At 70.2% G+C, this 115,343-nt stretch carries 97 protein-coding genes (1 of these 97 running past the window's edge); 53 read left to right on the forward strand and 44 right to left on the reverse strand.

Annotation, left to right across the window (positions count from 1 at the left end; genetic code table 11):
• Positions 1-146: 146 nt before the first annotated feature.
• Both P5G46_RS12410 and P5G46_RS12415 read right to left on the reverse strand, forming a co-directional pair.
• Complete coding sequence (locus tag P5G46_RS12410; RefSeq protein ID WP_408905812.1) at positions 147-1,913, reverse strand: acetyl/propionyl/methylcrotonyl-CoA carboxylase subunit alpha; 1,767 nt, start codon at positions 1,911-1,913, stop codon at positions 147-149.
• Between the two features lie 77 nt (positions 1,914-1,990).
• Positions 1,991-2,638: a Maf family protein gene (locus P5G46_RS12415; RefSeq protein WP_408905813.1), complete on the reverse strand. Its 648-nt coding sequence runs from the start codon at positions 2,636-2,638 to the stop codon at positions 1,991-1,993.
• Positions 2,639-2,696: 58 nt separating this feature from the next.
• Between P5G46_RS12415 and P5G46_RS12420 the strand changes: the two genes are divergently transcribed.
• From P5G46_RS12420 to P5G46_RS12435, 4 genes are read left to right on the forward strand one after another with little or no spacing between them, the layout of a single operon-like run.
• Complete coding sequence (locus tag P5G46_RS12420; protein ID WP_239277482.1) at positions 2,697-3,944, forward strand: class I SAM-dependent RNA methyltransferase; 1,248 nt, start codon at positions 2,697-2,699, stop codon at positions 3,942-3,944.
• A 60-nt stretch (positions 3,945-4,004) separates the two neighbouring features.
• A complete protein-coding gene (locus tag P5G46_RS12425; RefSeq protein ID WP_239277480.1) occupies positions 4,005-4,670 on the forward strand; it encodes a response regulator transcription factor in 666 nt (221 codons plus the stop codon).
• A complete protein-coding gene (locus tag P5G46_RS12430) occupies positions 4,663-5,919 on the forward strand; it encodes a sensor histidine kinase (RefSeq protein ID WP_408905814.1) in 1,257 nt (418 codons plus the stop codon). The genes P5G46_RS12425 and P5G46_RS12430 overlap by 8 nt, the downstream gene beginning before the upstream one ends.
• Positions 5,916-6,956 (forward strand): hypothetical protein, encoded by a 1,041-nt coding sequence (locus P5G46_RS12435; protein WP_239277474.1) that lies wholly within the window; start codon positions 5,916-5,918, stop codon positions 6,954-6,956. Before P5G46_RS12430 ends, P5G46_RS12435 begins: the two co-directional genes overlap by 4 nt.
• 317 nt (positions 6,957-7,273) lie before the next feature.
• Here the strand turns inward: P5G46_RS12435 and P5G46_RS12440 are convergent, their stop codons facing one another.
• Together P5G46_RS12440 and P5G46_RS12445 are read right to left on the reverse strand one after the other, a co-directional pair.
• Positions 7,274-7,510 (reverse strand): acyl-CoA carboxylase subunit epsilon, encoded by a 237-nt coding sequence (locus P5G46_RS12440; RefSeq protein ID WP_239277472.1) that lies wholly within the window; start codon positions 7,508-7,510, stop codon positions 7,274-7,276.
• Complete coding sequence (locus tag P5G46_RS12445) at positions 7,507-9,096, reverse strand: acyl-CoA carboxylase subunit beta (protein WP_374204616.1); 1,590 nt, start codon at positions 9,094-9,096, stop codon at positions 7,507-7,509. Before P5G46_RS12445 ends, P5G46_RS12440 begins: the two co-directional genes overlap by 4 nt.
• A 157-nt stretch (positions 9,097-9,253) precedes the next feature.
• Here P5G46_RS12445 and P5G46_RS12450 point away from each other — a divergent pair, with 157 nt between their 5' ends.
• The 7 genes from P5G46_RS12450 to P5G46_RS12480 all read left to right on the forward strand — a co-directional run bounded on the left by P5G46_RS12450 (position 9,254) and on the right by P5G46_RS12480 (position 16,260).
• On the forward strand, positions 9,254-10,036 hold the full coding sequence (locus P5G46_RS12450; protein ID WP_239277467.1) for a biotin--[acetyl-CoA-carboxylase] ligase: 783 nt from the start codon (positions 9,254-9,256) through the stop codon (positions 10,034-10,036).
• Between the two features lie 60 nt (positions 10,037-10,096).
• Complete coding sequence (locus P5G46_RS12455; protein ID WP_408905815.1) at positions 10,097-10,648, forward strand: PH domain-containing protein; 552 nt, start codon at positions 10,097-10,099, stop codon at positions 10,646-10,648.
• An 85-nt stretch (positions 10,649-10,733) separates the two neighbouring features.
• A complete protein-coding gene (locus tag P5G46_RS12460) occupies positions 10,734-11,867 on the forward strand; it encodes a 5-(carboxyamino)imidazole ribonucleotide synthase (RefSeq protein WP_239277461.1) in 1,134 nt (377 codons plus the stop codon).
• Positions 11,868-11,961: 94 nt separating this feature from the next.
• Entirely contained in the window at positions 11,962-12,429 is a 468-nt protein-coding gene (purE, locus tag P5G46_RS12465; protein ID WP_239277494.1) for a 5-(carboxyamino)imidazole ribonucleotide mutase, read from the forward strand.
• Complete coding sequence (locus tag P5G46_RS12470; RefSeq protein ID WP_408905816.1) at positions 12,426-13,892, forward strand: LCP family protein; 1,467 nt, start codon at positions 12,426-12,428, stop codon at positions 13,890-13,892. Before purE ends, P5G46_RS12470 begins: the two co-directional genes overlap by 4 nt.
• On the forward strand, positions 13,889-14,992 hold the full coding sequence (locus tag P5G46_RS12475; protein WP_408905817.1) for a glycosyltransferase: 1,104 nt from the start codon (positions 13,889-13,891) through the stop codon (positions 14,990-14,992). Before P5G46_RS12470 ends, P5G46_RS12475 begins: the two co-directional genes overlap by 4 nt.
• Before the next feature lie 104 nt (positions 14,993-15,096).
• Positions 15,097-16,260, forward strand: coding sequence for a hypothetical protein (locus P5G46_RS12480; protein WP_408905818.1), 1,164 nt, complete (start codon positions 15,097-15,099; stop codon positions 16,258-16,260).
• 113 nt (positions 16,261-16,373) lie between these two features.
• Here the strand turns inward: P5G46_RS12480 and P5G46_RS12485 are convergent, their stop codons facing one another.
• Positions 16,374-17,114, reverse strand: coding sequence for an ABC transporter ATP-binding protein (locus tag P5G46_RS12485; RefSeq protein ID WP_408905819.1), 741 nt, complete (start codon positions 17,112-17,114; stop codon positions 16,374-16,376).
• Positions 17,098-17,961 carry an ABC transporter permease gene (locus tag P5G46_RS12490; RefSeq protein WP_408905820.1) on the reverse strand — a complete coding sequence of 288 codons (864 nt, stop codon included), beginning with the start codon at positions 17,959-17,961 and terminating at the stop codon, positions 17,098-17,100. The genes P5G46_RS12485 and P5G46_RS12490 overlap by 17 nt, the downstream gene beginning before the upstream one ends.
• A gap of 211 nt (positions 17,962-18,172) precedes the next feature.
• Here P5G46_RS12490 and P5G46_RS12495 point away from each other — a divergent pair, with 211 nt between their 5' ends.
• Positions 18,173-20,509, forward strand: coding sequence for a hypothetical protein (locus tag P5G46_RS12495; protein ID WP_408905821.1), 2,337 nt, complete (start codon positions 18,173-18,175; stop codon positions 20,507-20,509).
• Positions 20,510-20,559: 50 nt separating this feature from the next.
• Here the strand turns inward: P5G46_RS12495 and P5G46_RS12500 are convergent, their stop codons facing one another.
• Genes P5G46_RS12500 through P5G46_RS12535 form a run of 8 tightly spaced genes read right to left on the reverse strand, consistent with a single transcriptional unit; the run spans position 20,560 to position 28,861 of the window.
• Positions 20,560-21,987, reverse strand: coding sequence for a sugar nucleotide-binding protein (locus P5G46_RS12500; RefSeq protein ID WP_408905822.1), 1,428 nt, complete (start codon positions 21,985-21,987; stop codon positions 20,560-20,562).
• A 3-nt stretch (positions 21,988-21,990) separates the two neighbouring features.
• Complete coding sequence (gene rfbB / locus P5G46_RS12505; RefSeq protein WP_408905823.1) at positions 21,991-22,989, reverse strand: dTDP-glucose 4,6-dehydratase; 999 nt, start codon at positions 22,987-22,989, stop codon at positions 21,991-21,993.
• The gene (gene rfbA, locus P5G46_RS12510; protein WP_408905824.1) at positions 22,989-23,858 is read right to left on the reverse strand and encodes a glucose-1-phosphate thymidylyltransferase RfbA; all 870 of its coding nucleotides are present in this window, start codon (positions 23,856-23,858) and stop codon (positions 22,989-22,991) included. The genes rfbB and rfbA overlap by 1 nt, the downstream gene beginning before the upstream one ends.
• 43 nt (positions 23,859-23,901) lie before the next feature.
• The gene (locus P5G46_RS12515; protein ID WP_408905825.1) at positions 23,902-25,620 is read right to left on the reverse strand and encodes a hypothetical protein; all 1,719 of its coding nucleotides are present in this window, start codon (positions 25,618-25,620) and stop codon (positions 23,902-23,904) included.
• 50 nt (positions 25,621-25,670) lie between these two features.
• Positions 25,671-26,591 (reverse strand): NAD-dependent epimerase/dehydratase family protein, encoded by a 921-nt coding sequence (locus P5G46_RS12520; protein WP_408905826.1) that lies wholly within the window; start codon positions 26,589-26,591, stop codon positions 25,671-25,673.
• The gene (locus tag P5G46_RS12525; RefSeq protein ID WP_408905827.1) at positions 26,581-27,588 is read right to left on the reverse strand and encodes a glycosyltransferase; all 1,008 of its coding nucleotides are present in this window, start codon (positions 27,586-27,588) and stop codon (positions 26,581-26,583) included. The genes P5G46_RS12520 and P5G46_RS12525 overlap by 11 nt, the downstream gene beginning before the upstream one ends.
• Positions 27,585-28,415: a glycosyltransferase family 2 protein gene (locus P5G46_RS12530; RefSeq protein ID WP_408905828.1), complete on the reverse strand. Its 831-nt coding sequence runs from the start codon at positions 28,413-28,415 to the stop codon at positions 27,585-27,587. Before P5G46_RS12530 ends, P5G46_RS12525 begins: the two co-directional genes overlap by 4 nt.
• Positions 28,412-28,861 (reverse strand): GtrA family protein, encoded by a 450-nt coding sequence (locus P5G46_RS12535; RefSeq protein WP_375094578.1) that lies wholly within the window; start codon positions 28,859-28,861, stop codon positions 28,412-28,414. Before P5G46_RS12535 ends, P5G46_RS12530 begins: the two co-directional genes overlap by 4 nt.
• Positions 28,862-29,230: 369 nt before the next feature.
• Here P5G46_RS12535 and glf point away from each other — a divergent pair, with 369 nt between their 5' ends.
• Both glf and P5G46_RS12545 read left to right on the forward strand, forming a co-directional pair.
• A complete protein-coding gene (gene glf / locus P5G46_RS12540; RefSeq protein WP_375094577.1) occupies positions 29,231-30,385 on the forward strand; it encodes a UDP-galactopyranose mutase in 1,155 nt (384 codons plus the stop codon).
• A complete protein-coding gene (locus tag P5G46_RS12545) occupies positions 30,382-32,283 on the forward strand; it encodes a glycosyltransferase (RefSeq protein ID WP_408905829.1) in 1,902 nt (633 codons plus the stop codon). Before glf ends, P5G46_RS12545 begins: the two co-directional genes overlap by 4 nt.
• 46 nt (positions 32,284-32,329) lie before the next feature.
• On the opposite strand, the gene P5G46_RS12550 is transcribed toward P5G46_RS12545, so the two are convergent.
• Positions 32,330-34,546: a hypothetical protein gene (locus tag P5G46_RS12550; protein ID WP_408905830.1), complete on the reverse strand. Its 2,217-nt coding sequence runs from the start codon at positions 34,544-34,546 to the stop codon at positions 32,330-32,332.
• Positions 34,547-34,623: 77 nt separating this feature from the next.
• Between P5G46_RS12550 and P5G46_RS12555 the strand changes: the two genes are divergently transcribed.
• The 5 genes from P5G46_RS12555 to P5G46_RS12575 all read left to right on the forward strand — a co-directional run bounded on the left by P5G46_RS12555 (position 34,624) and on the right by P5G46_RS12575 (position 41,456).
• Positions 34,624-36,651, forward strand: a complete 2,028-nt coding sequence (locus P5G46_RS12555) for a DUF6541 family protein (protein ID WP_408905831.1) — start codon at positions 34,624-34,626, stop codon at positions 36,649-36,651.
• Positions 36,652-36,790: 139 nt separating this feature from the next.
• Positions 36,791-38,902 (forward strand): acyltransferase family protein, encoded by a 2,112-nt coding sequence (locus tag P5G46_RS12560; protein WP_408905832.1) that lies wholly within the window; start codon positions 36,791-36,793, stop codon positions 38,900-38,902.
• 108 nt (positions 38,903-39,010) lie between these two features.
• Positions 39,011-39,859 (forward strand): hypothetical protein, encoded by an 849-nt coding sequence (locus P5G46_RS12565; RefSeq protein ID WP_408905833.1) that lies wholly within the window; start codon positions 39,011-39,013, stop codon positions 39,857-39,859.
• A 65-nt stretch (positions 39,860-39,924) separates the two neighbouring features.
• Positions 39,925-40,716 (forward strand): ABC transporter permease, encoded by a 792-nt coding sequence (locus P5G46_RS12570; RefSeq protein ID WP_375094571.1) that lies wholly within the window; start codon positions 39,925-39,927, stop codon positions 40,714-40,716.
• Positions 40,716-41,456, forward strand: a complete 741-nt coding sequence (locus P5G46_RS12575) for an ABC transporter ATP-binding protein (protein WP_239277049.1) — start codon at positions 40,716-40,718, stop codon at positions 41,454-41,456. Before P5G46_RS12570 ends, P5G46_RS12575 begins: the two co-directional genes overlap by 1 nt.
• Here P5G46_RS12575 and P5G46_RS12580 read toward each other — a convergent pair.
• From P5G46_RS12580 to P5G46_RS12590, 3 genes are read right to left on the reverse strand one after another with little or no spacing between them, the layout of a single operon-like run.
• The gene (locus P5G46_RS12580; protein ID WP_375095375.1) at positions 41,441-42,442 is read right to left on the reverse strand and encodes a glycosyltransferase family 2 protein; all 1,002 of its coding nucleotides are present in this window, start codon (positions 42,440-42,442) and stop codon (positions 41,441-41,443) included. The genes P5G46_RS12575 and P5G46_RS12580 overlap by 16 nt on opposite strands.
• A 32-nt stretch (positions 42,443-42,474) precedes the next feature.
• Positions 42,475-43,770, reverse strand: a complete 1,296-nt coding sequence (locus P5G46_RS12585) for an O-antigen ligase family protein (protein WP_408905834.1) — start codon at positions 43,768-43,770, stop codon at positions 42,475-42,477.
• Entirely contained in the window at positions 43,767-45,167 is a 1,401-nt protein-coding gene (locus P5G46_RS12590; protein WP_408905835.1) for an O-antigen ligase family protein, read from the reverse strand. The genes P5G46_RS12585 and P5G46_RS12590 overlap by 4 nt, the downstream gene beginning before the upstream one ends.
• A 59-nt stretch (positions 45,168-45,226) precedes the next feature.
• Here P5G46_RS12590 and manA point away from each other — a divergent pair, with 59 nt between their 5' ends.
• From manA to P5G46_RS12610, 4 genes are all read left to right on the forward strand, one after another.
• Complete coding sequence (manA, locus tag P5G46_RS12595) at positions 45,227-46,417, forward strand: mannose-6-phosphate isomerase, class I (protein WP_239277044.1); 1,191 nt, start codon at positions 45,227-45,229, stop codon at positions 46,415-46,417.
• Positions 46,418-46,530: 113 nt separating this feature from the next.
• Complete coding sequence (locus tag P5G46_RS12600) at positions 46,531-46,854, forward strand: WhiB family transcriptional regulator (RefSeq protein WP_239277043.1); 324 nt, start codon at positions 46,531-46,533, stop codon at positions 46,852-46,854.
• A gap of 92 nt (positions 46,855-46,946) precedes the next feature.
• Complete coding sequence (locus tag P5G46_RS12605) at positions 46,947-49,784, forward strand: glycosyltransferase (RefSeq protein WP_239277042.1); 2,838 nt, start codon at positions 46,947-46,949, stop codon at positions 49,782-49,784.
• Positions 49,781-51,178 (forward strand): DUF5719 family protein, encoded by a 1,398-nt coding sequence (locus P5G46_RS12610; protein WP_408905836.1) that lies wholly within the window; start codon positions 49,781-49,783, stop codon positions 51,176-51,178. Before P5G46_RS12605 ends, P5G46_RS12610 begins: the two co-directional genes overlap by 4 nt.
• Before the next feature lie 18 nt (positions 51,179-51,196).
• Here the strand turns inward: P5G46_RS12610 and P5G46_RS12615 are convergent, their stop codons facing one another.
• Positions 51,197-51,628: a hypothetical protein gene (locus P5G46_RS12615; protein WP_239277040.1), complete on the reverse strand. Its 432-nt coding sequence runs from the start codon at positions 51,626-51,628 to the stop codon at positions 51,197-51,199.
• A gap of 171 nt (positions 51,629-51,799) precedes the next feature.
• On the opposite strand from P5G46_RS12615, the gene P5G46_RS12620 reads away from it, so the two are divergent.
• Entirely contained in the window at positions 51,800-52,006 is a 207-nt protein-coding gene (locus P5G46_RS12620) for a DUF3499 family protein (RefSeq protein WP_022878762.1), read from the forward strand.
• 64 nt (positions 52,007-52,070) lie between these two features.
• Here P5G46_RS12620 and P5G46_RS12625 read toward each other — a convergent pair whose 3' ends face one another.
• The gene (locus tag P5G46_RS12625) at positions 52,071-52,913 is read right to left on the reverse strand and encodes an RDD family protein (RefSeq protein ID WP_408905837.1); all 843 of its coding nucleotides are present in this window, start codon (positions 52,911-52,913) and stop codon (positions 52,071-52,073) included.
• Positions 52,914-52,929: 16 nt separating this feature from the next.
• On the opposite strand from P5G46_RS12625, the gene P5G46_RS12630 reads away from it, so the two are divergent.
• From P5G46_RS12630 to katG, 3 genes are all read left to right on the forward strand, one after another.
• A complete protein-coding gene (locus P5G46_RS12630; protein WP_408905838.1) occupies positions 52,930-53,925 on the forward strand; it encodes a stage II sporulation protein M in 996 nt (331 codons plus the stop codon).
• A gap of 69 nt (positions 53,926-53,994) precedes the next feature.
• Positions 53,995-54,456 carry a Fur family transcriptional regulator gene (locus P5G46_RS12635; RefSeq protein ID WP_408905839.1) on the forward strand — a complete coding sequence of 154 codons (462 nt, stop codon included), beginning with the start codon at positions 53,995-53,997 and terminating at the stop codon, positions 54,454-54,456.
• Positions 54,453-56,711 carry a catalase/peroxidase HPI gene (gene katG / locus P5G46_RS12640; protein ID WP_408905840.1) on the forward strand — a complete coding sequence of 753 codons (2,259 nt, stop codon included), beginning with the start codon at positions 54,453-54,455 and terminating at the stop codon, positions 56,709-56,711. Before P5G46_RS12635 ends, katG begins: the two co-directional genes overlap by 4 nt.
• Before the next feature lie 594 nt (positions 56,712-57,305).
• On the opposite strand, the gene P5G46_RS12645 is transcribed toward katG, so the two are convergent.
• The 8 genes from P5G46_RS12645 to P5G46_RS12680 all read right to left on the reverse strand — a co-directional run bounded on the left by P5G46_RS12645 (position 57,306) and on the right by P5G46_RS12680 (position 67,468).
• Positions 57,306-58,265: an NAD-dependent epimerase/dehydratase family protein gene (locus P5G46_RS12645; RefSeq protein ID WP_408905841.1), complete on the reverse strand. Its 960-nt coding sequence runs from the start codon at positions 58,263-58,265 to the stop codon at positions 57,306-57,308.
• A complete protein-coding gene (locus P5G46_RS12650) occupies positions 58,262-60,916 on the reverse strand; it encodes an alpha/beta fold hydrolase (protein WP_408905842.1) in 2,655 nt (884 codons plus the stop codon). Before P5G46_RS12650 ends, P5G46_RS12645 begins: the two co-directional genes overlap by 4 nt.
• The gene (locus P5G46_RS12655) at positions 60,913-61,935 is read right to left on the reverse strand and encodes a 3-oxoacyl-ACP synthase III (protein ID WP_375094559.1); all 1,023 of its coding nucleotides are present in this window, start codon (positions 61,933-61,935) and stop codon (positions 60,913-60,915) included. Before P5G46_RS12655 ends, P5G46_RS12650 begins: the two co-directional genes overlap by 4 nt.
• A gap of 149 nt (positions 61,936-62,084) precedes the next feature.
• On the reverse strand, positions 62,085-63,386 hold the full coding sequence (locus tag P5G46_RS12660) for a DUF58 domain-containing protein (protein ID WP_408905843.1): 1,302 nt from the start codon (positions 63,384-63,386) through the stop codon (positions 62,085-62,087).
• A complete protein-coding gene (locus P5G46_RS12665; protein ID WP_408905844.1) occupies positions 63,386-64,423 on the reverse strand; it encodes an AAA family ATPase in 1,038 nt (345 codons plus the stop codon). The genes P5G46_RS12660 and P5G46_RS12665 overlap by 1 nt, the downstream gene beginning before the upstream one ends.
• On the reverse strand, positions 64,420-65,595 hold the full coding sequence (locus P5G46_RS12670) for a DUF4350 domain-containing protein (RefSeq protein ID WP_408905845.1): 1,176 nt from the start codon (positions 65,593-65,595) through the stop codon (positions 64,420-64,422). Before P5G46_RS12670 ends, P5G46_RS12665 begins: the two co-directional genes overlap by 4 nt.
• Complete coding sequence (locus P5G46_RS12675) at positions 65,592-66,263, reverse strand: DUF4129 domain-containing protein (protein WP_408905846.1); 672 nt, start codon at positions 66,261-66,263, stop codon at positions 65,592-65,594. The genes P5G46_RS12670 and P5G46_RS12675 overlap by 4 nt, the downstream gene beginning before the upstream one ends.
• Positions 66,260-67,468: a glycerophosphoryl diester phosphodiesterase membrane domain-containing protein gene (locus P5G46_RS12680; RefSeq protein WP_239276575.1), complete on the reverse strand. Its 1,209-nt coding sequence runs from the start codon at positions 67,466-67,468 to the stop codon at positions 66,260-66,262. The genes P5G46_RS12675 and P5G46_RS12680 overlap by 4 nt, the downstream gene beginning before the upstream one ends.
• 162 nt (positions 67,469-67,630) lie before the next feature.
• Between P5G46_RS12680 and mtrA the strand changes: the two genes are divergently transcribed.
• The 5 genes from mtrA (at position 67,631) to hpf (ending at position 73,188) form a co-directional block, all read left to right on the forward strand.
• Positions 67,631-68,311 (forward strand): MtrAB system response regulator MtrA, encoded by a 681-nt coding sequence (gene mtrA, locus P5G46_RS12685; protein WP_239276574.1) that lies wholly within the window; start codon positions 67,631-67,633, stop codon positions 68,309-68,311.
• Positions 68,312-68,318: 7 nt separating this feature from the next.
• Positions 68,319-70,001, forward strand: a complete 1,683-nt coding sequence (gene mtrB / locus P5G46_RS12690; RefSeq protein ID WP_375094554.1) for an MtrAB system histidine kinase MtrB — start codon at positions 68,319-68,321, stop codon at positions 69,999-70,001.
• A complete protein-coding gene (locus tag P5G46_RS12695) occupies positions 69,998-71,656 on the forward strand; it encodes an LpqB family beta-propeller domain-containing protein (protein ID WP_408905847.1) in 1,659 nt (552 codons plus the stop codon). The genes mtrB and P5G46_RS12695 overlap by 4 nt, the downstream gene beginning before the upstream one ends.
• A gap of 92 nt (positions 71,657-71,748) precedes the next feature.
• Complete coding sequence (locus P5G46_RS12700; protein ID WP_408905848.1) at positions 71,749-72,432, forward strand: ComF family protein; 684 nt, start codon at positions 71,749-71,751, stop codon at positions 72,430-72,432.
• A gap of 93 nt (positions 72,433-72,525) precedes the next feature.
• Entirely contained in the window at positions 72,526-73,188 is a 663-nt protein-coding gene (hpf, locus tag P5G46_RS12705) for a ribosome hibernation-promoting factor, HPF/YfiA family (RefSeq protein WP_408905849.1), read from the forward strand.
• A gap of 64 nt (positions 73,189-73,252) precedes the next feature.
• Here hpf and P5G46_RS12710 read toward each other — a convergent pair whose 3' ends face one another.
• Positions 73,253-74,563, reverse strand: coding sequence for a coiled-coil domain-containing protein (locus P5G46_RS12710; RefSeq protein WP_408905850.1), 1,311 nt, complete (start codon positions 74,561-74,563; stop codon positions 73,253-73,255).
• 181 nt (positions 74,564-74,744) lie between these two features.
• Here P5G46_RS12710 and secA point away from each other — a divergent pair, with 181 nt between their 5' ends.
• Positions 74,745-77,546, forward strand: coding sequence for a preprotein translocase subunit SecA (secA, locus tag P5G46_RS12715; protein ID WP_239276568.1), 2,802 nt, complete (start codon positions 74,745-74,747; stop codon positions 77,544-77,546).
• Between the two features lie 112 nt (positions 77,547-77,658).
• Positions 77,659-78,885: a pyridoxal phosphate-dependent aminotransferase gene (locus tag P5G46_RS12720; protein ID WP_275438260.1), complete on the forward strand. Its 1,227-nt coding sequence runs from the start codon at positions 77,659-77,661 to the stop codon at positions 78,883-78,885.
• Positions 78,886-78,890: 5 nt separating this feature from the next.
• On the opposite strand, the gene P5G46_RS12725 is transcribed toward P5G46_RS12720, so the two are convergent.
• A complete protein-coding gene (locus P5G46_RS12725; protein ID WP_239276567.1) occupies positions 78,891-79,322 on the reverse strand; it encodes an Rv3235 family protein in 432 nt (143 codons plus the stop codon).
• Positions 79,323-79,448: 126 nt separating this feature from the next.
• Complete coding sequence (locus P5G46_RS12730; protein ID WP_408905851.1) at positions 79,449-79,730, reverse strand: DNA-binding protein; 282 nt, start codon at positions 79,728-79,730, stop codon at positions 79,449-79,451.
• 108 nt (positions 79,731-79,838) lie between these two features.
• On the opposite strand from P5G46_RS12730, the gene P5G46_RS12735 reads away from it, so the two are divergent.
• Positions 79,839-81,335 carry a sensor histidine kinase gene (locus P5G46_RS12735; protein ID WP_408905852.1) on the forward strand — a complete coding sequence of 499 codons (1,497 nt, stop codon included), beginning with the start codon at positions 79,839-79,841 and terminating at the stop codon, positions 81,333-81,335.
• A 60-nt stretch (positions 81,336-81,395) separates the two neighbouring features.
• On the opposite strand, the gene P5G46_RS12740 is transcribed toward P5G46_RS12735, so the two are convergent.
• On the reverse strand, positions 81,396-81,644 hold the full coding sequence (locus P5G46_RS12740) for a WhiB family transcriptional regulator (protein WP_013583608.1): 249 nt from the start codon (positions 81,642-81,644) through the stop codon (positions 81,396-81,398).
• A gap of 216 nt (positions 81,645-81,860) precedes the next feature.
• Here P5G46_RS12740 and P5G46_RS12745 point away from each other — a divergent pair, with 216 nt between their 5' ends.
• A complete protein-coding gene (locus tag P5G46_RS12745; RefSeq protein WP_239276564.1) occupies positions 81,861-82,241 on the forward strand; it encodes a histidine kinase in 381 nt (126 codons plus the stop codon).
• A gap of 45 nt (positions 82,242-82,286) precedes the next feature.
• Here P5G46_RS12745 and bcp read toward each other — a convergent pair whose 3' ends face one another.
• From bcp to aroA, 3 genes are read right to left on the reverse strand one after another with little or no spacing between them, the layout of a single operon-like run.
• Positions 82,287-82,760: a thioredoxin-dependent thiol peroxidase gene (gene bcp / locus P5G46_RS12750; RefSeq protein WP_408905853.1), complete on the reverse strand. Its 474-nt coding sequence runs from the start codon at positions 82,758-82,760 to the stop codon at positions 82,287-82,289.
• A complete protein-coding gene (rsgA, locus tag P5G46_RS12755; RefSeq protein ID WP_239276562.1) occupies positions 82,757-83,818 on the reverse strand; it encodes a ribosome small subunit-dependent GTPase A in 1,062 nt (353 codons plus the stop codon). Before rsgA ends, bcp begins: the two co-directional genes overlap by 4 nt.
• Before the next feature lie 3 nt (positions 83,819-83,821).
• Positions 83,822-85,165: a 3-phosphoshikimate 1-carboxyvinyltransferase gene (gene aroA / locus P5G46_RS12760; RefSeq protein WP_408905854.1), complete on the reverse strand. Its 1,344-nt coding sequence runs from the start codon at positions 85,163-85,165 to the stop codon at positions 83,822-83,824.
• A gap of 77 nt (positions 85,166-85,242) precedes the next feature.
• Between aroA and P5G46_RS12765 the strand changes: the two genes are divergently transcribed.
• From P5G46_RS12765 to P5G46_RS12785, 5 genes are all read left to right on the forward strand, one after another.
• Entirely contained in the window at positions 85,243-85,860 is a 618-nt protein-coding gene (locus tag P5G46_RS12765) for a sigma-70 family RNA polymerase sigma factor (RefSeq protein ID WP_408905855.1), read from the forward strand.
• A complete protein-coding gene (locus tag P5G46_RS12770) occupies positions 85,857-86,099 on the forward strand; it encodes a zf-HC2 domain-containing protein (RefSeq protein WP_228163216.1) in 243 nt (80 codons plus the stop codon). Before P5G46_RS12765 ends, P5G46_RS12770 begins: the two co-directional genes overlap by 4 nt.
• A gap of 42 nt (positions 86,100-86,141) precedes the next feature.
• Positions 86,142-87,440: a GNAT family N-acetyltransferase gene (locus P5G46_RS12775; protein WP_408905856.1), complete on the forward strand. Its 1,299-nt coding sequence runs from the start codon at positions 86,142-86,144 to the stop codon at positions 87,438-87,440.
• 129 nt (positions 87,441-87,569) lie between these two features.
• Positions 87,570-89,999, forward strand: coding sequence for a bifunctional lysylphosphatidylglycerol flippase/synthetase MprF (locus P5G46_RS12780; RefSeq protein WP_408905857.1), 2,430 nt, complete (start codon positions 87,570-87,572; stop codon positions 89,997-89,999).
• Entirely contained in the window at positions 89,996-91,300 is a 1,305-nt protein-coding gene (locus P5G46_RS12785; protein WP_408905858.1) for an alpha/beta hydrolase, read from the forward strand. The genes P5G46_RS12780 and P5G46_RS12785 overlap by 4 nt, the downstream gene beginning before the upstream one ends.
• Positions 91,301-91,353: 53 nt before the next feature.
• Here P5G46_RS12785 and P5G46_RS12790 read toward each other — a convergent pair whose 3' ends face one another.
• Positions 91,354-95,055 (reverse strand): multifunctional oxoglutarate decarboxylase/oxoglutarate dehydrogenase thiamine pyrophosphate-binding subunit/dihydrolipoyllysine-residue succinyltransferase subunit, encoded by a 3,702-nt coding sequence (locus P5G46_RS12790; protein WP_375095374.1) that lies wholly within the window; start codon positions 95,053-95,055, stop codon positions 91,354-91,356.
• 141 nt (positions 95,056-95,196) lie between these two features.
• Here P5G46_RS12790 and guaB1 point away from each other — a divergent pair, with 141 nt between their 5' ends.
• Positions 95,197-96,651, forward strand: a complete 1,455-nt coding sequence (guaB1, locus tag P5G46_RS12795) for a GMP reductase (RefSeq protein ID WP_408905859.1) — start codon at positions 95,197-95,199, stop codon at positions 96,649-96,651.
• Here the strand turns inward: guaB1 and P5G46_RS12800 are convergent.
• Positions 96,641-97,615 (reverse strand): glycoside hydrolase family 76 protein, encoded by a 975-nt coding sequence (locus P5G46_RS12800; protein WP_375094540.1) that lies wholly within the window; start codon positions 97,613-97,615, stop codon positions 96,641-96,643. The genes guaB1 and P5G46_RS12800 overlap by 11 nt on opposite strands.
• A 152-nt stretch (positions 97,616-97,767) precedes the next feature.
• On the opposite strand from P5G46_RS12800, the gene P5G46_RS12805 reads away from it, so the two are divergent.
• Both P5G46_RS12805 and P5G46_RS12810 read left to right on the forward strand, forming a co-directional pair.
• A complete protein-coding gene (locus P5G46_RS12805) occupies positions 97,768-99,111 on the forward strand; it encodes a hemolysin family protein (protein WP_408905900.1) in 1,344 nt (447 codons plus the stop codon).
• Entirely contained in the window at positions 99,108-100,169 is a 1,062-nt protein-coding gene (locus tag P5G46_RS12810) for a hemolysin family protein (RefSeq protein WP_239276555.1), read from the forward strand. The genes P5G46_RS12805 and P5G46_RS12810 overlap by 4 nt, the downstream gene beginning before the upstream one ends.
• Before the next feature lie 42 nt (positions 100,170-100,211).
• On the opposite strand, the gene P5G46_RS12815 is transcribed toward P5G46_RS12810, so the two are convergent.
• Positions 100,212-101,270: an NADH:flavin oxidoreductase/NADH oxidase gene (locus tag P5G46_RS12815; protein WP_375094539.1), complete on the reverse strand. Its 1,059-nt coding sequence runs from the start codon at positions 101,268-101,270 to the stop codon at positions 100,212-100,214.
• 29 nt (positions 101,271-101,299) lie between these two features.
• On the opposite strand from P5G46_RS12815, the gene P5G46_RS12820 reads away from it, so the two are divergent.
• The 4 genes from P5G46_RS12820 to P5G46_RS12835 all read left to right on the forward strand — a co-directional run bounded on the left by P5G46_RS12820 (position 101,300) and on the right by P5G46_RS12835 (position 105,473).
• Entirely contained in the window at positions 101,300-102,151 is an 852-nt protein-coding gene (locus tag P5G46_RS12820) for an ADP-dependent NAD(P)H-hydrate dehydratase (RefSeq protein WP_408905860.1), read from the forward strand.
• A 112-nt stretch (positions 102,152-102,263) separates the two neighbouring features.
• Positions 102,264-103,568: a hypothetical protein gene (locus tag P5G46_RS12825; protein ID WP_408905861.1), complete on the forward strand. Its 1,305-nt coding sequence runs from the start codon at positions 102,264-102,266 to the stop codon at positions 103,566-103,568.
• A gap of 9 nt (positions 103,569-103,577) precedes the next feature.
• On the forward strand, positions 103,578-103,901 hold the full coding sequence (locus tag P5G46_RS12830) for a thiamine-binding protein (protein WP_408905862.1): 324 nt from the start codon (positions 103,578-103,580) through the stop codon (positions 103,899-103,901).
• A gap of 324 nt (positions 103,902-104,225) precedes the next feature.
• Positions 104,226-105,473, forward strand: coding sequence for an MFS transporter (locus P5G46_RS12835; protein ID WP_275438266.1), 1,248 nt, complete (start codon positions 104,226-104,228; stop codon positions 105,471-105,473).
• A gap of 380 nt (positions 105,474-105,853) precedes the next feature.
• Here P5G46_RS12835 and metX read toward each other — a convergent pair whose 3' ends face one another.
• Entirely contained in the window at positions 105,854-107,059 is a 1,206-nt protein-coding gene (gene metX, locus P5G46_RS12840) for a homoserine O-acetyltransferase MetX (protein ID WP_239276549.1), read from the reverse strand.
• A 96-nt stretch (positions 107,060-107,155) separates the two neighbouring features.
• On the opposite strand from metX, the gene P5G46_RS12845 reads away from it, so the two are divergent.
• Positions 107,156-107,854, forward strand: coding sequence for an SDR family NAD(P)-dependent oxidoreductase (locus tag P5G46_RS12845; RefSeq protein ID WP_239276548.1), 699 nt, complete (start codon positions 107,156-107,158; stop codon positions 107,852-107,854).
• 158 nt (positions 107,855-108,012) lie between these two features.
• Here the strand turns inward: P5G46_RS12845 and P5G46_RS12850 are convergent, their stop codons facing one another.
• A complete protein-coding gene (locus tag P5G46_RS12850; RefSeq protein WP_239276547.1) occupies positions 108,013-109,335 on the reverse strand; it encodes a bifunctional o-acetylhomoserine/o-acetylserine sulfhydrylase in 1,323 nt (440 codons plus the stop codon).
• Between the two features lie 149 nt (positions 109,336-109,484).
• Here P5G46_RS12850 and P5G46_RS12855 point away from each other — a divergent pair, with 149 nt between their 5' ends.
• Entirely contained in the window at positions 109,485-110,267 is a 783-nt protein-coding gene (locus P5G46_RS12855) for an SDR family oxidoreductase (RefSeq protein WP_239276546.1), read from the forward strand.
• A gap of 23 nt (positions 110,268-110,290) precedes the next feature.
• Here the strand turns inward: P5G46_RS12855 and P5G46_RS12860 are convergent, their stop codons facing one another.
• Positions 110,291-111,790, reverse strand: a complete 1,500-nt coding sequence (locus P5G46_RS12860) for an MFS transporter (protein WP_239276545.1) — start codon at positions 111,788-111,790, stop codon at positions 110,291-110,293.
• Between the two features lie 78 nt (positions 111,791-111,868).
• On the opposite strand from P5G46_RS12860, the gene P5G46_RS12865 reads away from it, so the two are divergent.
• From P5G46_RS12865 to P5G46_RS12875, 3 genes are all read left to right on the forward strand, one after another.
• Positions 111,869-112,363 (forward strand): phosphoribosyltransferase, encoded by a 495-nt coding sequence (locus P5G46_RS12865; protein ID WP_239276544.1) that lies wholly within the window; start codon positions 111,869-111,871, stop codon positions 112,361-112,363.
• A complete protein-coding gene (locus P5G46_RS12870; protein ID WP_239276543.1) occupies positions 112,360-113,046 on the forward strand; it encodes a uracil-DNA glycosylase in 687 nt (228 codons plus the stop codon). Before P5G46_RS12865 ends, P5G46_RS12870 begins: the two co-directional genes overlap by 4 nt.
• Before the next feature lie 92 nt (positions 113,047-113,138).
• Positions 113,139-113,750 carry a GNAT family N-acetyltransferase gene (locus tag P5G46_RS12875; protein ID WP_239276542.1) on the forward strand — a complete coding sequence of 204 codons (612 nt, stop codon included), beginning with the start codon at positions 113,139-113,141 and terminating at the stop codon, positions 113,748-113,750.
• A gap of 43 nt (positions 113,751-113,793) precedes the next feature.
• Here the strand turns inward: P5G46_RS12875 and P5G46_RS12880 are convergent, their stop codons facing one another.
• The 3 genes from P5G46_RS12880 to P5G46_RS12890 all read right to left on the reverse strand — a co-directional run.
• Positions 113,794-114,114 (reverse strand): protealysin inhibitor emfourin, encoded by a 321-nt coding sequence (locus P5G46_RS12880; protein ID WP_239276541.1) that lies wholly within the window; start codon positions 114,112-114,114, stop codon positions 113,794-113,796.
• A complete protein-coding gene (locus tag P5G46_RS12885; protein WP_239276540.1) occupies positions 114,101-115,165 on the reverse strand; it encodes a M4 family metallopeptidase in 1,065 nt (354 codons plus the stop codon). The genes P5G46_RS12880 and P5G46_RS12885 overlap by 14 nt, the downstream gene beginning before the upstream one ends.
• Positions 115,166-115,315: 150 nt before the next feature.
• A protein-coding gene (locus P5G46_RS12890; protein WP_239276539.1) for an ABC transporter ATP-binding protein crosses the window boundary here: on the reverse strand, positions 115,316-115,343 show its 3' portion. It continues 764 nt past the right edge of the window; the window shows 28 of its 792 coding nt (coding positions 765-792); its start codon lies beyond the right edge, outside the window; its stop codon occupies positions 115,316-115,318.

The following is a 115,343-nucleotide window of genomic DNA, read 5'->3' on the forward strand; positions in this document are numbered from 1 at the left end:
GCCCCACGGCGCTCCCGGCCCGCGGCGCCCCGGCCGCCGGCACCCGCCCCCGGCCGCCGGCAACCGCCCCGGCCGCCGGCACCCGCCCACACGAACGACGGCGCCGCACCCCCGGGGGGATGCGGCGCCGGAGCAGAGCGGATGCCTCAGCTGATGAGCAGCAGCTGGTGGCCCGCCGACACGGTGGTGCCGGGGTTCGCGTCGATACCGGCGATGGTCCCGTCCTTGTGGGCCTGGATGGGCTGCTCCATCTTCATGGCCTCGAGCACGACGACGAGGTCGCCCTTGACAACCTGCTGCCCCTCTTCGACGGCGACCTTGACCACGGTCGCCTGCATCGGCGACTTCACCGCGTCGCCGGTGGCGCCGGCGGTCGGCGAGGCGGCATGCGAACGGCGCGACGGGGGAGCGGCGATCGGACGGCCGGGCTTCGCCGCGGGAGAGGCGATGCGGTCGGGAAGGCTCACCTCGAGACGCTTGCCGCCCACCTCCACGACGACGGTGTGTCGGCCGGGTGCTTCGCCGGGTGCCTCGAGCTCGCCATCCCACGCGGGGATGTCGTTGACGAACTCCGTCTCGATCCACCGGGTGTAGACGCCGAATCGGCCGTCCTCGGCCGTGAAGGCGGGGTCACGGACCACCTTGCGGTGGAAGGGGAGCACCGTCGGGAGCCCCGCGACCTCGAACTCGTCGAGGGCGCGACGCGCGCGTTCGAGCGCCTCGGCGCGATCCCGGCCGGTCACGATGATCTTGGCCAGCAGCGAGTCGAACGCGCCCGAGACGCTGTCGCCCGCGGTCACACCCGAGTCCAAGCGCAGCCCGGGACCGCCGAAGGTCTTGAACACGTGGATGGGGCCGGGCTGGGGGAGGAAGTTGCGTCCCGGGTCCTCGCCGTTGATGCGGAACTCGATCGAGTGGCCCGAGGGCGCGGGGTCGTCGTAGCCGAGCTCCTCGCCCTCCGCGATGCGGAACTGCTCGCGCACGAGGTCGAGCCCGGTGACCTCCTCGGAGACGGGGTGCTCCACCTGAAGGCGGGTGTTCACCTCGAGGAACGAGATCGTGCCGTCGGCGCCGATGAGGAACTCGCACGTCCCCGCGCCGACATAGCCGACCTCGCGAAGGATGGCCTTGGATGCCGAGTACAACACGGCGTTCTGCTCGTCGCTGAGGAAGGGGGCGGGCGCCTCTTCGACCAGCTTCTGGTGGCGGCGCTGCAGCGAGCAGTCGCGTGTGGAGACCACCACGACGTTGCCGGCGACATCCGCGAGGCACTGGGTCTCGACGTGACGCGGCTTGTCGAGGTACTTCTCGACGAAGCACTCGCCGCGACCGAAGGCGGCGACGGCCTCGCGCGTGGCGGACTCGAACATCTCGGCGACCTCGTCGAGCTCGCGGGCGACCTTGAGTCCTCGTCCGCCCCCGCCGTACGCGGCCTTGATGGCGATGGGGAGGCCCACCTGCTCGGCGAAGGCGATCACCTCGTCGGCTCCGGAGACGGGGCCGGGGGTGCCGGGGGCAAGAGGGGCGCCGACCTTCTCGGCGACGTGGCGGGCGGTCACCTTATCGCCGAGCGCTTCGATCGCTTCCGGCGAGGGGCCGATCCAGACGAGCCCCGCGTCGATGACGGCGCGGGCGAAGTCGGCGTTCTCGGCGAGGAAGCCGTACCCGGGGTGAACGGCATCCGCCCCGGAACGGCGAGCGACGGACAGGATCTTGTCGATGGAGAGGTAGGTGTCGGCGCTGGTCGCGCCGTCGAGCGCGTAGGCCTCATCGGCGAGGCGGGTGTGCAGGGCGTCCCGGTCCTGGTCGGCGTAGACGGCGACGGAGGCCTTGCCCGAATCGCGTGCGGCGCGGATGACACGGACGGCGATTTCGCCGCGGTTGGCGACGAGAACCTTGGCGATCTTCGGCATCCTCCCAGCCTAGCGAGGGGCGGTGCCCCCCTTTTGACCCTCCTCCACAAGAAACGCCGGAAAACGTGTGGGGGAGTCTACGAACGGTTCCAGAGAGACGGCCAAGAACCGCCGAGCTCGCGGACCAGACGACGCACCGTCGACAGCGACATTCCGACCACGGTCGAGGGGTCCCCCTCCACCCGCTCGATGAAGGCGCCGCCGAGGCTGTCGACCGTGAAGGCTCCGGCGACGTGCAGCGGTTCGCCGCTGCCGACGTAGGCCGCGATCTCGTCGTCGTCCACGTCGGCGGCGAAGCTCACCGCGGCCTCGGCCACGTCGAACGCCTCCCGGGGCTCCTGGCCCGGGCTCAGACGGAAGACGCTGTGCCCGGAGTGCAGCACGCCGGTCTGTCCGCGCATACTGTGCCACCGCACGGTCGCCGCCTCGGGGGTGTAGGGCTTGCCGAGGATCTCGTCGCCGAGCGCGAACATGGAGTCGCCGCCGATGACGAAACCGTCGAAAGCGGGGTCCTCCTCGTGCAGGCGCCGCGCGACATCGGCCGCCTTGCGGCGTGCGAGCAGCAGAACGTGCTCCGTGGCGGGGAGGGTCCGCCCCTCGGCGGCTTCGGTCTCGGCGATCACCGCCTCTTCGTCGACCTGCGGCGCGCGCGCCTCCGGCTCGATACCGGCCTGCCGCAGAAGCATCAGGCGAGCGGGGGAGGTGGATGCCAGACACACGCGCATGCGTCCACGCTACAGACGACGCCGGCCCCCGCGGGCGCACGTGTGACAGGCTCGGAGGATGCACAACGGCGACCTCATCGATCTCGACATCACCGGAGTCGCCCACGGCGGCATCTTCGTGGGGCGGCACGAGGGTCGTGTGGTCTTCGTGCCCGACACCCTTCCCGGGGAACGCGTGCGCGTCCGCCTCACCGACACGCGCAAGAAGGCGTTCTGGCGGGCCGAGGCCGTCGAGGTGTTGGATGCCGCACCCGAGCGCCGCCCGCACGTGTGGGCCGCGGCGTCGATCGATCGAGCGCCCGAGGAGCGCGCGGGGGGTGCGGAGTTCGGGCACATCGCTCTCGACCATCAGCGGGCGGTGAAAGAGCGCGTCATCCGCGAGTCCCTCGAGCGTGTCGGTCGCCTGGAGCTTCCGGTCGAGGTGCGCTCCGCGGGTGCGGACGAGACCGCCGGCGGCACCGGTTGGCGTACGCGGGTGAGCCTGCACGTCGACGAAGCCGGCCGCGTCGGGCCTTTCGCCCCGCGCTCGCACCGTGTCATCGAGACGCCCGACCTGCCGCTGGCCACCGATGCCATCGCCCGTGTCGCCGCAGAGCTCCGGAGCGCGGCTCCCGGCCGCGTCGACCTCGTCCAACCCGCCGACGGGCGCGTCCGCGTCCTTCCGCGCCCGGATGGTGCCCGAACGAGCGGGACGGTCGAGGTCGTCGAAGAGCGCGTCGGCGACCGTGTTTTCCGCGTCGACGCGACCGGTTTCTGGCAGGTGCACCGGTTGGCTCCGGTCGCGTTGACGGAGGCTGTCGCCGCGCGCGTGGAGGCCACGGCGGGTGAATTGGACCCCGAGGCCCTGCACCTCGATCTCTACGGCGGGGTGGGGTTGTTCGCCGCGACGCTGGCCGATCTCGGCGGCGCGTCCACCCGCGTCGTCAGCGTCGAGAGCGACGCCCGAGCGACCGAGCACGCGGGCGAGAACCTGGCCGAGTGGGTGGGGGCGCGCGCTGAGACCGCACGCGTGGACCGCTACATCGGACGCCTCGCGGCAGACGCTTCGGCGCGCGAACGAGAGCGCTTGACGCGCGGCATCGTCGTGCTCGACCCGCCCCGGGCGGGCGCGGGGAGAGACGTCGTCGAGGGCATCGCGGCGATCGGACCGCGCGCGGTGGTCTACGTCGCGTGCGACCCCGTCGCGCTCGCGCGCGACCTCGCCACGTTCGCCGACCACGGGTACCGCGTCGACGGCGGCGTCCACGGTCTCGATCTCTTCCCGAACTCGCACCACGTCGAAGCGGTCGTCGCCTTGCGTCGATGACCCGCCGACCGGGGGTGTGGACACCGTATCCGGACGAGGTCGCGCCGTTACGATGAGGGAATGACGCGCGTCGCTCTCATCGATGACCACGAATCGGTCCGACTCGGTCTCGAGGCGGCGTTGGCCCAGACCGAGTCGTTTCATGTCGTCTCTTCGGGCGCGAACGTCGCCGCCTATCTCGACTGGCGCCGCAGCGCGGGCGAGGCCCCCGCCGACGTCGTGGTGCTCGATCTCACGCTCGGCGACGGAACGACCGTGTCCGAGAACGTTGACCGTGTCGTACGCGACGGATCGAGCGTCATCATCCACAGCGTCGCCGACCGCCCCGCCGCCGTGCGCGAGGCGCTCGCCGCGGGCGCGGCGGGCATCGTGAGCAAGTCCTCTCCCACCCATGAGGTGCTCGCCGCGATCGACACCGTCGCGCGGGGGGAGCTGCTGGACAACGTCGAGTGGGCCAGTGCGGTGGAGGGCGATCGTGCGTTCGCCGACGCGCAGCTGTCCGCGCGGGAGCGTGAAGTACTCCGGCTCTATGCCGCCGGGTTGCCGTTGAAGGCCGTGGCGGAGCGCCTGGGCGTGGCTTACTCGACCGCCAAAGAGAACATCACCCGCGTGCGCGTGAAGTACGTCGAAGTCGGGCGTCCTGCCCCGACGAAGGTCGATCTCCTGCGGCGCGCGATGGAGGACGGCATCCTCCACGAGACGCCCGAGACCCCCCGCGATGCCTGACGTCGCTCGCTCCGTTCTCGACGAGGCGTGGGGGCGTATCCCTCACACCCGCGAGACCAGCGACGACCCCGGGTCGTTCACGCAGAAGCGGATCGAGCGCGTCATCACGCTGCTGGTCGGTCCCGCCTGTCTGGTCCTGGGGGTTCAGGCCTTCATCGCCGCCTTCGGGCCGAGCGACGAGGCGCCGGGCTGGCACCTGTCGCTGGTGGTGGGCGTGTTCGTCCCGTTGGTGGCGATGGTGGTGGCGTGCGCCGTCAACCGCTTCGCGCGGGTCTTCTCTGGTCTGTTCGCCGTGCTGTTCATGGTCGCGCTTGCTCTGTGGCCCGTGGCGACGAGCGGAGGGCAGGCGCCCTCGCCCACCGAGAACCCGTGGATCTTCTACCTGATCAACGTCGCAACCGTGGCGACGGTCGTCGCCTTCCCCCTTCCGTTGCAGGTGGCGTGGACGGTCGCCGCCCCCCTGCTGTTCGGCGTCGTCCGGCTCCTCCAGGCGGGCGGACGGCCGGAGTTCCTGCTGCCCGTGGCGCTCGACGTGTCGTTCGCCCTCCTGCTCGGCAGTGTGCTGGTGACCCTGACCTGGATGTACCGGTCCATCGCGGCGAACGTCGACGAGACGCGGGCCCGCGCGGTCGCCAGTTACGCCGCAGCCGCGGCCACCGCCGCGACCGAGCACGAGCGTGTCGCGGTGGCGGCCCTCATGCACGACAGTGTGCTCGGTGCTCTGTTGGCCGCCGAGCGCGCGGCGACGCCCCGCGAGCGGACTCTCGCGGTGAGCATGGCGCGCGAAGCACTCACCCGGCTCGCCAATGCCGAGAAGGACGCGCTCGAGGGAAGCGACGAACCCATGGATGCCATGGCCCTCGCCGATGACATCGAGGCGTCGGCGCGCGACCTCGGCGCGGAGCTGACCGTCACGCGGAGGGTGCAGGAGGGGACGCCCCGAGTGCCGGGTCGGGTCGCCCGAGCCCTCGTGCTGGCCGCGATGCAGGCTGTCGCGAACGCCGTGCAGCACGCCGAGGCGCGAGCGCTCTCGGTCGAAGTCACCGGGTCGGCCGAGCCGGGCGGCGTGCTCATCCGCGTGCGTGATGCTGGTCGCGGATTCGACGTCAACGCGATTCCGGCGGACCGGCTCGGGATCCGCGGCTCGATCATCGCGCGCGTCACCGCCGTCGGCGGTCGGTCGATGGTGGACTCCTCGCCGGCCGGCACCACGGTGACCCTCGAGTGGGAGAGCGGGGACCGCTGGTGACCGTCCGCTCCATCCTCTCCGGCATCGCGCTGGCCTTCACGGCATATCTCTCGGCTCGGAGCCTCCTATGGACGCTCCCCGAGACCGTCGAGCGGGGATGGCTCCTCATCGCCGCCCTCGTGATCTACCTGCCCATCGCCTGGCTGTGGATCCTGCTTCCCACTCGGCGTCGCGTTGCGGGCCCGGACGGATCCGTCGTCGACAGGGGGATCGCTCCGCCCCGGTGGGCGGTGGCGCTCGCGCTGTTGGCGGCGGTCGTCGTGCCCAACGCCGCCTTCGCCGCGGTGGACGCGGTCGGCCGCGATCAGCCGTTCGTCACCTGGGTGATCGGCGGTGTCGGCGCGCTCATGACCATCGTGATGGTTCGCCGTCGCCCCATCGTGGCGTGGATCGGCACGGGTGTGCTCGTGCTGTCGGCGTCGGTCTGGCTCGGTCCTCTGACGGCCCTCTCCCTGGGACTCGTCGGCTCCCTTGTGTGGGTCGCCGCTGCTCAGCTGATCACCTTCGCGCTGGATCGAGTGGCTCGCGACGCCGAGCAGCTGTCGGAGCTCCAGCAGGCGGCGTCGGCGTGGCAGGCGTCGCAGAGCGGCCGACAGCGCGAGCGGCGCCTGCACGTGCAGCGCGCCCTGCACGTGGCCGGGCCCGTGCTCGGTCGCACGATCGAGACGGGCGGCAACCTTCGGCCGAGTGAGAAGCAGGCGGCCCGTCTGGCCGAGCAGAGCCTGCGAGACGAACTGCGCAGTCCCCGTCTCCTCGACGACGGAGTCCGGGCCGAGATTGACGCGGCACGACGGCGCGGCACGATCGTGATGCTCTTCGACGAGGGCGGCCTCGAGGGAGTCCCCGCGACGGCCCTCCATGCCATCCGCGCCGAGCTGGCCGGCATCCTGCGAGAGGCGACCTCCGAGCGCCTCATCATCCGTACGTCGCCCCACGACGAGGTGGCCGTGACCGTTGTCGGTCGGACGGGCACGGCCGGAGCGGGTGCCGACGAGGACGACGTCGATCTGTGGCGCGAGATCCGTCGGTCGAGCTGACCGGCGCCGGAGGGCCGAGCCGACGCCCTCCGCGGGTGGTGCGCTCAGCGATACGCCCGGGCGGTGACACACCCAGGCCCCCGGGGCGCGACGCCGCCGGGGGCCTTCTCGGGTATCTGCATCCGGGGAAGAGTGCGAAAAATGAGGGGTGAGGGGCGGCGATGCCTGCCCCTCACCCATGCGAACGGCTACCCGAAAACCGTTCGCGTGGCCGGAACCGGCTCAAAGGAGCGGACCGACCGAACGCGTGATGCGTTCCAGCTCCTCCAGTATTGGCGAGGGAGCGCTCGTCGTCTGTAGGTATTTCGGGGGACAGTTCAGCCCGTGAATCCGTACCAGCCGGCGTCGCGGTTCAGCGGGGCCCGCAGACTGCGCGCCGACAGCTCCCACCGCGACCGGGGTGTGGTCTCCGGGGCTGTGGCATCCGCCGTCTCACGCGCGTACGCCTCACCGACGACCACGATGGCCGCGGCGAGTTCCTCGGGGGTCGGGGTGCCGCGGACCACGCGCGCGACGGTCTCCGGCGAGTCCTCAGGGGAGGGGGCGTCGCTCACAGCGGGATGTTCCCGTGCTTCTTGGCGGGGAGGCTCGCCCGCTTGTTGCGGAGGGCGCGGAGCGCCTTGGCGATCGAGACGCGGGTCTGTGCGGGCTCGATGATGCCGTCGAGTTCGCCCCGCTCGGCCGCGAGGAAAGGTGACGCGACGTTGTAGGTGTACTCGTTCGCCAGCCGGGTGCGCACGGCCGCGACGTCCTCGCCCGCTTCCTCGGCGCGCTTGATCTCGCCGCGGTAGAGGATGTTGACCGCGCCCTGGCCTCCCATGACGGCGATCTCGGCGGTCGGCCAGGCGAGGTTGATGTCGGCGCCGAGCTGCTTGGAGCCCATGACGATGTACGCACCGCCGTAGGCCTTGCGCAGGATGACCGTGACCAGCGGCACGGTCGCCTCGGCGTAGGCGTACAGCAGTTTCGCGCCGCGACGGATGACGCCCGTCCACTCCTGGTCGGTGCCGGGGAGGTATCCGGGCACGTCGACGAGGGTCACGATGGGCACCGAGAAGGCGTCGCAGAATCGCACGAAGCGGCTGGCCTTCTCGCCGGCGTCGATGTTCAGCGTCCCGGCCATCTGCGAGGGCTGATTGGCGATGATGCCGACGGTGCGTCCTTCGATCCGACCGAAACCGATCACGATGTTCGGCGCGAACAGCGGCTGCACCTCGAGGAACTCGGCGCCGTCCACGATGCCGTCGATGACGGTGTGGATGTCGTAGGGCTGATTCGGCGAGTCCGGGATCACGCTATTCAGCGCGCGATCGGCATCCGTCGTCTCGAACTCGAACGGCGTCTCGTACAGCGGCAGCTCGGCGAGGTTGTTGTCGGGGAGGAAACCGATGAGGGTGCGGGCGTAGTCGAGCGCGTCGTCCTCGTCCTCGGCGAGGTAGTGCGCGACACCCGAACGGGTGTTGTGCGTGTGCGCGCCGCCGAGCTCTTCCATTCCGACGTCTTCACCCGTGACGGTCTTGATGACGTCGGGCCCGGTCACGAACATCTGGCTGGTCTTGTCGACCATGATGACGAAGTCGGTGAGGGCGGGAGAGTAGACGGCGCCGCCGGCGGCGGGCCCCATGATGATCGAGATCTGCGGGATGACACCCGAAGCGGCGGTGTTGAGGCGGAAGATCTCGCCGTACTTGCCGAGCGCGACCACGCCCTCCTGGATGCGGGCGCCGCCGGAGTCGAGCATGCCGATGATCGGGATGCCGCTGCGCAGCGCGAGTTCCATGACCTTGATGATCTTGTCGCCGGCGACCTCGCCGAGCGAACCACCGAAGGTGGAGAAGTCCTGGGCGTAGACAGCGACGGTACGCCCGTGGATCGTGCCGGTGCCCGTGACGACGGAGTCGCCGTAGGGCCGTGCCTTGTCCATGCCGAACGCGGAGGTGCGGTGGCGGACGTATTCGTCGAGCTCGACGAACGAGCCCGGGTCGACCAGCATCTCGATGCGCTCGCGGGCGGTGAGCTTGCCCTTCGCGTGCTGCTTCGTCTGCGCGGCGGCTTCGGCGTCGACGACCGCCTCCTGGAACCTCGTGCGCAGGTCGGCGATCTTGCCGGCGGTCGTGGAGAGATCAGGCTGGTCGGTCACGCTTTCCACCCTAGCGACCGGTTCCCCGCCGATGTTGGAGGGTGCCCACAAGTGCGACGGCGTGACGCTGTGGCATCCATCCACCCCGGCGGCGGAACGCGTGTCGCGCAAAAGGCAAGCGGATGCCGAAGAACCCGCCGTTGCTTAGGGTGTGGGCATGCCGATCCCCTCTGCCGGATACCCGCTCACCGCCGCGATCAGCCCGCGGGTTCAGCTCGTCGAGACCACCGAATCCACCAACGCCGACGTCGTCGCGGCGGTCGTCGCCGACCCGGCGGGGTGGCCTCACCTGTCCCTGCTCGTCACCGACGATCAACGCGCGGGTCGGGGGCGTCTCGACCGCACCTGGGTCGCTCCCGCGGGTACCGCGCTCGCCGTGTCGGTCGTCGTCGACGCCGGCCGCATACCCGTCTCGATGCGCGGGTGGATTCCTCTCGCGGCGGGCGCCGCCATGACCGGCGCGGTGAATGCCCGCCTGCGCGGCCACGGATCGACGGCCGAGCTGAAGTGGCCGAACGACGTGCTCGTCGACGGGGGGAAGATCTGCGGCATCCTGGCCGAGGCCGTGCCCGGCTCGCTCGATACGGTCGTCGTCGGGGCGGGGGTCAACACGCGCATGACCCGCGCCGACCTGCCCGTGGCTTCGGCGACATCGTTCGCGGCGATCGGGGTCGACGTCGACGACGATCGTCTCCTGGCGGACTACCTGGAGGCGTTCGCGGGTCTCCTCACCGCCCTGTCGGACGGCGAGGCGGAGCGGGTGCATCGCGACATCGAGAAGCAGTGTGCCACCGTCGGGCGTGAGGTGTCGGTGGCGATGCCCGACGGCACGACCCTTCAGGGCCGCGCCGAACGACTCGATGCCGAGGGGCGGCTGGTCGTCGTATCCGGGACGATCCAGACCGTCGTCTCCGCCGGTGACGTCGTGCACGTACGCTGACCCGCCCGCCGCCCGCGTGTGCGGGAGGCGGTGGGGCCTTGCGCCCCGCAGAATGAGATCGTGACTCAGCCCACCAGCTACGGAGGCCGCCCGCGCACGCCGGCACCGGGTTCCGCGGCGCCCGAACGGCGCATCGCACGGCTCCGCGGCCACGCGCGGCGGTTGTTCTGGTCGGCGCTGGTGCTCATCGCGGTGGCAGGCGCCACGACGTTCTTCTACGACAACCTTCCCGCGCCCTTCGAGAACTGGATGCTGCTGACCGCTGCGGGCGCCGCCGTCGTGCTGCTCGTCCTGGTGCCCTACCTGTCATGGCTCTCGCGGACCTGGACCATCACGACGCGGCGCGTCATCGAGCGATCGGGCTTCTTCGGGTCGAGCAGCCGCGACATCTCGCACGTGCGCGGGTATGCGATCCAGATGCGTCGTGGCATCCTGCAGCGGTTGTGGGGTGCGGGCACCCTGACGCTGTCGAACGGGGTGGAGCCGCCGATGCGGCTGAAGAACGTGCCGCACGCCGTGCTGGTGCACGAGACGCTCGTGGATCAAGTCGAAGTGAACCAGATCCTGGCCCATCGCGATTCGCAAGCGCAGGCATCCGGCCCCGTCGACTGACCTTTTTCTCCTCCCGCGGGTCGGGCCGGCCGAAGTCGCGGGTCGAGGAACCGTCCTCCACAATGGACGGGACGGAAGGAGCGGCATGGCGCTGCGAGTCGGAGTGGTCGGTGGCGGACAGCTGGCGCGGATGATGATCGCGCCCGCCGAGGAACTCGGGATCGAGATCCGCGTCCTCGCCGAGACCGAGGGCATGTCGGCGGCGCTCGCGGCCACGGCCGTGGGAGATTACCGCGACGCCGACACCGTGCTCCGATTCGCCCGGGATGTCGACGTCCTCACCTTCGACCACGAGCACGTGCCCCAGGACGTGCTGTCCGCCCTCGTCGACGCCGGTGTCGCGGTGCACCCGGGCCCTGCGCCGCTCGCCGTCGCGCAGGACAAGCTCGTCATGCGTGCGCGGATGGCCGAGCTCGGGATGCCGCAGCCCGATTGGGCGGCGGTGTCGGACCAGGCGGCCCTGCAGGAGTTTCTCGACGCGCACGGCGGCCGTGCCGTCGTGAAGACCCCGCGCGGCGGCTACGACGGCAAAGGCGTGCGGGTGGTGTCGGCCGCGACCGAGGCCGACGATTGGTTCACGGCGCTCGCCGAGGACGCCGGCGGCGGCGCGCTGCTGGTCGAGGAGCTCGTCGACTTCACGCGCGAGCTCGCCCAGCAGGTCGCTCGCCGCCCCTCCGGCGAGGTGCGTGCGTACCCGCTGGTGGCCACGACCCAGCGTGACGGTGTCTGCGCCGAAGTGATCGCGCCGGCCCCCCGCGCGGGGGAGCGGCTCGAGCGCGCGGCCGCTCAGATCGGAGTGGCAGTCGCCGAGGGACTCGGCGTCACCGGCATGCTCGCGGTGGAGCTGTTCGAGACCTCGGATGAGCGCATCCTCATCAACGAGCTGGCCATGCGCCCCCACAACAGCGGGCACTGGACCCAGGACGGCGCGGTCACCAGTCAGTTCGAGCAGCACCTTCGCGCGGTGCTCGACCTGCCCCTCGGTTCGACGGATGCCATCGCCCCGTGGAGCGTCATGATCAACATCCTCGGGGGACCGGCCGAAGGCGGTCTGACCGAGCGTTTCGCCCCCGCGATGGCGGCGCACCCGACGGCGAAGATCCACACGTACGGCAAGGATCCGCGTCCGGGCCGCAAGGTGGGGCACGTCAACGTCTCGGGGGACGACCTCGATGACGTCGTGTACGAGGGCCGCGCGGCGGCGGCCTTCTTCGCCTGAGCGTGCCGCTCCGGGATCTTCCAGCGGACCGCTCTAGCCTGGACCGGTGACCCGGCCGCTGCATTCCTCCGAGACGCCCGTGGTCGGCGTCGTCATGGGCTCCGACTCCGACTGGCGCGTGATGAGCGACGCGTCGCAGGCGTTGACCGAGTTCGGCATCCCGCACGAGGTCGAGGTCGTGTCGGCCCACCGCACGCCCGACAAGCTCATCCGCTACGGGCGCGACGCCCGTGCCCGCGGACTGCGCGCGATCATCGCCGGCGCGGGAGGCGCGGCCCACCTTCCCGGAATGCTGGCCTCCGTCACCGCCCTGCCGGTCATCGGGGTCCCCGTGCAGCTGTCGACCCTCGACGGACTGGACTCGCTGCTGAGCATCGTCCAGATGCCGGCCGGCATCCCCGTGGCGACCGTGTCGATCAACGGCGCCAAGAACGCCGGACTGTTGGCCGCTCGCCTCCTGGGGGCGACCGACACCGCCCTCGGCGATCGCGTGGAAGCGTACGCCGCTGATCTTCAGGCGCAGGTGGAGGAGAAGAACCGCCGGTTGAAGGACTCCCTGTGAGCGTGACGGCACCCCCGCGTCCGCGCACGCGCCAGCCTCTCGTCGAGTCGCGGCCCCTGCGCAACCCGGATGTCTCCTCCCGCGAGGTCATGACCCGTCGCGGCTGGTGGCTCGTGCTGTTGAACTTCCTCGTTCCGGGGTCCGCTCAGGTGCTCGCCGGCAATCGCCGACTGGGGCGATTCGGCCTCGGCGCCACCCTGTTCCTGTGGACGGCGCTCCTTCTGGCCGGGCTGGGGGCGCTCCTCTGGCCGAGCGGACTGTTCGCCCTGGCCACGGGGTCGTTCATCCCCGACTTCCTGTCGTGGTTCCGGTGGCTGCCGCTGACGATCGTGCAGATCGTGATCGTGGGATACGCCGTGCTCTGGATCGTCCTCACGATCGACACGCTGCGGCTGGTGCGGCTCGTGCGCACGGGTCCTCTCGCCCGCTTCGCGATCGCGTTCGTCTCGATCGCGCTGCTGGTGGTCTCGGGTTCGGGGGCCGCTTGGGCCGCGCAGGCGGCGGGCACGACCAGAGACGCCTTTGCATCGATCTTCGCGGAGTCCGCGCCGGTGGTTCCCCCGTCGGACGGCTACTACAACATCCTGCTCCTGGGCGCCGACTCCGGCGAAGGACGAGACTCGATGCGCTTCGACTCGATCTCGGTGGTCTCGGTCAACGCCACCTCGGGTGCCGTGACGATCACCGGCATCCCGCGCGACATGCCGCACTTCCCGTTCGCTCCAGGCCCCCTGCAGGACCAGTACCCCGACGGGCACACCGGATACGCCAACGCCACGTGCGGGTGGGGCAGCGGCATCAACCAGCTCCGGACCGAGGTGGAGGTCTGCCAGGACGGCAACGCCCTCTACCCCGACGCGGAGTCGAATGGCTCCGAGCCGGGTATCGAGGCGACGAAGGATGCCGCGGAGGGCATCCTCGGCATCCAGATCCCGTACTACGTGCTCATCGACATGAAGGGTTTCGCCGACGTGGTGGACGCGCTCGGAGGTGTCGACATCACCGTCGATGAGCGCCTGCCGAAGGGCGGCCCCGCCTACGACGGTCAACCGGTCGACGACTGGGCGTTCGGCTGGATCGAGGCCGGCCCTCAGCACATGGACGGCGACACCGCGCAGTGGTACGCCCGTTCGCGGTACACCACGAGCGATTTCGACCGCATGCGCCGTCAGCGGCAGCTGCAGGAGGCGATTCTCGCTCAGGCCACCCCGCAGACCGTGCTCACGCGCTTCCAGGAGGTCGCCGCCGCCGGCACGGCCATCGTGAAGACCGACCTTCCGCAGGGCCTCATCGCCCCCACGCTCGTCGATCTCGCGCTCAAGGCGAAGGATCAGCCCGTGAGCACCCTGGAGCTGACTCCGGAGGGCGGCATCGACGAGTTCGACCCCGACTACGCCCAGGTCCAGCAGATGGTGCGTGACACACTGCACCCGCCCACCGAGACGGAGGAACCTGCTCCGTGACCGTCACACTTCGTGTCGTCCTCGATCAGCTCGTCACGCCTACCTCCCGGGACCTCGCCGAGGCCTCGTCCTCGCTCGCGCAAGCGCTCGTGGACACCGCACCGCGCGGCTGCGACGTCGCCGCGATCGTGCCCTCGCCGGGGCTTGCCGACGACTCCGGGATCAGCGGACTGTCGGGCGAGACGCGGTTGTCGATGCGCCGCCGCGAGCTCGCGGCATCCTGGCAGCTCGGTGTCGCCCCCGGGATCGGGCGCGGCCTCATCCACTCTCCGACGTCCCTCGCGCCCCTCGTGCGCCACGATCGCGTCAACGAGACGCATCAGATCGTCGTGACGCTGTGGGACCTGCGCGCGTGGGAGACGCCCGACGAGCTTCCCAAGGCCGAGGTGCTCGCCCAGCGGGCTCTGCTGTCGCGCGTCGGCAAACACGCGGATGCCGTCGTGGTCCCCACGCACGCGATGGCGGAGCGGTTGGCCGAGGTGGCCAAGGCGAAGCTGGTCTCCAAGGTCCGGGTGATCGGCGGGGCGCCCGTGATCGGGTTCCGCGTGCCGTCGGATGCCGTCGGGCGGCTGCGCGCCCTCGATCTGCCGACGTCGTTCCTGATCGTTGCCGGGGGTTCCGTCGCCTCGGACGGGCTCGCCGCGGCGTTCGCCGGAGTGTCCGCGGCGGGGTGGACCGGCGACGTCGTGGTGATCGACGTTCCCGAAGGGGAGGAGCCCGCCGTCGCGGACATCGCGTCGGCGGCAGGCATCTCCGAAGCCCGCGTGCACGCGCGCGGGTCGCTCGATCAGTGGGATCGGGCCGCCGTGCTCTCGCACGGCGCCGTCTTCATCGCCCCCAGCACTCGAACGGACTGGCCGTGGCGCGCCGTCGACGCGCTCGCCGTCGGTGTGCCGATCGTCGCCGCCGACACGGCTGTGCACCGGGAAGTTCTCGCCGACGCCGCCGTTTATGCCGAGGCCGACGAACTCGGGGGAGCGGTGGCCCGCGCCCTCGGGGAAGACGCCGAGCGGTTGCGCGTGCTCGCCGGCGACCGGGCCAAGGGCTTCGCGTGGCAGTCGTGCGCCGACCGGGTGTGGGCGCTGCACGCGGAGCTGTGAGCGCGCCCCTATGCTGATCGTGCGGCGACTTCGCCGCATGATCCTGGGGGGCAGAATTGGGTGCTATTGGTGTCCGCGCGCGGCGCGGGCTTGACCGTCGAATCGTGGCTCTCGCAGCGGCGTCGGCAACACTCGTGACTCTTTTGGTCGCGACTCCGGCCACCGCTGCGGATGCGAACGTCACCGCTGACGTGAGCACGTCGTGCGAGGGCGGTACGGGAACGGTGAGCGTCTCGGTGCAGAACGACGTTGACGCCGTTCGACGGATCGATATCGCGATCGACCGCGGAAACGACGGCGAAGCCGATTTCGGGGATGGGCCCGAGTTCAGACCGGGGGAGAACATCAACTTCGACTACTCCGGTCAGCCCGATGGGCGGTACGGGGTATCGGTAAGGGCCGGTGACGTGGTCGTTCTGCAGAGGGCCGTCGACATCCGCTGTGCGACGCCGACGGCGAAGTACTTCGTCACGGCCTACGACGGTACGGTGTGGCGTGTCACGGACACTGAAATCCGAGCTCTCGGGTACGAGGAGTGGAAGTCGGCGGGCTTCCCTTCGCCCGCGCCGGCCCCCACCGACTACGTGAAGTACCCGTGGTCGACCACCGTCAGCGCCGTGACCTTCTTCGGGCAGTCGCGTGAACGGTGGGTCTGGCGACACGTGAGCTTCGCCGAATGGACGCGCGCGGGCCAGCCCTACCCGAGGAACGCGGGATGGATCGAGGGCTCGACGTATTACCAGTGGGCCACCTCGTCCCAGATCTTCGTCCAGGACGTTGGCGGTGTCCGCCACGCTCTCACTTACGCGGAGTGGCGGGACTCCGGGTTCGAACCCTTCCAGCGGCGATCGAATGAGGGATTCGTGAAGCTGTCGTGGGATGACTCGATCGCTTTCCTCACCGATGTGCAGCGCGGACAGGGTGGTCCGATCGGGTTCGACCGCTGGCGGAGCGAGGGATACCCGCAGCCGTCGGTCGCCGCGCGCTTCCCGGGCGACCAGGTGTGGCGGACCTATGGATCTCCCGACATCTGGTACGAAGGACCGACGACGTTCCGTCGCATCAACGGAGCCGAGTGGGCGGCAATGGGGCGGCCGGCGCCCACCGTACGCAACATCCCGCCCCGACCCGCCGACAAGAACTGCTCGTCGTACGGTTCGCAGGCGCAGGCCCAGGCCGACTTCGCCTACTACTACGAGGCGTACGGTGACGTGTTCGGCCTCGACGCCGATCGGGACGGGGTCGCCTGCGAGAATCACCGCTACTGACGTGACACGAGGTGGACGAGGCATCCGTGAGGACGCCGCGTCCACCTCGTTTCGCATTCGGTCGGCGATTCAGGACCGCATGGACCGGCGCATCGCGCGCGGATGAACCGAGGTCACTGCCGCATCAAGGCGACGGCGTCCTTGCTCGCCCCGTCAAAGGCGACGCCGCCGTCGCGCAGCAGGATGCCGCGCTCGCACAGGTCGGAGACCATGTCGAGGTCATGCGAGACGACGACCAGGGTCTTGCCGTCGTTATGCAGCTCTCGAATCCGGGCCAGGCACTTCTGCTGAAACGGTTCATCGCCGACGGAGAGGATCTCGTCGATGAGAAGGATGTCGACCTCCGTGTGGATCGCGACGGAGAACGCGAGGCGCAGGAACATTCCCGACGAGTAGTGCTTGACCTCGGTGTCGATGAACTGCTCGATCTCGCTGAAGGCGACGATGTCGTCGTAGCGCTCTTCGGTCTCGCGCTTGGTCATCCCGAGGATGGCGGCGTTCAGGTAGATGTTCTCGCGTCCCGACAGATCAGGGTGGAATCCCGCACCCACCTCGATGAGGCCGGCCACGCGTCCTCGGGTAAGGACGTGTCCTTCATCGGGACGGAGCACGCCGGAGATCAGCTTCAGCAGCGTGGACTTCCCCGATCCGTTGAAGCCAAGAAGGGCGACGGATTCCCCGGGCCCGATGTCGAAGCTCACACCGTTCAATGCATGGAAATCGGTGGTCAACTGCTTTCGTCGGACGGCGGCGAGGAAAGTCTCCTTGACCGAGTGTGTGTGCCGCAACTTGAAGTCCTTGTGGACGTCGGCGACACGGATGCGGGGGCTGACGGCCTCAGAGGTCCTGAGCAAAACGCCCCTCCAATCTACGGAAGACGAGCTGGCCCACGAAGAGGAACGCCAGGGAAACGAGCGTGGCGATGCCCGCGTACATCCACATGTCAGGAATCAGCTGGCCGCCGGACGGTGAGAGCGGAAACCAGATCCCGTAGTGGAACAGTTCGACGGAAACGGTCAACGGATTCAATCGATACGCGACGAACATCCAATCAGGGACCTTGTCGGCGACCATTTCCCACTGGTACATCACAGGGGAGGCCCATACCGCGCACATCGTGATGATCTCGACGAAGCTCTGGGCGTCGCGGAAGGTCACATTGATCGCGCCGAAGAGCAGCCCGAGCCCGGTCGCCAGCGCGGCGATGATCACAATCGCGAGGAGGACGGCGGCGATGTGCACGATCGAAGGAGCCCAGCCGAAGAACAGCGCGATGACGATCAGCACGGCAATCTGGGGGAGAATGTTCACTCCCGCGATCATCATGCTCGCCACCGGGAACATCTCCCGAGGCAAATAGATCTTCTTGATCAGCGCCGCGTTGTCGACGAGCGATCGAGTGCCGTTCGTGAAGGCTTCGTTGAAGAACGTGATGATGGTTATGCCGGAAAGCAGGTAGAGCGGAAAGTACTCCACCCGGCCGTTCATTCCGAGGAAGACGCCGATGGCCAGGTAGAACACCGCGAACTGGACGAGCGGCTTGACGTACGACCACATCCATCCGAGAACCGACCCGCGGTAGCGGATCTGCACCTCTTTGCGCACGATCAGCGACAACAGGTAGCGCCGACGGAACACGTCGGCCAGGCCGATGCCTCCGCCGGGGGCGATCAGGACGTCGTCGCTCGTGGCAGCGCTCATAAGCCTTCTTTCGGGTGTGCGGCGACTAGCGCCCGGGCCATCATAATGCGGTTGCCGCTGTCGGCCTGGCGGGTCGCTGAGTGCGCCGTCGCGTTCGCGGCGCGTCGCGGATCAGATGTATGCGGACTTGCCCCTGACGGGTGAGACTAGGGCGGTGAAAAAAAGTCGCCGGCGATCCTGCGTGTCGCGTGTTCTCTCCACACTCGCTGTGGTGGTGACGACACTCGCCATCGCGGTCGCGGTGCCGTCGCAGGCAACCGCCCAGTCGCCGACGTCCCCGGAGCGAGGAGGCTCCCTGGGCGCCCTCGCTGCGCCGCGACTTGCCTCGCTCGACGGGTTCGATCCGGGCAACATCATCGATGACGGAGTGTTCTTCAACTCCGCGACGATGACGGAGGCCGAGATCCAGCGTTTTCTCGAAGTCCGCGTCCCCGCCTGCAGCAGCGGCTACACGTGTCTCAAGGACTGGCGTGATACCTCCCGGACGGTGTCCGGGGACGCCATGTGCGACCCCTATGCCGGCGAGAGTAACGAACGCGCCTCGCGCATCATCTATAAGGTCGCGCAAGCGTGTGGGATCAATCCGCAAGTCATCCTGGCGACGCTGCAGAAGGAACAGCGACTGGTGACGCACACGTGGCCGAGCGATTGGCGCTACGAGATCGCGATGGGTCAGGGGTGCCCGGACACAGCGGCGTGCGACACCCGCTACTACGGCTTCTTCAATCAGGTCTACGGGGCTGCCTGGCAGTTCAAGCGGTACGCGAACCCACCGGGCACGAGTCGCTACTTCACCTGGTATGCCCCGGGCAAAACGTGGAACATCCGATTCAATCCCGACGCGAGCTGCGGTTCATCGCCGGTCTTCGTGTCCAACCAGGCGACGGCAGACCTCTACTACTACACGCCCTATCAACCGAATGCGGCTGCTCTCGCTGCCGGAACCGGTGAAGGCGACGGGTGTTCCGCGTACGGCAATCGAAACTTCTATCACTTCTTCACCGAATGGTTCGGGACCACCCGCGGCTCGGGAGTCGTCCTCGCACGCACCGCGAACGATCCCGCGGTCTACCTTCTGTCCGACTCGCGTCGTTGGCACATCGCCGATGGGGACGACCTGGCGTCTCTCTCCAGCGTCTATGGGCGGGTGTACACAGTTTCCGAGGGATTCCTGCGGGGCTACGCGGCCGCGGGCAAGACGGGTCCTGTCCTGCGCGACGCGGCGACGGGCGAGATGGCCTACTTCCAGGAAGGCCAGAGGCACCGCCTGGCCTCGTGCGGACTCGTAGCGCTGTGGGGTGGTGACTGCGGCGCCCCCGTCACCGTCTCCGCCGACCTGTTCCGAAAGGCATCCGCCGGTGCGGAGATGACGGCGTACTATCGCGTGCCGGGAACGACGCAATGGGGCCGCCTCGACTCGCCGACCGCCGTCACCCCCCTGTGGAACGAAGCGGCCGCGCGGTCGGTGAACGGTGATCCTCACGCTCCGCTCTACGCCGCTTACCTGAGCCGAGGCGTCCTCGCCGCCAAGAACAAGAGCGCTCTGATGTTCGCGCCGGCTCAGGTCGTCAAGGCCGCAAACTCGGACAAGGTGTATCTCACCCTCGACCAGAGCACGCTCGTGTGGGTCAAGTCGTGGCGCGATCTCGCGGAGTACAACCGCAACGCCTCCACGATGGCCGTCGTTTCCGAAGCCGACTTGTTCGGCCGGTACCGCGAGAACGGGGAGGTCCGTCCGATGCTCCGGTGTGACGGGACGACGTACTTCCCCGGCTCGGGCGTGCTGCATGCCGTCTCCGACGTCGCGCGCGTAGGACTGCCGGTCATGGATGCCGGGACCCCGACGTGTGCGCAGTTCCTGCGGGGAGCGAACATGGGCGCGGCACCGCTCATCAAGGTGGCGGGCCGCGAGACGGTCGCAGCCGTTGAGGGTGGGACACGCCGAGGGGCCGTGAGCTGGAGCGCGCTGATGACCTACATGGGGGGAACATCCGCGACGATCGCGACGGTCTCCGCGGCGACGTTCGACAGCTTCTCCGCCGGGGCTCCCCTCGCCGACGGGGAGATCGTGAAAGGCACCTCTCCGGTGCTGTCTCTCGTCTCCGGGACCACCGCGATCGCCATTCCGAGCTACAGCCTCGCGCGCGATGCCGGACTCACCATGTCGTTCGTGACGGTGCCCGACACCGAGCTGCGCGGCTTGCGAGTCGCAAGCGCGCCTCTGGGGCAGTGGATCTCCTGCCAGGGAACCACGTATGCCGTGGGGTCCGCGGGCGTGACGGCCGTGTCACCGTCCGCCGCGCAGGGCTTCACCGTGCCCGAGCTGTCCCGGGCGGCGTGCGCTCGATTCGTGGTACGCCAGGGCGTCCTTCCCGTCGTCTTCGTCAAATCGACCGTGAACGACGCGGTGCTGGTTGCGAGCGGGGGTGTCTACCGGCACGTGCAGTCCTGGAAGACCCTGCGCGATCTCGCAAACGGTGATCCTACGATCCTCGACCTGTCAGCGGCGACCGTGTCGACCCTTCCGCTGGGGCAGCCGCTTCCCTGAGGACGGGGGCGATCGAGCCCGTGCTCGATCGCCCCCGTGGCCCGGCGGCGTCAGCGCTCGACGATGGCGAGATACTCCTGCAGACGCGCGCTCCAGGGCGGAGTCGGAAGGCCCTGCGCTTCTGCGCGCGACAGGTCCAAGACGCTGTTGCGCGGACGCGGGGCGACCGGCGAGGAGGCCGAGGCGAAGTAGTCCTCGGTGCTCACTCCCGTCACACGTGCGGGGTCGTGGCCGGTGATGCGGAAGACATCTCGGGCGATGTCGCACCATGTAGCGGGAGCTCCGGAGCCCGTGACGTTGTAGATCCCGCTCGGGGCCCCTGTGTCGAGGAGCTTGCGGATCGCGGCAGCGATGTCGACGGTGAAGGTCAGACGACCCATCTGGTCGTCGACGACGCGGGGATCGACGCCCCGGGCTGCGAGATCCGCCATCGTGCGGACGAAGTTGCTGCCGTCGCCGATCACCCAGCTGGTGCGGATGACGTAGTGGTGGGGGACGGTCGTGGCCAAGGCATCGCCCGCGGCCTTCGTCTGTCCGTAGACGCTCAGCGGCGTCACGGCATCGTCCTCGCTGTACGGCGAATCCTTCCGCCCGTCGAAGACATAATCGCTGGAGACATGGACGAGCGTGATGCCATGAGCCGTCGCGATCTGCGCCAGAGCTCTGACGGACGCGGCATTCCCCGTCCAGGCATCGGCACGACCAGCGTCGGTCTCTGCTGCGTCGACTTTGGTGTACCCCGCAGCGTTGATGATCGTCCCGTACTCGCGCCAGCGGCGGGCGGAGGGGAGATCGGGCGAGGACAGATCGAGCTCTGATCTCGTCGCGTACTCGATCCAGGGGTGTTCGCCGAACTCTTGGCGCAGTGCGCGTCCCAGCTGACCGGCGGCTCCGGTGACGAGAATTCGTCGTGGCCCCATCGGCTCGACCTCGGCGAGCTTCGGATGGTTCTTGTCCTTGTCGCTGATCTCGACCTGGTCGAGAGGAATCGGCCAGTCGATCGCGACCGTCTCGTCGGCGAGGTTCAGGAAGGTGTACGTGGCCTCGGGCGACCAGTGGTCATTGACCAGGTAGGTGTATGCCGTGTCGGGCTCGAGTGTCTGGTAGGAGTTTCCGACCCCGCGCGGAACGAAGATCGCCTTCGAAGGGTCAAGTTCGGCGGTGAAGACGGCCCCGAAGGTGTCACCGGCTCGAAGATCCACCCACGCTCCGAAGATCCGACCCGTGGCGACCGAGACGTATTTGTCCCAGGGTTCGGCATGAATGCCCCGCGTCGTGCCCACCGCGTCGTTGAACGAGATGTTGTTCTGCACCGGACCGAAATCGGGCAGTCCGACCGCATCCTGTGTCATCTTCTGGCGCTGCCAGTTCTCCTTGAACCATCCCCGGGCGTCACCGTGGACAGGGAGGTCCACCACGATCAGACCGGGGATCGGAGTGCGCTGGCTGCGTAGGGGTCTACCGAACTCCAGAACCAAGGGTCATTGCCCCCTTGAGGCGTAGAAGGCCTCCACGCCGTCCTTGGCGGGGGCCCACCAGGGTTCGTTCGCTCGGTACCAGTCGATCGTCGCGGCAAGCCCGGCCGCGAAGTCGCTGAACCTCGGGGTCCACCCGAGCTCGGTGCGCAGCTTCGTCGAATCGATGGCGTATCGCAGATCATGTCCGGCGCGGTCGACCACGTGATCGTAGGCGTCGCTAGGGCGCCCCATGATCTCGAGGATCATTTCCACGACCGTCTTGTTGTCTTTCTCGCCGTCTGCGCCGATGAGGTAGGTCTGTCCGATCTCGCCCTTGTCGAGAATGGTCAGCACCGCGGACGAGTGGTCGTCGGCGTGGATCCAGTCACGAACGTTCTCACCCGAGCCGTAGAGCTTGGGGCGAATTCCACGGAGGACGTTCGTGATCTGTCGCGGGATGAACTTCTCGACGTGCTGGTAAGGGCCGTAGTTGTTCGAGCAGTTGCTGATGGTCGCCTTCACGCCGAACGAACGAACCCAGGCTCGGACCAGGAGGTCCGACCCCGCCTTGGTGGACGAGTAGGGCGAAGAGGGGTTGTACGGGGTCTGCTCTGTGAAGCGCGCCGGATCGTCGAGCTCGAGATCTCCGTACACCTCATCGGTCGAGATGTGGTGAAAGCGGGTCTCGTGCCGGCGGGCCGCCTCGAGCAACGTGTAGGTGCCGATGATGTTCGTGTCGAGAAACGGACGGGGATCGTGCAGCGAATTGTCGTTGTGAGACTCGGCGGCGTAGTGGACGACCGCATCGGCTTCGGCCACCAGGGGGTCGACCACGCCCGCTTCGGCGATGTCTCCCACGACCAAGCGCACGCGCTCGGAGGGCAGGCCCGCCAGAGATGCCTCGTTGCCCGCATACGTGAGCTTGTCGAGCACCGTGACCGTGTGGTCGGTGTGCTCTACGACATGGTGGACGAAGTTCGAGCCGATGAACCCGGCACCGCCGGTCACGAGAAGGTGCGCCATCAGCGGCCTCTTTCCAGAATCTCCAATAGGTACGTGCCGTAACCCGACTTCACGAGGCCGTTCGCCCGCTGACGTACCTCCTCGTCCGAGAGGAATCCCTGACGCCATGCCACCTCTTCGGGGACACCGATGCGGAGCCCCGTGCGCCGCTCCATCGTCCGGACATAGTCGGCGGCATCCGACATCTGGTCGAAGGTGCCGGTGTCCAGCCAAGCCGTTCCCCGCGGCAGCACCTCGACACCCAGCTTCCCGCGGCTCAGGTACTCCGCGTTGATGTCGGTGATCTCGTACTCGCCGCGAGCGGATGGTGCGAGCTGGCGGGCGATCTCGATGACGTCGTTGTCGTAGAAGTACAGCCCCGGCACTGCGTAGTTGCTCTTCGGGTGTTCCGGCTTCTCCTCGAGGGACACCGCGCGGCCATCGGCATCGAACTCCACCACACCGTAGGCAGAGGGCTCGGCGACCCAGTAGGCGAAGACGGCTCCGCCATCCACGTCCGCGAATCTCTTGAGCTGGGTTCCGAGGCCGGGACCGTACAGCAGGTTGTCGCCCAAGACGAGCGCGACCTTGTCGTCGCCGATGAAATCCGCTCCGATCGTGAATGCCTGGGCGAGACCATCCGGAGAAGGTTGCACGGCGAACGATAGAGATACGCCGAACTGCGATCCGTCCCCGAGGAGTCGCTGGAAGAAAGGAGCGTCGTGGGGCGTGGTGATGATCAGGATCTCTTGAATGCCTGCCAGCATCAGGGTCGACAAGGGGTAGTAGACCATCGGCTTGTCGTACACCGGGATGAGCTGTTTGGAAACGCCGAGCGTAATCGGGTGCAAACGCGTGCCGGAGCCGCCGGCCAGAATGATGCCCTTCACGTGATCCATCCTGCCAGGTGCGCGCCGAGACTCGAGACAGGCGTCACGGTAGACGCCGAAGCTCGAGGGTCAGCCCGGCGCCGTACGTACGCTGTGCCACGAGTCGTCCAGGAACACCGTCGACGCCGACATGCCGGACGCACGCGCTGTCGAGGAGAACCCACCCGATCTGGGCGGCTTCCGCCTGAGCGGCGGTGATGCGCTCGTACCGCGATCGGGCGTCCATGACCGTTTGGACGGCATCTCGGTTCTCCGGCCACGCCATCCCGAGGTAGTAGAAGGGCATCGGCGCACCGGATGTCGCCTTGACGGTTCGGTCGTCGATGCAGTTGTCCACGAGGAGGAGTCGCCCGTCGATCGCGTGGGTCGAGCGAGCCAACTCGGTGACCGCGGCCGCACGTGGGCTCTCGGGATTCCAGGTCGCCGACATCTGAGGGTCGACCGCAAAGCGCCCGAAGTCGGCGAGGCCGGTGACGTACACGACCACGCAGGCGCCGGCGAGCAGCAGGGGGATCACCGCGGGCCCGGATCGCTCTTCGGTGCGGGACGTCGCCGCGCCGATGACGGCGGCGCCGGCCACGGCGGTCAGGACGCCGCTGAGGAGGAAGCAGTCGATCCAGAAACGGTAGGGCTCGGCATTGGGCCCCCACACGTCGTTGAGGCTGAGAATGATCCAGACTGCACCCGCCGCGGCAGCAACTGCTGCAGGCACCCGAAGTCTCCGCCGGAGAGAAAGTCCGAGCACGGTCAGGAGGGGCAGGGCCACGACGAGGGCCGCAACGAGGGCATCGGGCCGCGCGACCCCCAGATCGACGTTGGAGGCGACGCGATAGGTCAAGAACGGATCACCGCGACGGATGCCAGAGACCGTGGCGAGTATCTGAGGGGACGCCGCCAGTGCGTATGTGCTCGCGTAGAGCGCTACGAGGCCGCGGGTCCGGATGAGTCCGCGCAGCAGACCTGGAGCCGCCGGCAGCAGCCCGAGGATCAGAGCGGGCAGCTGGCCCATCAGGTCAAAGACCACGGGCCCCACGGTGAACAGCAGAGGGATGGTCGCCGCTGTCGCGATCATCCACCAGCGCCGCCCCGGGTGGCTGAGAAACACCGCTGCGGCGACGTAGGCCAGGCCGTAGGCGCCGGTCAAGAAGCTGTACGTCTGAAAGCCGGACAGCGCCCCGAGCGCGGCCACGGCGAGGAGGGTCACGCCCACCCTGATGCGGGGCGCAGTCGGTCGCAGCCACACCGCGCTGAGGGCGCTGGCCGCGATGACGATGATCGAAAGCCCTGCTGCTTCGGCGTTATTGGAGAACAGGGCGCCGTAGGGGCCCCACAGCACGGCGTGGGAATCCAGCGGCCGATACCAGCCCTCGCTCTCCGGCGAGAGGAAGGAGAGGACTCCGGCAAAGAATGGCAGCGGAGCGAGAAAACCCATCCAGGCCCGCCGGGAGACGCGGATGAGGCAGATCGAAAGAGCCGCCACAGCGAGGAGTTGGATGAGCACGGAAACGAGGTTCCACGCAGTGATCGCGTCGATATGAAGAACCCTGGCGATAAGCCCCACCGCGGTGTAGTACGCGCGAGGGTAGTAGTTTGCGCCGGTCTCGGTGACGGGTTCGTGATCGCGCAGGTCGCCATCGGCCACGTTGGCGACCATGCTCAGATAGCCCAGCTGGTCGTGCCAGGCGAACGTGCGGATGGCCCTCAGCGGACTCGGCGGCGAAAGGAACAGCGCCGAGAACATCGCGATGGCGTAGATCAGCACAGAAGACGCGACGCCCGTGGCTGCGACTACGCGGTCGCTGCCGCGCCGAATCACCGTCGACCGTTCCCTTGGGCCGCCAGGCGAGCACGGAAAACCTTGTCGAGGCCCTCCGGCAACGTGGTGCGGACGAGGGCGTCCAGCTCCGGCCAAACGACCGACCGCACGCGGAGGTCCGAGGATTGCCCTCCGGCGCGTCCTTGACCCAGGGTGATGCGTGATCGCTGGCGACGCAGACGCGTGGCCTCGCCCAGCAGCGCACCGATCGAGACGGCCGACATCGCGCCGATGATCTTGGTGATGCTGGAGCCGGCGGGTTCTGAGCTCAGCCGTCGCATCCCCGCGACGATCACGCGTGCGCAATCGTCCTCGTAGATGTAGTCCCGCAAGGTGTCGAGCGAGACATACAGAGACACGGGGTGACCGGTGACATAGCTGTCGGTGATGACAGAGACGAGCCCCTGTCCCTTGGCCATGTCTTGGCCCGGTCCGTACAGATTCGTGATGCGTCCGACGAACGTCCGCCATCCCGTCTGCCGGGCAAACGCGGCCAGTTCCTGCTCCATCGCGAGTTTGGCGACACCGTAGGAGGAGCCCGGGGCGACCGGGGTTTCTTCGGTGAACGGCGGATACGGAGCGAGCGCGTACGCCCCACCGACGGAGGACGAGAGAAAGACGCGGACGTCTCGCCCCTGGAGCACGTCCGCGAAGACCTCCAAGGCTCGACGGAAGACGTCGACCTCGAGGTCGAGCTGCTCGCGAGGAGTCGAGGTGACCCCTCGCCCGGCGCACCAGTAGATCTCGAGCGGTCCTTCGCGCCGCGCCAAAGCGGTCGCATGGGTGCGCAGGTCGATCACCGACGAATCCGGATCTCCCCAGCGGATGGGCCGCGCTGCCGCGGAGGTCCCGCGCTCCCTCTCGACGGCGCGGCCGAGCAGGCCGCGACCGATGACCCAGGCTCCGTCAGCGCCCATCGTCGGCGTGCCCGAGGGGGCCGGAGGAGGGATCCCGCACGATGAGGTACGGCGGACGCCCCATCGCCATGTTGACCGCGACGCCCAGGTACTCCGCGACGATGCCCAGCGAGACGAGCACCAGCCCGGTGCCCAGCGCGGTCACCACCATCTGCGAAGTCCAGCCCTCGGGAATGTCGCCGGACGCGAAACGCATCACGACGAGATACAGGGCGAAGAGCACACCCCCCACGAAGAAGACCACACCGGCCGCCGTGACCAGGCGCAGTCCGCGGGTTCCGGACGTCAGGATCATGCGCCAGAAGTGGGCCATCAGCCGGCGGTACGAGTAGCCCGAGCGACGATCGCCCTCCTCTCGCAGCTCAACGGGTGAGGTGACGATGCGGGCGGCGACCCAGCCCAGGGCGACGTCGAGGTAGACACCGGTTCCCGCATAGGCGGCCACACTGCGTGCAACCTCGCCCAGGATGAGCCGGTAGCTGTTGAAATGCGACGCCCGACCTCCGCCGAAGACCGTTTCGAGAATCCGCTTGGACGCTTTGGATGCCGCGTTCCTCACCGCTCCGTGCGGCGGGCGATTGGTCGGCTCGGCGTAGACGACGTCGGCCTGTTCGTCGAGTGCCGTATCCAGCAGGCGTCCGATGAATGCGGGGTCGTGCTGGCCGTCCTCGTCCAGTGTCACGACCCAGTCGCCGCCCGAAGAGGCGATACCGGCCAGTGTCGCCGCGTGCTGGCCGAAGTTGCGGCTGAGCCACACCGGGTGAACCCAGGAGTACTCGCTCGCCAGTTCCCGGATGACAGCGTCCGACCGGTCGGGGCCGTGGTCGTAAGCCGTGATCACCTCGGTGACGCGAGCCGATCGACCTCCCGGGGTGACGAAGCCCTCGGTCAGGGGGACGATCTCGTCCAATACGCCCCGGAGTGTGCGCTCGGCCTGGTAGACGGGGATGACGATGGTGATGCCGTGGGTGTACGGCGTCGTCTCGGGGAGGCTCATCGCATTCTCCGTTTCAGGATCCGGTAGGAGGCCTGTCGCGCCCGGGCCATGAGCGCAGCTCGCGTGTTGCCGATGACCACGTCCATCGCCGACACCGCGTCGGGATGCGCGCGGTGAAGAGCGCGGTGGAACGCCTTCGCCTGCGCGGACTGGTCGCGCACGAGGGCGACGCTCCACTGGCTGGCGCTCATGCGGAAGGTCGCGCCCGTGGTGGCATCCGGTGCGAAATCGCCGCGAAGCAGGACATCCGAGTACGTGGCCTGATCGATCAGGTAGGGGAAATCCGCGCGCCAGCCTCCGACCGCGGTGAGGGCCTCGCGGCGCATCATCACAGAGGCAGGTTCACCGAAGAGGTTGGACCCCGCACGCACGGCGGCGCGGACGGCCCGCGCGCCCGGCATGCGGCGGCCGAGTCCGCGCAGACCCCACCCTGAGAAGAGGACACGACCATCGGCGTCCACGATGTCGCGCCGACACGCGGTCAACACGATCGAGGAGTCCTCGAGGATCGCCATCTGGCGCTTCAGCGTTCCCGGCAGGACGATGTCATCGCCGCACACGAGCTTGATCAGCTCTCCGCGGGCGCTCTCCGTCACGCGATTCCAGTTGCGGGGAGCGCCGCCACCTGCGGGGGTGTGCAGGATCGTGACCCGATCGTCGTCCTCGAAGCGCCGGATCTCCGCGAGCGTGTCGTCAGAGGAGGAGTGGTCGGCGACGATCAATTCGAGATCGACGGACTCATCCGCAAGGACGGAACGCATGGTCTCAGCGATGGTCCGGCCGTTGTTGTAGGCGGGGATCACGACGCTCAATCGGGGTGCCGTCACGAGACCTTCTTCCTTCGGAACGAGAATCGGCTGTGGCCGATGTAGCTGACCAGGGTCGTCACGAAGACGATCAGTGCCTGGGCGACGATCGGCACGAGGCCCACCAACTCCACCAGGAGGGGAAGCAGGACGGCGTTGATGCCGAGGGAGACGAGATAGATGCTCTCGAAGCGCGCGAGATCCAGCCAAACGTGACCGCGAACGCGGAACACGAACCGGCGGTAGAGGAAGAACGCGCACAAAACCGAGGCCACATGAGCGAACAGCAGGGTCACCATGTATCCCCAGATACGACCGACCGTCAGATCGAAGATCGCGAACCAGGCGAAGCCCACGACCGTGTTGATGACGCCGACGACGAGGAAGGCGACGCGACGGTCCTTGATGAGCCGGAGCAGGGGGCCATCGGGCCCGCTCATGCCGGCGACGACCTCCCGCTCAGCCACGGAACACCGATCGTTCGGCGCGACGGCAGTCCTTCCGGCTGCGGCTAAATGACCGCCGCAGGGTCGGGCCGGTTCTCATCGTGCGCGGGCCTTTCGTTCGGGTCGGTCTGCACGCCGCCCACGTGACGAGGCGCCACGGTCGAAGCGGGTGATTCGGCGAGCAGATTGCCGACATCGAGGCTAGCGCCTCGGCCCTGAGCAACCGTCGATGACGCGGCCGGATCCACAATCAGCTTACCCTTCGTCGATCCGGAGCCACGCCGCGCGTTCGGGCCCTGCCGGGACCGCGGGTAGACTCGCGAGAGGGTATCGGAGGCCATCGGTGTCTCGCGTGCCCCCACATATCGCGAACGGAAGTAGTTGCAGCTTATGGATCTCCTGGTCGTCGGCTCGGGTTTCTTCGGCCTCACCATTGCAGAGCGGGCGGCCGCCTCGGGGCGAAAGGTGACGGTGATCGACCGGCGCCACCACATCGGAGGCAATGCGTACTCCGAGGCCGAGGCGGAGACGGGCATCGAAGTGCACCGTTACGGAGCCCACCTCTTCCACACCTCGAATCCGTCGGTCTGGCAGTACGTCAACAGGTTCACCGAGTTCACCTCCTACGTCCACCGCGTCTACACGACGCACAAGGGCGTGGTGTATCCGTTGCCGATCAACCTCGGCACCATCAACCAGTTCTTCCAGGCGGCCTACACGCCGGACGAAGCGCGGGCCCTTGTGCAGGAACTGGCCGGCGAGTTCGACGCGAAGGATGCCGCGAACCTCGAAGAGCGCGCCATCGGTCTGATCGGTCGGCCGCTGTACGAGGCGTTCATCCGCGACTACACCGCCAAGCAATGGCAGACCGACCCGAAGGATCTCCCGGCCGAGGTCATCTCGCGTCTTCCGGTTCGCTACACCTACGACAACCGGTACTTCAACGACACGTGGGAGGGACTTCCCGTCGACGGGTACACCGCGTGGCTCGAGCGCATGGCTGACCACCCGAACATCGACGTGAAGCTGTCGACCGATTACTTCGATGAGGGTCAGCCGCTGAACAAACGGGCCACGGTGGGTCAGGTGCCCGTCGTCTACACCGGCCCCGTCGACCGGTATTTCGACTACGCCGAGGGTGAGCTGTCGTGGCGGACGCTCGACTTCGAGCAGGAGGTCTTGCCGATCGGTGACTTCCAGGGGACCAGCGTGATGAACTACGCCGACTCCGATGTTCCCTACACCCGCATCCACGAGTTCAAGCACTTCCACCCTGAGCGCGCGGACCGCTATCCCTCCGACAAGACGGTCGTCGTGCGCGAATACTCTCGGTTCGCGACGCGCGCGGACGAGCCCTACTACCCGGTCAACACTGCGGACGACCGTGCGGGGCTGCTGGCCTACCGCGACCTCGCGAAGGGGGAGCGCGACGTGCACTTCGGCGGCCGCCTCGGGACGTATCAGTACCTCGACATGCACATGGCCATCGGTTCGGCCCTGTCGATGTGGAACAACACGCTCGCGGGATCGGGGGAGCAGCAGTGAGTTCGACCACGACCATCACGTCTTTCGCGACCGTCAATCACACCGTCTTCCCGGTCAGGGGAGTGGCGGAAGTGTCGTCGTTGTACGTCGACACCGGCGACGGCTCGGATTCGCAGCCGGGCGAAAGCTATGAGATCCAGGGCCGTCGATCCATCAGGATCTTCCCGCACCGCCGCGTGTCGATGGGAACGTTCTTCAACGCGTTCCCGGCCAGCTACTGGCAGCGATTCACCAACGTCCGCGCCGTACGGCTTTCCGCCACGCTGTCGGGCCGCGGGCTGCTCTCGGTCTACAAGTCGAGCGCCCGGGGCCGGTCGTCGGCCGTGGCATCCCGATCCTTCTCCGACGAGACGGTCGAGATCGACCTGCCCCTGACGTCATTCATCGACGGGGGCTACTACTGGTTCGATGTCGCCTGCGCCGGAGGGGAGGCCACGCTCGAGGGTGCCGAGTGGCAGGTGCCCGATACCCGAGAGGTCGAAGGAACCGTCACGGTCGGTATCACGACCTTCAACCGTCCCACCTACGCGCTCGACCAGCTCGTCGCCGTCGGTGAGGACGAGGGCATCAAGGACGTGCTGGACACCATTCTCCTCGTGGATCAGGGGACGGACCTGGTGTCGAACCAGCCCGGCTTCCCCGCGGCCGCGGAGGTGCTCGGCGACCGGCTGCGAGTCATCCGACAGGCGAACCTCGGCGGATCCGGCGGATTCGGTCGGGCCATGCTCGAGACGCTTCGAGGGGAGCGCAGTCGCTACGTGCTGTTGCTCGATGACGATGCAATCTCCGAGCCCGAGGCCATCGTCCGCAGCGTGCGATTCGCCGACTTCTGCATCAAGCCGACGATCGTCGGCGGGGGAATGCTGCACCTCGATGAGCGCGCCGTCCTTTACACGCAGGGCGAGACGTGGGACTACGGCCGCAGCTGGATGCGTCCTTCGGGCGAGAGCGAGTACGACCACGATTTCGCCGAGGACACTCTGCGGGCGACACCTGAGCTCCACCGGCGTCTCGCCGCCGACTTCAACGGGTGGTGGATGTGCCTCATCCCCACGGAGGTCCTCGACAGGATCGGGCTCTCGCTGCCCGTGTTCCTGAAGTTCGACGACATCGAGTTCTCGCTGCGTGCGGGCGACCAGGGCTACCCGACGGTGTGTCTTCCGGGCGTCGCTGTCTGGCACATGGCCTGGCACGATAAGGACCCCTCCCGAACGTGGGAGGAGTACTTCATCCACCGCAATCGGTGGATAACCGGTCTTCTGCATCCCGGAGGGAAGCGAGGAGCCGCGCTGCCGCTGATGTCCTTCCTCGGCGATATCAAGCTGCTGTTCATGCTGCAGTACTCGACCGTTCGGCTCCGACACGAAGCTCTCGCCGACCTCCTCCGCGGCCCCTCGGCCCTCCCGGGGCTCCTCCCGCAGCGCCAAGCAGAGATCCGTCAGATGCGCGGCCAGTACAGCGACGCGCGTGTTGTCGAGAACCTGGCCGATCTTCCGGTCGTGCGCCGGGCTCCCGGTGCGCGCGGGACGGTCCGTCGGCCGACGAACCCGGTCGCCGCTCTGGTGCTCGCCGCTCGTGTCGCCGTCCGGCAGCTGCTGGTCCGCGAGACCGCGCACAGTAAGCGGCATCCCGAACGCATCATTCCGGCCCCGGACATCTCCTGGTGGAGGTTCTCGGACATCGACTCCGCGCTGGTCACATCTCCCGACGGGCTGGGCGTCGCCTGGTACCAGCGAGATCGTGCCCTGATGCGTCGCTTCCTGATCAAGAGCGTCATGGTTCACCTGAAGCTGTGGCGGCGCTTCCCGCGACTGTCGGCGCAGTATCGCGACGGCCTCACCGATATCACCAGTCCCGCAGCCTGGGAGAAGATCTTCACCGATACCTCGGCGTCCTGACGCACATGAAGGCGGCGATCGCACTGGCGATCGCCGCCTTCAGCGTTTACGGACGAGCGACGCGACGACGACGTCGGCGAACGGCGAAGACCGCGGCCGCGGCGGTGAACAGGGCGCTGCCGAGCATGCCTCCGACGATGAGAGGCCAGGCGGGCGGAGCGAAGGCGACGGTGATGAGCGACCCCGTGGCATCGGCGGGGACGTCGACACTCGTCAAGTAGCCTCGCAAGGGCGCCCCGAGATCCGCGCCATCGACCTGATACCCGGGCCAGGCGAGACGACTGAGAGCGACGCGTCCGCCGTCGGCAGGCACAGCCGTCACGCGGAACGTCGTCTGGAGCGGGGTGTCCTCGATGACCTCGACTTCGGTGCCGGGACTGGTCCATGAGACCGAACCGACCTCGCCGGTCGGGACGTCGCGAGTCCACACGACACTGTGCTGGCCGACGAAACTGCGCGTCCATCCCGCCGGGGGAGTCAGAGCGATCAGATCGTCGATATCACGCACGTCGTCTTCGAGGATCTGCACGGAGTCCAGCGACATGAGGTCTGCCACCACCGCGCCTGTCTCCGGGTCCGTGTCGAAGATCTTGTCCACGGCGTCGGGGCACGTGCGTCCGTCGTAGGCGAGGCAGAGGTCTTGCGCCATCGCCTGATACTCGACGGGGGTGTACAGGTTGAGAACGTTGACACGGTCGGTCAAGTACCACATGTTGGCGAACTCGACCTCGTCGAAGACGGATTCGGGCATACCGAGCGGGGAACCCACCACCATGCCCTCGCCGTAGCCCGTCGGCATGCCCTCCGTGTACGCCGAAGCCTCATCCTCGTAGGGTGCCCGGGAGACGAGGGAATCCGCGAACATCGCAGACTGGATGCCGACGACAACGATTCCCGTCGCGGCGATAACGGCGACGGTGCGTTTACGGGCACCGTGGCGTGCGCGACGCAGAAGGACGATCCCCAGGAGTGCGGCTCCGGTCACTGCGGCGAAGACGAGGTGTCGCCGCCAGCCGGGGGGGACCTGGCTGAAAGCGAGCCAGAACGGTGCTGCCCACAGAACGCCGACGGTGAGGACCCGAACGCGGCTGAGCACCCACTTCCCCTCTGCGCGGGAGAGCAGAAGGCAGGTGAGGCAGATGACGACGAGAGCGACCCAGGGCATGGTGCGCGCAGGAAACCGCAAAGGGCCGAGCGTCGATGGGCCGACCGCGAGGGCAGCGGCCATGCCGCCGAAGAGCACGAGCGTGGACCATTTCGCCCACCCTTGCCGCACGCGAGACCAGGGAACGACGGCGAGGAGCGGAAGGAGCCAGAAGATGTAGAGGAGGGGCACGTCGGTGTAGCGCCCCCACCACCCGGTGAGGTCGACCTGGCCCGAGGGAACGGACGATGTGAACAGGCCGGTGAGGGTTACCACCAGGAATCCGTCGTTCGCGATCTCGGAAGACCGAGCCGTTACGGAGGCCGTCAGCACGCCGGGGAGGTAGACCGCCAGGGCGATCAGCGCCGCCGGGACCCCGGCCACGAGCGTGCGGACGGCCGCCGTGCCGTCGCGGCGGAACGCGGCTTCCAGCAGGAGGGCGATGAAGAAGAACACGAGCATGAGCGTGCCCTGCACGTACCCCACGGTGATGAGGAGGTACACCGCTACGTAAACCGCCAGGATCCATGCGGCGCCGCGGGTGATCCAGAGCCGGAGCGCAGCAGCCGCCCAGGCGAAGAACGCCCAGGTGATCATGTTCGTCACCCAGCTGGGCGCGTCCATGAAGAACGTGAACCCCGCGAACGGTGCAGCGATCCCGGCGACGATGGCCCACTCGCGGCGGGCGCCGTAGACGCGGGTCAGCGCGTAGACCCCTGTCGCCCCCACTGCGAGGAAGAACACCTTGATGACCGTCGAGGCCACGACGGCGTTGGCCGACGCGGAGACGAACAGTCCGGTCGCCAGGATGAGGGGGTTCCAGAGCCCCCACTGTCCCTCAGCGACGTAGTTGCCAGCCATCCACGCAGCGGGGTTCATCAGCGGCCAGTTGCCCGCGGCGAGCTGTTGTCCGAGCTCGTACCACTGGCCGTAGGCGCCGTCCGGCGTATCGGCGAAGAAGTAGAACTGCCGATTGAACGCCAGCGGCAGAAGGGACACGGTGACGGTGAACACCGCTACCAGCGCCATGGCGACCGCTTCGCGCCGTAGGGCCGGAATGCGTTCCGATACCGGAGGCTGCACGTCGCGATCGGACGCTGTGGAAGCAGGTGCGGACATGGTGCACCAGTCTAGATCGGCGCTGCGGTGACACACCTGAACCGTTCCGTTCGACGAGCGGTCTAAGCTTGCCCGCGATGTTGGATCAGTGGGGTTCGGGGCTCGTCGTCACGATGGCCGCCGTTCTCATCCTGCTCGTGCCCGGCCTCATCGTCACCTGGCCCCTCCGCTTGGGCCTGGTCGAACGCGCCGCCATCGCCGGCGTGTGCTCCGTGCTCGCGATCGGTGTCGCGGGTGTGGGCGGCGGTCTGATCGGAGCCGCGTGGCAGCCGTGGCATCCGCTCGTTCCGGCCGCTCTCGGGGCCGTGCTGGTTCGTTCCCTCGCCCCGGCGGCCAAGGGCAAGCTGGACGACAGCGGTCGGCGCAGGTGGATCGCGACGGCGTGGATCCTCTCCGCCGTCGCGCTGACGTTGGTCGCCTTCGCCGCGGTCCCCGACCCTGCGCGCGTGTCGCAAACCTACGACAACGTTTTTCACCTCTCCGCGATCGCCGAGATCGTCGCAGGACGAGACGCCTCCTCACTCACCTTGCGCTCGCTGATCCAACCGTCCTCCACCTTCGCGTACTACCCCGCCGGGTGGCATGCGCTCGTCGCATCGGTCGCGATGACGACGGGCGCTTCAATCCCTCTCGCGACGAATGCCACCTGGATCGCCGTAGCGGTGACCATCTGGATGCCGGGGGTGGCCTGGCTGACTCAGGTTCTCCTGCGTCCGGTCAATGCCGCGGTGTCTGCGGTGGTGGCGCTGCCGCTCTCGGTCGCTTTCGTGACCATGCCCTACGGGTTGCTCACCTGGGGGACGTTGTACCCGACCTTCCTGGCGACCGCGCTTCTGCCGGCAGCTGTGGCGCTGCCTATCGTCGTGGCGCGAAGAGCCCGCGATAGCTCCGCCGTGCGGAGCTGGCGATCTACGGTCACGGGATCGCTCGCCCTCGGGGGCGCGGTCTTCGCGCTCGCGTTCGCTCAACCTCGGGTGCTGGCATCCTGGATGCTGCTCCTTGTACCCGCAGTTGTCTTCGGGCTCCTTCGGGTCATGGGCGAGGCCTGGCGAGCGGGGGGCGCCCGTCGACGGCGGCTCGTTCGTTTCGTCCTGGGAAGCGGGATCACCCTGGTCGTTGCTGCCGGCGCCGCTCTCTTGGTTGCCGTCCGTGTGCTCGGCGTCTTCGATCGACCGATCGAGGAGCGACTGAGCGGACCCCAGGCCCAGGCGACCCAGTCCATCGTCGACGGTCTTGCCAACGGTTTGTTTCAGGCCTGGCCGACGGGTGTCGGCGCGCAGGTGACCATTCCCTCGCTGCTCCTGGCGGCCGCCGTGGTGACCGGTATCGTTTTCGCTTTGCGGGTCCCGCGATTGCGATGGATCGTCGTCGCCTACGCCGCCGTCATTGTTCTCTTCGCCCTCGCAGCCGGTTCCGACGACGTCATCGCCAAGCTCTTGACCGGGGTGTGGTATAAGGACCGATACAGGCTTTCCTCCCTCGTTCCCGTCCTGGGTGTTCCCCTGGCGGCGGTGGGCATCATCGGGATCGGCGAGCGGCTCCTCGCCCGGGTCACAGACGGGCGAACGCACCTCCGGGCACCGGCGATAGCCCTCAGCGGGGTCGTCGCCGCGGTGTCCTGCGTCGTGATGATGATGGGAGGCGTCACCGCGGGAGTGGGCGAAGTGTTCCGGATGCCGTCCTCGTACGCCACCTCCGAGGTGGTGTCCGAGGCTCAGATCTCGCTCCTCGGTCGTCTTCCGGATCTCGTGCCTGAGGGACAGCGAGTCCTGGGCGATCCGTGGGACGGATCGGCGTGGTCTCGTGTGTACGGGGATCGAGAGCCGGTCTTCCCCCACGTCAACGGCATCTGGGATCCCGATCGCAGTGCTCTGGCTCGTGATCTCGCGGCGATCGGCGACGATCCCCGCGTCTGTGCAGCACTGGACCGCCTCCGTGTTCGGTTCGTGCTGTACAGCCCCCACGCTCTCGCCGGCGGAGACCCCGCGGGCAATCTCTTCCCCGGGCCTCACTCGGCGGTGGAGCAGGGCGTCTTCACTCCGGTCGCGCGGGATGCCGACACGGTTCTCTACCGCATCGACCAGTGCGGTCCTCTGCCCGGCTGAAGCAAGGGCAGGGATGGCGCGCGTGTTAGCGTGAATCCATCCCGATCCCGGCGGGTATCTCACGAGGCGTGCAAATGCGCCGCCTGCCTGAGATGTCGCCCGTCCCCGGCCCGCCCGCAGGCCCGGCCCAGGAGACTGCATGTCCTCGACCGTATCGGCGGTGCGCCGCCGCGAGCACACGACGGTTCGCAGACATGATCTCGATGGACTGCGGGCGCTGGCTGTTGTACTCGTCGCCGTCTACCACGTCTGGATCGGGCGCGTGTCGGGCGGAGTCGACGTCTTCCTCTTCCTGTCCGGGTTCTTTGTCGGCGGTGGCGTCGTGCGCTCGCTGCTGCGCGACGACTTCTCGGTCGGCGCGTTCCTTGCACGCACGGCCCGGCGACTCCTTCCGGCGCTGTTCGTGGTCCTCCTCGCCATTCTCGTGGCCACAGCCCTGCTGGCCCCCGTGACGGTGTGGGCAGAGACCGCTCGTCAGACCATCGCCTCGCTTTTCTCGGTCGAGAACTGGTACCTCGCCTCGGCAGGTCGTGAGTACGGCTCTGCGGCTGCCGTCAACTCGCCGCATCAGCACCTGTGGTCGATGTCGGTGCAGGGGCAGCTCTTCCTGGCCCTGGGGTTCATCGGCGCCCTCGCCGCCACGATCATGCGACGTGGCCAGATGCGGCGGTACCGGCGGACCGCTCTCCAGGCCCTCACGGTGGTGTGCCTCGTGTCGTTCGCGTGGGCGACCGTCGGAGTCGCCAGCGACGCGGCGTGGGCGTACTTCGACACGTTCGGTCGCGCATGGGAGTTCCTGTTGGGCACGGTGGTGGCTCTCATCGTCGACCGGCGGAGCGCTCGCTCCGCGCCGCCGAGGCGGCAGCTTCACCCCGCCGTCTGCACGATCCTCGCGTGGAGCGGGGTTGCCGCCATCCTCGTCACGGGCATCGTGTGGGACGGTGGTGACACCTTCCCCGGACCGGCCGCACTCCTTCCCCTCGGCGGAGCCGTTCTTCTCGTCCTGTTCCCCTCCGGGCGAGGAAATCCCGCGCGGGTGCTCGAGTGGCGTCCCGTCGCCGCAGCGGGCACGTACGCGTACGCGTTCTACCTGTGGCATTGGCCGGTCCTGATCTTCGTCCTGCGACTGCGGGGCGGAGAGGAACCGGGATGGTTGGCCGGCACGGGGATACTGGTCCTGAGTGCGGTGCTCGCCTGGCTCACCGGACGATTGGTCGAGAGACGGTTCCTTCCCGCCCGCTCCGGCGGGCGCGAGCAGGCGGGCGCGGGAGACGAGGTCGATCGACCTCGACCTCGCCGCCGCCCTCGGCCGGGGCGGTTCGTTCCCGCGCTCGGGGCAGCGGCGGCGATCGTTCTCGTCCTCCCGATGGTGTGGCTGACGTACGTCGAGATCAGCCGCGCGCACCTCGGTACTATCGCGGGCGACCTGGTGCGCTATCCCGGCGCATCGGTCCAGGTCTTCCCGGAACTGTTCAGCTGGGACTCCCGTGACGGGCAGATCCCCTCGCTCGTGCTCGCGGCGGAGGACAAGTCGCGGGCGGTGACCGACGGGTGCAATTCGGTCGAGGAGGAGGTGGTCGTCTGTTCGTACGGTGACACGGAAGCGGAGCGCGTCTTGGCGGTCGTGGGGGGCTCGCACACCGAACAGTGGGTCGATGCGCTGTCCCTGCTCGGGGAGGAGACCGGCTTCCGCGTGATGACGATCATCAAGTGGAGCTGCGAGCTCGTCCATGGCCGGGAAGGTGTCGAGTTCTTCGACGACGCCTGCGTGGACTGGTCGGCCAATGCGCTCGAGACGCTGATCGAGGAACGACCGGATGCCGTCTTCACGACCCTGACGCGTCCGAACAACACCGCGGGGCCGGGACGCGAGATGGTTCCGCTGGCCTACGAACGTGCCTGGGCGCGTCTTGCGGATGCCGGAATCGTGACCGTCGCCATCCGGGACAACCCCTGGACGGGAAGCGACCCGGTCGGATGCCTCTCGGATTCCTCGCTTGCGCATGAGGCCTCCTGTGGAGTGCCGCGGTCCGATGTCCTCGATGACATGGCGCCGGAGACGCAGGCCGATCACGAGAGCCTTCTCCTTCGCCCACTCGACCTGACGGACGTGATCTGCCCCGACGACTGGTGCGCGTTCGCCCAGGGAGGGCGGATCGTTTACCGGGACGACCACCACCTGACGAATTCCTGGGCGCTGTCCACCGTGCCCATCCTTCGCGAGCGGATGTTGCCTCTGCTCGGGTGGTGACCGGGATGCGCTAGCTTGTGTGCAGCGGTGAGCACGCACGCGTAGAGGGTGCACGGCGCACACGGCGACGGCCGTCACCGTCGATTCTCGGAAGGATGCCGTTCACCGATGACATTCCTGCGCGCCGCCGTCCTCGCCCTCGCGGCCGCCCTTGGTGCGCTCTCCCTCGCGCCGGCGACCGCGGCGACCCCCGCTCCGGACTACCTTCGTACGACGCACGACGGCACCATCTTCGAGGTGACCGACGATGATGTCGTTCCTCTGACCTTCGCCGAGTGGGCGGACCGCGGCTTCCCGTCGTTCCGCACGGCGTCCACCGTGTTCGAGAAGGTGCTGACGTTTCCCACGGTCACGGCGGTCACGACCTTCGATCGGCCCGGTATCCAGCTCGCCGAGGACGTCACGTGGGACCAGTATCGCGCTGCGGGCTTCCCGCGCGTGACGACCCTCGCGTGGAGCCCCGCGATTTTCGTCTACAAGTGGGGGACCTCGCCTGAGCTGTTTGCCCAGGATTCCGTGGGCGACATCATCACGCTCTCCTACGCGCAGTGGCAGAGCGCCGGTTTCCCGTCCTTCACCGCTCGCGAAGGCCGCGGCTTCGTCCGTCTCTCGTGGGATGCCACCGGCGGCATCGCCTACCTGTGCGATACCGCGGCCGGTCGTGGCGGTCGGCTCACGTACGACCAATGGACGAGCCTGGGATCGCCGACTCCCATGACGGTCACCCGGACCGCGAACGATCTGGTGTGGCGTCTGTCGCGGGGACCCGAGCTCTCGTATGTCGGTGCGATGAACCTTGTCTACGACCCGTCAGGCCGACTTCAGCCGGGCCTGTCCAATCGCGCACTCACCTACCGCGAATGGGTCGGCATGGGTTCGCCGGCTCCACGAGACCGCATCCCCGAGGCCTCCGGAAACCTCGCCTGCGGTCAGGGCGCGCTGTCGGCCTGGGAGTGATCGCTCACCGCGGCGGCTGCGCCCCGCTCGGCGAGCGCGCAGGAGGCCACCAGTAAAGTAAGTGCGTGACCCCCGCCACCGTCGGCGCCCCCGGATCGGCGCGGCGCTCCCTCCACTCGCTGTGGCTGCTGTCGTCGCGTGACCTGCGCGTGCGCTACTCCACGAGTGCCCTGGGGTATCTGTGGTCGGTGCTCGACCCGCTCGTGATGAGCGGCATCTACTGGTTCATCTTCACGCAGGTCTTTCAGCGCTCCGTCGGCGAGGACCCTTACATCGTGTTCCTCATCACGGCGCTCCTGCCGTGGGTGTGGTTCAACTCGGCGGTGACCGACTTCACGAAAGCGTTCAAGAAGGACGCGCGCCTGGTGCGCTCGACCTCGATCCCGCGCAGCATCTGGGTGACGCGCATCGTCCTGAGCAAGGGCATCGAGTTCCTCTTCTCGATCCCGGTGCTCATCCTGTTCGCCGTGTTCGCAGGCGCGCAGGTGTCGTGGGGGGTGCTGCTGTTCCCGGTCGCGGTGCTCCTCCAGAGCGTCCTCCTGGTCGGCCTCGGGCTCATCGTTGCGCCGCTGTGCGTGATGTTCGGCGACCTCGAGCGCACGACGCGGCTCATCCTGCGGGCCCTGTTCTACGCGTCGCCGATCATCTACGGCGTGGGCAATCTGCCCGGGGTCTTCGCCGACCTGGCCGCGTTCAATCCGCTCGCCGGCATCTTCACCCTGTACCGCGTCGGCTTCTTCCCCGACCAGTGGGACGCGATGACGGTCCTCATCGGGGCGGTGCTGAGCGTCGGCATCCTGGGTGTGGGGTTGTGGCTGTTCCCGCGGCTCGAGCGTCCCGTGCTGAAGGAGCTGTGATGGAACGCCCCGCGATCGAGGTGACCGACCTCGGCGTCCGTTTCCGACGGAACCGCCGGGGAGGTCGCTCGTTCAAGGACCTGTTCGGCGGCGCGGCCCGCCGCACCCGCCCGGACGAGTTCTGGGCGCTGCGGCACGTGTCGTTCTCGGTGCGTCCGGGCGAGGCGATCGGTGTCGTCGGGCGCAACGGCCAGGGGAAGTCGACGCTCCTCAAGCTCGTCGCGGGTGTGCTGCTACCCGATGAGGGCGGGGTCCGGGTGCACGGCGGTGTCGCGCCGCTCATCGAGATCACGGGAGGCTTCGTCGGCGACCTCACGGTCCGTGAGAACGTGCGCCTCACCGCGGGACTGCACGGGATGCCGCGCGCCGAGGTCTCGCGACGATTCGACGAGATGATCGCCTTCGCCGAGATCGGTGATTTCGTCGACACCCCGTACAAGCACCTCTCCAACGGCATGAAGGTGCGCCTGGCCTTCTCGGTCGTCTCGCAGCTGGACGAACCGATCCTTCTCGTCGACGAGGTGCTCGCCGTGGGGGACCGCGCGTTCCGGGAGAAGTGCTATCGCCGCATCGACGAGCTGCTCGCCGACGGTCGCACGCTGTTCTTCGTCAGCCACAACGAGAAGGACCTGCGGCGGTTCTGCTCGCGCGGCTTGTACCTGGACGGCGGGGCGCTGAAGCTCGATGCTCCGATCGCGGACGTGCTCGACCTCTACAACGCCGACTACGCGACCGGCTGAGCGGGTTCCAGCGGCGGCATCGGTCGCCACGAGGCGTCGCGCGAGATCTTCCGTCCGTCCCGCAGTCCGCGGAACAGATGGTTCGTTCCGCGGACCTTGCGCTCGACCACGACGAGGCGGATGAGCTCCTTGACGAAAGTCAGCGCCGTGCCCGCGGCGAACGGGAGCGCGCGATAGACGCCGAGCTCGCGATAGTACTTCGCCAGGTAGGCGCGGTTGCGCATGATGTAGTACCGGTAGGCGTCGCTGGAGGCGTTCATGTGGCGGATGCCCATGTCCCACTGCTTGATCTCGCGGGTGCGGCGCAGCACGAACTCGTCGACGATGACCGACTCGGTGACGCGTGACGCGAGCCACCCGTAGAGCTGGTCGTCCCAGTAGATGAAGAAGCGCGGGTCGGGGAGGCCGATCCTCGCCACGACGTCGCGGTGGATGAACATGCCCTCGAAGCATCCCGAGTTCATCGGCTTGAACCCCGAGGAATCGAAACCGGCCGGTGCGAAGGGGATCGGGATCGCCATCGATTCGGCCACGCGGTACTGCCAGTAGAACTCGCTGCCGTCGTAGTCGTAGCGGCGTCCCTGGATGCTGCGGAACCGCGGAGCCCATCGGCCCATTCGGTCCAGGCCGTCGGGGACGACCTCGACGTCGTCGTCCATGAGCCAGATCCACTCCGAACCCAGCTCGTAGGCCACACGCATGCCCTCGCTGAACCCTCCGGATCCGCCGGTGTTCGTCTCGAGACGGCGGTACACGAGCTCGGTGGGCAGCCGGTCGCGGAACGACTCGACGACCTCGGTGGTGTCATCCGTCGAGGCGTTGTCGACGATCACGAGGTGGCCCGGGGCGGGGGACATCCGCTCGATGCTCTCCAGCAGGCGCGTGAGCAGGGGAGTGCGGTTGTAGGTGACGACCACGATCGTCGCGGATGCTGGATCGAAGGGGGGCTTCGAAGAGGGGGATGAAGCTTCGGCGTGCGCGGTCATATCAGCCACGATCATAGCCGCCCCATCTTTCCTCACTCCGTGGTGGCTTCCGAGCGGCGTTCCAACCGCTCACGCCATGACCTCGACTGGCCCGCGCGGACGGCGCACAGGACGAGCAGCAGCAGGCCCGATCCCGACAGCACCGAGCTCTCGAAGAGCGAGACCGTGAGGAGGGCGACGAGCGTCAACGGCGCCCACGTGTGCACCACGGAACGCCGTTCCCCCGCGACGAGCCACGCGCGGGCCAGCGCGAGCGCGCACAGCACCAGGAAGACCAGCAGCCCCGCCCAGCCGAGCTGGAGGAGGACATCGAGGTACGCGTTGAGCGCGGACGCGTGGTCCTGACCGAGGATGAAGTTGACCGCGCTGAACGGTGCCTCCCGTGGCGCCCACGGTCCGAACCAACCGAAGCCGGCCACCGGCCGGTAGTCGGAGAACCGCAGGATCTCGCCCCACAGGTCGGTACGGAGGGACAGGTCGGACCGGCCGTCGAGGGCGCCGGCGATCGCGGAGCGCTGCGCCCACGCGAGCGCCAGGAGGGCGATGACCCCGCCGCCGAGCGAGAGCTGCGCGGCACGCCGCCGCCGCGGGGGAAGGGCGCGGATCAGCGCGAGCGCGAGGGCGCCGACCGCGGTGGTCACGGCGACGACGATGATCGTCGGCGAACCGCTCAGCACGGCCAGCAGAGCCGCAAGGATCACCGACCCCGCCGCCGTGCCCGGGCTCACCGACCGGGTGCGCCACTCGACGAGGAACGTCAGCAGCGCGATGACCGTCACGACACCGAGGTCGTTCCGGCTGCCGAACAGTCCCTGCACCGGCCCGAGCTCGTCGATGTCGCCGCGGATGCCGAGGAACGGGATCGGGGTGTCCCACAGGATGCCGCTGAGCACTTCGAGCACGAGCGAGGCGGCGAGGAGCCAGCGCAAGACGTCTCCCAGCGCCCGCACGCTCTGGTGGGCGTCCCGCACGTGTCCGATGACGATCCCGAGGATCGACACCACGACGAGTGCAGCCCAGCCCGCGACGGTGAGGAGAGCGTCCGTGCTCCAAAGGACACTGGCGCCCGCCCAGGCCGCGAACACCGCCAGAGTCGTGGGTGCCAGGTGGAGCACCTCGAACTCCTGCCTCCGGGCCACCAGGACGGCGCCACCCAGGACGGCGAGCCCGATCAGAATGGTCGCGTACGCGACGTCGCCGGCCAGTCCACGGATCGCGGACGCGCCGAAGACGGCGGCGAACGAAGCGATGGTGAACGCCCGAGCCAGGTCGGCGGAAGCCAGAAACGCCCCGACGTCGGGTCGTTCCGCGCGCCAGGCCGGGCTCACGACCCCGATCTCTGCAGCTCGCCGCGCTCGATCGACATGCTCTGCTCGGCCGGGCCGACACCGACGAGCGGGGACTGCTTGATCTTCACCCCGAACAGCACGACGAACATCCACCCCCACAGAAGAAGAGGTGCGGACTCGGTGAGGCCCTGCACGACGAGGAGGCCGCCGATCAGCGTCGGAAGCAGGGTGAGGGGAGAGTACGGTCGGTCGGCGCGCAGGTCCCAGCGCGGACGATCCACGGCGAAGAACCATGACCGCCACACGTAAGCGAGCATCGTCAGGATCAGCAGCGCCACGCCGACGCCGCCGAGCTGGAGGTAGGTGTCGAGCCACATGCTGTGCGCCTGCACGACGGTCTGACCGTGGTCGACGATCCACCCGTCGATGAGGGGCTCCGACGCGATCCACGGGGTCGAGTAGCCCCAGCCGACGATCGGGTGCTGGTCGGCGCGGGTGAGGACGTCGGCCCAGATGCCCTCGCGGCCGGTCAAGTCGCTGTCGCGACCGAGTGCGCCGAAAACGGTCTCTCGTCCGAACCACAGCGCGGCCCCGGCGCCGAGACCGACGGCCGCGTAGAGCAGGTACCACCGTGTGCGTTCGCCGGGCCGGCGGGCGGTGCGCATGACCAGCACCGTGGCGAGCACGAGCACGACGAAGGCGGCGGCGACGATGCTCGTCGCGGAGCCGGCGCGGACGAACAGGAACCCCGCCGCGGCGATCCAGCCGAGCAGCAGCGGGCGTCGGGGCGCCTTCGCGGCGTAGCGGATCGCGAACACGATGATCGCGACGAGCATCGCGGCGCCGAGGAGGTTGGCGTTGCCGAAGATCCCCTGCAGACGTCCGCCGTCGAACAGGTTGTCGCGGGACCAGTACACGATGGGGTCCATCCGGCCCTCGGGCACCACGAAACCGGGCAGCAGCGGTCCGCGGACGAGGAGCGACACGGCGAGCTCGAACAGCAACGACAGCCCCACGACCCACTTCGCCGCCGAAGCGACGGCTCCCACGACGTCACGCCACGTCAGCACCGCCCCGATGAACAACCCCTGGAAAGTGGTGATCGCGAGGAGCAGCCAGGTGAGCACGGATGCCGCGGGCCACGCACTCCACGCGATCGACGCGCCCGCCCAGGCGACGTAGCCGAACGCCAGCCACGGGAGACGCCGGAGAGCCACCGGCGGGCGGAGGATCGTCCACAGCACGGCGGAGACGATCGCGGAGGCCACGACGACGACGCCGGTGGCCGCGAGTCCGATCGCGTTGATCACGCCGACGCCCCCGAGGGCGAGGAACAGGACGAAAACGCACCACGCGCGCAGGAGCAGGTGTCCCGTGGTCTCCCGCGGCGGGGGAGTCGGCAGCGCCGAGACCGGGTGAGTGGTGTGCATCGCCATGGTCTGATCAGGCTACCTCTCGCCCCGTCGATACCGGGGGCCCCGGGTAGGCTGACGCCGTGCTGGTTGAGATCTCGAACACGCCTCGTGACTACGCCTGGGGGAGCGCGACGCTTCTCGCCGACCTCGAGGGTCGCACCCCCTCCGGCTCGCCCGAGGCCGAGGTGTGGTTCGGCGATCACCCGGGATCCCCCGCCCGGGTGCACGACGGGTCCGACCTCACGCTGGACGACTGGCTCTGCGCTCATGGGGGACAGGAGGGTGTTCCCGGCCGTCTCCCGTACCTCCTCAAACTGCTCGCGGCCGGAGCGCCGCTGTCGATCCAGGTGCACCCGTCGAAGGAGCAGGCCGTCGAAGGCTTCGCGCGGGAGGAGGCCGCGGGCGTTCCGCGGGATGCCGGCCACCGCAATTACAAGGACGACAACCACAAGCCCGAGGTCATCGTCGCCCTCAGCGAGACGTTCACCGCGCTCGCGGGCCTGCGCGACGTGGACGCGACCCGGCGCCTGGTCGCCACCCTCGGGGACGGCGAGGGTGTCCGCACCCTCCGAGAGAAGCTGGGGGCCGCCTCGCCCGCGGCGGCTCTGCGCGAGACCATCGCGTGGCTGCTCGGCGAGGCCGAGGGCGCGGAGATCGCGCAGATCGTCGAGGCCGCGGCATCCGCGCACTCCGAGGAGTTCGCCGCCGAGCTCGATCAGACGCGCACACTCGCCGCTGCCTACCCGGCCGACCCCGGCATCGTGGTGGCGCTGCTGATGAACCTCGTCCACCTCCGGCGCGGCGAAGCGATCTTCGTTCCCGCCGGCGTCCTGCACGCCTACGTCGCGGGTCTCGGCGTGGAGATCATGGCCGCGAGCGACAACGTGCTGCGCGGCGGTCTCACCCCCAAGCACATCGACGTCGCGGAGCTGCTCGCGCTGGTGGACTTCCGCCCCGCCGCGCCGCCGGTCCTCGAAGCCCGGGCGGCCGGGGAGGGGGCGGAGATGTTCGCCCCCGGCATCCGGGATTTCGCCCTCGCTCACGTCACTGCGGGCGGCCGGTCCGGTTCGGTGGACCTTGCGGGCCTGTCGATCGCCCTCTCGGTGTCGGGCGAGGCGACGGTTACGGGGGCCTCGGGAGCGAGCCTCACGCTCGCCCCCGGTCGGGCGGCGCTGGTCACGCCGGAGGAGTCGCCCCTGACGGTCTCGGGCGGCGAGGTGTTCGTCGCGATGCCCGGAGCAGAGCCGCGACACGCCGAGGCGACGTCGTAAAGGTTCACCTCGCCCTTGAGGGTTTACGATCCGCGACTTGACCTGACGGAATGACACGGGTGTAATTACTCGTACGCGTCAGCGTCAGGGGATCGAACGAGGGGGAGGGCGAGATGGCGACATCGCAGTACCGGTCCGGTGTCCCGGACAACTGGTTCGTCGATCCGGTCGACCTGGGTGTTCCGGGCGTCCGTCGAGACATCGACGCCGCCGAAGAGAACACTCTCGCCTGGCAGACCGATGCCCTGTGCGCCCAGACCGATCCGGAAGCGTTCTTCCCGGAAAAGGGTGGGTCCACCCGAGACGCCAAGCGCATCTGCACCTCGTGCGACGTGCGCTCGGAGTGCCTCGAATACGCGTTGCAGAACGATGAGCGGTTCGGCATCTGGGGCGGCCTCAGCGAACGCGAGCGTCGCAAGCTCAAGCGTCGCGCTTGACCCGCGGCATCCGGGTCCAAGGATCGAGGGATCCGGTGACCCGCGGCGCGGCGTCGGCATTCGTGCGACAGCCCGCCTAGGCTGACCACGCCATGCCCGCCCGTGTACACGCCGTTCTCGTGGTCCGCCCCGAAGGACGAATCCCTGCCGCCCCCCACCTCACGCGCACCCTCCAGGCGCTGGCCGCCCAGACCCGGCCGGTGGACGCGCTCACGATCGTGCTGTGCGGAAACGACCCGGAGCTCCGGCAGATCGCCGCGGCGTCGGGGGCCGAGGGCATCATCACCGCCTCGCCCGGAACGCCCTTCGCCGCCGCGACCGCGTTGGCGACGCCGCGCCTGACCGGGGATGCCGTGTGGCTGCTCGCGCAGGACACCGCCCCCGATCCCGACGCCCTTCTCCGACTGGCCGGTGCGCTGGAGTTGTCGTCCTCGCTCGCGGTGGCCGCTCCGAAGCTCGTTGCGTGGGACGCGCCGGCCGAGATCGTCTCGCTGGGGGTCAGCGTCACCCGCTACGGGCGCACCGTCGAACTGGCGGCGGGCGAACTGGACCAGGGCCAACGCGACGGGGATGCCGACGTCCTCGGCGCCGATGTGCGGGGGATGCTCGTGCGCCGGGAGTCCTGGCGCACGCTCGGCGGTCTCGATCCGGCGCTCGGCGGGGCGGACGAAGGTCTCGACCTCAGCGTGCGTGCGCGACTGGCCGGGGACCGGGTGTCGCTCGTCCCGGCCGCGCGGGTGGCCGTGGCCGGGGATGGTGTCGCCGCGATGGCGCGAGGGCGCAAACGCGCGCGGCGCCGCGCCTTCGCTCAGCGGACGGCGCAGCTGCATCGTCGTCTCGCCTACGCTCCGGCGCCCGCGGTGGTCCTGCACTGGCTGTCGTATCTTCCGCTGGCGTTCGGACGCACGATCGCGCACCTCGTCGCCAAGGTCCCGTACAAGGTCGCCCCCGAATGGGGAGCCACCCTGCTGGTCATGGCGCGCATGGGGGCGGTTGCGCGAGCGCGTCGGCGCATCCGTTCCGTCCGCGCGGTCGGATGGTCGCGCATCGCCCCGCTGCGCGTCTCGAACGCCGAGATGCGACTGCGGTGGGAGAGCGACGCCGTCGACAGCGACGCCCCCGTGCGCTCCGAGCTGCGCTTCTTCGTGGGCGGTGGAGCGTGGGCGGTCCTGGGCGCGCTCGCGGTCTCGGCGCTCCTGTTCGCCCCGTTGCTCGCCTGGCCCGTCCTCGGCGGCGGCGCGATGGCGCCGCTGCGCGCCACGGTAGCCCAGCTGTGGCAGGACGCTGCCTGGGGTGCGCGACCCCTGGGACTCGATGTCATCGGGCCCGCCGATCCCTTCTCCGCGCTGGTGGCGCTGCTCGGCTCTCTGTCCCCCGCCGAACCGTCGCGCGCCTTCGTGGTCCTGTGGATCCTGGCGTTGCCCCTGGCGGTCCTGGGCGGGTGGTTCGCCGCCACGCGCGTGACGGAGTCGTCGCTCCTTCGCATCACCGCCGCGATCGCGTGGGCGCTCGCGCCGACGTTCCTCGCGGCCTTCGTCGAGGGCCGTCCCGCCCCGCTGCTCCTGCACCTGCTCCTGCCGTGGCTCTTCTTCGCCGCGAGCGTCGCCCACCGGTCGTGGGCCCCCGCCGGAGCGGCATCCATCCTGCTCGTCGCGGTGCTGGCCTGTTCTCCCTCGCTCGCACCCGCGGTCATCGTGCTGTGGTCGGCGGCTCTCGTGGTGGTCGCTCTCGCGGCGCCGCGGGGAATCGCTCGTGTCGTGTGGCTCGTCGTGCCCTCGATCGTGGTGTTCGCACCGCTCATCTGGACGCAGGTGCGCCTCGGCAACCCGTGGGGGCTCCTCGCCGACCCCGGCGTTCCCTTCGCCGGCAACGAGGCCAGCGCCGACCCCCTCGGCCGCGCACTCATCGCGGCGGGCTTCCCGACCTCCGACCCCGGGGGTTGGGCGAGTCTGACCGATGGCCCGGTGTGGTGGGTCGCTCTGCTCGCCGTGCCCCTCGCCGTGCTGGCCGTCTTGTCGGTGCTGACCCCGCGCTGGCTCACCGCCTCCGGGCTGCTCCTGATCGCTGCGACGGGCTTGGCCACCGCGTTCGCGGCTGTCGGAGTCGCGGTCTCGTTCGACAGCGCCGCGCCCGTGCCGCTGTGGCCGGGTGCCGGGCTGAGCCTGGCCTGGCTCGGCGTGGTGGGCGCGGCGGTCACCGCCCTCGACGCGGGCATCGTCGAGCGGGTGCGCCTTCTGCGGCCGATCGGAGCGGTCGTGACCCTCACGGCCCTGCTCGTCGCGGTGGCTCCCGCGCTGACGGCGCTGGCGACCGAGTCGCCGCGTGCTCTCGTCACCAACGGGCCGGTCTCGACGCTGCCGGCCTTCGTGGCCGCCGAGGGACGCGGTTCCATGGCCGTCGGCACCATCGTGCTGGACCCGCGCGCGGACGGTCTGCGCGTCGACGTCGTGTGGGGTGGGAGCGCGACTCTCGGGGGTCAGAGCACGCTCGAAGCGACCCGCACCCAGCCGCGGCCCGCCGACCAGGAGCTGGCCGCCCTCGCCGCCGACCTCGTCACGCCCTCGTCCGAGGACGCCGTGGCCGGTCTCGCGGCGCGCGGCATAGGTTTCGTGCTTCTCGAACCCGGACCCGCGGGAGAGGACGAGGTCATCCGCGGCGCGCGGCTGACGGCGGCGACCTCTCTCGATCAGCGTGACGCTCTTGACGGCGTGGGCGCGACGGCGCGCGGCGACCTGTGGCGCGTCACGTCCGATGTGCAGCCTCGTGCCGCGCTCGACGACCACCGCCTGCGCCTCCAGCAGCTCGTCGCCGCGGGGTCTCTCGCTGTGCTTCTGATCGCTGGGCTGCTGGCCGTTCCCACCGCCGCGTCGCGCCGCGTCGCCCGCCGGACGCCCCGCATGGTCGGACCCGTTCGGGGAGGTACCCGATGAGTGATCGTCGCCTGGCCCGATGGGCCACCACGAGTGCACGCGTCGTCGCCGGAAGCGCCGTGGCCACCGCGGTCGTGGTCGGGGCGGTGGCCGGTATCGCGGCACCGTGGCCCTCGTTCACGGCCGACCCCGTGCGTCTGCAGGTGACCCCCGCTCCCTCGGACACCGTCGTCGCGTGCGACGGTCCCGTCTTCGCACTCGGCCGCGTCGCCGAGTCGGCCGCGGGGCTCACCGTGGGGGCGGTGCAGGACGTCGTGTCGGGACCGGATGCCGCGGACGCCGAGGTGTCGAGCGTGAGCGGCGCCACCGGCGACGGGTCGGGGGATGCCACGGTCTTCCGGGCGCCGCCGCGTGATCGCGTCGCAACCCCCTTCGCCGCCGCGGGGTCCGCCACCGCGGCGTCACCGGACCTCACCGGGTTCAGCGCCTCGGCGTGCCGTCCGCCCCTGGCGGAGTCGTGGCTCGTGGCCGGCGCGACGACGACCGGCGCGAACGACCTCGTCGTGCTGAGCAATCCCGGCGACGTACCCGCGACGGTGCAACTGTCGGTGTACGGCGCGCAGGGGGTTTCCACACCCCCGTCCGGAACGGGTCTCGTCGTGCCCGCGGGCGCGCAGCGCGTGGTCCCGCTGGCGGGTCTGCTGCTCGGCGAGGAGAGCCCGGTCGTGCGCGTCGTCGCCACCGGAGCCCCCGTGCGCGCGTCGCTGCAGACAAGTCTGACCCGCGTGCTCCTGCCCGGCGGGAGCGACCAGGTCGCGCCGCTCGCCCAGGCGGCGACGACCCTGGTGATCCCCGGCGTCTCGGTGCTCACGACGGGGGAGGGGAACGTCGGCACGGTCCTGCGCCTGCTCTCGCCGGGCGCCGACGCCTCCGCGACGGTGACGGTCACTCCCGTCGGCGGGGCGGGTGTGACGGGGAATCCGCGCACGCTGGAACTGCCGGCCGGGACGCCCACCTCTCTCGACCTCTCGGGCCTGGCCCCGGGACCGTACACCGTGTCGGTCGAGGCGACGCAGCCCGTGGTCGGCGGGGTGTGGGCGACGACGGGGTTCGGCGAGGGGGCCGACTTCGCCTGGTACTCCCCGTCGCCGGAGTTCGCGGCATCCGGTCTCGTCGCCGTCGCGCGCGGAGCCGGTGCCTCGATCGTCCTCGCGGCGGATGCCGCGCGAGGCGCGGCGTCGGTCACCCTCACGCCGCAGGACGGGGGAGCCCCGGTGACGGTGGCGGTCCCCGCCGGTGGATCCGTCGCGGTGCCCGTGAACGCCGGAGTGTACGAGCTCGCTCCGGATGCCCCCGTTCACGCGGCGGTGTCGTACTCGGCGCCGGGAGCGCTCGCCGCGTATCCCCTGTGGCCCGCGGATGCCGCGGCCGGGGCTGTGACGATCCTGCCCTGACCCCCGCGGCGCGAGCCCTCAGAAGAAGCGGAAGCGCTCGGGACCGAGATCCCACGGGTCGCGGTCGAGGTACTCGGCGGCCGCGCGGAAGACGGCACCCTCGATCATCATGCGGCGATGCAGATCGTCGTCGATATGCGGATGGCCGAGGCGTTCGATGGGAATGCGGTACAGGATGATCCGCTTCTGCTCGCGCAGCACCTGCCAGCGAGGAATCGCCCCGGTCGCCGCCGGCGGCATGATGCCGACCTCGAAAGACACGTCCCGGAGATCGCTCCACGCCGATCGCAGGAACTCGGCCGCCGTGCTCACCGCGATGTCGAACCGCTCGATGCGCGTGTCCAGCGGCGGGAGCGGCGGGCGGACGACGGGGCTGCGGTTCTGGCGACCGTGGCGACCGTGGCGTGAGGGGCGCGCGACCGGCCGGGTCTCACGGGATCGACGACGCATGGGCCCATCCTACGTTCGTCGGGGTGCCGCGATGCGTTCCGGCGGACGCCGGGCGGGCGCGGCCATCGGCGCGTGGCATCCGCTCGACCGGTGTTCGCGTGCCGACCCACCCCGTTCGGCCGCGGCGCGGCGTCGCCGACCGCGGGCTGAGCCCACCTAGGCTGACCCGCGATGCGTGACAGACTCTGCTCGAAGGTCGGATGCGCCCGCGAGGCGATGAGCACCCTCACCTACGACTACGGCGACCAGATGGCGGCTCTCGGCCCCCTCGGACGCGCCGGCGACCCGCACGCGCACGACCTGTGCGCCCTCCACGCCGATCGGTTGTCCGTTCCGCGCGGATGGGTCGTCGTGCGACACGAGACCCTGCGCGCCTGAGAACCGCCGTCCCGCTCGAGCCGGCGAGGCGTCGGGCCGGCGCGGAAGCACCGAGGCGTCTGACTCACGCGTGATCGGTGAGCGAGGCCGCGCGTTCGTTCTCGAGCAGCAGCGCGCGGTACTCCCGATCGCGGCGCACCGACGCCGCGGCTCGGACGAGCGTCTCGGCGTCCACGTCCGGAAGGGGGGAGACGTAGGGCCGCACGGCCTCAGCGAGCCCCGCGGCCACGCGGGCCCGCGCCGCGGGCTCCAGAGCCTCGGCCCCGCGCACGAACTGGGCCATGCGCGCGGCCAGCCGGTCGGGGAGGCGCGAGACGTCGGCGACCGCCGCCCATCCCTCCAGCCCCGGGGGGATGCCAGGCGCCGCCGGCGGCAGCGGTCGGGTCCGCGTGCGCTCGCATGCCGTCCCGGCGAGCAGATCGCCGAGCCGCTGCGCCCGGGGCGTGAACATGCCCACGATCGCGGCGATGCCCCCGAGCGTGAACCACAGCTCCAGCACGCCGACCAGGGCGCGGATGAAGGCCTGACGGAAACCGGCGGCACCGCCGTCGACGCGGACGATGCGGCCCCCGACCGCGAGGCGGCCGAGGCTGCGCCCGCGCGAGAGCGTCTCGACGGTGGTGGGGACGACGACCATCACCGCCACGATCAGCACGATCGCGCCGATGCGGAGGGTGCTGTCGGGGATGGTTCCGCTGCCCACGAGGGCCGTCAGGGTGAGTGACCCGATCACGAGAAGTGCGACCCCGGCGGCCATGTCGATGAGGCAGCTCACCGCCCGAAGGAAGAAGCCGAGCGGCTGCACATCGAGCGCGACGGCCTCGCCGGTGAGGGTCTCGTCCGCCGCGGCGTGGACGCGGGAAGCCCGGGCTGCGGGGGGAGGAGGGGATGCCGCGGGAGAAGCCATGCGTACAGTTGACCATATGGACCTCGACGCCCTCACGGCCGCCCGCCGGCACGAATGGGCGCGGCTGGACGAGCTCGGCCGTTCACGACGCCTGACCGGACCGGAGGTCGACGAACTCGTCACCCGGTACCGCGCGGCATCCGCCGACCTGGCCGACATCAAGACCTCGGCGGGGCGCACCCCGCAGGGGGACTACGTTTCGATCCTTCTCGCCCGCACCCGCCTCCGGCTCACGGGTGTCCGAGAGAACGTGCTGCGGCAGGCGCCGCGATTCTTCCTGCGGCAGCTTCCCGCCGCCCTGTACCGGGTGCGCTGGACGACGCTGGCCGTTGCGGTGGGCTTCGTCGTCGTGGCGGCGCTGGTCGCCCTCTGGATCTCGTCGGACCCGCGCGCCGTCGCGGCCCTCGGGTCGCAGAGCGAACTGCAGAACTACGCCGACGAGCAGTTCGTGCAGTACTACCGCGAGAACCCGAACGCGATCTTCGCCGGCACGGTGTGGACCAACAACGCGTGGATCGCGGCCCAGTGCGTGCTGTTCGGTGTGACCGGCGTGTGGCCGCTCATGGTGCTGATGCAGAACGCCATCGGGGTGGGATCGTCGGCGGCCATCATGATCGCCTTCGACCGTTCCGACGTCTTCTTCCAGTTCATCCTCCCGCACGGCCTTCTCGAACTGACCGCGATCTTCGTCGCGGGGGCCGCCGGCCTCCACATCTTCTGGGCGTGGGTCGCCCCGGGGCCGAGAACGCGATCCGCAGCGCTCGCCGCGGAGGGCCGCGCGCTGGCGACCGTCGCGGTGGGACTGGTATTCGCGCTGGGACTGTCCGGGCTCGTCGAGGGCTTCGTGACGCCATCGATGCTGCCGTGGCAGGTGAAGATCGCGATCGGCGCCACGGCACTGGGCGTCTTCCTCGCGTACATGCTGCTGCTGGGTCGGCGCGCCGCGCGCGCGGGAGAGACCGGCGACGTCACCGAGTACGAGGCCGGTACGCCGACGCTGACCTCGGGCTGAGGCATCCACCATTCCTCACCACCCCGGCGCGTTGTTTTTGATTCATTCAAAAATAGCTAGGATGGAGGCATGCTCGACGATCGGACGGATGCCACCGCGGCCGCGCTCCTGCGCGGCGCGGGGTTGCGGGTCACCGCGACCCGCGTGGCAGTGCTGGGGGCCTTGCGCTCTCGGCCGCACGCCACTGCCGACGACGTCTTCGAGACCATCCGGGGCGCCCTGCCCGGCACCAGCATGCAGTCGGTGTACAACGCCCTCGGCGACTTCGCCGACGTCGGACTGGCGCGACGCATCGAGCCGGCCGGTCATCCCGGCATGTTCGAACTCCGGGTGGGAGACAACCACCACCACGTCGTCTGCACCGGTTGCGGCCGCGTCGACGACGTGGACTGCGTCGTGGGGGCCGCTCCGTGCCTCCACGCGCCGGAAGGAAGCGGTTTCCTCATCGAAACCGCCGAGGTGACGTTCTGGGGGATCTGTCCCGAGTGTCGAGCGAAGTCCGAAGCCGACAAACCGAGAGGATCCCGATGAGCGACACTCTGAACGGATGCCCCGTCTTCCACGACGGCCCCGCGCCCGACGACAACCGTCTGCCGGTGGGCGAAGCCCCCGCCGACAGCGAACCCGCCGGCGCTCTGCCGCACCCGACCCAGGGGTCGGCCAACCGCGTGTGGTGGCCCGAGTCCCTGAACGTCAAGATCCTCGCGAAGAACAACGCGCAGCGCGACCCGCTCGACGAGGGCTTCGACTACCGTCTAGCGTTCGAGGCGCTCGACCTGGATGCCGTCAAGAAGGACATCCAGCAGGTCATGACGACGTCGCAGGACTGGTGGCCGGCCGACTTCGGCCACTACGGCCCCCTCATGATCCGCATGGCGTGGCACAGCGCCGGCACGTACCGCGTGACCGACGGTCGTGGCGGCTCCGGCGCGGGAATGCAGCGCTTCGCCCCGCTGAACAGCTGGCCCGACAACGTCAACCTCGACAAGGCCCGTCGTCTGCTGTGGCCGATCAAGAAGAAGTACGGCCAGTCGATCTCGTGGGCTGACCTCATGATCCTCGCCGGCAACGTGGCGCTGGAAGACATGGGCTTCCCGACCTTCGGCTTCGCCGGTGGCCGCACCGACGTGTGGGAGCCGGACGACGACGTGTACTGGGGTCCTGAGACCACGTGGCTCGGTGACGAGCGCTACACGGGCAACCGCGAGCTCGAGCGCCCGCTCGCCGCCGTGCAGATGGGCCTCATCTACGTCAACCCCGAGGGCCCCAACGGCAACCCCGACCCGCAGCTGTCGGCGCACGACATCCGCGAGACGTTCGGCCGCATGGCCATGAACGACGAGGAGACCGTCGCGCTCATCGCCGGTGGACACACCTTCGGGAAGACCCACGGCGCCGCGAGCGACGCGAACGTCGGGGCGAACCCCGAAGCCGCCGACATCGAGGACCAGGGTCTCGGTTGGAAGAACAGCCACGGCACCGGCAAGGGCGACGACACCATCACGAGTGGTCTCGAGGTCACCTGGACCTATCACCCCACCCGCTGGGACAACGAGTTCTTCCACATCCTGTTCGCCTACGAGTGGGAGCTCTTCCAGAGCCCCGCGGGTGCGCACCAGTGGCGCCCCAAGAACGGCGCGGGAGCCGACATGGTGCCGCTCGCCCACTCCGAAGGCCGTCGCGAGCCCCGCATGCTCACGAGCGACCTCGCCCTGCGCGTCGACCCCGCGTACGAGAAGATCTCGCGTCGCTTCCTCGAAGACCCCGCGGCCTTCCAGGACGCATTCGCTCGCGCCTGGTTCAAGCTGACCCACCGCGACATGGGCCCGCGCGAGCGCTACCTCGGACCCGAGGTTCCCGACGAGGTCCTCGTGTGGCAGGACCCGGTGCCGGCAGTCGACCACCCGCTGATCGACGCGGCCGACGCGGCGGCGCTCAAGCAGCAGATCCTCGACAGCGGCCTGTCGGTGCAGCAGCTGGTCACCACGACCTGGGCAGCGGCGTCGACCTTCCGCGGCAGTGACAAGCGCGGCGGCGTCAACGGCGCGCGGATCCGCCTCGAGCCGCAGAAGAACTGGACGGTCAACAACCCCGAGCAGCTGGCATCCGTCCTCTCGGTGCTCGAGAACGTCAAGGCCGAATTCGACGCGCAGGCCGACGGCGGCAAGAAGGTCTCGATCGCCGATCTGCTCGTCCTCGCGGGCAACGCCGGAGTCGAGCAGGCCGCCCTCGCCGGCGGCGTCGAGATCGAGGTCCCCTTCACGCCGGGTCGTACGGACGCGTCGCAGGAGCAGACCGAGATCGAGTCGTTCCGGTGGCTCGAGCCCGTCGCCGACGGCTTCCGCAACTACGCCTCGCGCGAGACGCGGCTGCCGGCGGAGTTCCTGCTGCTGGACAAGGCCAACCTGCTCACGCTCACCGCTCCCGAGATGACGGTGCTCGTCGGCGGGCTGCGCGCGATCGGCGCGAACTGGGACGGTTCGGACTGGGGCGTCTTCACCGACACCCCGGGCGCGCTGACCAACGACGTCTTCGCCAACCTGCTCGACCTCGGCACGACGTGGAAGCCGCTCGACTCGGGCAAGCACGCTTTCGAGGGCACGAAGGACGGCTCCGGCGAGAAGGTCGGCATCGGGACGCGCGTGGATCTCGTGTTCGCGTCGAACTCCGAACTGCGCGCCATCGCCGAGGTCTACGCCTCCGATGACGCGAAGGAGAAGTTCGTCCGCGACTTCGTCGCCGCGTGGCGCAAGGTCACCGAGCTCGACCGGTTCGACCTGGTCTGACTCACGGCATCCGGAAGGCCCGTCCCCTTGGTGGGGCGGGCCTTCCGACGTTGTGCCGGGCGGCGCGGGCGCGCGGGCCGGGCGGGGCGGGCGCGCCGGGGCAGGCGGGGCATATCTCCTGCGGGGTGGCGAGGGCAGAGGTGGTGGATGCCGGGGTGGTGCGGTTTTGCAGGAGTTGTGCCGGCCGAACGGGGCCGATCAGCTGGGCGGGGCGGGCGGGGGTGCCGGCCGCGCGGGGGCCGGGCGGGGGTCGGGCCCGCGGGGGCGGGGCAGTCGGGGCATATCTCCTGCGGGGTGGCGGGGGCGGAGGTGGGGGACGCCGGCCTGGTGCGGTTTCGCCGGAGTTGTGCCGGTCGCCGGAGCGGTGCGGGCCGGGTCGGTGCGGGCCGGGTCGGCGTGGGCCGGGTCGGCGCGGGTGCATATCTCCTGCGGGATGGCCGGTGTTGAGGTGGTGGATGCCGGGGTGGTGCGGTTTCGCCGGAGTTGTGCAGGCCGCACGGGGCAGTGCCGGCTGCGCGGCGGGGGCCGGCCGTGCGAGCCCCAGCGCACGGGGAGAGCCCGCCCCGCGCGGGCGGGGTGGGCGGATGCCGAGGACTAGGCGCGGGCGAGGCGGCGCAGGCCCTCGTCGATCGAGACGGCGGGGGTCCAGCGCAGGTCGCGGCGGATCTCGGTCTGATCGAACCAGTGCGCGGTGGACAGCTGCTCGGCGAGGAAGCGGGTCATGGGCGGTTCGTCCTGGCCGGGCCGGACGGCCCAGACGCGCTCGACGAGCGCGCCCGCGGCCACGGCGACACGCGCGGGCACACTGAACCGGGGCGGGCGCACGCCGGAGGCGCGGCAGATCCCGGCCAGCAGATCGCCGACGGGCCGGGGCTCACCGTTGGTCAGGACGTAGGCGCGTCCGCTGACGTCGTCGACGCGCGCGAGGGCCGCGGCGATGCCGCTCGCGGCGTTGTCGACGTAGGTGGAGTCGATGAGCGCCGTCCCGCCATTGAGGAGGGGCAGGCGCCTGCGACGCGCACGGTCGAGCACGCGCGCGATGAGCTGCGTGTCACCGGGCCCCCACACCAGGTGGGGGCGAATGACCACGAGGGATGCCGCGTCACCCGCGCGACCGAGGGCGATCAGCTCCGCTTCGGCCTTGGTGCGGGCGTACTCGCCGCGCGCTCCGGCGGGGTCGGCGGGCTCGGCGTCCACTCCCTGCAGCGCGTGCCCGGCGTGGGCGACCGAGGGAGACGAGACGTGCACGATGCGGGTCACGCCCGCGGCGGTCGCCGCGTCCAGGAGCGTGCACGTGCCTTCGACGTTGACGGCGTGGAACTCCGCCGGGTCTCCCGCGAGTGAGACCTTCGCCGCCATGTGCACGACGGCGTCGACCCCTTCGACCGCCGCGGCCGTGGCATCCGGGTCCGTCACCGAACCGAGGTGATCCTCGGCTCCTGCGACGCCGGACGGACGTCGCTGCAGCGTTCGCACGTCGTGCCCCGCCTGCTGCAGCGCACGCACGACCGCGCGCCCCAGGAACCCGGATGCTCCGGTCGCGAGAACCTTCACGGTGCTGTCGGCCTCTCGCCGGCGAGCATGCGCTCGGCCCAGGCGGCCAGCCGCGACCGGTCGATCTTGGAGTTGTGGCGGATGTCGGTGGGCAGGGTCGGGACGACGAGCACCGCCGCGAGCGTCTGTGCGGTCGCGGCGCGCGCGACCTCCGTCAGCCCGGGGGATGCCACCGCCGCGCGCCGCACGCCGGGCTCGCGTTCGACCACGGCCACGACGACCTGGCGTCCGACCGGGCCGACGCCGACGGCTGCGGCGCGGACCACACCGGGTACGGCCTCGAGATCCTGCTCGACGCCGACGGGGGTGACCGGACCGTCGGCCGTCGTGATGACGTGCGGGAGACGTCCCTCGATCCACAGGCGTCCGTCCGCGTCGAGGTGGCCGACATCTCCCGTGCGGTGCCAGCGTCCCTCGAAGGCGTCGAGGTCGCGGCGGGCCTCGCGGTCGGTGAGGAAGAGCCGGAAGTACCCGCGCTTGAGGTGCGGTGCGCTGATCACGACCTCACCGGTGATCCCGGCCTGCGTCGTGGGCGCACCCGTGGCCCGGCCCTCGGAGTCCAGTGCCGAGATGCGCACGCCGCCCTGCCCGATCGGGGTGCCGACGCACACGCCACGATCGTCGGATGCCGCGGCATCCTGGATCCCGGGGAGGGTGACGTCGGCGACGAGCAGGCACTCGGTCATGCCGTACGGGGTGTGGGCGGTGGCGTTCGGCATGAGTTCCTGCGCTCGGCGCAGGAGCGGCGTCCCCACCGGGGCGCCGGTCGACAGGAACGTGCGCACGCCCTCGAGGGCCGTCCGGTCGGCGGCCGTGAGGGCGCCCGCGGTGGCCACGACGTTGCGGACCGCCGCGGGGGAGAGGAAGACGATGCGCGCGTCGGACGCGCGCACGGCCGCAGCGACCGCCGCGGCCGTGAGGGTACGCGGAGCCGACACGTCCATGTCGGGGGTCGCCGACCGGGTACCGAGCGCGGGGCCCAGAAGCGCGAACGGCGCGAACCCGGTGACGAGTCCCGTGTCGGGGCCCACCGCGAAGTGCGCGGCGAGAGCGTCGCGAAGCGACGAGAGCTGCCGGTGCGTGTACACCACGCCCTTGGCCGGACCCGTGGAGCCCGAGGTGAAGAGCACGGCGGCGTCGGCGTCGACGGGCGGTGGGGCGGGGACGGCGCGGCCGCGGCCGGCGCGGGCCACCTCGGCAAGACTCGCCTCGACGCCGAGGGCGCGCCCGGTCGCGGCGGGGAGCGACGCCGCCGAGATGCGGCGTCCCGGCCAGCCCAGGGTCCGTGCGGCCGCGAGGCCGGCGACCTCGCCGATCACCACGTCGGGCACAGCGCCGCGCACCGCGCGGGACAGTCCCCGGATGCCGAGCCCCCGGTCGGCCACGACGACGATCGCGCCGATGCGCAGACACGCGTAGAGCACGGCCGTGAGGGTGGGACCGGGAGGGACGAGCAGCGACACCCGGTCGCCGGCGCGGACGCCCAGGGTGTCGAGACCGGCGGCGATCTCCTCGACGCGGGTGGCGAGCTGTCGCCAGCTGACGCGCAGCGGGGCGCCGTCGACGCGCGTGGCCATGTCGATCACGGCCACGTCGTCATCGTCGCGACGGGCCGACAGCGCCTCCCACAGGGGAGCCGGGGCAGGTCCGTCAGGGGCGTCGTCGGCGGCGGAGCCTGCGGGAGCGGCACCCGCGACGACGTTCTCGGCCAGCCAGTCCAGGACCGCGTCGGCGTAGGGGCGTTCCTCGGCCACGAGATGACCCGCGCCCTCGAAGCGGTGCACGTCGGCGTGGGGGAGGCGTGCGACGAGATCGTCGAGGTGTTCCTCGCCGAACACGGGGTCTTTTGGCCCGCGCAGCAGCAGCGCCGGAACGTCGAGGGTGCGCAGGCCCTCGGCCATGCTCCGCAGCGCCGGCGTGCTCTCGTCGGCGGCCGTGGCGGGGATGTCCGCGACGAATCCGCCGATCCCGCGCCGCCGTCCGGCCGTCGCGTACGGCGCCCGGAAGGCCGCACGCACCGCGGGGTCGAGATCGGCGAGGGCGAGCGTGGTGTCGAGGAACGCGGTCGTGCCCGTGGTCCCGGCGGCGAGCATGCCCCGGGCCGTGGCCACACGCAACGCGAAAGGCAGCGGCGCCCCCTCGGCATGGTGCACGGCGGTGTTGAGGGCGATCACCGCGGCCAGGCGCTCGCGGTGCTGCACCGCCCAGCCGAGCGAGACCGGGCCGCCCCAGTCGTGCCCGATCGTCACGATGGGCGTGCGGATGCCGAGTGCGTCGACGAGACCGGCGAGATCGGCGATCCGCTGCGCGAGCGTCCGTCGCACCTCGGTGCGCTCGGAGAAGCCCATCTCGAGCTGGTCGACGGCGACGACGCGCCACGCGGCACCGTCGGACTCCGCACGCGCGAGCGAGGCGCCGACCAGCGCGCGCCAGAGATACGACCATGTCGGGTTGCCGTGCACGGCGACGATCGTGCCGGCCGGCGTGATGCCCCGCTCGGCGAGGGCCGGCCCGGTGTCGAGCACGTGCCACGTGCGTCTCCGGCCGGCATCCATGCCCGTTCCGTCGACGTCGACGAGGCGCGACAGCGACGGGTCGAGGCCGGGAAGCCCGGCGGGAGGCAGCGTCGCGGACAGACCGGTGACGCTCACCAGGCCAGCTCCAGCATCCCGGTGTTCAGCCCGGAGCCCACTCCCATCAGCAGGACACGGTCGCCGCGGCGCAGGGTCTTCTGCTCGTCGACCAGGGTGATCGGAATGGAGGCGGGGCCGACGTTGCCCAGGTGCGGGTAGGTGACCGGCACGCGGCCGCGATCCAGCTTCGCGGCGCGGACGATCGCCGAGGTGTGCACCGACGACACCTGGTGGGTGATGTACCGGTCCATGCCGGTCCAGGAGAACTCTCCCTTGGCTTCCTTCCACGCCGAGACGACGAGGTCGAGGCCGCCCTTGAGGAGCGCTTTGGCGTCGGTGAACATGCCGTCGACGCTGCCGACGCACAGGTCGTAGAACTGCGTGGCCGCGCGGGTGACCCCGCCGACGATGCGATGCCCCTCGGGATGGTCGCTCGCGCGACCCAGCACCGCGGCGGCGGCTCCCGACCCCAGCGTGAGGGAGGCGAACTCCTGCATGAACGCATCACGGTCGAGGTCTTCGCGCACGAGTCGGTTGATCGTGTTCACCTGGATCTCATCGGCATCCTCGCCGTTGACGATCAGCGCGTAGCGCACCTGCCCGGACTGGATCATGCCGGCAGCGAGGCTCATGCCGTTGATGAAGCCGAGGCACGCGTTGGCGACGTCGAAGTTGATCGCCGAGCTGGGCAGGCCCAGGCCGTGATGGAGGCGCACCGCCACGGACGGCTCGAGGTGCTTGCGCGTGACGGAGGTGTTGATGATGAGCCCGACCTCGCTCGGGTCGACACCCGCTTCGGCGAGGGCCTGCTTGCCGGCGGCGATCGTCGCCTCGTCGGAGGACTCGCCCTCGGCCCAGTTGCGTCGTTCCACGACACCGGCCACGCGGCGCAGGAGTCCGGGCTTCAGACGCAGACGCGACAGCGCGGGGGCCAGCCGCTCCTCGATGTCGTCGCTGGTGGTCACGCGGCTGGGCAGCACGCTCGCCACCGACACGAGGGCCACGTCGTCGAAGCGGGTGGTGGCGTTTCCTGGCAAGAGAGCTCCCGCATCCTGTGCGTAGACGGCTCAGCCGCGCGCAAAGGGACACATCGGCGGCTGGAGGGTATCCCCCAGAATAAGCCGCGTCGTATGCGACCGGGTGCATAGGGGAGGTGTGCTAGACCGCCGGATGCCGGGACGGGGCGTCAGAGGCGGCCGGCGGCCTTGAGCGCGAGGTAGCGGTCGGCCACGACGGGCGGGAGGTCGTCGGCCGAGGCGGTCACCGCGTCGCCGCCGGCGCGGACGATGGCTCCGCGCACGCGATCGGCATCCGAGCGCGCTCGCTCGATCGCCGCCGCCGCGTAGACCGCGGTGGCGTCGTCGCGGGCGGGAGCCTCGCCGGGCCCGTCGGTCGCGGTGGCGACCAGCAGTCGTGAGCGCGCCGCCACCGCGGGCAGGGACGCGAGGAAGGCCCGGGCGGCCTCCGGATCGTCGGCCGCGGTGAGGAGCACGACCAGTGCGGGGCGCTGCGTCAGGCCGCGCACCTGCGCGAACGCGGCATCCCAGTCGGTGTCGATGAGCTGCGGTTCGACGGGGGCCATCGCGTCGACGAGTGCCGGCAGCAGCTGTGCCCCGTCGACGCGGGTGACGCGGGCGCGGGTGACGCGGTCGAACATCAGCAGATGGACGTGGTCTCCGGCGCGGGCGGCGAGCGCCGCGAGCAGGAGCGCGGACTCCATCGCGGCGTCGAGGCGGGCGCCGTCGCCGACGCGGGCGGCGGCGGTGCGACCGGTGTCGATCACGATCACGACGTGCCGGTCGCGCTCGGGTCGCCACGTGCGCAGCATGGTCGTGCCCGCGCGCGCGGTCGCTCGCCAGTCGATCGAGCGCACGTCGTCGCCGCGGACGTACTCGCGCAGACTGTCGAACTCGGTGCCGGCACCGCGAATCTGGAGCGTCGTGTTGCCGTCGAGTTCGCGCAGGCGCGCGAGCCGCGAGGGCAGGTGCCGTCGTGCGGTGAAGGGGGGAAGCACGCGCAGCCGGGCGGGGACGGGGAGCGTGGCTTGCCGTCCGGCCAATCGCAGCGGCCCCTCGGAGCGCACGACGACGAACTCGCTGCGCAGTTCGCCCCTCCGGCGCGGCAGCAGCGTCAGAGCGACGCCGCGGCGCTCGCCGGGCGGCACGACGACCCCGAGGCGCTCGGGGGACGCTCCCGCGGTCGGCTGCCACGCGTCGCGCACCCGGGCGCGGAGCGTGCGGCGGCCGCCGTTGCGCACGCGCAGCTCACCCGCGACCGGCTGATCGCGCAGGGCTCGCTCGGGGAGCGTGCGGGTGATCTCGAGTGCGCGCGGGTCGGCCGCCAGGAGCGCGTCGGCCGCGGCGAGGAGGGCGCACAGCACGGCCCATCCCGCCATGACTGCCCACGCGGACGCCCCCGCGGTCGAGAGCAGCACGACCGGGACGACACCGAGCGCAACGAGCAAGGCCAGCCGGCCCGTGACGTACATCAGAGCGGGACGCGGGTCTGCTGCAGAACCGAGGTGAGCACGGAGTCGACCGTGACGCCCTCGATCTCGGCTTCCGGGCGCAGACGGATGCGGTGCCGCCATACCGGGACGAGCATGGTCTGGACGTGGTCCGGGGTGATCGCGGGGTATCCGCCGAGCCACGCCCAGGCCTTCGCCGCCGCGAGCAGGCCCGTCGACCCGCGCGGGCTCACGCCGAGCAGGACGGAAGGGCTCTGCCGTGTGGCGCGCGCGAGGTCCACCACGTATCCCAGGACGTCGTCCGCGACCACGACGGAGGCCGCCGCGCGCTGCGCCGCGAGAATCTCGGTCGGCGTGACGACGGCATCCAGTCCCGCCTCGCGAAGGCGTCGCGGGTCGAACCCTCCGGCGTGCCGGCGCAGCACGTCGACCTCGGCGTCCCGGCCCGGCAGGTCGACGACGAGCTTGAGCAGGAACCGGTCGAGCTGCGCCTCGGGGAGGGTGTACGTGCCCTCGTGCTCGACGGGGTTCTGCGTCGCCGCCACCAGGAACGGATCGGGGAGCGGTCGGCTCAGCCCGTCGGACGAGACCTGGCGCTCCTCCATCGCCTCCAGCAGTGCCGCCTGCGTCTTCGGGGGCGTCCGGTTGATCTCGTCCGCCAGCAGCACGTGCGTGAAGACCGGTCCGGCGCGGAACTCGAACTCTCCGGAGCGGGCGGCGTAGACGAGCGAGCCCGTGACGTCGCCCGGCATGAGGTCGGGCGTGAACTGCACGCGCCGGGTGTCCAGGCCCAGCGCCTGGCTGAACGATCGGACGAGGAGGGTCTTGGCGACGCCCGGAACGCCCTCGAGCAGCACGTGGCCGCGGGCGAGAAGGGCGATGAGCAGCCCGGTCACCGTGCCGTCCTGACCGACGACGGCCTTGCCGACCTCGGTGCGCACCCGGTGCATCGCCTGGCGCAGATCGGCGTCGCCCCCGTTCGCGGAGTGCGGTGCAGCACCGGGGGTGTCAGCGGGCGGATCGCCGGGGTCGGGGGAGCCGAGAGGACTGTCGGTCATCGGGGGGTCCTTTCCGTTCGGAGGGTCGCGCGCACGCTGGTCTCGAGATCGCGGAGGCGATCGCTCGCCGCGACGAGGTCGCGGTCCGTGCGGGGGAGGTCGTCGATCAGGATGCCGCGCACCACCGCGCGTTCGGCGCTCACGCGCTCCGCGACGGCATCCGCGAGCTGCTCGGCGGGGACGCGGGGCGAGAGCCCGAGGAGCCCCGCCAGGCGTCGTCGGGTCGCGTGCCGCAGCTCCGCCAGGGCGTGCGCGGCGTCGCCCGAGGCCGCGTACAGACGTGCCCGGCCCTCGGTGGTCTCGCTCGCGCGCACGGTGACGGGGAGGCGTTCCACGACGAGCGGTCCGAATCGGCGCCCCTGCCAGAGGGCAGCGGCAAGCCCCGCGATCAGCAGCAGCACCAGGGCGGGCGACACCCACGGAGGCGTGAGGTCGCCGATGGTCGGCGCGGCGGCGCCGGTGTCGGCGTCCTCGGGGGACGGGACGTACCAGACGAGGGAGGATGATCGCCCGAGCAGACCCACAGCGAGTGCGGCGTTGCCGTCGCGCGGGAGCGCGCGGTTGGTGACCACGGTCACACCGTCGACGGCGGCGACGGAGGAACCGTCTCCGCCGGCGACGAGGACGCCGAATCCGTCATCGGCGGGGTAGCACCCCGTGACGCCGTCGCCCGGCAGATACAACTCTCCGACGCGGGCGGGACCCGCCGCCTCCGCTGCCGCGACGTCGCACACCGGATCGACGGTGCGCTCGTCCACCACGCCGGCCAGCGCGGAGCCGCCGAGCAGGACGTCCAGGCTGCGCGAGCGCGGTTCGACCAGCACGACATCGCGGGCGCGGGCGGTGAGGCTGCGCAGCGCGTCGTCGGACAGCTCGGGGGCGTCCCGCATCACGAGGGTTCCGGGGGATGCGGTGAGCGCCCGCTCGGCGGCGGCGAGATCGCGCGCGACCGTCACCGTCACGCCCTGCGTCTCGAGCACGCGCACGAGGGCGCGGGTGCCGTCGGGCGCGGGGGATTCGGGGTCGAACGCGTCGCGCTGCGTCCACCCGCCGTACACGATCGTCGTCCCGAACAGTCCGATGACCACGAGGGCCGCGATGAGGACGGTCCAGCCCACGGCAGCGCGACTGCGCCGGCGCACCGGCGCCGGAGCGAGCGTGTCGGCGCTCATCGGTTGCCTGCCCGCGTGTCGGTGGCGGCCATGCGGCTCGCCATGGCTGCCTCGTCGAGACGGGTGACCAGCGCGTAGGTCTCGGCGGTCCCCGCGCGCCCGAGGTAGCGCACGTCGTCGAAGGCGCCGGCGCCGTCGGCGGCGGGCGCGGCGAGAGCGGGAAGGGTCTCGCCGACGGATCGGGAGAAGGCGCGCGCCGTGGCGCCGGGCGGCGGATCCACGATGCCGCGTTCGATGAGTCCGCGGGCGAACGCGCGGAACCGCAGGACCACGGCGTCGTCCCACTCGCGTCGCTCGGCTGCCGCTTCGGCATCGGCGCGCAACTGGTCGGCGGAGCGCGCGTCGTCGTGGTCGAACAGAGCCAGGGCGGGCGGCCGCGCCCGCGTGAGCGGACGGGGGCGACCCCAGATCAGCACGCCGGTGACGATGGCGGCGACCACCAGGACGGCCAGGACGACGAAGGCCCACGGGCCCCAGTCGCCCGAGACGGGGGCCGTGAACAGCGCTTCGATGGCATCCCGGACCGCGCGGGCCAGACGATCGAACGCCGTCGGCTCGGCAGCCCGGTAGACGGGGTCGGCGAGTTCGCGTTCCGCCCACTCCCGCGCCTCGTCGGGGCCGGGGAGGAGAGGGACGACGGTCGGCCTCGACCAGAGCCCGCTGCTCACGATGCGGACGGGGGGCTGCCGGGCGCGGTCCACGCGGTGGGCTCGGGCGGTGCGGCGGGCACCGGCGGCACGCTCGGGGCGGGCCACGCCGGTGCGGCCCACGTGCCCGCGCGGGGAGCGGCCTCGGCCGCGGGGCTGCCCGGCATCGCGGCCGCGCGAGGATCGACCGCGCGACCGGCACCCACCCGGTACGGGTCGGGGAGGTCGGACGCTCCCGCGTCGCGCGCCTCGACGTAGACCGCGAGATCGTGGTCGAGTCCCTCCACGCGCATGCGGGCGTCCACGTACACCAGCACGGCGGAGGTCGCCTGCACGACGACGGCGACGCACTGGACGAGCAGGATGCCGACCTGCCCGATGAGCTGCACGACGATGAACGCGATCAGGGCGCCGGTGTCGTCGGCGCCGGTCGGGGACACGATCGTCGAGATCCCGCCGGACAGCAGACCCAGAGGCAGGGAGATCACCTGCCCGATCGCGCCGAACGCGAGCGAGATGATGACGATGACCCCGAGCGTGGGCCAGAAGCGACGGCGGGTCAGCACCCAGGACCGCACGATGGCCCGACGGATGCCGATGCCCTCGAGGATCATCGCCGAGGGGACGAGGAAGAGCTTCGTCGCGAGCCACAGGTACAGCGGGATGAGCCCGAGGGCGAACAGCACACCCGTCAGGATTCCGAGCGGAAGCAGCACGAGACCGAGGAGCACGGCGATCCCGCCGAGCACGGCCAGCACCACCGTCGCGGCGAGAAGGGTCAGCAGCGCGTAGCCGATGAGCCGGAGGAACACCGGCCGCACCCGGCGCCACGCGTCGCGCAGCGTGGGCTTCTCGGCGACGACGGCCGAGGCGACCTCGGCGACGACCACGCCCTGGACGAGGACGCTCAGGGTCCCCGCCAGTGCGCCCAGGACGAGGGCGGCGACAGCCGTGAGGGCGATGGAGCCGGTCATGACGGCGTCGAACTCGTCGGTGCCCTCGACGAGGGTGTCCAGCCGCGCGAAGCTGGCGATCGCGACACCGGCCAGCGCGGCGCTCACGATCAGATACGCCAGGGTCTGCACGATCAACGCGAAGCCGAGCAGGACGCGGGGGTTGTGCCGCAGGGCGACGAACGAACGGCCGAGGATGGTGCCGAACCCGTAGGGGTGCAACGGCACGATTCCGGCGCGCGAGGCCGGCGTCCAGGCGGGATACGCGGTCACGATGACGCCTCCTCGGCGGTCTGCTGTGTCCTTCATCGTGTCACACACCCCGGGCGCGCTCGCCACGCTCGCAGCCTCGTCGACTACGCTCGGGGTGATGCGCCCCCACCCGCGGCGCACTGCCCGTTCCCGGACGGGTCCGAGACGGAAGACGTACACCCGATGACTTCACGGATCCTGGTTGTCGACGATGACACCGCGCTGGCCGAGATGATCGGCATCGTGCTGCGCACCGAGGGATTCGAGACCGTGTTCTGTGCCGACGGTGCGCAGGCGGTCGACGCCTGGCGCACCGAGCGACCCGACCTCATCCTCCTCGACCTCATGCTGCCGGGAGTCGACGGCATCGAGATCTGCACGCGCGTGCGGGCGGAGTCCGGCATCCCGATCATCATGCTGACCGCACGCACCGACACCGCGGATGTGGTCAAGGGGCTGGAGTCGGGAGCCGACGACTACATCGTCAAGCCGTTCAACCCGAAGGAGCTCGTCGCGCGCATCCGCACGCGCCTGCGTCCGGCACAGACCACGGTCGACGAGACGTTGCGCATCGGCGACCTCGTCGTCGACGTCGCCGCGCACGAGGTTCGTCGCGGAGACACCCCGATCGCGCTGACGCCGCTGGAGTTCGAGCTGCTGGTCGCGCTCGCCGAGAAACCGCAGCAGGTCTTCTCGCGCGAGATGCTGCTCGAGCAGGTGTGGGGGTACCACTACAAGGCCGACACCCGTCTGGTGAACGTGCACGTGCAGCGCCTGCGGGCCAAGATCGAGGCGGACCCCGACAACCCGCGGATCGTGACCACCGTCCGCGGCGTGGGATATCGCGCCGGCGCAGTGGCGTGAGGCCCGCATGACCGGCGCGGTGAGAACGCCCCCGGTCCGACGGGTGCGGTCGACCGACTGGCGTCGCGTCCGCGACCGCGTCACCACGCTGTGGCGCCGTTCGTTGCGGTTCCGCACGATCGTGATCACGGTCGCGTTGACGGCCGCGACGATCCTCGTGACCTGCGTGGCGATGGCCCTGGTGATCCAGAACGAGCTCTTCACCTCGCGCAAAGACCAGGTGCTCCTCGAAGCGCAGCGGGCGACGTCCGCGGCCCAGGCGACGCTGGACGCGGCGGTGGACTCGACCGATCCTGCGGCGGCGCAGACGCTGATGAACGGCATCGCCACACGCCTGTCGCAGCAATCCTCGAGCGACCTCATCGCGCTGTACCGCATCGGCCCGCCGTCGCCGCTGGCACCGCAACCCTTCATCTCGCCCGCGTTCGATTCCGGCATCGTCACCGAGGCGCTGCGCACGCAGGTGCAGTCCAACGCCGAGCTGCAGTGGTGGCAGTCGGTGGCGCTCCCCTCCGAGGACGGCCGCGTGGTGCCCGGCATCCTGGTCGGTCATCAGTTGCGGTTCCCCGCCGAGGACGGGGTCGACTACTACGAGCTCTACATGGGCTACGACCTCGCGAGCGCGTCGCAGACGCTTGCGTTCGTGCAGGTGCTGCTGTGGGTCGTCGGCCTGGTCCTGGTGGTGCTCATCGGGGCGATCGCGTGGGTCGTCCTGCGTTCGGTGACGACGCCGATCGCGGATGCCGCCGAAACCAGCGCCAAACTCGCCTCCGGTGACCTGGGAGTGCGGCTGCCGGTGCGCGGCGAAGACGAGCTGGCGACACTGAACCGCTCCTTCAACGCCATGGCCGACAGCATCGAGTCCCAGATCAAGGAGCTCGCCGATCTGTCACTGGTGCAGCAGCGGTTCGTGTCGGACGTGTCGCACGAGCTGCGCACGCCCCTGACGACCATCCGGCTCGCCGCCGACATGATCAACGACCAGCGCGACGAGTTCGAGCCGACGACGGCCCGCGCCGCCGAGTTGCTGCATGCCCAGGTGGAGCGGTTCGAGGTGCTGCTGACCGACCTCCTGGAGATCAGCCGGTACGACGCCGGTTCGGTGCAGCTCGAGCTCGAGCCCACGAGCATGGCGCACCTCGCCGAGGACGTCATCGCCTCGATGGAACAGCTCGCGCTGCAGCACGGCAGCGACGTGCGACTGGTCGCGCCCGGCGGGTACACGCCCATCGACATGGATGCCCGGCGCGTGCGCCGCATCGTCCGGAACCTCCTCGGCAACGCCATCGAGCACGGCGAGGGCCGCCCGATCGTCGTGTCGGTGGACAGCGACCGGGATGCCGTGGCCCTCAGCGTGCGCGACTTCGGTCTGGGCATGCGGTCCGACGACGTCGAGCGCGTCTTCGACCGGTTCTGGCGTGCTGACCCCTCACGGGTGCGCACGATCGGGGGGACGGGACTCGGGCTGTCGATCGCCCTGGGCGACGCGCGACTGCACGGGGGAACGCTGTCGGTCTGGTCCGAGCTCGGACGCGGCTCCAACTTCTTGCTCACGCTGCCGCGGGACGGCCGTCCCCTGCAGGGTTCGCCATTGCCCCTCGTCCCCGAGGACGAGCAGGGCGGCGCGCTCGAAGCTCTCGGGCTCACACAGCCCATCTCGCTCGGACGAACCGGGAGGACGACATCGTGAAGCGCGCTCTGGCCGCTGTGGGGCTGCTGCTCGTGCTCGTCCTCACCGCGTGCACGGGTCTGCCCACGACCGGGTACGTCAATCCCGGGCGAGGCCCCCAGGGAGACGACGCGCAGGACTTCGCGTTCGTCCCGGACGGCCCGCAAGAAGGTGCCACACCGACCGAGATCGTGGAGGGGTTCCTCCGTGCCGGGTCCGGGCCGGCCGACGATTGGGCCACCGCCAAGCTCTTCCTCGCGCCGGGCACCCCGTGGGATCCCCGAGCGCGGGTCACGATCGACCGTCTCGCGGACCGCCGCGCGACCCCCGTGCCGGACGGATCGGCGGTCAGCGTGCAGCTGTCCACCGTGGCGGGGGTGGATGCCGACGGCGCCTACTCTCCCGCGGTGACCGGAGCGACCGAGACGCTGTCCTTCGCCCTGGCCCGCGTCGACGACCAGTGGCGCATCACGTCCGCCCCCGACGGAGTCGTGCTGTACGAGGAGGTTTTCCCCACCGTCTACCAGACGGCATCCGTGGCGTACTTCGACCCCACCTGGAGCTTCATCGTGCCCGATGTCCGGTGGTTCCCGCGGCCGCTGGTGGCCAGCCGGGTGACCACGGCACTCGTCGACGGCGCCCCGAGCGCGTGGCTGGCGGACGCCGTGCGCAACGCGTTCCCCGATGAATTGTCGCTCGTGGGGCGTTCGGTCACGCTGTCGTCGGGCGGTGTCGCGCAGGTCCAGCTTCCGCGTGCGGCGCTCAGCCTCGATCGCACGACCCTCGATCGCATGCAGACGCAGCTCGCGCGGAGTCTCGCCACCGCGGGCATCAGCGACGTGCAGATGACGGTCGACGGCACGCCCGTCGCCGCGAGCGAGCTCCCGGTCCGCATCACCCGCATCGACCCGTCGCCGGCCGTCCTCACGGCCGATGGACGCTTCGGGGTCCTCAGCGGTGAGGAGCTCGAGACGATCCCCTCCCTTTCGGACGCGGTCCAGTCGCTGGCCCCCACGCACATCGAGCTCGAGGCCGACCGAAGCCTCGCCGCCGTTCTGACCGAGCGGGGCGCCGTCGCCAGCGCGCTCGCCGACGGCGGCACCTTCCTCCTCGATGACCGCCCGGGACTCCTCCCGCCGTCGATCGACTCCGAGGGGGAAATCTGGAGCGTCCCGCGCAACGCGCCGTCGCAGGTGCGCGCATTCTCCGCGGAGGGGGTGCCCCGCGACGTCGGGAACGCCTGGCCGGATGCCTCGGAGGTGGTGTCCTTCCAGATCTCCCGCGACGGCACGCGCATCGCCGCGATCGTGACGGTCGCGGGAGTGCGGGAAGTGTGGCTGGCGGGCATCATCCGTGAGGGCGCGGCGGTCAATCTCGGACCGCCGCACGTGCTGTCGTTCGCGGAGGCGGGGGCGTTCGACCTGGCCTGGCTCGACGACACCACGGTGGGCGTCCTCACCACCGTCGACGGTGCGACGAGCCTGGACGAGCTCGGCGTCGGCGGCCGGGGCACCGTGGGCTCGGTACCGGAGAACGCCCGGGCCATCGCGGGCGGCAGCGCGAGCGTGCGCATCCTCGACGACGACGGTCGCCTGTACAGCCGGCGGGGGAGCTCGTGGACGCTCGTCGCCACCGACATCCGCGTGCTGGCGGTGCAGCAGGGCACCACGTCCTGACCCGCTCTCCCCAGCGACGGGAGGCGCTCGCGTGTCCCCGGGACGCGGGGCCGAGGATACGCCGTCGACCGACGAAGCGGCATCCTGCCGTCATGCACGGCCTTATTCCGGAGCCCTCGTGGCCCGCGGCGCGCGCGGCCCTGGCCGACGCTCTGACGTTCTGGTTCCCCGTCGCGTGCGCGGGCTGCGGAGCCCTCGACGTCGACGTATGCGACGCGTGTCGCGCCGCGGCCAGGCCGTCCCTGCACCGCGGTCTCGTCACCCCGGGTGTCGAGGTGGTCAGCGCCCTCACGTTCGAGGGAGCGGTGGCGCGCATCATCCGCTCGTTCAAGGGCGAGGGGCGCACGGGACTCGTCCGCGTGCTCGCCCCTGCTCTCGCTCACGCGCTCGCCGTGATTCCGCCGGGGGCCACGGTGACGACCGTGCCCGCCTCGCGGTCCGCGGATCGCCGGCGCGGCTATCGGCCCGTCGACCTCCTCGCCCGGCGTGCCGGCGCGCACCCGATCCCGCTGTTGCGCGTGCAGAGAACGGCCGCCGATCAGCGCGGGCTCGACCGGGCCCGCAGGCAGAGCAACATGACGGGGGTGTTCGCGGCGCGGAATCCGCCGAAAGGCCCCGTGGTCGTCGTGGACGACGTCCTCACGACCGGGGCCACGCTGCGCGCGGCGGCGAGCGCCCTTCACGACGCGGGCGCGGACCGGGTGATGGCGGTCACGCTCGCGCACACGCCGCGACACAGGGAACATCCACGTGAATCAGGGGGGATTGGCACGTGACAGGCGGGTGCCGTCCTACTAGCGTGGGGATGACTGAAGGCGACGGCTGTTCCGCCCTTAGACCGGGCGGAACCCGGAACAAGGAGGTCACGGATGGACACCAGCATCGTCGGCGTGGGAGTCGGTATCACCGATCGATTCCGCACGGTGGTCGAAGAGAAGGTCAGCCGGATCGAGCACCTCGCGCCCCGCGCGACCACGCTCGAGGTCAAGGTCACGCACCGCTCCTACCGCAACGGTCGGATGGAGGACGACACCGTCGAGCTCACCCTCGATGGGAAGGGTCCTGTCGTTCGCGCCGAGGCGACCGACACCGACAAGTTCGCCGCCCTCGATCTGGCCGTCGACAAGATCTCGGAGCAGATCCGTCGCGCGAAGCAGAAGCGCGTCGATGCGCGCAACCACCCGCGGGGAGCGAAGTTCGAGAAGGGCACGGGCGAACTCTCCGGCATCGACGTGCAGCCCGCCTCCGTCGACGTGCTGCGGGCGGTCGCCACCGGCGAGGTCCCCGTCGTCGCAGAAGCCGAGTCCGACGAGGACTACTCGCCCGTCGTCATCCGACAGAAGCAGTTCGATGCCGAGTGGATGACGGTCGAGGACGCGGTCGATCGGATGGAGCTGGTCGGCCACGACTTCTTCCTCTTCATCGACGCCCGTTCCGACCACCCGAGTGTGGTGTACCGCCGCAAAGGGTGGGACTACGGCGTCATCGCTCTGGGAACGCAGGCGCCGCCGGAGGCCCGCGTCGCCTCTTGACCGACCCTGACGACAGCGGGGCCCCGTCGAATCGACGGGGCCCCGCTGGTGTTCGTGCGACCGGTCAGCCGTCGAAGATGTCGCCGAGCAGCGAGCCGATGACCAGACCGCCCAGCATGCCGCCGACCATGTTGCCGCCGCCCATGCCGCCGCCGCGACCGTAGCCGCCGCGTCCGTAGCCGTTGCCGCCCCAATCGTCGGGACGGGACTGCTCGATGTCTCGCTGAGCCAGCTGGAGGGACTCGGATGCCAGGGCTCCGGCGCGCCGCGCCGTGGCGAGCGTCGTCTCGCGCTGGTCTTCCGCCACGGGTCCGAGGGGGAGGCCCGCCCGGAGCCTCTCGGCTTCGACGAAACGCGTGCGCGCGTCCGCTCCGATCCACCCGCGATGGCCCGTGATGAGGCCGCGCGCGACCGCGAGCTGGCGGTCCGCATCGTCGATCGCGTGGTCGACCTGCTCTTGCGACGGAACCGGGCGTGCGGCGCGCTCGCGCGCGAGGTCGAGGTCGCCGTTGGCTTGACGGAGCGAGGAGAGAGCGCTGAACGGATCGCTTCGCGAGCCCGCGGCGGGAAGCGCGGCGAGTTCGCGTTCCAGTGCGGTCATGGCCTGAAGGACGGCGGGCGTCTGCCGTCCGCGCCGGGCCTCAGCGAGATCGTTGCGGGAGTCGTCGATCACCGCGGCGAGGGTCGACTCGGCGCGGAGGGCCTCGATCTCGAAGGTGTCGATGGCATCCAGGAGCGACTCCGCCCGCCGCACGGCCTCGGTGGATGCCTCGAGGGCGACCGACGCCTGCTCGCGCTGGCCCGCCTCGCGACGCCGCTCGGACACGCCCGCGGTGTGCACGGCGAAGTCGAGAAGCTGTTGGATCTCCTCGGGGTTGCCCGCCACCTGCTGGAGGGCCGACGGGCTGTAGCGCTGCGCGAGGCGCTCGACGACCTCCCGGGCATGCGGCACACGCTCGGCCAGCCGGTCGCGGTCGGCCCGCACGCGGGCGAGCGTCTCGGGGGCGCGTCGGACGGCGTCGATCTTGGGCTGGAGCACGAGAGTGCGCTCCTCGAGAAGGTCTTCGGCCCACTCCGACAGCTGGATGATGCGAGCGTTCCGCGTGCGCAGCTCCTCCTTGGTGTCGGGGATCTCGTCGTGGTTCAGCTGGTGCAGCTGGAACGCCTCCGCCAGATGCACCTTCACCGACGCCAGCGCAGCGGCCAGGTCTTCCGTGGCCTTGTCGCCGAGCTCCGCGCGGGCGAAATCGAGCTCGTCGGAGGTGAGGCGAACCCGTTCGTCGGCGGCGACGATGGCGAGCTCCGCGCGGCGCGCCAGATCGGCATCCGCGGCATCCTGCTCTTCGCGCTTCCTCTTTCCCCAGAAACCGGCCATGGCTCGATCCTAGGCCGGGCGCCCGTACGCGGGCCGGGTGTTCGCTTCAGGCGCGAGGGGTGAAGGCGAATGGCTGCGGACTCGCAGGTCACGAACGGGTAACACGGATAACATGGGCCTGTATGCCTGTGCGCAGGCCGGCGTCCAGGGGGGCGCCGCACCCGACAGATGGAGATGCTTCGTGGCCAATCCGCTCGAGAAACTGCTGCGCGCCGGAGAGGGGCGCATCCTCCGACGATTGCAGGGAGTCGTCAAGGCGACCGGTGCCCTCGAAGAGGACTACGAGCAGCTCACCGACGAAGAGCTGCGTAACGAGACCGTCGAACTGCGAGCCCGGTACGAAGCCGGCGAAACGCTCGACCAGCTCATGCCCGAGGCCTTCGCCGCGGTGCGCGAGGCCGCCAAGCGCACGCTCGGTCAGCGGCCGTACGACGTGCAGATCATGGGTGGCGCGGCTCTGCACCTCGGCAACATCGCCGAGATGAAGACCGGTGAGGGCAAGACGCTGACCGCGGCTCTGCCGGCCTACCTCAACGCGATCGCGGGCAAGGGCGTCCACGTCGTCACGGTCAACGACTTCCTCGCGAGCTACCAGTCCGAGCTCATGGGTCGCGTGTACCGCGCCCTCGGCATGACCACGGGAACCATCGTGTCCGGGCAGACGCCCGAAGTGCGCCGCGAGCAGTACGCCGCCGACATCAGCTACGGCACCAACAACGAGTTCGGCTTCGACTACCTGCGCGACAACATGGCGTGGCGCAAGGAAGACCTCGTGCAGCGCGGTCACTTCTTCGCCATCGTCGACGAGGTCGACTCGATCCTCATCGACGAGGCCCGTACTCCGCTGATCATCTCGGGTCCCGCCTCCGGCGAGGCCAACCGCTGGTTCACCGAGTTCGCGAAGCTCGCGCGCACGCTCGAGCCCGGTGTCGACTACGAGGTCGACGAGAAGAAGCGCACGATCGGTGTGCTCGAGCCCGGTATCGAGAAGGTCGAGGACTACCTCGGCATCGACAACCTGTACGAGTCGGCCAACACCCCGCTCATCTCGTTCCTCAACAACTCGATCAAGGCCATCGCGCTGTTCAAGCGCGACACCGACTACGTCGTGATGAACGACGAGGTCATGATCGTCGACGAGCACACCGGCCGCATCCTCGTGGGGCGCCGCTACAACGAAGGCATCCACCAGGCCATCGAGGCCAAAGAGGGTGTGCCGGTCAAGGCCGAGAACCAGACGCTCGCCACCGTCACCCTCCAGAACTACTTCCGCCTGTACGACAAGCTCTCGGGCATGACGGGTACCGCCGAGACCGAGGCGGCCGAGTTCATGTCGACGTACAAGCTCGGCGTGGTGCCCATCCCGACGAACAAGCCGATGATCCGCAAGGACCAGCCCGACCTCGTCTACAAGAACGAGACGGCCAAGTTCGCGCAGGTGGTGGAAGACATCGCCGAGCGGCACGAGAAGGGCCAGCCGGTCCTCGTCGGCACCACGAGCGTCGAGAAGAGCGAGTACCTCTCGCGGCTGCTGTCGAAGAAGGGCATCCGTCACGAGGTGCTCAACGCCAAGAACCACGCCCGCGAGGCCGAGATCGTCGCCCGTGCCGGGCGCCTGGGTGCCGTCACGGTCGCCACCAACATGGCCGGTCGCGGTACCGACATCATGCTCGGCGGCAACGCCGAGTTCCTGGCCGTGTCCGAGATGAAGGCGAAGGGCCTCGACCCCGTCGAGACGCCCGAAGCGTACGAGGCGGAGTGGGACTCCGTGTACCAGGCCATGCGCGACACCGTCGCCGAGGAGGCCGCGAAGGTCACCGAAGCCGGCGGTCTGTACGTGCTCGGCACCGAGCGTCACGAGTCGCGCCGCATCGACAACCAGCTGCGCGGACGCTCGGGCCGTCAGGGCGACCCCGGGGAGAGCCGCTTCTACCTGTCGCTCACCGACGACCTCATGCGCCTGTTCCAGTCGGGTGCCGCTGAGGCGATCCTCGCGCGCACCAACTTCCCCGACGACGTCGCGATCGAGTCCGGCCTCGTGTCCCGCGCCATCAAGAGCGCGCAGTCCCAGGTCGAAGCCCGCAACGCCGAGATGCGCAAGAACGTCCTGAAGTACGACGACGTCCTCAACCGGCAGCGCGAGGCCATCTACGCCGACCGTCGCCACATGCTCCAGGGCGACGACATCGCCGACCGGGTGCAGCACTTCATCGAGGATGCCATCACGGCGATCATCGACGACCACACCGGCAACGGGCACACCGAGTCGTGGGACTTCGACGCGCTGTGGACCGAGCTGAAGACCCTCTACCCCGTGAGCGTCACCATCGACGAGGTCGTGGCCGAGGCCGGCGGCAACAAGGGACGCATCACCCCCGAGGGGCTCAAGCGCGAGATCATCTCGGACGCGCGGATCGCGTATGAGAACCGCGAGCAGACGCTCGGCGCCCCGGCGTTGCGCGAGCTCGAGCGCCGCGTCGTCCTGCAGGTGCTCGACCGTCGCTGGCGCGAGCACCTGTACGAGATGGACTACCTCAAGGACGGCATCGGCCTGCGGGCCATGGCCCAGCGCGACCCGCTCATCGAGTACCAGCGCGAGGGGTACCAGATGTTCCAGTCGATGATGGGGCAGATCAAGGAAGAGTCGGCCGGCTTCTTGTACAACCTCGAGGTCGAGGTGCGCAAGGGCGAGGGCGAAGACGGTGCCCACGTCGAGGCGAAGGGTCTCGCGCCCGCCGCCGTGGAGTCGCAGCGTCTGGAGTACTCCGCCGCGAACGACGCCGGCGAGGTCGAGGTTCGCAACGAGCGCGGTCAGGTGCAGCAGGCGGCGACGAACCGTCTGCGTCAGGCCGGCGACGCCGCGGCGCCCGCCGCGCAGACGGCGCCGACCGGTCCGCGGGGCGCGTTCGGCCAGCGGACCGAGGTCGCCGAGCCCGTCGCGAACAACCGCGCCGATCGTCGCGCCGCCGGCAAGAAGAAGTAGCTTCGCCCCATGGATGCCGTGCTCCCGCCGCCACGCGGGGCACGGCATCCGTGCGTCCGGTAAGGCCACGCGTGGTCGATTGGCCGGTTCGACGCGCAGATATCCTGAGGCGATGAGCCCGTTGCGCCCCCTCGATCAGTCGTCGAAGTTGAAGGACGTCCTCTACGAGATCCGCGGGGAGGCCCTCGTCGAGGCCGATCGGCTCGAGGCCGAGGGGCACTCGATCCTGAAGCTCAACACCGGCAACCCGGCGATCTTCGGGTTCGAGGCGCCGCACCAGATCGTGCGCGACATGATCGCGTCGGTGCCGCACGCACACGGCTACAGCGACAGCCGCGGCATCCTGTCGGCCCGGCGCGCGGTCGTCTCACGCTATGAACAGGAGCCGGGGTTCCCGCACGTCGACCCCGATCACGTCTACCTCGGAAACGGCGTCTCCGAGCTGATCACGATGACCATGCAGGCCCTGCTCGACGAGGGCGACGAGGTGCTGATCCCCGCACCCGACTATCCGTTGTGGACGGCCATGACGAGCCTGGGTGGTGGCACGCCCGTGCACTATCTGTGCGACGAGGCGCGCGAGTGGCAGCCCGACCTGGAGGACATCCGGTCCAAGATCACGCCCCGGACCAAGGCGATCGTCGTCATCAACCCCAACAACCCGACGGGGGCGGTGTACTCCCGCGAGGTGCTCGAGGGCATCGCGGCGATCGCACGGGAGCACTCGCTGCTCGTGCTCGCCGACGAGATCTACGACCGGATCGTGTTCGACGACGCGGTGCACATCCCCATGGCCACCGTGGCTCCCGACCTGCTCGTGCTGACCTTCAACGGCCTGTCGAAGACGTACCGTGTCGCGGGCTACCGGTCGGGATGGCTCGTGATCACCGGCCCGAAGGAACACGCCGAAGGGTTCTTGCAGGGCATCAACCTGTTGGCATCCACGCGTCTGTGCCCGAATGTCCCGGCCCAGTTCGCCGTTCAGGCGGCGCTGTCGGGGGTGCAGTCGATCGACGCGCTGATCGCGCCGACCGGCCGTCTGCACGAGCAGCGGGATGCCGCGTGGCAGGGGCTCGAGGCGATCCCGGGCGTCTCGTGCGTGCTGCCGCGGGGTGCCCTCTACGCGTTCCCGCGCTTCGACCCCGAGGTGTACGAGATCCCCGACGATGCCGCGTTCGTGCGCGACTTCCTCGTCGCCGAGCACGTGCTCCTCGTGCAGGGATCGGGGTTCAACTGGCCGGCCACCGACCACGTGCGCATCGTGACGCTCCCCGAGGCCCGGGTGATCTCGGACGCCATCGAGCGGCTGGGCAACTTCCTGGCGTCCTGGCGTCCGTAACGTCGTCACAGCAGCGCGAGCGCGGTCACCCGCCACCGCCCGTCGAGGCCCTCGATACGGAGCGCAATCGCCCGCGTCCGGGTGCGTGCCGAGGCGATCACGGTCGCCTCGATGACGCCGTCGACGGGCGAGAAGAGGTGTACGGACCGGATCTCGTGTACGTCGCGGGGCGCCGGCATCCGTCGCGCACTGCGCGCCCGGGCCGCCAGACCCGCGCGGACCACGACGGCGCGATAGACCTCCTCGGTGGTCCAGCGCGCCAGCTGTTCCGCCTCCCGCACGCCGGCGAACACTTCGAGGACGCCGCGGACGACGTTGCGCGTAAACACCTCGGCGGAGGGGAGCCGCTCCGACGGAGTGCGCTGCGGGGCGAAGAAGGCGTCGGATCGGGCGGCGGCGGAGGCGTGCTCCGACCTGCGGGAGAGGAAAGCGGACATGGGGGGACTTCCGTGTCTCGTGGTGCCGGTGGGACTGTGACACGACGGTAGGACGACGCGGGGCGCCGACGTGAGCACGCCCCGGGTGAGGGCAGTCGTCGCGCGGCGGGTGAAACCCGAGCGGGATCAGTCGGGATGACGGACGTTCCCGCGACCCCACAGCTCGGGGAAGCTCGCCGTCTGCGACTGCTGCCAGAGGGCGACACGTCGCTCGTTTTCCGCCTGATCGTCGAGGTAGTCCTCGACGCTGACGAGATCGACCCGCCACGCGTGATCGCTCGCGATCCGCACACCGCGGATGTGCCCCTCAGCGAGAAGTGCCCGCACGCCCGCACCGTCGATCCCCAGCATTCGGGCGACGGATTCGACGTCCGCGAACCGGTCGCGGGGTGACTGCGCGTCGGGCACGCGATCATTATGTCCCCCGAGTTGCCTATGCGACCGATTCACCCGCGATCTTCACCCGCTCGCGGCGACGGTCCCGAGAGGGCGTCGTGGGCGGCTTAGGGTGAGAGGGTGTCGACACTCAGCGAACTCGTCTACGCCCAGGGCCGCTCCAGCGCGGCCGACGTCGAGTGGCTGCACCGGCTCGCCGGCGACGGTCAGCTGCTGGCCGACCTGGCCTTCGCCGACATCGTGATCTGGGTGCCGACCCCCGACGACTCGTTCGTGGCCGTCGCCCACACCCGACCCGGGGGAGCGGCGACCCTGTTCTACCGCGACATCGTCGGCGACCGCGTGCGTCCCCAGTGGCGGACGCAGGTGCGTGAGGCCTTCCAGAGCGGACGCATCGTCGATTCGGCATCCCCCGACTGGTTCGAAGAGACACCCACGCGCGTCCGCGCGGTCCCGATCGTGCGCGAACTGTCGCGCGAGGGGCACCCCGTGACGACGGTCGGCGTGCTGACGCGCCACACCAATCTCGGGGAGACCCGCACGCCCTCGCGCCAGCAGATCACGTTCAACGACTGCGCCGACGATCTCTTCGGCATGATCGCCTCGAGCGAGTTCCCCGACCTCCAGGCACCGACCTCGCCGCGACGAGGCGCTCCGCGCGCGTCCGACGGCCTCATCCGCCTCGACGTCGACGGCATCACCACGTTCGCAAGCCCCAACGCGCTCTCGGCGTTCAACCGGATGGGGTTCGACGACGAGCTCGAGGGCGAGTCCCTCGCAGAGGTCACCGAGCGCATCCTGCCCGCCAAGCGTCAGGACGTCGATGAGTCGCTGCCCGTGGTCGTCACCGGTCGTGCGCCGTGGCGCGCCGACATCGAGGCGCGCGGGGTGCAGGTGTCGCTGCGGACGATTCCGCTGCGTGACCGGGGGACGCGCATCGGCGCGATCGTCCTGAGTCGCGACGTGACGGAGATCCGCCACCAGGAGCAGGAGCTCATCACCAAGGACGCGACGATCCGCGAGATCCATCACCGTGTCAAGAACAACCTCCAGACCGTGGCATCCCTCCTCCGGATCCAGGCGCGCCGCACGCACTCCGATGAGGCTCGGGATGCCTTGACCCAGGCGATGCGACGCGTGTCCGCGATCGCCGTGGTCCACGACACCCTGTCGGAGGGGCTGGCGCAGAACGTCGACTTCGACGACGTATTCGCGCGCGTGCTCAAGCTCGTCGCCGAGGTCGCTGCCGCACCGAACACGCGGGCCCGCACGCGCAGCACGGGGCGCTTCGGGACGCTTCCGAGCGAGTACGCGACGCCTCTGGCTCTCGCGCTGACCGAGCTGGTGACCAATGCCGTCGAGCACGGTCTGGTGGGGCAGGAGGGCGACGTCGAGATCTCGGCGGAACGCAGCGACGAGACCCTCGAGGTGCGCGTCCGCGACACCGGGGTGGGGCTGCCCGAGGGGCAGGTCGGCCGGGGGCTCGGCACGCAGATCGTGCGGACCCTCATTCAGGGAGAACTCGGCGGCACCATCGACTGGCACACGGTGATGGGCAATGGCACCGAGGTGACCATCGAGATCCCGCTACGCTACATCGACCGCGCGAACACCTGACGGCGACCGGAATGACGAAACCCACCCCGAGGGGTGGGTTTCGTGCGGGTGATTCCGCTGTCAGGAGGCGCGGCGGGCGCGAGCGGCGCGGCGCTTGAGAGCGCGGCGCTCGTCTTCCGACAGTCCGCCCCAGACACCCGAGTCCTGACCGGACTCGAGGGCGTACTGCAGGCAGACCTCGGTGACTGTGCAGCGCGCGCAGACCGACTTCGCCTTCTCGATCTGGTCGACCGCCGGACCGGTGTTGCCGACGGGGAAGAACAGTTCGGGGTCGACGGTCAGGCAGGCTGCTTTGTCGCGCCAATCCATAGGGGTGCTCCTTGTTGCGGGGAAATTCATTCGTGGCGGGCACCGGGATTCGGGTCCGGTACCCTGGTGGGATACGCGAGCGATCGCTCGCCCCACGTCGCTGTGGGAGCACACGGCTTTTTCCATGCTCCCACAGCGCTTCCGGCCGATCAAGAGGTAACCGGCAGGTTTCCAGGTTGCAACGCCGGGGAAACATGTGTCGGGAAGGACGCGGGTATGCCGGTTCGGCTTCTTGCTGCGCTCGTGGTCGGCCTCGAGGCCGTCGGTGTGCTGGCGCTCGCGGGTTGGCAGGTCGTCGCGCTCGTCGGCGGCGACACGGATTCGGTCGTCAGCTCGATCGCGCTGATCGTCCTCACGGTCATCGGCGCCGTCGCCGTCGCCGCGTTCGCCGTCGCGACGGCCCGTGACGTGTCGGCCGGTCGCTCCGGCGCGATCGTGACGCAACTGCTGATCCTGTCCGTCGCCCTCGGTGCGGTGACGGGGGAGTGGGCGGCGCCCAGCACGGCGCTCCTGATCGCCGCGCCCGCGGTGGTGGGTCTGGTCCTGCTGGTCCTCGCCGTGCGGGCCTCGGCGCCGCGCCGACGCGACGACGGCTGATCTTCGCGGGCGGGTCGGCGTGCCGGACTGCGCCAGCGCCAGGCCTCAGGCCGTGGTGAGACCCAGGGCCTTGCGCAGGCGCGCCACGTGGCCCGTGGCCTTGACGTTGTACTGCGCCTCGACGATGCGGCCCTCCTCGTCGAGGACGAACGTGGAGCGCAGGACACCGGTCACGGTCTTGCCGTAGTTCTGCTTCTCGCCCCATGCGCCGTAGGCCTCGTGCACCGCGTGGTCGGGGTCGCTCAGCAGGGGGAACGTCAGGCCGTCGCTCTCGCGGAACGCGCGCAGCTTCTCGGGGGTGTCGCGGGAGACACCGAGGACGGTGTACCCCGCGCCCTGCAGCGACGCGAGGCTGTCGCGGAAGTCGCACGCCTGCGTCGTGCAGCCGGGCGTCTGCGCCGCGGGGTAGAAGTACACGATCACGCGGCGACCACGGAAGTCGCTGAGCGAAACGGGGTGCTCGTCCTGGTCGAGCAGGGTGAAATCGGGGGCGGCCTGGCCGGCTTCGAGGATCGTCACCCCTCCAGCCTAGAACGCTGGATCGACTGGAACGTCGTGAGCAGACGCTGCAGGGAGTCCACGCGGGCGATGGCGCCCGGGCCGAGCCGACCGGATTCCACGGCCTCGATGATGGCGCAATCGGGGGCGTCGGGAAGGTGTGTGCATCCCCGCGGGCATTCCTCGGCGACCTCGGCGAGGTCCGTGAAGGCGGCGAGGACGTTCGCGGGGTCGACGTGCCCGAGTCCGAAGGACCGCACGCCGGGGGTGTCGATGACCCAGCCCGAACCGGCCGGACCGCGATAGCGGAGGGAGACCGCCGACGACGAGGTGTGGCGTCCTCGGCCGGTCACCTCGTTGACGTGTCCCGTCGCGCGCTCCGATCCGGTCAGGGCGTTCACCAGCGTCGACTTGCCGACACCCGAGTGCCCCACGAACACCGTCGAGTGACCCGCCAGAGCCTCGCCGATCCGGTCCAGGGGCATCTCGTCTCTGCCGCTGGTGAAGACGCGCAGGTCGACACCGTCGAAATGCGACAGGAACTCCGCGGGGTCTGCCAGGTCGGTCTTGGTCACGACGAGCAGCGGACGGATGCCGGCATCCAGGGCGGCGACGAGGTAACGGTCGACCAGCCTCTCGCGCGGCTCGGGATCGGCCGCGGCGACCACGATGAGCATCTGATCGGCGTTGGCCACGATGACCCGCTCGACCTGGTCGGTGTCATCGGCGCTGCGGCGGAGCAGCGATGTGCGCTCCTCGATGCCGACGATGCGCCCGAGCGTTCCCTCGGCGCCGGACAGATCTCCGACCACGCGCGCCCGATCACCGTTGACGATGGGCTGCTTGCGCAGTTCGCGCGCCCGCGTGGCGAGCACGCGGCGTTCGTCCGGCCCGTCCTCGTCGACGAGCACGGTGTAGCGTCCGCGGTCGACCCCCAGGACGCGGGCGATCCGCGCGTCGGCATGCGCGGGGCGGCGCTTGGTCCGCGGCCGGTTCGCTTTCGGGTTGGGGCGGACCCGGACGGACGACTCGTCGAACTCGAGGTCGTCGTCGTCGGCTGCGTCGTCGAGCCAGCTCACGCGTCAGTCCGCGGCATCCGAGCCCAGCATCCGCTCCCAGAGGGCGGCGAACTGCGGCAGGGTCTTGGCCGTCGTGCCGATGTCGTCGACGACGATGCCCGGGACACGCAGACCGATCAGAGCCCCGGTCGTGGCCATGCGGTGGTCGTGATGCGCCTTCCACCCGCCACCGCGCAGCGGTGCCGGGACGATGCGGATCCCGTCCTCGAGTTCGTGAGCCTCCCCGCCGATGCCCCGGAGGTTGCCTACCAGCGCTGCGATGCGGTCCGTCTCGTGCCCGCGGATGTGACCGATCCCGTGCAGGGTCGTCGGGCCGTCCGCGAATGCGGCGAGACCAAAGATCGTCGGCGCCAGCTCTCCCGCGGCGGACAGGTCGAGCTCGGCGCCCACGATCGCGTCACCCGCGGTGACGGTGAGAGTGCCGTGGCGGCGGTGCACGTGCGCACCCATCTCGGCCAGGATTTCGGGGAGGAGCGCCCCGGGCTGGGTGCTGTGCGCCGGCCAGCCGGTGATCGACACGGATCCGCCGGTCACCATGGCGGCGGCCAGGAACGGGGCGGCATTGGAGAGATCGGGCTCGATCGCCACGTCCTTCGCGCGCACGGGTCCGGCGGGGACGACCCATTCTCCGGGGGCGGGACGCTCGACGTGCACGCTCCGGTGGGCCAGGGCCTCGACGGTCATGTCGATGTGAGGGATGCTGGGCAGACGGGCGCCCACGTGGCGCAAGTGCAGCCCGACGTCGAAACGGGCGGCGGCCAGCAGCAACCCCGAGACGAACTGGCTGGACTGGCTCGCGTCGATCTCGACCTCGCCGCCGCGGACGTGCCCGTGTCCGCGCACGGTGAACGGCAGCGTCCAACTGCCGCCGTCGTCGATGTCGACCCCGACGTCGCGCAGGGCCGAGACCATCGCGCCCATCGGGCGGTGCAGGGCGCTCTCGTGCGCGGTGACGAAGACATCGCCGCGCGCGAGACCCGCGACGGGGCTGACGAAGCGCATGACCGTACCGGCCTGGCCGCAGTCGACCGTCACGCCGCCCCCGAACGCCGCCGGCGGAGTCACCCGCAGGTCGGGGCCGAAGGGGGAGCCCTCGTCGATCTCGTCGATGCCGACGCCCAGAGCGCGCAGTGCGTCGATCATGCGCGCCGAGTCGTCCGAGTGCAGGGGAGCGTGCAGCACCCCCGGTCCGTCGGCGAGGGCCGCGAGCACGAGTTCGCGGTTGGTCAGCGACTTCGACCCCGGCACGGTGACCGTGGCATCCACGGGTTCGGTCGCGACGGGCGCGACCCATTCGCCGCGCGGCGCGGCGGTCGGGGAAAGGGGGGAATACCCGTGGGCGCTCATCGGTTCCTACCCTACTGAAAGGGGGACGACACGTGACCGCACTTCTCGAGCGCCCGGTTCCGCGAGGGGCCGATCTCATGCCCGACGTAGACTTGCGCCTGATGGACGACACGGCAGATGCGACGGAGCCTCGCGCGCAGTTCGAAGAGCAGGCGCTGCCCTTCATGGACCAGCTCTATGCGGCGGCGATGCGCATGACGCGCAACCCCGCCGATGCGGCCGACCTCGTGCAGGAAACCTTCGTGAAGGCGTTCGGCTCGTGGTCGACCTTCACGCAGGGGACCAACCTCAAGGCGTGGCTGTACCGCATCCTGACCAACACGTATATCAACACGTACCGCAAGAAGCAGCGCGAGCCGTACCAGAGCGCCATCGACGATCTCGAGGACTGGCAACTCGGCGGGGCCGAGTCGACCACGGCCACGAGTGCCCGCTCGGCCGAGGCCGAAGCGATCGACCGCATGCCCGCATCCGTCGTCAAGGACGCGCTGCAGTCGATCCCCGAGGATTTCCGGATGGCGGTGTACCTCGCCGACGTCGAGGGCTTCGCCTACCAGGAGATCGCCGACATCATGAAGACCCCGATCGGCACGGTCATGAGCCGCCTGCACCGCGGCCGGCGGCTGCTGCGTGACCTGCTGACGGACTACGCGAAGGAGCGCGGCATCCAGGCCGCGACGGGAGTGAAGAAATGAGCGACTGCGGCTGCGACAAGGCGCGACGCGACCTCGAGGAGTACCTCCGCAACGAGGTGTGCAAGACCGAGGCAAGCGATATCCGCGAGCATCTCGAGAACTGCCCCGGATGCCAGGACGAAGCGCTTGTAGCGCGCACCCTCACCGAGGTCGTGGCGCGGGCGTGCAAGGAGACCGCGCCGGACGAACTGCGCGACCAGGTGCTCGCGCGTCTGCGTTCCATCCAGGCGACGCACTGACCCATCGGGGCGCCGGGTCCGGAGCCTCCGTAGGCTGAGGCCATGGGTACCTCTTCGACCTCGCACTTCCCGCTCGACCCCGCATCGGCGTCCGCTCTCGCGGCCACCGGCCTGGAGTACGCGCTCGTCGATCCCGACGGCGACGGATTCGACCCGTTCCTGCGCTCGGTCGCGCGAGGATTCCTCGATGAAGAGCCGTCAGCGGACCAGGTCGAGAGTGCACGCGAGTCCCTGCGCGCGCGTCGCCTGACGGGTGTCTTCGATCGCGCGGGCGTCGCCCCCGACGCGCCGGTGGCGACCGTGGACTCGTGGTCCAGCGAGCTCACGGTGTCGCCGGGCCGGTCGCTGCCCCTGTGGGCCATCAGCGCCGTCACCGTTGCTCCCACCCACCGACGCCGGGGCATCGCGACCGCGCTGCTGACGGGCGAGCTGCGCACGGCAGCGGCTGCCGGCTACGCGCTCGCGGGTCTCACGGTGACGGAGGCCACGATCTACGGCCGGTGGGGCTTCTCACCCGCCGCGTGGGCGTCCGATGTCGTGGTCGACACGCGTCGCGCGCGCTGGACCGGGCCACAGGCGCCGGGGCGCCTGGACTTCGTCTCTCCCTCGAGCCTTCCCGAACGGCTCTCGGAGGTGCACGAACGGATCCGTGTTCGCCGGCCCGGGGCCGTCCCCGGCTGGGAAGGGCGCTGGCGCGGCCTCGCCGGGCTCCTGCCCGATGCGAAGGACGGCAAGAAGGTCCGCGCCGTGGCCTATCGCGACACGGACGGCGTCCAACGCGGCATCCTCGTCTACACACTGGAGGAGGGGGAGCAGTATGTCGCGCACGAGCTGCAGGTGCGCGCGCTCTTCGCCGACGGCGACGAGGCGCTCGCCGCGCTGTGGCGCTTCGCGCTCGAGCACGACCTCGTGGGACGGGTGAAGGCGGAGCTGCAGCCGGCCGTGCCGCCCGTGCAGTGGATGGTCGCGGACCGGCGGGCGGTGGCCGCCACCCTCACCGACCACCATTGGCTGCGCGTGCTCGATGTGCCCGGCGCCTTGGCATCCCGTGAGTACTCGGCGCCGCTCGACGTGGTCATCGGCGTGGACGATCCCCTCGGATTCGCGGACGGCGTGTGGTCGCTCCGCATCGGTGAGGACCGAACGGCCGTCGTGGAGCGCACGGATGCCGAGCCCGAGGTACGCATGAGCGTCAACGCGCTGGCGTCCCTGTTGCTCGGCGGGGTGCGCGCCACCGAACTCGCGGTGGCCGGCCTGATCGCGGGGGAGCCGGCGACACTCGGCGCGATCGACGGTGCCTTCGCGCCGGCCGCCGCGCCGCTGCTGGACATCTGGTATTGAGTGCTGCCGCATAGGGTCGCGTCGTAGCATCCCGCCGTGTCCGATGTGTCCGCCGTCCCTGACTCTCCGCGGCGCACGAGGCGTGTGCGGGAACGGGCCCGGGTTCTCGCGCGGGCAACGCAGCAATTCGTGACGAGGCATCCGGTCACGGTGGCGTTCGTCGTGATGATCGTCTCGGCGGCTGCTTTGACCGGCAGCCTGTGGGGGGCGGATGCCTCGAGCTGGGGCGCGGGCCCGCTCGCGACGTTCGCGGCGGGTCGTTGGTGGACGGTGGTCTCGGCGCTGGTGATCCCCGACTCTCCGACCGACACCGTGATCTCGGTGATGTTGGCGATGACGGTGCTGGCGTACGCGGAACGCCTCCTCGGCTCGCGTCGGGTCGCACTCCTGCTCGCGGCCGTGGGGATCGCGGGGCTCGTGACAGGAATCGGTCTTCATGCCCTCGCGTGGACGGTGACCGATCTGCGGCCGGTGGTCGCCGCCGAGGTGCCGGTGCTCGACCCGACGACCGCGATCGCGGGGGTCGTCATGGCCGCATCCGCGTACGCCTCGACGCTCTGGCGGCGGCGCGTCCGCCTGGTCGGGTTCGCCGCCCTGGCGTTGTTCGCGCTGTACGCCGGCGACGCCGACTCCTGGTACCGCGTGAGTGCCGCGGTGATCGGACTCGCCGTCGGCGAGCGACTGGCCCGTGGGCGCGAGCGCAGGACCTGGCACCGCAGCTCCACGCGAGAGACGCGCACCCTCCTGGCGTTGCTGGTGGCGGTGGTGGGGAGCGGACCGCTCGTCGCGCTCATCAGCGGGGGTGGGCGCGGCCCCCTGTCGCTCGTGGTCGACGCGTACACGCAGTACGACGACGAGCTGCTCGAGCGCTGCAGCCGGGTGTCGGCCGCCGTGTGCGACGAGCAGCTGGCGTTGCTGATGACGCGCGGACTCGGGCCCGCCCTGCTGGCGGTGACGCCGCTGATCCTCATGCTCGTGGCGGCGTGGGGTCTCCGGCTCGGACGCCGCGCGGCGCTGATCCTGGCCGTCCTCACCCTCGTGGCATCGGCTGTCATCCCCCTCCTCTCGCTCGTGGACGGCCGTCTGCGCATCACGCCGTGGGTGGACGGCAGCGGCGCCGAGTACGTCCTGTGGGCGGTGGCGACCGTCGCGATCCCCGTGACGCTGGCCATGGTCCTGTTCGTCGCGCGGGGTCGGTTCCCCGTCCGGGCCACCCGGCGCGCCGCCGCGACGGTCACCGGGGTGGTCGGGGTCGCGTTCCTGACGTGCGCGTCGACCTTCTTCGCGATCGAGGCGCTCGGGCGTCGGTCCTTCGACCGAGACCCGTCGGTGCTCGACCTCGTCCTCCTGACGCTCCGGCGGTTCCTCCCGCCGTCGTACACGAATTCCGTCGGTGTCGCGACCTTCCCCCACCACGGTCCGGCGCTGTTCGCGTACCAGTGGGTGGGGGTGGTGTTCTGGGCCGTCGTGATCGCCGCGCTCCTGTGGCTCTTCCGCCGCGTGCAGCGTCCCGATGCCGGTGACGGTCGTCTGTACCGCGAGCTGCTGGAGCGGGGGAGCGACACCCTCGGATTCCTCGGCACGTGGGCGGGGAACCGGCACTGGTACTCCGACGACCGTGCATGCGCCGTCGCCTACCGACTCGTGGGCGATGTGGCCCTCGCCATCGCCGACCCGCTGGCCCCGCAGGATCGGCGTGGCGAGACGCTCCGGTCGTTCTCGGACTTCTGCGTCGAGCACGGCTGGATCCCCGCCTTCTACAGCGTCCACGACGACACCGTCGCCGAGCTCTCGGCACTGGGGTGGCGGCACATCCCCGTCGGCGTGGAGACGGTGATGGACCTGCCGGGGCTGACCTTCGCGGGGAAAGCGTGGCAGAAGGTGCGCCAACCACTCATTCGCGCCGAGCGTGAGGGCTACACGGCCGTGTGGACCCACTGGCACGAGCTCACCGTCACACAGGCATCGCAGGTCGTCGCCATCGACGAGGAGTGGGTCGCGGACCGCGCGCTCCCCGAGATGGGTTTCACCCTCGGGTCTCTCGCCGAACTGAACGACCGCGACGTGCGTCTGCTGTTGGCGGTCGGCCCGGACGGTCGGATCGAAGCCGTCACGAGTTGGATGCCGAGCTGGACGGCGGGCTCCCTCACCGGGTGGACGCTCGATTTCATGCGACGCCGCAGCGACGGCCCCAACGGGATGATGGAGTTCCTCATCGCCAAGGCCGCGTTGCAGCTTCAAGACGAGGGTGCGGCGGTGCTGAGCCTGTCCGGCGCTCCTCTCGCCGAAGCACCGGACACCCCGGCCGATGAGGACCCGGCGCCGCTGCGCGCGCTGCTGCGGTGGTTGGCGGACGTGCTGGAGCCGGCGTACGGCTTCGCCTCACTGTTCCGCTTCAAGGGCAAATTCCGTCCGCGCTACCGCGGACTCTCCCTCGCGTACCGTGACCCCCTGCACCTGCCGGCCATCGGTGCCGCCGTGGGACGGGCCTACCTCCCCGACGCCTCCCGGCGCGAGATCGTAGCCCTGGCCAGAACCGCGTGGGAGGGCCGACGGTGAACCGTTTCGTGCTGTCGTTCGAGCTCATCGACTCGCCACTGCTCGGTGTGTGCGTCGTCGTCGCAGTTCTCGGCGTCGTGGCGGTGCTCGTGGGGGCGCCGCGTCGGCCGGTTCGCACGCTCGTCGTCGGGGTGGCGGCCGGCGTGAGCCTGTACGTCGTCGCTGTGGTGCTCGAGCCTTTGGGCGTGTTCGAGGGGCCGCTGCCCTGGGGCGCTGCCCTCTGGGGTGCCGGCGGTGTCGCTGCGGCAACGGTAGGGGCCGTGGGCGTGTGCCGTCCTCCGTGGGGGCGCCGGCTCATCGGCGCGGCGACCGTGGTGGCCGCGCTGCTCGCCGGGGCGCTCGGGGTGAACGCGTCGTACGGGGTGACGCACACCCTCGCGGCCATCCTCGGGGTGCAAGCGCTCGATCCGGCCACGCTGCCTCCACAGGACGACGTGGCCGATTCGGACCCGGCTCTGCTGTACCAGCGCTGGCAGCCGCCGGCCGGGATGCCGAGCCAGGGGACGGTGAGCGCGCTCACCGGGGACACGCGCATCCCCACCGGCTCGTTCGCCGCGAGGGACGCCTCGCTGTACCTGCCGCCGGCGGCCCTCGTGCCCGATCCGCCGGCTCTGCCCCTTCTGGTGTTCATGATGGGGCAGCCGGGCTCGCCGGACCCCACCGCGCTGGCGAAGTCGCTCGACGCCTTTGCGGCCGCGAACCGCGGGCTCGCCCCGATCGCGATCGTCGTCGATCAACTCTCCGTGCCGGAGAAAGACCCCGTGTGCGTCGATTCTGCGCTGTACGGGGCCGTATCGACCTACGTCACGCAGCTGGTGCCGCAGTGGGCAGCGCACCACCTCAACGTGACGCAGGACCACCGGTTCTGGACGATCGGCGGGTTCTCCAACGGGGGCGCGTGCGCGGCTCTCTACGGTGCGCAGCATCCGGACGTGTGGGGACAGATCCTGGACGTCTCGGGCAACGAGTTCCCCGGGTCGGAGCACGTCGATCAGACCGTGAAGGATGTCTACGGAGGGGATGCCGCGGCTTTCGCCGCCGCCGAGCCCGCGTCGGTCATGGCCGCCGCCCCGCCGGGTACCTACGCGGGTCATACGGCGATCTTCACGTGGGGTGGGGAGGACACCACGTACGGTCCGGGCCAGCAGTCGAACGCGAAGGCGGCGCAGGCCGCCGGATTCACCACGCTGACGCACGTCGTCGACGGAACCGGCCACACGGGTGAGGCGCTCGATGGAGGCCTGACGTTCGGGATCGCCGCCCTGGGCCCGGTTCTCGGCCTCGCGCCCCCGGCATCCTGAACCCAGGAACGACGAAGGGCCCGGTCGGTGACCGGGCCCTTCCTCTTCGTTGATCAGCCGGCGAGCGCCGCCTTCATGATCTCGGCGTGCTCGGTGGCGTGAACCTTGGGCGAACCCGTCGCCGTGGAAGCGGCGGCTGCGCGCGAGATGACCCGGATGCCGCGTCCGTCGAGCTTGTCCGCCAGCTCGAGGGCGACGAAAGGCCAGGCACCCTGGTTCTCGGGCTCGTCCTGCACCCACACCAGCTCGGCGTTGGGGTACTGCGCGAGGACGGCGTTCAGCTCGTCGACCGGAGCCGGGTAGTACTGCTCCAGACGCACCAGGGCGATCTCGGGGTGGGGGTTCTTGTCGAGCTCCGCCCGAAGGTCCCAGTGGATCTTTCCGGCGTGCAGGAGAACGCGCGTGACGGCGCCGCGGTCGATGCCGCGATCGTCGTCGAGCACGGGCTCGAAACGACCCTCGAGGAAGTCCTCGACGGGGCTGGTCGCACCGCGCAGACGCAGCATCGCCTTCGGGGTGAAGACGACGAGCGGGCGGCGCGGGCGCTGGTAGGCCTGACGACGCAGCAGGTGGAAGTACGACGCGGGTGTCGAGGGACGCGCCACGATCATGTTGTCCTGTGCGCACATCTGCAGGTAGCGCTCGATGCGTGCGGACGAGTGGTCGGGGCCCTGACCTTCGTAGCCGTGGGGGAGCAGCAGAACGACGCTCGACTGCTGCGCCCACTTCTGGTCGGCCGACGAGATGAACTCGTCCACGACGGACTGCGCGCCGTTGGCGAAGTCGCCGAACTGTGCCTCCCACAGGACGAGGGCGTCCGCCCGCTCGACCGAGTAGCCGTACTCGAACGCCATGGCGGCGTACTCGCTGAGCAGCGAGTCGTAGATCCAGAAGCGGCCCTGGTTCTCGCTGAGGTTGGCCAGCGGCAGCCACTCCTGCCCGTTGTTGCGGTCGTGGAGCACCGCGTGACGCTGCACGAACGTGCCGCGGCGCGAGTCCTGGCCGGCCAGACGCACGGGCGTGCCCTCCATCAGCACCGAGCCGAAGGCGAGGAGTTCGCCGAAGGCCCAGTCGATGTTGCCGTTGCGGCTCATGTCGAGACGCTTGTCGAGCAGCTGCTGGAGCTTGTTGTGCACCGTGAAGCCGTCGGGCTTGTTCACGAACGCGTCGCCGATGTGATGCACCACCTCGCGCGACACTCCCGTGGTCTCGGGTGCGCCCACGACGACGTCGTCGGCCGCGTCGGTGGAGACGACCGGCGTCGAGCCGGTCTCGGCGGCGTGCGTGTCGGCGAACGCGACCTCGAGGCGATTCTGGAAGTCCTGCTTCGCCTGCTCGTACTCGTCTTCGGTGATGTCTCCGCGGCCGACGAGCGACTCGGTGTACAGGCGCCGCACCGAGCGCTTCGCCTCGATGAGGTTGGTCATCAGCGGCTGCGTCATCGACGGGTCGTCGCCCTCGTTGTGACCGCGACGGCGGTAGCAGACGAGGTCGATCACGATGTCGCGGTGGAACTCCTCGCGGTAGAGGAATGCCAGATCCGCAGCGCGGACGACGGCTTCGGGGTCGTCGCCGTTGACGTGCAGGATCGGGGCCTGGATCGTCTTGGCGACGTCGGTGGCGTACACCGAGGTGCGCGCGTCGGTCGGGGTGGTGGTGAAACCGACCTGGTTGTTGACCACGACGTGGATCGTGCCGCCGGTCCGGTAGCCGCGCAGCTGCGACATCTGCAGCGTCTCGACGACCACGCCCTGACCGGCGAAGGCCGCGTCGCCGTGCACGAGGATCGGCAGCCACGAGAAGGTGCCGATGGGCTTGCGATCCTGCTTCGCGCGAACGATGCCCTCGAGCACACCGTCGACGGTCTCCAGGTGCGACGGGTTCGCGGCGAGGTACACCGGCAGTTCGTCGCCCGAGTCGCCCACGAAGGTTCCCTCGGTGCCGAGGTGGTACTTCACGTCGCCCGAACCGCGCTTGCTTCCCACGGCGACAGCGCCTTCGAACTCGCGGAACACCTGGCCGTAGGTCTTCCCGGCGATGTTCGTCAGCACGTTGAGGCGCCCACGGTGGGCCATACCGATCGCGGCGCCGTCGAGTCCCGCGGAGGCGGCACCCTGGAGGATCTGGTCGAGCAGCGGGATGAGCGACTCGCCGCCCTCGAGGCTGAAGCGCTTCTGTCCGACGAACTTCGTCTGGAGGAAGGTCTCGAACGCCTCGGCCTGGTTGAGCTTCGACAGGATGCGCAGCTGCTCGTCGTGGCCGGGCTTGGTGTACTTGACCTCGACGTTGCGCTGGAACCACTGACGCTGCGCGGGGTCTTGGATGTGCATGTACTCGACGCCGAGTGTGCGGCAGTACGAGTCGCGCAGCACTCCGAGGATGTCGCGGAGCTTGGCGACGCGCTTGGCGCCCAGGCCGCCTGTGACGAACTCGCGGTCGAGGTCCCAGAAGGTCAGGCCGTGGGACTCGATCTCGAGGTCGGGGTGGGTGCGCTGAACGTACTCGAGCGGGTCGATGTCGGCCATGAGGTGGCCGCGCACGCGGAACGAGTTGATGAGCTCCTGCACGCGGGCGCTCTTGTCGATGCGCTCCGAGACGTCGACGCTGATGTCGGCGGCCCAATGGATCGGGGCGTAGGGGATGCGAAGGGCGGCGAAGATGTCGTCGTAGAAGCCGCGCTGGCCGATGAGCAGCTCGTGCACCTTCTTGAGGAATTCACCCGACCCGGCGCCTTGGATGACGCGGTGGTCGTACGTGCTGGTGAGCGTGATCGTCTTGCCGATCGCGAGCTCGTTGAGCGTCTTCTCGCTCGCGCCCTGGAACTCCGCGGGGTACTCCAGTGCGCCGGCGCCGATGATGGCACCCTGACCGCGCATGAGACGGGGGACCGAGTGGACGGTGCCGATGCCGCCGGGGTTGGTCAGCGAGATCGTGGTGCCCTGGAAGTCGCCGGGCGTGAGCTTGTTCGACCGTGCACGGCGGACGAGGTCTTCGTACGAGGCGAGGAACTCCCCGAACGTCAGAGTGTCGGCGCGCTTGATGCTGGGCACGAGGAGGGCGCGGGACCCGTCGGGCTTGGGCATGTCGATCGCGATGCCCAGGTTGACGTGTGCGGGGGCCACCACCGAGGGCTTGCCGTCGATCTCGGCGTAGTAGACGTTCTGGCTCGGGAACTCCTTCAGCGCCTGGATGAGCGCCCAGCCGATGAGGTGCGTGAAGCTGACCTTGCCGCCGCGCGTGCGGGACATGTGGTTGTTGATGACGATGCGGTTGTCGATCATCAGCTTGGCCGGGATCGTCCGCACGCTCGTCGCGGTGGGCACCGTCAGCGAGTCGTCCATGTTGCTCGCGAGCGCCTTCGGCATGCCCTTGAGGACGGTGACCCGGTCTTCTTCCGTGCTCTCAGCGCTGGCCGAGGGCACCGCGTTCGGGGCCTGCGCGGGGATCGGCTGCGGCGCGGCGGGCTTCGCTGTCGTGCGGGCGACCGGGGCCTGACCGACCACCGGGATGGGTGCGGTCACGGGCTTGGGCTCGGACGCCGTGGTCGCAGACGCGGACTGCGGCGCGGACGGCGGAGCCGCGGCCCCGGCGGATCCGTCGACGACCGGGTGGTACGCCTCCAGAATCGGCCACCAGGCCTTGTCTACGGAGTGCTTGTCGGCCTTGAACTGTTCGTAGAGCTCGTCTACGAGCCACTCGTTCGCGCCGAACTCGCCCTCGCTCGAAGTACCGACGCCCGTCACCTGGCTCGACACAGTCGATCGCCTGCTTTCCTCGATGAAGATTCGTGTGGATGCACGCAGACCGTCTTCGTTGCGCACTATCTCCAGCCTAGCCGAGGATCCTGGGCACACTCCGGGGTCTTGCCATCCGGCGGATGTGGTGGAGTGGATGTCATGGAGTTCTCCGGTGCACAGCCCGATGTCGATCTGACCTACTCCGACGTCTTCCTGGTTCCGCGTCATTCCGATGTGGGGAGCCGCCTGAGCGTCGACCTCGCCCCCGGCGACGGAAGCGGGGCCACGCTGCCGCTGGTGTCGGCCAACATGAACTCCGTCACCGGCCCGCGCCTGGCCGCGACTCTGGCGCGCCGCGGGGGCCTCGGCGTCCTTCCGCAAGACATGCCGTTGCCGAACCTGGTGGAGGCGGTGCGGTGGGTCAAGTCGCAGCCGGTCGCGTGGGATGCGGCGTTGGTGTTTCCCCCGTCGGCGACCGTGGCCGATGCCCGGCTGGTCCTGCCCGCGGTGTCCGGGCGGGGGATCGTCGTCGCCGACCAGCGCGAAGACGGCACGGTCGCTCTCGACGGATACCGGGGGATCGTGCCTGCGCCGCGCCTGGCCACCGCGCTCCCGGATGCCACCCTGGGCGACATCGCCCGCACCGACGCTCCCCTGGTGGAGGTCGAGCGCATCGGTGACCCGCACGAGGTGTTCGAGCTCGTGGGGTCTGCCGACATCGTGGCGGTGGTCGACGGCGACCGCATCGTCGGCACTCTGTCCGCCCGGAGCGCGCTGCGCGACTCGGTGTACCGGCCGGGTGTCGACGCGGACGGCCGGCTCATCGTCGCCGCCGCCGTCGGCATCAACGGGGACGTCGCGGGAAAGGCGCGCGCGCTCGCCGCTGCCGGTGTCGACGTTCTCGTGGTCGACACCGCGCACGGCCACCAGGAGCAGATGCTGCGCGCCCTGCGCGAAGTGGCAGGGCTCGGTCTCGGCATCCCGATCGCCGCCGGCAACATCGTCACCGCTGAAGGCGCGCGCGATCTCACGGCGGCGGGTGCTTCGATCCTCAAGGTGGGGGTGGGCCCTGGCGCCATGTGCACCACGCGCATGATGACCGCGGTCGGGCGGCCGCAGTTCTCCGCCGTGCTCGAGACCGCCGAAGCCGCGCGTGCGGCGGGGGCCCACGTGTGGGCGGACGGTGGCGTGCGATACCCGCGCGACGTGGCGCTCGCGCTCGCCGCCGGCGCGGCATCCGTGATGGTCGGGTCGTGGTTCGCCGGAACGATCGAGTCGCCCGGGCTGCTGCGCGCCGACGACGGTGGTCGGATCTACAAGGAGTCGTGGGGGATGGCCTCGACCAAGGCGGTGCAGGGGCGGTTCCAGGGGCTGGACGCGTTCGAGCGGGCCCGCAAGGAGCTCTTCGCCGAGGGCATTTCGTCCTCGCGCATCTACTTGGACCCGCAGCGTCCCGGTATCGAGGATCTGCTCGACATGATCACCTCGGGTGTCCGGTCCTCCTTCACCTACGCGGGGGCGGCGACCGTGGCGCAGTTCCACGAGCGCGCGCGCGTCGGCCTGCAGTCGGCCGCCGGGTACGAGGAGGGGAAGGCGCTGCCGGTCAGCTGGTGAGGGCCCGTGTCGCCTCGACATCGGCCTCGAGCGTGATCCACGCGCCCAGCTGCACCGACAGATCGAGGTCGTCCCCGTCGTCCCGCGCCGCGCGGCGGGGGTCCGCCGGGAAGCGCCCGCCGCGCGCCCCCGCCCACAGCGCGTCGGCGTTCTGACGGATCAGCTGCGCCGCGCGGGCGGCATCCTCGTGGGGAAGCAGGCGCGCCGCCACCGCGAGGTAGCGCGCGAGGATGCCGGCGAACAGCCCTCCGTCCCCGCCCCCTGCCGCGGGGAACAGGCCATCGTCGGCGGAGCACCAACGGTCGACGGCGCGAACGACGGCCGCCGCGCGGTCCCCGTCGCCGAGCGAGAGCGCGGCCCCGATCGCCACCCCCTGGTTGTAGGTCCACAGCTCGTGACGAACGGCACCCTCCTCGATCCCATCGCGGATGAGGCCGGTGGCGGGGTCCTCGAGCGTCGCGGCCATCCACCGGTTGAGCTGCTCGGCGCGGGGGCGATGCCGGCTGGGCGCGAGCACCATCGCGGCGGGACCGTTCGCCGGAGCGTTGAAGAGGGCGCTGCCGACGCGCCACGGCAGAGCTCCGACGCCCGGGTCGATCGCGCGTTCCAAAATCCGCGCGATCCGAGCGCGCGCCCGACCCCGGGGGCGCACCTCCGCGAGCGCAAGGGCCATCCACGCGATGTCGTCGTAGAACGGCGTGACCCAGCTTCCCGCGGTACGGACGGTGACTCCGCGCAGCACCTCTCCGATGAGTCGTCGTCGCCCGCGCTCGGGGCGATGATGCTCCGCCTCTCCGAGGGCGTGGATCAGATGCGCGTGCCACCAGTAGTGCCAGGTGCGAGCGCCCTCGCCGCCCGTGGCCGCGTGCGCCCACGCGACCGGACCGTAGCGGCGGATGTAGCTCGTGCGCACCGCGGCCTCCGCGGCCGCCGCCCGCTGTTGCGCCGAGGCCATGGCATCCATCTCTCCATCCTGGGGGGAGGGGGATCGGATGCCGACATGCCGGCGACGGTGTCGGCATCCTGCCCTAGAATCGGGGGCACGATGGACGACCCTCCCAGTTGTAGACCCAAGCCCCGACGCCCCTCTGCCGCCGTGAGCGGGGGTGACGCGTGATGGACTACGTCATGCTGGGCGTGGGGCTGCTTCTCACGGTGGGGACCGGGTTGTTCGTCGCCAGCGAGTTCGCGCTGGTCAACCTCGACCGGGCCGACCTGGAATCCCGGCGGGCGGCCGGCGAATCGCGGCTGTCGCTGACCATTGACGCGCTGCGCATCACCTCGACGCACCTCTCCAGCGCGCAGCTGGGCATCACGCTGACGACGCTCCTCACCGGTTACACGATGGAGCCGGCGATCTCGAATCTCCTGCGTCCGGTGTTCCTGAGCTGGTCGCTGCCGGAGGCGATCGTCGCGCCCGTCGCGGCCGTCGTCGGTATCGGCGTCGCGACGGTGCTGTCGATGATCCTCGGTGAACTGGTCCCGAAGAACTTCGCCCTGGCGATCCCGCGCCAGACCGCCAAGCTCGTCATGCCCTTCCAGGTGGCGTTCACCGCGGTCTTCCGCCCCGCGGTCGCTGTTCTCAACGGCAGTGCGAACGGTGTCCTCCGGGCGATGGGCGTCGAGCCGAAGGAGGAGCTCTCCGGGGCGCGCACCGCGGAAGAGCTGTCGAGCCTTGTTCGGCGGTCGGCCAGCGCCGGCATGCTCGAGGAAGACACCGCCTCCCTCCTCGACCGCAGCCTCACGTTCGCCCGGCTGAGCGCCGCCGACGTCATGACCCCGCGCCCGAGCGTGCACGCGCTCGCCGCGGGCGAGCCCACCGACGCGGTCATTCAGCTCGCTCGTCGCACCGGCCACAGCCGTTTCCCGGTCTACGACGACTCGATGGACGACATCGTCGGCGTCGTCCATTTGAAGGCGGCCGTCGCGGTCCCGCGCGACCGACGCGCCGACGTCCCGGTCGCGGCGCTGGCCACCGAGCCGCTGCGCGTTCCCGAGACGGTTCACCTGGACACCCTCGTCGCGGAGCTCCGCTCGCGCGGCTACCAGTTGGCGATCGTCGTCGACGAGTACGGGGGCACCGCGGGCGTCGTGACGCTCGAGGACCTCGTGGAAGAAATCGTCGGCGAGGTGCTCGACGAACACGATCGCTCCCGGGCGGGCGTCGTGCGGACCGCGGCATCCCTGACCTTCCCGGGCGACCTTCGTCCCGATGAGCTCCTCGACCGCGCCGGGGTGCGTGTGCCCGAGGGCGAGGTCTACGACACCGTGGGAGGCTTCCTCATGGCGGCGCTGGAACGGATCCCCGCGGTGGGGGATGAGGTCGCCATCGAGGACGGCGTGCTCACCGTGCACCGCATGGACGGACGCCGGGTCGACCGGGTGCAGTTCACGCCCTCCCCGGTCGAGGAGGGGGTCGACGACCTCGTGCGGGCGGCTCGAGGGGGTGACCAGCGATGAGCGATTGGGCGGGAATCGCGTGGCTGGTCGTGCTGCTGGTCGCCAATGCCTTCTTCGTCGGGTCGGAGTTCGCCGTCATCTCGGCGCGACGCTCGCAGATCGAGCCCCTTGCCGAGCGTGGCTCGCGGGCGGCGAAGACGGCGCTGTACGCGATGGAGCACGCCACGCTCATGCTCGCGACGTGCCAGCTCGGCATCACGATCTGCTCGCTGCTGATCCTCAACGTCTCCGAGCCGGCGATCCATCACCTGATCGCCGAGCCGCTCGGACTCACCGGTCTGTCCGAGACGGTGGTCGACGTCGTCGGGTTCGCGGTGGCCCTGCTGCTGGTGTCGTACCTGCACGTGGTCTTCGGCGAGATGGTTCCCAAGAACCTCGCGTTCTCGCTGCCCGACCGCGCGGTGCTGATGCTCGCACCGCCGCTCGTGGCGGTGTCGAAGGCGTTCTACCCGATCATCGTCGCGCTGAACTGGATCGCCAACCACGTGGTGCGCCTGTTCCGCGTCGAGCCGAAGGACGAGGCCACCTCCACCTACACGCTCGACGAGGTGGCGACCATCGTCAACCAGTCCCGCCGCGAGGGCGTGCTCGACGACGTCGCGGGAACCGTGACGGCGGTGGTGGAGTTCACCGAGAAGAAGGCCGCCGACATCGCCGTGCCGGTGGCCGACCTCGTGACCCTCCCCGAGACGACGACGCCCGCCGAGATCGAGCGTGCCGTGGCGGTCCACGGCTACTCCCGGTACGTGATCGTCGACGGGCACGGACACCCGACCGGCTACGTCCACCTCAAGGATGTGCTCCGCGTCGCCGACGGACCCGACGACGCCGCGGACATGGCCCGCCCCATTCCGAGCAAGCGCATTCACCACATGGTGTCCGTGCGTGAATCGACCGACCTCGAGGACGCTCTCGCGCTCATGCGGCGCTCCGGCCGTCACCTCGCGCAGGTGCGCGACGACGCGGGAGAGGTGCGGGCGGTGCTGTTCCTGGAGGACGTCATCGAAGAGCTCGTGGGCGAAGTGCAGGATGCCACGGCGCGCCGCCGCTTCGCCTGACGGCCGCGCCGCCGAGGGTGCTCCCCTCGGCGGCGGCGTCCGTCAGTAGGCGCGCGCGTACTGCGGAGGAGCGGGGACGGTGACGCCGAGCTCGACCGCGGCGCGCAACGCGTAGTGCGGATCGCGAAGCCACTCCCGCGCGGCGAGCACCGCGTCGGCGCGGCCCTCGGCGACGACCGCCTCGGCGAGCCGAGCGTCGTCGATCATGCCGACGGCGGCGACGGGGATGCCGGTCTCGCGCCGGACCGTCTCGGCCAACGGAACCTGGTACCCCGGGCCCGCCGAGATGTTCTGGTGCGGCACGAGCCCGCCGCTGGAGACGTCGATCAGATCGGCGCCCGCCGCCGCCACGCGCCTCGCCGCGCGGACGGTGTCGTCGATGTCCCACCCGCCGTCGGCGGCGTCGGTGCCGGAGAAGCGGACGAACACCGCGGCATCCGGGGCGGCGTCCCGCACCGCCGCGGTGACGCGCTCGAGCAGACGCACGCGCCCGTCGAACGACCCGCCGTACTCGTCGTCGCGGTGGTTGCTGAGCGGCGACAAGAACTGGTGCAGGAGGTACCCGTGGGCGGCGTGCACCTCGAGGATCGCGAAGCCGGCCGCGACGGCGCGGCGCGCGGCATCCGCGAAGTCGTCGACGACCTTCTCGATGCCCGCGGCATCGAGTGCGCGCGGCTCCGCGAAGCCGGGGTAGGCCACGGCGGAGGGGGCGACGGTGGTCCAGCCGCCATCCGCGATCGCGACCGAGCCGCGGCCGCCCTTCAGGGGCGACGTGGTCGACGCTTTGCGGCCCGCGTGGCCGAGCTGCACGCCGGCTACGGCGCCGCGCGCGCGGATGGCCGCGACCACGGGTGCCCAGGCCTCGAGCTGCGCGTCGTTCCACAGGCCCACGTCGTCCGGCGAGATGCGCCCCTCCGGCGAGACCGCGGTCGCCTCGGCGATGACGAGTCCCGCACCGCCCGCGGCGAACTGCGCGAGGTGCACGTGATGCCAGTCGTTCGGGATGCCGTCGACCGCGCTGTACTGGCACATCGGCGAGACCCAGAGGCGATTCCGCATCTCGATACCGCGGATCGTCAGGGGAGTGAAGAGGGTGCTCACAGAGGGCTCCTGCGTTCTAGGGTGACGCCATGACGGCGAAGGACTGGACCGGGCGCGATGCGGCCCGCACACTGCGGGAGCCAACCGCCGACGACGACAAGTATTCCCGCGGCGTGGTGGGCATGCGGACGGGGTCGGCACGCTACCCGGGCGCGGCGGTCCTCGGGGTCGAGGCGGCCTGGCGGACAGGGACCGGGATGGTCCGCTACATCGGTCCGTCCCGCGCGCAGGATCTCGTGCTGCAGCGGCGGCCCGAGACGGTGACCGCCGACGGGCGCGTGCAGGCGTGGGTCATCGGGTCGGGAACGGATGCCACGGAACGCGATGCGGCCGAGACCGCGGCGCTCCGCGGCATCCTGTCGGGGGATGTTCCCGTCGTCTCGGATGCGGGCGCGCTCGACCTGGTTCCGGCGGCCTCCGCCTCCGTGATCGTCACGCCCCATGCGCGCGAACTCGCGCGGCTCCGCGAGACGCTCGAGCTCGCCCCCGAAACGCCGGAGGACCATGACGCGCGCGAGCGCATCGCCCGCGAGACGGCGGACCGTCTGGGCGGTGTGGTGCTGTTGAAGGGGGCAGTGACGATCGTCGCGGCCCCCGAGGGGTGGGCGCGACGGGTCGACACCGGTACGCCGTGGCTCGCGACCGCGGGAACCGGCGACGTCCTCGGCGGTGTACTCGGTGCCCTCGTCGCCGCCGCCGGCGCGGAGGGGCGGACGTCGCTTCACGACCTCGCGGCCTGCGCCGCGACGGCTGCGTGGGTGCACGGGGCGGCGGGATCCGCCGCGGCCGCCGCGCACGGCGGATCCGGCGGCCCGATCACCGCGCTCGATGTCGCCGACGCTGTACCCGACGTTGTCGCGACGCTGCTCCACGGCAGGTGAGCGACTCGATCGCATCACGGGTGACACCCGGTGCTTCCGCAGGCCGCGGTCGCGCGGTCAACGGCATCCGCGGGGGTCGGGGAGCCCGAGAGCGCCCGCTTAGGATGATCCGGTGGTGAGGCGTGTCGTCGTTCTGTTGCTGGCGTTCGTCGCCGTTCACGTCACCGTGGGGATCCTGGGCTATCAGCAGCCCAACGAACCCATGGGCGACGTGTATCTGGTGTACGAGCCGTGGTCGCGGTGCGCCCTCTTCGGCGGGGTGGACGTGTCCTCGTGCACGCGCTCGGTCGGCTGGGAGTGGCCGGGCATCACCGAGAAGTGGATCTATCCGCAGCTGGCTTTCCTGCCGATGACGTTCGCATGGCTCTTCGCCTGGGCCATCACGTACACCCCGGCCTGGGCCGTCACGGTGTCGCTGGCCAACCTGGTCGCCTTCGTCGTCCTGGTCGGATCGGGTCGTTCCCGCGGTCGCGTCCTCGCGGCCTGGTTCTGGCTCGCCGGGATCCTGCTCATCGGCCCGGTCGGCATCTACCGCATCGACGGGATCACGGTGCCGTTCGCGATCCTCGGTGCGATCTGGCTCGTCCGGCGGCCGTTCGTGGCATCCGTTCTGCTGTCGGTCGCAGTGTGGATGAAGGTGTGGCCCGCGGCGATTCTCGCCGCCGGCTTCGTGGCGATCCGCCGGCGGCTCGCGCTGGTATGGGGTGCGGTGGCGGTGTCGCTCGCGACGATCATCCCGGTCGTCGCGCTGGGCGGGGCTCCCTACGTCTTCGGGTTCGTCGGCGACCAGACCTCACGGGGCATCCAGATGGAGGCGCCCGTCGGCGGCCTCTACATGTTCCTGGCCGCGTTCTACGTGCCCGGCTCCGAGGTCTACTACGACGGTGACGTGCTGACCTTCCAGGTCACCGGACCGGGTGCGGACGCCGTCATCGCCGCGATGACGCCCATCATGCTGCTGGTGATGGTGGGCGTCGCACTCGTCGGGGCACGCAAGATGTGGCTCGGCGCGACGTTCCTCAGCCTGTTCCCGCCGCTGTCGCTGGCGCTGGTGACCGCCTTCATCGCGCTCAACAAGGTCGGCTCCCCGCAGTACTACGTGTGGCTCTTCCCGCCCGTCGTGCTCGGCCTCATGCTCGATCGCCGCCGCTGGTACGGCTTCGCCGCGCTGACGCTCGCGATCGCCGGAGTGACGCAGTGGGTGTACCCGCTCGTCTACGACGGACTGATGGCCACGCACCCCGCGCCGTTCCCGGTCGTTCTGCTCGAACTGCGCAACCTCCTCGCTGTCGTGCTCATGGTGTGGGCGATCGTGCGTGTCGTGCGGGTCTCCACGCACCGGGTGGCGCGGCCGAAGGACCTGCGCGAATGGGTGCTCGGGCGCCACTCGGTTCCCTCGCGGGTGACGGCGACCTAGGCTCGGATCATGCTCATCGCCTTCTCGGTCGCCCCCTCCGGAGTTGGAACCGCCTCGGCGGAGAACGCGGACGGATCGGTGCACGACGCGGTCGCGGCCGCGGTCGCCGTCGTCCGGGCCTCGGGATTGCCCCACCGCACCACCTCGATGTTCACCGAGATCGAGGGGGAGTGGGACGAGGTGTTCGATGTGGTCAAGCGCGCCACCGATGCCGTGCTGCCCTACGGGTCGCGCGTATCGCTCGTGCTCAAGGCCGATATCCGGCCGGGCCGCACGGGAGAGATCGACGGGAAGATCGAGCGTCTCGAGCGCGCGATCGACGACGCGTCCTGAGGGAGACGGCGGCGCCGGGCATCCGCGTCGCCGCCCCGGCATCCGCGCTGGGCGCCTGGCATCCGCGCTGGGCGGCCTGGCATCCGGGCTGGGCGCCCCGGCATCCGCGCTGGGCGGCCTGGCATCCGCGCTGGGCGGCCTGGCATCCCGCATAAACGCGATCCACTCGCATAAACGCGCTCTCCCGCCGTTTCTGTGCGCGGATCGCGTTTATGCGGCCGAGAGGAGCCTCGACACGCGGGCCGCCGAATCGATTCGACAGCGCGCGCTGCGGGCCGCTAGCATCGGCGAGTGATCTCTTCGACGACCTCGAAGGGTGCGGCGATGCGGGCGCTCCTTTCTCTCGCCATCGGCAGTTTCGGCATCGGCATGACGGAGTTCGTCGTCATGGGGCTGCTGCCCAACATCGCGCGCGATCTCGCTCCCGCCGCGTGGGCGGCGTCACCTGACGACGCGATCGCGCAGGCGGGCTGGCTGGTGTCGCTGTACGCCCTGGGCGTCGTCGTGGGAGCCCCGACCATCGCCGGTTCGGTCGCGCGGTTCCCGCGGCACCGCGTCATGATCGTCCTCGCCGCCGCGCTGACGTTCTTCACGCTGCTGACCGTCATCGCTCCCACGTTCGAGCTGGTCGCGGCATCCCGGTTCCTGGCGGGACTCCCGCACGGCGCGTACTTCGGCATCGGTGCTCTTGTCGCCGCCGACGCCCTCGGCCCCGGAAATCGCGCGAAGGGCGTCGCCTTCGTCCTGACGGGCCTCACGATCGCGAACGTCGTCGGTGTCCCGCTCGGAACACTGCTCGGGCAGCAGGTGGGCTGGCGCGCCGCGTTCGCCGTCGTCGCCGGGATCTTCCTGCTCGCGACCGTGAGCATCGCGTTCTTCGTCCCCGCCCACCCCGGGATGCCGGGACGCCGGCTGCGCGATGAGCTGCGCGTCTTCCGCCTGGGCCAGGTGTGGTTCGCGCTCGGCATCGGCGCGATCGGATTCGGCGGTTTCTTCGCGATGTACAGCTACATCGCCCCCATGATCACCGACGTCGCGGGTCAGCCCGAGTGGGTCGTGTCGCTCGTGCTCGTGCTCGTGGGCATCGGGATGACGGTCGGCAACGTGGTCGGCGGCACGTTGGCCGACAAAGACCTGCGCTTCTGGCTGCGGGTCGGGCTGATCGCCCTCGCTCTGGCATCCGTCGGTCTCGCCCTCGCCGCCGGCTGGATCGTCAGCCTCGCGTTCTTCGCGTTCCTCGTGGCGTTCTGCGGAGCGGCCCTGAGCCCGGCGATCCAAACGCGGCTCATGGATGTGGCCGAAGACAACCAGTCGATCGCCGCCGCCCTCAACCACTCCGCTCTGAACATCGGCAACAGCCTGGGGGCGTTCCTCGGTGGTCTCGTGATCGCTGCGGGTCTCGGGCTGGTCGCTCCCGCCTGGGTGGGCGCGGTGCTGGCGCTCGCGGGACTCGTCGTGGCGATCGTCTCCTACCGCGTCGAGGACCGCACCGGCCGCCACCCGGCCCACCGGATGCCGGCATCCGAGGCCGCGCGCACGGCGATCACGGGCTCGATCCCCACGCAGGGCTGAGTCCCGCCGCCGCTGCGGGAAGTGTCGTGCGGCGGTTCGGTGCGGTGCCGCGGGTTCGGTGTCGTGCCGCGGGTTCGGTGTCGTGTCCTGCCGCGTTCAGTGTCCAGGACACGCGGACGCCGGGGGCTCGTGTCGGCGTGTTGTGGACACTGAACGGCGGGGGCGGGTGCGCGGGGTGTCGTGCCGCGTTCGGTGTCCAGGACACGCGGATGTCGGGGGCTCGTGTCCGCGTGTTGTGGACACTGAATGGCGGGGCGGGTGCGCGGGGTGTCGTGCCGGGTTCGGTGTCCAGGACACGCGGATGGCGTTGGCTCGTGTCCGCGTGTTGTGGACACTGAACGGTGGGGGCTGAAGCACCGCCCCGGGGCGGCGGCATCCGGTCAGGCCGCGAAGAGGCGCCGGAGGTGGTGAGCCACGGCGGCGGTCTCGATGAGGAAGCCGTCGTGACCGAAGTCGCTCGTCAGGACCACTGCCTCGTCGCCGTCGAGGGTGTTCCGGATGCCGCGGGCGATGCGATGCTGCCCGTCCACCGGGAACAGCCGGTCGGTGTCGACCCCGAGCACGAGGGTCGTGGCGGTGACGCGACCCAGGGCGTCCTCGACGCCGTCGCGGTCGCGGCCGACGTCGTGAGAGTTCATCGCCTCGACGAGCGTCAGGTAGCTGTTGGCGTCGAAACGTCGCGTGAACTTGTTGCCGTGGAAGTCGAGGTACGACTCCACCGCGAAGCGGCCGCCGTGTCCCAGGGGACTCACACCGGACTGCCACGACCGCTGGAAGCGCTGGTTCAGCTCTGTGGGGCTGCGGTAGTTCAGCAGCGCCATGCGACGCGCGAGAGCAAGACCGCGATGCGGGCCGTCTCCGTCGGCGGCGTCGTAGAAAGCTCCCGACGCGAACCGCGGATCCATGCGAATCGTGTCGGCCTGCACGGTGTTCAACGCGATCTGGTCGGCCGTCGTGATCGGAGGCGCCGACAGGATGGCCGCTCGCTCGACCCGGTCGGGGCGGCCCACCGCCCATTCCAGTGCGTGCATGCCCCCCATGGAACCGCCGATCACCGCGGCCCAGCGGTCCACGCCGAGCGCGTCCGCGAGGGCCGCCTGTGCGCCGACCTGGTCGCGGATCGTGAGGTACGGGAAGCGCGCGGCCCACTCGTACCCGTCGGGCGCGATACTCGCCGGTCCCGTCGAGCCCTGGCATCCGCCCAGCATGTTGGGCGCCACGACGAACCAGCGATCCGTGTCGATCGCGGCCCCCGGCCCCACGAGGTCGCCCCACCAACCGGCGGTGGGGTGGCCGGGTCCGGCAGCCCCGCGCACGTGGCTGTCGCCGGTGAGCGCGTGCAGCACGAGGACGGCGTTGTCGCGCGCGGGGGAGAGTTCGCCCCACGTCTCGTAGGCCAGGCGGAAGCCGGGAAGGTGCTCACCGTTCTCGGTGCGGAATTCGCCGAACGCGGCGAACAGGCGCTCCCCGACCGGGTCTCCGTCCCGCCAGGCTCCGGTCGCCGGCGGACGGCCGAGGAGGGACCGCGCGTCGGCCTCCGTGATCGGCGCAGAGGGCACCGTGTCTTCGGAGATCTGCCAGTCCATGGCATCCATTCTCCCGGGTCGCGTCGCGCCCGGAGCGACTGTTACGCGCTTGTCCAGCCCCCGATTGCGCGCCGCTGTCCTGAGCATGATCGGGGCATGGCGAACTATCTCCTCATCGCAGCCTCGAGCGACATCGGCGGGGCGACGGCACGGCTTCTGCGCGACGGCGGACACCACGTGATCACGACGGCGCGCGACGCTTCGGTGATCGACCCCGACGTGGTGCTGGATGCCACCGACTTCGACGCCGTCGACAGGGTCGTCGCCGAGGCGGGTGACCTCGACGGCATCGCGGTCTTCGCGGGCTCGATGCTGCTGAAGCCCGCGCACCTGATCTCGCGGGCGCAGTACGACGAGACGATCGCGGCGTCGCTCACGACGTCCTTCGCGGTGGTGCGGGCGGCGGGTAAGCACCTCCGCAACGGGGGCTCGGTCGTGCTGTCGTCGTCCGCGGCGGCCCTGGCGGGGCTTTCCAACCATGACGCGATCGCCGCGGCAAAGGCCGGGGTGATCGGGCTGGCGCTGTCCGCGGCGGCGAGCTACGCGAGCCACGGGCTCCGCGTGAACGCGGTGGCGCCGGGTCTCGTGCAGACGCGCTTGACCGAGGGGCTGACCTCGAGCGACATGTCGCGCAAGGTGTCGGAGGCGATGCACCCGCTGGGCCGCCTCGGCGAGCCGGAGGACATCGCGCGCGCCGTGGAGTTCCTCCTCGACCCGGCGAACGACTGGATCACGGGCCAGGTGCTCGGCGTCGACGGCGGCCTCGGCGCCCTCCGTCCTCGTCAGCGCGTCTAACGCCCCCGGCCCCCCGCCCCCCCCGGGCGTGAGTCGCCAGGATTTGTCGCCTCGGGCGCAGCCCGGGCGACAAATCCTGGCGACTCACGCAGCACCACGGGGGGCCACACGCGACGACGCCCCGACCCGGGGACCGGGGCGGGGCGTCGAGAGACCGCTTACGCGCGGGCGGCCTCGGACAGGCGCCGCGCGGCGGCGAGGGCCTGGTCGAGGTCGGCCTTGAGGTCGTCGATGTTCTCCAGACCCACCGACAGGCGCACGAGGCCCGGGGTGACGCCCGAGGTCAGCTGCTGCTCGGGGGTGAGCTGCGAGTGCGTCGTGGAGGCGGGGTGGATCACGAGCGAGCGGACGTCGCCGATGTTGGCGAGGTGGCTGAACAGAGTGAGCGAGTTGACGAACTCGCGCCCGGCCTCGACACCGCCCTTGAGCTCGAACGACAGCACGGCGCCGACACCCTTCGGGGCGTAGTTGTTGGCGGCGGCATACCAGGGCGACGTGGGGAGGCCGGAGTAGTTCACGCTCGCGACGTCGTCGTGCGCCTCGAGCCACTCGGCGATCTCCTGCGCGTTCTGCACGTGGCGCTCGATCCGCAGGGACAGGGTCTCCAGGCCCTGGATCAGCAGCCACGCGCTCTGCGGCGAGATGGCGGCACCCAGGTCGCGCAGCAGCTGCACGCGCGCCTTGATGATGTACGCCAGGCCGTCGCCGACGGCCGTCGTGTACGAAGCGCCGTGGTAGGACGGGTCGGGCTCGGTGAGGCCGGGGAATTTCTCGACGTTCTCCGACCAGGCGAACGTCCCGCCGTCGACAATCACGCCGCCGATGGTGGTGCCGTGGCCGCCGATGAACTTCGTCGCCGAGTGGATGACGATGTCGGCGCCGTGCTCGAACGGGCGGATGAGGTACGGCGTCGCGATGGTGTTGTCGACGATGAGCGGCACGCCGCTCTCGTGCGCGACGTCGGCGACCGTACGGATGTCGAGCACGTTGATCTTCGGGTTGCCGATGGTCTCGGCGAAGAACAGCTTCGTGTTCGGGCGGACCGCCGCGCGCCAGGCCTCGGGGTCGTCCTGGTTCTCGACGAACGTCGTCTCGATGCCGAGCTTGGCGAGGGTGTACTTGAACAGGTTGTACGTCCCGCCGTAGATCGAGCTCGACGAGACGATGTGGTCGCCCGCCTGCGCGATGTTCAGCACCGCGAACGTCTCGGCGGCCTGGCCACTGGCGACGAGGAGGGCGCCGGTGCCCCCCTCCAGTGCGGCGATGCGCTGCTCGACGACGTCCTGCGTGGGGTTCTGGATGCGGGTGTAGATGTTGCCGAACTCCGCGAGCGCGAAGAGGTTCGCGGCGTGGTCGGCGTTGTCGAACACGTACGACGTGGTCTGGTAGATGGGCGTCGCGCGCGCCTTGGTCACCGGGTCGGGCTGCGCGCCGGTGTGGATCTGCTTGGTCTCGAAACGCCAGTTCTCGGGTGCCGACACGGCTGCTCCTCACGTCTTCGGAGACCGCGACGGATGCCACGGCCTTCTGCGAGCGTAGGGACGTCCGGCCGCGTCGACAACAGGGCGGACACGCACCGTAATCTGCGCCGGGCGCTGCTGTCCGCGCGCCCGACGGTAGCGTGGGGGCCATGGCGAGACGTGCGGTGGTGACCGGGGCGAGTTCGGGAATCGGTGAGGCGGCCGCACGGGCGCTGCGCGCCCGCGGATGGGACGTCGTGGGGGTCGCCCGCCGCGCGGAGCGGCTCGCCGCGCTCGAGGCCGAGACGGGCGTCGTCGCCCACGCCGCCGACCTCACCGACGGTGACGCCGTCGCCGGTCTCGCCGCGTGGCTCGACGACACGGGCGGCGTCGATGCCCTCATCCACGTCGCCGGGGGTGCGCGCGGCGCCGACCGCGTCGAAGACGGCCATCCGGACGACTGGCGCTGGATGTTCGAGGCCAATGTGCTGTCGTCGCAGCGGCTCGTGGCATCCCTCCTTCCGCTCTTGCGTCGCGCCGCGGCGCGCGCGGGATACGCCGACCTGCTGTTCGTCACGTCGACCGCCGCGCAGGTGGCCTACCCCGGCGGTGCCGGGTACAACGCGGCCAAGGCGGGGGAGTCGATGCTCGTGCACGCGCTCCGGCAGGAACTGAACGGCGAACCGGTGCGGGTCATCGAGATCGCCCCCGGGATGGTGCGCACGGAGGAGTTCACGCTCAACCGCCTCGGCGGGGATCAGGCGGGTGTCGACAAGCTGTACGAGGGCGTCCAGGCGCCGCTCCTGGCCGAGGACGTCGCCGACGTGATCGTCTACGCCGTTGATGCCCCCGGGCACGTCAACCTCGACCTGGTCACGGTGCGCCCGGTGGCGCAGTCCGCTCAGCACCTGCTCGCGCGAGGGCCCCTCCGCGTGCGCGGCGCGGAGGACTGACCGCCGCGAGCCCGGGGCGCGCGTCAGACCACGTCGCCGCGCGCGGCGTGGGCGGAGGCCTCGGCCTCGGCGGTGTCGGCGAAGGCGACCTTCGGAACGAACAGCAACAGCACGGCCGCGACGAAGCCCCCGGCCGCGCAGATCGCCCACACCGTGATGTATCCCGCGAGCGGTGCGGCCGTGGCGGCCACCGCGGCACCCGCTCCGCCCGCGAGCACCACGCCGAACACCGCCGACGACATCGTGCCGCCGATCGTCTTGGTCGTGTTGGTGAGGGCGGATGCCACACCCGTCTGTCCGCGCGGGGCGGCGGCCGCCGCGGCCGCGGGCATCGCCGCCACCAGGGCGCCCGAGCCGAGCCCGGCGATCGCCAGGCACACGAGCACCTCCCACAGTTCGGTGTGGAGCGGAATCAGCAGGACATACCCCGTCCCGACGAGCGCCGCCGCGCCGATGAGGACGGCCCGCGGGCTCGCGCGCCGTGACGTGACGGCGAAGAGCACCGCGCCGACGATGAGCGACACCAGGTACACCCCGATCACGTTGGAGCGGTCGGTGGCATCGAGTCCGAGCCCGTAGCCGAGGGAACGATCGGTCCCCGCGTACGTGGCGAGCGGCCCCTGCGCGCCGAGCAGACTGATGCCCACGAGGAACGCCGTCACCTGGACCGGCCACATCTCGGGGCGTCGGAGCACACGGATATCGACGGCGGGGTCGGGGCGTCCGAGTTCGTATCGGGCGAACACCACCAGCAGGATCGCACCGAGCACGAGCAGGGAGACGATGACGGCGGGGCCGGGCCCGGCGGGCAGTCGCACGAACGACAGTGCGCCGGTCACGCACAGGAGCGCCGCGGCGAGCAGCACGAACCCGCCGATGTCGAGTCGCCGGGCGCCCGGCATCCGCTCGGATTCGGGGACACCGAACCAGATCACCACGCACACCAACGTCACGGCGATCGCGGGGACGGTCAGCGCGAGCCGTAGATCCCCGCCGACGGCGGCGAAGAGGCGACCCGCCGCCAACGCCCCCAGGATCGCGCCGGCCTGCAGCCCCACGACCAGGAGCCCCGCGGCGCGGCGGGTCTGCGAGACCCCGCGGCTCTGGCGGCGTCCGCGGTCGAAGATCAGGGCGATCTCCAGGGGCAGCCACACGACGTAGAAACCCTGGAGCGCCCACGCGATGAGGAAGGTCGGGAAGGTGTCGGCGAACACCAACCACCAGCTCGCGGCGGCCGTCGCGAGGGCGGAAGCGAGGAGGATGCGCTTGTGCCCGAACATGTCGCCGAGCTTGGCGAGAACGGGCAGCACGAGGGCCGAGAGCAGCAGCTGCGCCGCCTCGAACCAGTTGACGTCGGCGTCACGGATGCCGAGATGAACGACGATGTCGGGCAGCAGCGGCACGTAGTACCCCTGCAGGATGCCGCTGGCGAGCTCCACCAGCACGAACCACCCGATGAGTCCCGCGGTCACCCCGAGCGCGGACCCGCGCACCCGGCCGACCGCGCCCGAGACGCGCGACATGGCGTGAGGCTAGCACCGGGCCCGGCGGCATCCGGGAGACACCCTAGGGTGAGAGACACACGATGAGAGGCGATGGGCGTGGCGAAGACGACGGATGACCGCGAACGACTGACCTGGGACGACTTCGGCACCGCCACGCGGGACATCTCGCGGGCGATCGTCGCCGACGGGTTCATCCCCGAGGTGGTCGTCGCGATCGCGCGCGGAGGGCTGCTCCCGGGCGGTGCGATCGCGTACGGCCTCGGCGTGAAGAACTGCGGTGCCTTGAACGTGGAGTTCTATACCGGCGTCGGAACGGTGCTCGATGCGCCCGAAGTGCTGCCGCCCGCGCTCGACCTGTCGTACCTGGAGGGACGGCGCGTCCTGCTCGTCGACGACGTGGCCGACAGCGGTCGCACTCTCGACCTCGCGGTGAAGCTGCTCGACCGCCACGGTGCCGAGGCCCGTTCGGCGGTCATCTACACCAAGCCGACCACCGTGATCGTCCCGGACTATTCGTGGAAGGACACGTCGCTCTGGATCGACTTCCCCTGGTCGCACCAGGGGTCGGTGCGAGACGAAGACGCCGCGTGACCGGGAAGTCCCTTGCGCAGCTCGCCGACGCCGGACTCATCCACGCCTCCTGGGTCGAGCCGTTGGCTCCCGTCGCGGCCGATATCGCCGACATCGGGGAACGCTTGCGCGCCGAGGGCGCCCCATACCTTCCCAGTGGCGAGCTCGTGCTGCGGGCGTTCCGCACGCCGCTGGACGCGGTCCGCGTGCTCATCGTCGGTCAAGACCCCTATCCGACGCCGGGGCATCCGATCGGCCTGTCGTTCGCGGTGGATCCGCACGTCCGGCCTCTGCCGCGCAGCTTGACCAACATCTATCGCGAGATGTCGGACGACCTGGGCATCGCGCCGGCGGCCCACGGCGACCTCTCCGCCTGGGCCGACCAGGGTGTCATGCTCCTCAACCGCGTCCTGACCGTCGCCCCCGGGGCGCCGGGCTCGCACCGCGGCTGGGGGTGGGAGCGGGTCACCGAGCACGCCATCCGCAGCCTCGCCTCGCGCGAGCAGCCGCTCGTGGCTCTCCTGTGGGGCCGGGATGCCGCGAACCTCACCGGTCTGCTCGGTGACACCGCGATCGTGGCATCCGCGCACCCGTCGCCGCTGTCGGCCCGTCGCGGCTTCTTCGGTTCGCGACCGTTCTCGCGTGTCAACGCGCTCCTGGAGGAGCAGGGCGCTGCTCCCGTGGACTGGCGGCTCCCCGGCTGAGGACGGACAACGCCCGAGCGGGCGGGTCTTCGCCCTCGCCTCCCGTGGCCGCGGTCACACGGCCGAAACGGGCGGCGCCGTAAAGTGGGCTCGTGCTGGAAGAGGAGTACGAGAAGAGCCGACGCCGGCTGCCGCTGCACCTGCGACGTGCGCCCGAGCCGGAGCGGCCGTTCTCGTACGAGATCAGACCCGCCACGGAAGGCGACATCCCCGACATCCGTGAGATCTACAACTACTACGTGCGCAACTCGGTCGTGACTTTCGATGAGAAGGCGTGGTCGATCGCGAAATGGCGCGAGAAGTTCGACACGCTGCAGCGCCTGGGCCTGCCCTTCCTGGTCGCCGAGTCTCCCGGGGGGCAGATCCTCGGCTATGCACTCGTGCAGCCGTGGCAGTCGAAGTCGGCTTACCGCTATACCGTCGAGAACTCGATCTACCTCGGGCAGGCGGCATCGGGCAAGGGCCTCGGGCGCGCGCTCCTGGAGGCGCTCATCGAGGCGTGCTCCGAGAAGGGCATCCGCGAGATGGTCGCGGCCATCAGCGACAAGGGCGCAGATGCCTCGATCGCGCTGCACCACAAGCTCGGGTTCACCGAGGTAGGGCGCATGGGCCGGGTCGGCTTCAAGTTCGGCCGGTGGCTCGGCGTCGTGTACCTGCAGAAGAGCATCCCGTCGAAGAAGAAGCGGCGGAAGCTGTTCGGCTGAGCACCCCGCCCCGGCACCTCCCGACCGCCCCGGCCAGGGGAGATCAGGTCCGGTGCGCTCCGGCCGCACGGCGAACTTCGTCGATCAACGCGCGCCACGGGCCCTCGACCTGTGTGTCGGCGAGGCGCGCGTGATGCACGGCGGTCCCGCCCTCCTCGACATCGATGCGCCACTGGAAGCGGTCGGCCCCGCTCGACGGCGGGGGAGGCGCATCCCACGGGCAGCGGTCGATCAGTGAGCGCCAACGCGAAGCCCCCTCGGGGTCGGGTTCGGCACGCCACCGTCGCGACATGCCGGCGATCCCGCCCGAGCGCACGACGACGACGGCGAACGTCGGTCCGGGCGTGGCCTCAGGTCGTGGCATCCTTCTGCGCTTCGACGCCCACCTCGGCCCATGCGGCGCGGACGGCGTCGACCTCCTCCGACTCCTCACCGTACTCCGCCACCGCGGCGGCGCGGGTGGCGGCGGCGAACGCGGCGAAGTCGGCGGTCACCGACAGCGACCCCGATGTGAGGGTGTGGTACCAGATGAGACCCGCCCGCTCCCACGCGAAGCCGCCCAAGCGGGTGGCGACGAGGAAGAATGCCCGGTTGGGGATGCCGGAGTTGATGTGCACGCCGCCGTTGTCGTCCTCGGTGTCGACGTAGTCGCGCATGTGCCCGGGCTGCGGATCGACGCCGAGGACGTCGTCGTCGTACGCCGTTCCCGGCGCCGACATCGAGCGCAACGCGACGCCCTCGACGGCGTCGGTGAAGATGCCTTCGCCGATCAGCCACGACGCCTCGTCGGCACGCTGTCCGCGCGCGTGCTGCTCGGCGAGAGCGCCGAAGACGTCGGAGAAGGATTCGTTCAGCGCTCCCGACTGTCCCTGATACTCGAGGCCGCCGGACGCCTCGGTGACGCCGTGACCGAGTTCGTGCGCGATCACGCTGAGCGAGCGGGTGAAGCCGACGAACACCTCGCCGTCGCCGTCTCCGAAGACCATGCGCTCGCCGTTCCAGAACGCGTTGTCGTAGTCGACGCCGAAGTGCACCGTCGCCAGGAGCGACCCGCCCGCGGCGTCGATGCCGTCACGGGCGAAGGCATCCCAGAAGAAGTCGTAGCTCGCGCCGAGGCCGTCGTAGGCCTCGTCGACGGAGCGATCGCCGGTGGGGCCGTCGTCCTCCGTGCGCACGCGCCGACCAGGAAGCCGTTCGGTGTTGCCCGCGTCCGAGATGACGCGGTCGGGCGCGGGCGCGGCCTCGGCCACGAGCGTTCCGGCGTCGACCGACAGTCGCAGCCGCGTGCGCGCGGGGCGCTCGGGACGCGGGATGGCGAGGGTCTTCCGGGCCGCCGCGGCGGCGCGCGCCAGGCGCGGGTCATCGACGGACGCGAGCCGATCGAGCAGGAACGGGGGAACGATGCCGGGGGTCATGGGGCCGAGGCTAGCGCCGGTCACCGACATCGTGGCATCCGTTGCGCCCAGAACAGGAGGCGCCTTTCGAACAGGGCGATCCGGCCCGAATCGGCCTGTGCCGGACGCGGAGCCTGTTCTCGGCCGCGGTCGGGGGCGGAGGCGAACCGGTCAGGCCGGCAGAGTCGGGACCGACGCG

Source organism: Microbacterium mcarthurae (genome assembly GCF_046064585.1).
GTDB lineage: Bacteria > Actinomycetota > Actinomycetes > Actinomycetales > Microbacteriaceae > Microbacterium > Microbacterium mcarthurae.

Coding starts and splice junctions, on each gene's coding strand:
- P5G46_RS12410 (WP_408905812.1), bottom strand. CDS start 1,913: ATGCCGAAGATCGCCAAGGTTCTCGTCGCCAACCGCGGCGAAATCGCC.
- P5G46_RS12415 (WP_408905813.1), bottom strand. CDS start 2,638: ATGCGCGTGTGTCTGGCATCCACCTCCCCCGCTCGCCTGATGCTTCTG.
- P5G46_RS12420 (WP_239277482.1), top strand. CDS start 2,697: ATGCACAACGGCGACCTCATCGATCTCGACATCACCGGAGTCGCCCAC.
- P5G46_RS12425 (WP_239277480.1), top strand. CDS start 4,005: ATGACGCGCGTCGCTCTCATCGATGACCACGAATCGGTCCGACTCGGT.
- P5G46_RS12430 (WP_408905814.1), top strand. CDS start 4,663: ATGCCTGACGTCGCTCGCTCCGTTCTCGACGAGGCGTGGGGGCGTATC.
- P5G46_RS12450 (WP_239277467.1), top strand. CDS start 9,254: ATGCCGATCCCCTCTGCCGGATACCCGCTCACCGCCGCGATCAGCCCG.
- P5G46_RS12460 (WP_239277461.1), top strand. CDS start 10,734: ATGGCGCTGCGAGTCGGAGTGGTCGGTGGCGGACAGCTGGCGCGGATG.
- purE (WP_239277494.1), top strand. CDS start 11,962: ATGGGCTCCGACTCCGACTGGCGCGTGATGAGCGACGCGTCGCAGGCG.
- P5G46_RS12490 (WP_408905820.1), bottom strand. CDS start 17,961: ATGAGCGCTGCCACGAGCGACGACGTCCTGATCGCCCCCGGCGGAGGC.
- rfbB (WP_408905823.1), bottom strand. CDS start 22,989: ATGGCGCACCTTCTCGTGACCGGCGGTGCCGGGTTCATCGGCTCGAAC.
- P5G46_RS12520 (WP_408905826.1), bottom strand. CDS start 26,591: ATGGGCGCTGACGGAGCCTGGGTCATCGGTCGCGGCCTGCTCGGCCGC.
- P5G46_RS12525 (WP_408905827.1), bottom strand. CDS start 27,588: ATGAGCCTCCCCGAGACGACGCCGTACACCCACGGCATCACCATCGTC.
- glf (WP_375094577.1), top strand. CDS start 29,231: ATGGATCTCCTGGTCGTCGGCTCGGGTTTCTTCGGCCTCACCATTGCA.
- P5G46_RS12550 (WP_408905830.1), bottom strand. CDS start 34,546: ATGTCCGCACCTGCTTCCACAGCGTCCGATCGCGACGTGCAGCCTCCG.
- P5G46_RS12555 (WP_408905831.1), top strand. CDS start 34,624: ATGTTGGATCAGTGGGGTTCGGGGCTCGTCGTCACGATGGCCGCCGTT.
- P5G46_RS12560 (WP_408905832.1), top strand. CDS start 36,791: ATGTCCTCGACCGTATCGGCGGTGCGCCGCCGCGAGCACACGACGGTT.
- P5G46_RS12565 (WP_408905833.1), top strand. CDS start 39,011: ATGACATTCCTGCGCGCCGCCGTCCTCGCCCTCGCGGCCGCCCTTGGT.
- P5G46_RS12575 (WP_239277049.1), top strand. CDS start 40,716: ATGGAACGCCCCGCGATCGAGGTGACCGACCTCGGCGTCCGTTTCCGA.
- P5G46_RS12580 (WP_375095375.1), bottom strand. CDS start 42,442: ATGACCGCGCACGCCGAAGCTTCATCCCCCTCTTCGAAGCCCCCCTTC.
- P5G46_RS12590 (WP_408905835.1), bottom strand. CDS start 45,167: ATGGCGATGCACACCACTCACCCGGTCTCGGCGCTGCCGACTCCCCCG.
- P5G46_RS12600 (WP_239277043.1), top strand. CDS start 46,531: ATGGCGACATCGCAGTACCGGTCCGGTGTCCCGGACAACTGGTTCGTC.
- P5G46_RS12605 (WP_239277042.1), top strand. CDS start 46,947: ATGCCCGCCCGTGTACACGCCGTTCTCGTGGTCCGCCCCGAAGGACGA.
- P5G46_RS12610 (WP_408905836.1), top strand. CDS start 49,781: ATGAGTGATCGTCGCCTGGCCCGATGGGCCACCACGAGTGCACGCGTC.
- P5G46_RS12615 (WP_239277040.1), bottom strand. CDS start 51,628: ATGCGTCGTCGATCCCGTGAGACCCGGCCGGTCGCGCGCCCCTCACGC.
- P5G46_RS12620 (WP_022878762.1), top strand. CDS start 51,800: ATGCGTGACAGACTCTGCTCGAAGGTCGGATGCGCCCGCGAGGCGATG.
- P5G46_RS12625 (WP_408905837.1), bottom strand. CDS start 52,913: ATGGCTTCTCCCGCGGCATCCCCTCCTCCCCCCGCAGCCCGGGCTTCC.
- P5G46_RS12630 (WP_408905838.1), top strand. CDS start 52,930: ATGGACCTCGACGCCCTCACGGCCGCCCGCCGGCACGAATGGGCGCGG.
- P5G46_RS12635 (WP_408905839.1), top strand. CDS start 53,995: ATGCTCGACGATCGGACGGATGCCACCGCGGCCGCGCTCCTGCGCGGC.
- katG (WP_408905840.1), top strand. CDS start 54,453: ATGAGCGACACTCTGAACGGATGCCCCGTCTTCCACGACGGCCCCGCG.
- P5G46_RS12660 (WP_408905843.1), bottom strand. CDS start 63,386: ATGTACGTCACGGGCCGGCTGGCCTTGCTCGTTGCGCTCGGTGTCGTC.
- P5G46_RS12665 (WP_408905844.1), bottom strand. CDS start 64,423: ATGACCGACAGTCCTCTCGGCTCCCCCGACCCCGGCGATCCGCCCGCT.
- P5G46_RS12670 (WP_408905845.1), bottom strand. CDS start 65,595: ATGAGCGCCGACACGCTCGCTCCGGCGCCGGTGCGCCGGCGCAGTCGC.
- mtrA (WP_239276574.1), top strand. CDS start 67,631: ATGACTTCACGGATCCTGGTTGTCGACGATGACACCGCGCTGGCCGAG.
- mtrB (WP_375094554.1), top strand. CDS start 68,319: ATGACCGGCGCGGTGAGAACGCCCCCGGTCCGACGGGTGCGGTCGACC.
- P5G46_RS12700 (WP_408905848.1), top strand. CDS start 71,749: ATGCACGGCCTTATTCCGGAGCCCTCGTGGCCCGCGGCGCGCGCGGCC.
- hpf (WP_408905849.1), top strand. CDS start 72,526: ATGGACACCAGCATCGTCGGCGTGGGAGTCGGTATCACCGATCGATTC.
- P5G46_RS12710 (WP_408905850.1), bottom strand. CDS start 74,563: ATGGCCGGTTTCTGGGGAAAGAGGAAGCGCGAAGAGCAGGATGCCGCG.
- P5G46_RS12720 (WP_275438260.1), top strand. CDS start 77,659: ATGAGCCCGTTGCGCCCCCTCGATCAGTCGTCGAAGTTGAAGGACGTC.
- P5G46_RS12725 (WP_239276567.1), bottom strand. CDS start 79,322: ATGTCCGCTTTCCTCTCCCGCAGGTCGGAGCACGCCTCCGCCGCCGCC.
- P5G46_RS12740 (WP_013583608.1), bottom strand. CDS start 81,644: ATGGATTGGCGCGACAAAGCAGCCTGCCTGACCGTCGACCCCGAACTG.
- P5G46_RS12745 (WP_239276564.1), top strand. CDS start 81,861: ATGCCGGTTCGGCTTCTTGCTGCGCTCGTGGTCGGCCTCGAGGCCGTC.
- aroA (WP_408905854.1), bottom strand. CDS start 85,165: ATGAGCGCCCACGGGTATTCCCCCCTTTCCCCGACCGCCGCGCCGCGC.
- P5G46_RS12765 (WP_408905855.1), top strand. CDS start 85,243: ATGCCCGACGTAGACTTGCGCCTGATGGACGACACGGCAGATGCGACG.
- P5G46_RS12770 (WP_228163216.1), top strand. CDS start 85,857: ATGAGCGACTGCGGCTGCGACAAGGCGCGACGCGACCTCGAGGAGTAC.
- P5G46_RS12775 (WP_408905856.1), top strand. CDS start 86,142: ATGGGTACCTCTTCGACCTCGCACTTCCCGCTCGACCCCGCATCGGCG.
- guaB1 (WP_408905859.1), top strand. CDS start 95,197: ATGGAGTTCTCCGGTGCACAGCCCGATGTCGATCTGACCTACTCCGAC.
- P5G46_RS12800 (WP_375094540.1), bottom strand. CDS start 97,615: ATGGATGCCATGGCCTCGGCGCAACAGCGGGCGGCGGCCGCGGAGGCC.
- P5G46_RS12805 (WP_408905900.1), top strand. CDS start 97,768: ATGGACTACGTCATGCTGGGCGTGGGGCTGCTTCTCACGGTGGGGACC.
- P5G46_RS12810 (WP_239276555.1), top strand. CDS start 99,108: ATGAGCGATTGGGCGGGAATCGCGTGGCTGGTCGTGCTGCTGGTCGCC.
- P5G46_RS12820 (WP_408905860.1), top strand. CDS start 101,300: ATGACGGCGAAGGACTGGACCGGGCGCGATGCGGCCCGCACACTGCGG.
- P5G46_RS12830 (WP_408905862.1), top strand. CDS start 103,578: ATGCTCATCGCCTTCTCGGTCGCCCCCTCCGGAGTTGGAACCGCCTCG.
- P5G46_RS12835 (WP_275438266.1), top strand. CDS start 104,226: ATGCGGGCGCTCCTTTCTCTCGCCATCGGCAGTTTCGGCATCGGCATG.
- metX (WP_239276549.1), bottom strand. CDS start 107,059: ATGGACTGGCAGATCTCCGAAGACACGGTGCCCTCTGCGCCGATCACG.
- P5G46_RS12845 (WP_239276548.1), top strand. CDS start 107,156: ATGGCGAACTATCTCCTCATCGCAGCCTCGAGCGACATCGGCGGGGCG.
- P5G46_RS12855 (WP_239276546.1), top strand. CDS start 109,485: ATGGCGAGACGTGCGGTGGTGACCGGGGCGAGTTCGGGAATCGGTGAG.
- P5G46_RS12860 (WP_239276545.1), bottom strand. CDS start 111,790: ATGTCGCGCGTCTCGGGCGCGGTCGGCCGGGTGCGCGGGTCCGCGCTC.
- P5G46_RS12880 (WP_239276541.1), bottom strand. CDS start 114,114: ATGCCACGACCTGAGGCCACGCCCGGACCGACGTTCGCCGTCGTCGTC.
- P5G46_RS12885 (WP_239276540.1), bottom strand. CDS start 115,165: ATGACCCCCGGCATCGTTCCCCCGTTCCTGCTCGATCGGCTCGCGTCC.